Origin of the sequence: Shewanella aestuarii (assembly GCF_014647215.1) — a bacterium.
Taxonomy (GTDB): domain Bacteria; phylum Pseudomonadota; class Gammaproteobacteria; order Enterobacterales; family Shewanellaceae; genus Shewanella; species Shewanella aestuarii.
In genome coordinates, this window is sequence record NZ_BMOT01000009.1 from 1 (window position 1) to 115343 (window position 115343).

General features: G+C 42.4%; 91 protein-coding genes (1 of these 91 running past the window's edge). 61 read left to right on the top strand and 30 right to left on the bottom strand.

The window, feature by feature from the left end; translation table 11 throughout:
- Nucleotides 1–782: 782 nt before the first annotated feature.
- The 8 genes from mutT to IEY03_RS13150 all read right to left on the bottom strand — a co-directional run bounded on the left by mutT (nucleotide 783) and on the right by IEY03_RS13150 (nucleotide 7425).
- A complete protein-coding gene (gene mutT / locus IEY03_RS13115; protein ID WP_188842438.1) occupies nucleotides 783–1181 on the bottom strand; it encodes an 8-oxo-dGTP diphosphatase MutT in 399 nt (132 codons plus the stop codon).
- 29 nt (nucleotides 1182–1210) lie between these two features.
- Nucleotides 1211–1438, bottom strand: coding sequence for a DNA gyrase inhibitor YacG (gene yacG, locus IEY03_RS13120; RefSeq protein ID WP_188842440.1), 228 nt, complete (start codon nucleotides 1436–1438; stop codon nucleotides 1211–1213).
- A 49-nt stretch (nucleotides 1439–1487) separates the two neighbouring features.
- Nucleotides 1488–2222 carry a cell division protein ZapD gene (zapD, locus tag IEY03_RS13125; protein WP_188842441.1) on the bottom strand — a complete coding sequence of 245 codons (735 nt, stop codon included), beginning with the start codon at nucleotides 2220–2222 and terminating at the stop codon, nucleotides 1488–1490.
- Between the two features lies 1 nt (nucleotide 2223).
- Nucleotides 2224–2832: a dephospho-CoA kinase gene (coaE, locus tag IEY03_RS13130; protein WP_188842443.1), complete on the bottom strand. Its 609-nt coding sequence runs from the start codon at nucleotides 2830–2832 to the stop codon at nucleotides 2224–2226.
- A 12-nt stretch (nucleotides 2833–2844) separates the two neighbouring features.
- On the bottom strand, nucleotides 2845–3774 hold the full coding sequence (locus IEY03_RS13135) for a prepilin peptidase (RefSeq protein ID WP_188842445.1): 930 nt from the start codon (nucleotides 3772–3774) through the stop codon (nucleotides 2845–2847).
- Nucleotides 3775–3810: 36 nt separating this feature from the next.
- The gene (locus IEY03_RS13140; protein WP_188842447.1) at nucleotides 3811–5076 is read right to left on the bottom strand and encodes a type II secretion system F family protein; all 1266 of its coding nucleotides are present in this window, start codon (nucleotides 5074–5076) and stop codon (nucleotides 3811–3813) included.
- Nucleotides 5077–5175: 99 nt separating this feature from the next.
- Nucleotides 5176–6885 (bottom strand): type IV-A pilus assembly ATPase PilB, encoded by a 1710-nt coding sequence (gene pilB / locus IEY03_RS13145; protein ID WP_188842449.1) that lies wholly within the window; start codon nucleotides 6883–6885, stop codon nucleotides 5176–5178.
- Nucleotides 6886–6987: 102 nt separating this feature from the next.
- Nucleotides 6988–7425, bottom strand: a complete 438-nt coding sequence (locus tag IEY03_RS13150) for a pilin (protein ID WP_283103423.1) — start codon at nucleotides 7423–7425, stop codon at nucleotides 6988–6990.
- 276 nt (nucleotides 7426–7701) lie between these two features.
- Here IEY03_RS13150 and IEY03_RS13155 point away from each other — a divergent pair, with 276 nt between their 5' ends.
- On the top strand, nucleotides 7702–7851 hold the full coding sequence (locus IEY03_RS13155; RefSeq protein ID WP_188842451.1) for a hypothetical protein: 150 nt from the start codon (nucleotides 7702–7704) through the stop codon (nucleotides 7849–7851).
- Between the two features lie 287 nt (nucleotides 7852–8138).
- Here IEY03_RS13155 and nadC read toward each other — a convergent pair whose 3' ends face one another.
- Complete coding sequence (gene nadC, locus IEY03_RS13160) at nucleotides 8139–9017, bottom strand: carboxylating nicotinate-nucleotide diphosphorylase (protein ID WP_188842453.1); 879 nt, start codon at nucleotides 9015–9017, stop codon at nucleotides 8139–8141.
- Nucleotides 9018–9198: 181 nt separating this feature from the next.
- Here nadC and ampD point away from each other — a divergent pair, with 181 nt between their 5' ends.
- The 8 genes from ampD to IEY03_RS13200 all read left to right on the top strand — a co-directional run bounded on the left by ampD (nucleotide 9199) and on the right by IEY03_RS13200 (nucleotide 24938).
- Nucleotides 9199–9750, top strand: a complete 552-nt coding sequence (gene ampD, locus IEY03_RS13165) for a 1,6-anhydro-N-acetylmuramyl-L-alanine amidase AmpD (RefSeq protein ID WP_188842455.1) — start codon at nucleotides 9199–9201, stop codon at nucleotides 9748–9750.
- Nucleotides 9751–9827: 77 nt separating this feature from the next.
- The gene (gene ampE / locus IEY03_RS13170; protein ID WP_188842457.1) at nucleotides 9828–10679 is read left to right on the top strand and encodes a beta-lactamase regulator AmpE; all 852 of its coding nucleotides are present in this window, start codon (nucleotides 9828–9830) and stop codon (nucleotides 10677–10679) included.
- A 205-nt stretch (nucleotides 10680–10884) separates the two neighbouring features.
- Nucleotides 10885–11637, top strand: a complete 753-nt coding sequence (pdhR, locus tag IEY03_RS13175; RefSeq protein WP_188842459.1) for a pyruvate dehydrogenase complex transcriptional repressor PdhR — start codon at nucleotides 10885–10887, stop codon at nucleotides 11635–11637.
- Nucleotides 11638–11729: 92 nt separating this feature from the next.
- Nucleotides 11730–14396: a pyruvate dehydrogenase (acetyl-transferring), homodimeric type gene (gene aceE / locus IEY03_RS13180; RefSeq protein WP_188842461.1), complete on the top strand. Its 2667-nt coding sequence runs from the start codon at nucleotides 11730–11732 to the stop codon at nucleotides 14394–14396.
- Between the two features lie 12 nt (nucleotides 14397–14408).
- Nucleotides 14409–16373, top strand: a complete 1965-nt coding sequence (gene aceF, locus IEY03_RS13185; RefSeq protein WP_188842463.1) for a dihydrolipoyllysine-residue acetyltransferase — start codon at nucleotides 14409–14411, stop codon at nucleotides 16371–16373.
- Between the two features lie 170 nt (nucleotides 16374–16543).
- Entirely contained in the window at nucleotides 16544–17974 is a 1431-nt protein-coding gene (gene lpdA / locus IEY03_RS13190; RefSeq protein ID WP_188842465.1) for a dihydrolipoyl dehydrogenase, read from the top strand.
- Nucleotides 17975–18164: 190 nt separating this feature from the next.
- Nucleotides 18165–22616, top strand: a complete 4452-nt coding sequence (locus tag IEY03_RS13195) for an EAL domain-containing protein (RefSeq protein WP_229778331.1) — start codon at nucleotides 18165–18167, stop codon at nucleotides 22614–22616.
- 102 nt (nucleotides 22617–22718) lie between these two features.
- Complete coding sequence (locus IEY03_RS13200; protein WP_188842690.1) at nucleotides 22719–24938, top strand: patatin-like phospholipase family protein; 2220 nt, start codon at nucleotides 22719–22721, stop codon at nucleotides 24936–24938.
- Nucleotides 24939–25027: 89 nt separating this feature from the next.
- On the opposite strand, the gene hxpB is transcribed toward IEY03_RS13200, so the two are convergent.
- Nucleotides 25028–25708, bottom strand: a complete 681-nt coding sequence (hxpB, locus tag IEY03_RS13205) for a hexitol phosphatase HxpB (RefSeq protein WP_188842467.1) — start codon at nucleotides 25706–25708, stop codon at nucleotides 25028–25030.
- 401 nt (nucleotides 25709–26109) lie between these two features.
- Between hxpB and acnB the strand changes: the two genes are divergently transcribed.
- Complete coding sequence (gene acnB / locus IEY03_RS13210) at nucleotides 26110–28707, top strand: bifunctional aconitate hydratase 2/2-methylisocitrate dehydratase (RefSeq protein ID WP_188842469.1); 2598 nt, start codon at nucleotides 26110–26112, stop codon at nucleotides 28705–28707.
- A 299-nt stretch (nucleotides 28708–29006) separates the two neighbouring features.
- A complete protein-coding gene (locus IEY03_RS13215; protein WP_188842471.1) occupies nucleotides 29007–29828 on the top strand; it encodes a hypothetical protein in 822 nt (273 codons plus the stop codon).
- A gap of 63 nt (nucleotides 29829–29891) precedes the next feature.
- Here IEY03_RS13215 and IEY03_RS13220 read toward each other — a convergent pair whose 3' ends face one another.
- The 6 genes from IEY03_RS13220 to priA form a co-directional block, all read right to left on the bottom strand.
- The gene (locus IEY03_RS13220; protein ID WP_188842473.1) at nucleotides 29892–30278 is read right to left on the bottom strand and encodes a gamma-butyrobetaine hydroxylase family protein; all 387 of its coding nucleotides are present in this window, start codon (nucleotides 30276–30278) and stop codon (nucleotides 29892–29894) included.
- Between the two features lie 150 nt (nucleotides 30279–30428).
- Nucleotides 30429–31754, bottom strand: a complete 1326-nt coding sequence (gene hslU / locus IEY03_RS13225; protein ID WP_188842475.1) for an ATP-dependent protease ATPase subunit HslU — start codon at nucleotides 31752–31754, stop codon at nucleotides 30429–30431.
- A 20-nt stretch (nucleotides 31755–31774) separates the two neighbouring features.
- Entirely contained in the window at nucleotides 31775–32299 is a 525-nt protein-coding gene (gene hslV / locus IEY03_RS13230) for an ATP-dependent protease subunit HslV (protein ID WP_188842477.1), read from the bottom strand.
- A gap of 161 nt (nucleotides 32300–32460) precedes the next feature.
- A complete protein-coding gene (locus tag IEY03_RS13235; protein WP_188842479.1) occupies nucleotides 32461–33057 on the bottom strand; it encodes an SPOR domain-containing protein in 597 nt (198 codons plus the stop codon).
- A gap of 2 nt (nucleotides 33058–33059) precedes the next feature.
- Nucleotides 33060–34805, bottom strand: a complete 1746-nt coding sequence (argS, locus tag IEY03_RS13240) for an arginine--tRNA ligase (RefSeq protein WP_188842481.1) — start codon at nucleotides 34803–34805, stop codon at nucleotides 33060–33062.
- Between the two features lie 146 nt (nucleotides 34806–34951).
- Complete coding sequence (priA, locus tag IEY03_RS13245) at nucleotides 34952–37147, bottom strand: primosomal protein N' (RefSeq protein ID WP_188842483.1); 2196 nt, start codon at nucleotides 37145–37147, stop codon at nucleotides 34952–34954.
- 99 nt (nucleotides 37148–37246) lie between these two features.
- Here priA and IEY03_RS13250 point away from each other — a divergent pair, with 99 nt between their 5' ends.
- From IEY03_RS13250 to IEY03_RS13415, 34 genes are all read left to right on the top strand, one after another.
- On the top strand, nucleotides 37247–38032 hold the full coding sequence (locus tag IEY03_RS13250) for a FimV/HubP family polar landmark protein (protein ID WP_188842485.1): 786 nt from the start codon (nucleotides 37247–37249) through the stop codon (nucleotides 38030–38032).
- 178 nt (nucleotides 38033–38210) lie between these two features.
- A complete protein-coding gene (locus tag IEY03_RS13255; protein ID WP_188842487.1) occupies nucleotides 38211–39449 on the top strand; it encodes a FimV/HubP family polar landmark protein in 1239 nt (412 codons plus the stop codon).
- 148 nt (nucleotides 39450–39597) lie between these two features.
- Nucleotides 39598–39810, top strand: coding sequence for a 50S ribosomal protein L31 (gene rpmE, locus IEY03_RS13260; protein WP_188842489.1), 213 nt, complete (start codon nucleotides 39598–39600; stop codon nucleotides 39808–39810).
- Between the two features lie 395 nt (nucleotides 39811–40205).
- The gene (locus IEY03_RS13265) at nucleotides 40206–41444 is read left to right on the top strand and encodes a malic enzyme-like NAD(P)-binding protein (protein WP_188842491.1); all 1239 of its coding nucleotides are present in this window, start codon (nucleotides 40206–40208) and stop codon (nucleotides 41442–41444) included.
- Nucleotides 41445–41785: 341 nt separating this feature from the next.
- Entirely contained in the window at nucleotides 41786–43696 is a 1911-nt protein-coding gene (gene csrD, locus IEY03_RS13270; RefSeq protein WP_188842493.1) for an RNase E specificity factor CsrD, read from the top strand.
- A 339-nt stretch (nucleotides 43697–44035) separates the two neighbouring features.
- A complete protein-coding gene (locus tag IEY03_RS13275) occupies nucleotides 44036–44917 on the top strand; it encodes a biogenesis protein MshI (protein ID WP_188842495.1) in 882 nt (293 codons plus the stop codon).
- Nucleotides 44914–45519 carry a PilN domain-containing protein gene (locus IEY03_RS13280; protein WP_188842497.1) on the top strand — a complete coding sequence of 202 codons (606 nt, stop codon included), beginning with the start codon at nucleotides 44914–44916 and terminating at the stop codon, nucleotides 45517–45519. The genes IEY03_RS13275 and IEY03_RS13280 overlap by 4 nt, the downstream gene beginning before the upstream one ends.
- Nucleotides 45516–46178: an MSHA biogenesis protein MshJ gene (locus tag IEY03_RS13285; protein WP_188842499.1), complete on the top strand. Its 663-nt coding sequence runs from the start codon at nucleotides 45516–45518 to the stop codon at nucleotides 46176–46178. Before IEY03_RS13280 ends, IEY03_RS13285 begins: the two co-directional genes overlap by 4 nt.
- Nucleotides 46159–46479: an MSHA biogenesis protein MshK gene (locus IEY03_RS13290; protein ID WP_188842501.1), complete on the top strand. Its 321-nt coding sequence runs from the start codon at nucleotides 46159–46161 to the stop codon at nucleotides 46477–46479. Before IEY03_RS13285 ends, IEY03_RS13290 begins: the two co-directional genes overlap by 20 nt.
- A gap of 13 nt (nucleotides 46480–46492) precedes the next feature.
- Entirely contained in the window at nucleotides 46493–48175 is a 1683-nt protein-coding gene (gene mshL, locus IEY03_RS13295) for a pilus (MSHA type) biogenesis protein MshL (RefSeq protein WP_188842503.1), read from the top strand.
- A gap of 24 nt (nucleotides 48176–48199) precedes the next feature.
- Nucleotides 48200–49153, top strand: coding sequence for an ExeA family protein (locus IEY03_RS13300; protein ID WP_188842505.1), 954 nt, complete (start codon nucleotides 48200–48202; stop codon nucleotides 49151–49153).
- Nucleotides 49150–50424, top strand: coding sequence for a tetratricopeptide repeat protein (locus tag IEY03_RS13305; RefSeq protein ID WP_188842507.1), 1275 nt, complete (start codon nucleotides 49150–49152; stop codon nucleotides 50422–50424). The genes IEY03_RS13300 and IEY03_RS13305 overlap by 4 nt, the downstream gene beginning before the upstream one ends.
- The gene (locus IEY03_RS13310; protein WP_188842509.1) at nucleotides 50421–52181 is read left to right on the top strand and encodes a GspE/PulE family protein; all 1761 of its coding nucleotides are present in this window, start codon (nucleotides 50421–50423) and stop codon (nucleotides 52179–52181) included. Before IEY03_RS13305 ends, IEY03_RS13310 begins: the two co-directional genes overlap by 4 nt.
- A gap of 2 nt (nucleotides 52182–52183) precedes the next feature.
- Nucleotides 52184–53404 (top strand): type II secretion system F family protein, encoded by a 1221-nt coding sequence (locus IEY03_RS13315; protein WP_188842511.1) that lies wholly within the window; start codon nucleotides 52184–52186, stop codon nucleotides 53402–53404.
- A gap of 33 nt (nucleotides 53405–53437) precedes the next feature.
- The gene (locus tag IEY03_RS13320) at nucleotides 53438–54043 is read left to right on the top strand and encodes a hypothetical protein (protein ID WP_188842513.1); all 606 of its coding nucleotides are present in this window, start codon (nucleotides 53438–53440) and stop codon (nucleotides 54041–54043) included.
- Between the two features lie 109 nt (nucleotides 54044–54152).
- On the top strand, nucleotides 54153–54758 hold the full coding sequence (locus tag IEY03_RS13325) for a prepilin-type N-terminal cleavage/methylation domain-containing protein (protein ID WP_188842514.1): 606 nt from the start codon (nucleotides 54153–54155) through the stop codon (nucleotides 54756–54758).
- A gap of 93 nt (nucleotides 54759–54851) precedes the next feature.
- Nucleotides 54852–55367, top strand: a complete 516-nt coding sequence (locus IEY03_RS13330) for a prepilin-type N-terminal cleavage/methylation domain-containing protein (RefSeq protein ID WP_188842692.1) — start codon at nucleotides 54852–54854, stop codon at nucleotides 55365–55367.
- 358 nt (nucleotides 55368–55725) lie between these two features.
- Complete coding sequence (locus tag IEY03_RS13335; protein ID WP_188842516.1) at nucleotides 55726–56211, top strand: type II secretion system protein; 486 nt, start codon at nucleotides 55726–55728, stop codon at nucleotides 56209–56211.
- Nucleotides 56201–56773: a prepilin-type N-terminal cleavage/methylation domain-containing protein gene (locus IEY03_RS13340; RefSeq protein WP_188842518.1), complete on the top strand. Its 573-nt coding sequence runs from the start codon at nucleotides 56201–56203 to the stop codon at nucleotides 56771–56773. Before IEY03_RS13335 ends, IEY03_RS13340 begins: the two co-directional genes overlap by 11 nt.
- Nucleotides 56773–57612: a PilW family protein gene (locus IEY03_RS13345; protein WP_188842520.1), complete on the top strand. Its 840-nt coding sequence runs from the start codon at nucleotides 56773–56775 to the stop codon at nucleotides 57610–57612. Before IEY03_RS13340 ends, IEY03_RS13345 begins: the two co-directional genes overlap by 1 nt.
- Nucleotides 57602–58051, top strand: a complete 450-nt coding sequence (locus IEY03_RS13350) for an MSHA biogenesis protein MshP (RefSeq protein ID WP_188842522.1) — start codon at nucleotides 57602–57604, stop codon at nucleotides 58049–58051. The genes IEY03_RS13345 and IEY03_RS13350 overlap by 11 nt, the downstream gene beginning before the upstream one ends.
- Nucleotides 58052–58094: 43 nt before the next feature.
- Nucleotides 58095–62669 (top strand): DUF6701 domain-containing protein, encoded by a 4575-nt coding sequence (locus IEY03_RS13355; protein WP_188842524.1) that lies wholly within the window; start codon nucleotides 58095–58097, stop codon nucleotides 62667–62669.
- A gap of 181 nt (nucleotides 62670–62850) precedes the next feature.
- On the top strand, nucleotides 62851–63900 hold the full coding sequence (locus IEY03_RS13360; protein WP_188842525.1) for a rod shape-determining protein: 1050 nt from the start codon (nucleotides 62851–62853) through the stop codon (nucleotides 63898–63900).
- A 78-nt stretch (nucleotides 63901–63978) separates the two neighbouring features.
- Complete coding sequence (gene mreC / locus IEY03_RS13365) at nucleotides 63979–64941, top strand: rod shape-determining protein MreC (RefSeq protein WP_188842527.1); 963 nt, start codon at nucleotides 63979–63981, stop codon at nucleotides 64939–64941.
- The gene (mreD, locus tag IEY03_RS13370; protein WP_188842529.1) at nucleotides 64938–65429 is read left to right on the top strand and encodes a rod shape-determining protein MreD; all 492 of its coding nucleotides are present in this window, start codon (nucleotides 64938–64940) and stop codon (nucleotides 65427–65429) included. The genes mreC and mreD overlap by 4 nt, the downstream gene beginning before the upstream one ends.
- A gap of 92 nt (nucleotides 65430–65521) precedes the next feature.
- The gene (locus tag IEY03_RS13375; RefSeq protein ID WP_188842531.1) at nucleotides 65522–66106 is read left to right on the top strand and encodes a Maf family protein; all 585 of its coding nucleotides are present in this window, start codon (nucleotides 65522–65524) and stop codon (nucleotides 66104–66106) included.
- A gap of 86 nt (nucleotides 66107–66192) precedes the next feature.
- Nucleotides 66193–67683, top strand: coding sequence for a ribonuclease G (rng, locus tag IEY03_RS13380; RefSeq protein WP_188842533.1), 1491 nt, complete (start codon nucleotides 66193–66195; stop codon nucleotides 67681–67683).
- A complete protein-coding gene (locus IEY03_RS13385; RefSeq protein WP_188842535.1) occupies nucleotides 67683–71891 on the top strand; it encodes a YhdP family protein in 4209 nt (1402 codons plus the stop codon). The genes rng and IEY03_RS13385 overlap by 1 nt, the downstream gene beginning before the upstream one ends.
- Complete coding sequence (locus tag IEY03_RS13390) at nucleotides 71815–72648, top strand: carbon-nitrogen hydrolase family protein (RefSeq protein ID WP_188842537.1); 834 nt, start codon at nucleotides 71815–71817, stop codon at nucleotides 72646–72648. Before IEY03_RS13385 ends, IEY03_RS13390 begins: the two co-directional genes overlap by 77 nt.
- Nucleotides 72649–72686: 38 nt before the next feature.
- A complete protein-coding gene (gene tldD / locus IEY03_RS13395) occupies nucleotides 72687–74135 on the top strand; it encodes a metalloprotease TldD (RefSeq protein ID WP_188842539.1) in 1449 nt (482 codons plus the stop codon).
- Nucleotides 74136–74310: 175 nt separating this feature from the next.
- Nucleotides 74311–75807, top strand: coding sequence for a TolC family protein (locus IEY03_RS13400; protein ID WP_188842541.1), 1497 nt, complete (start codon nucleotides 74311–74313; stop codon nucleotides 75805–75807).
- A complete protein-coding gene (locus IEY03_RS13405; protein ID WP_188842543.1) occupies nucleotides 75794–76774 on the top strand; it encodes an HlyD family secretion protein in 981 nt (326 codons plus the stop codon). The genes IEY03_RS13400 and IEY03_RS13405 overlap by 14 nt, the downstream gene beginning before the upstream one ends.
- Before the next feature lie 8 nt (nucleotides 76775–76782).
- Entirely contained in the window at nucleotides 76783–77940 is a 1158-nt protein-coding gene (locus IEY03_RS13410; protein ID WP_188842545.1) for an ABC transporter permease, read from the top strand.
- Nucleotides 77940–79088 carry an ABC transporter permease gene (locus tag IEY03_RS13415; RefSeq protein WP_188842694.1) on the top strand — a complete coding sequence of 383 codons (1149 nt, stop codon included), beginning with the start codon at nucleotides 77940–77942 and terminating at the stop codon, nucleotides 79086–79088. Before IEY03_RS13410 ends, IEY03_RS13415 begins: the two co-directional genes overlap by 1 nt.
- 202 nt (nucleotides 79089–79290) lie before the next feature.
- Here IEY03_RS13415 and IEY03_RS13420 read toward each other — a convergent pair whose 3' ends face one another.
- Both IEY03_RS13420 and yjgA read right to left on the bottom strand, forming a co-directional pair.
- Nucleotides 79291–81774, bottom strand: a complete 2484-nt coding sequence (locus IEY03_RS13420; RefSeq protein WP_188842696.1) for an Ig-like domain-containing protein — start codon at nucleotides 81772–81774, stop codon at nucleotides 79291–79293.
- Nucleotides 81775–81855: 81 nt separating this feature from the next.
- Nucleotides 81856–82389, bottom strand: a complete 534-nt coding sequence (gene yjgA / locus IEY03_RS13425; RefSeq protein WP_188842547.1) for a ribosome biogenesis factor YjgA — start codon at nucleotides 82387–82389, stop codon at nucleotides 81856–81858.
- Between the two features lie 147 nt (nucleotides 82390–82536).
- On the opposite strand from yjgA, the gene pmbA reads away from it, so the two are divergent.
- Nucleotides 82537–83895 carry a metalloprotease PmbA gene (pmbA, locus tag IEY03_RS13430; RefSeq protein ID WP_229778332.1) on the top strand — a complete coding sequence of 453 codons (1359 nt, stop codon included), beginning with the start codon at nucleotides 82537–82539 and terminating at the stop codon, nucleotides 83893–83895.
- Between the two features lie 277 nt (nucleotides 83896–84172).
- On the opposite strand, the gene IEY03_RS13435 is transcribed toward pmbA, so the two are convergent.
- The 5 genes from IEY03_RS13435 to cutA form a co-directional block, all read right to left on the bottom strand.
- Nucleotides 84173–85201: an aldose epimerase family protein gene (locus IEY03_RS13435; RefSeq protein ID WP_188842549.1), complete on the bottom strand. Its 1029-nt coding sequence runs from the start codon at nucleotides 85199–85201 to the stop codon at nucleotides 84173–84175.
- A gap of 44 nt (nucleotides 85202–85245) precedes the next feature.
- Nucleotides 85246–86391, bottom strand: coding sequence for a galactokinase (gene galK, locus IEY03_RS13440; protein WP_188842551.1), 1146 nt, complete (start codon nucleotides 86389–86391; stop codon nucleotides 85246–85248).
- 199 nt (nucleotides 86392–86590) lie between these two features.
- Nucleotides 86591–88246 carry a cation:proton antiporter domain-containing protein gene (locus tag IEY03_RS13445; RefSeq protein ID WP_188842553.1) on the bottom strand — a complete coding sequence of 552 codons (1656 nt, stop codon included), beginning with the start codon at nucleotides 88244–88246 and terminating at the stop codon, nucleotides 86591–86593.
- Between the two features lie 184 nt (nucleotides 88247–88430).
- Complete coding sequence (locus tag IEY03_RS13450; RefSeq protein ID WP_188842555.1) at nucleotides 88431–90290, bottom strand: protein-disulfide reductase DsbD; 1860 nt, start codon at nucleotides 90288–90290, stop codon at nucleotides 88431–88433.
- On the bottom strand, nucleotides 90287–90610 hold the full coding sequence (gene cutA, locus IEY03_RS13455) for a divalent-cation tolerance protein CutA (RefSeq protein ID WP_188842557.1): 324 nt from the start codon (nucleotides 90608–90610) through the stop codon (nucleotides 90287–90289). Before cutA ends, IEY03_RS13450 begins: the two co-directional genes overlap by 4 nt.
- A gap of 203 nt (nucleotides 90611–90813) precedes the next feature.
- Between cutA and IEY03_RS13460 the strand changes: the two genes are divergently transcribed.
- The gene (locus tag IEY03_RS13460) at nucleotides 90814–91374 is read left to right on the top strand and encodes an FxsA family protein (RefSeq protein ID WP_188842559.1); all 561 of its coding nucleotides are present in this window, start codon (nucleotides 90814–90816) and stop codon (nucleotides 91372–91374) included.
- Nucleotides 91375–91420: 46 nt separating this feature from the next.
- Here IEY03_RS13460 and IEY03_RS13465 read toward each other — a convergent pair whose 3' ends face one another.
- Both IEY03_RS13465 and IEY03_RS13470 read right to left on the bottom strand, forming a co-directional pair.
- Complete coding sequence (locus tag IEY03_RS13465; RefSeq protein ID WP_188842561.1) at nucleotides 91421–91804, bottom strand: hypothetical protein; 384 nt, start codon at nucleotides 91802–91804, stop codon at nucleotides 91421–91423.
- Between the two features lie 30 nt (nucleotides 91805–91834).
- Nucleotides 91835–93202, bottom strand: coding sequence for an MATE family efflux transporter (locus tag IEY03_RS13470; RefSeq protein WP_188842563.1), 1368 nt, complete (start codon nucleotides 93200–93202; stop codon nucleotides 91835–91837).
- 207 nt (nucleotides 93203–93409) lie between these two features.
- Here IEY03_RS13470 and IEY03_RS13475 point away from each other — a divergent pair, with 207 nt between their 5' ends.
- The 6 genes from IEY03_RS13475 to IEY03_RS13500 all read left to right on the top strand — a co-directional run bounded on the left by IEY03_RS13475 (nucleotide 93410) and on the right by IEY03_RS13500 (nucleotide 98518).
- A complete protein-coding gene (locus IEY03_RS13475; RefSeq protein ID WP_188842565.1) occupies nucleotides 93410–93700 on the top strand; it encodes a co-chaperone GroES in 291 nt (96 codons plus the stop codon).
- 57 nt (nucleotides 93701–93757) lie between these two features.
- The gene (gene groL, locus IEY03_RS13480; protein WP_188842567.1) at nucleotides 93758–95395 is read left to right on the top strand and encodes a chaperonin GroEL; all 1638 of its coding nucleotides are present in this window, start codon (nucleotides 93758–93760) and stop codon (nucleotides 95393–95395) included.
- A 305-nt stretch (nucleotides 95396–95700) separates the two neighbouring features.
- Nucleotides 95701–95982, top strand: coding sequence for a type II toxin-antitoxin system ParD family antitoxin (locus IEY03_RS13485; protein WP_188842568.1), 282 nt, complete (start codon nucleotides 95701–95703; stop codon nucleotides 95980–95982).
- Nucleotides 95975–96265 (top strand): type II toxin-antitoxin system RelE/ParE family toxin, encoded by a 291-nt coding sequence (locus tag IEY03_RS13490; RefSeq protein ID WP_229778333.1) that lies wholly within the window; start codon nucleotides 95975–95977, stop codon nucleotides 96263–96265. The genes IEY03_RS13485 and IEY03_RS13490 overlap by 8 nt, the downstream gene beginning before the upstream one ends.
- Nucleotides 96266–96722: 457 nt before the next feature.
- Nucleotides 96723–97064, top strand: a complete 342-nt coding sequence (locus IEY03_RS13495) for a hypothetical protein (RefSeq protein ID WP_188842570.1) — start codon at nucleotides 96723–96725, stop codon at nucleotides 97062–97064.
- Between the two features lie 152 nt (nucleotides 97065–97216).
- Nucleotides 97217–98518, top strand: coding sequence for an anaerobic C4-dicarboxylate transporter (locus tag IEY03_RS13500; RefSeq protein WP_188842572.1), 1302 nt, complete (start codon nucleotides 97217–97219; stop codon nucleotides 98516–98518).
- 152 nt (nucleotides 98519–98670) lie between these two features.
- On the opposite strand, the gene IEY03_RS13505 is transcribed toward IEY03_RS13500, so the two are convergent.
- Nucleotides 98671–99162 carry a TIGR00645 family protein gene (locus IEY03_RS13505; RefSeq protein ID WP_188842574.1) on the bottom strand — a complete coding sequence of 164 codons (492 nt, stop codon included), beginning with the start codon at nucleotides 99160–99162 and terminating at the stop codon, nucleotides 98671–98673.
- Nucleotides 99163–99608: 446 nt separating this feature from the next.
- Here IEY03_RS13505 and IEY03_RS13510 point away from each other — a divergent pair, with 446 nt between their 5' ends.
- From IEY03_RS13510 to IEY03_RS13535, 6 genes are all read left to right on the top strand, one after another.
- A complete protein-coding gene (locus IEY03_RS13510; RefSeq protein ID WP_188842576.1) occupies nucleotides 99609–100238 on the top strand; it encodes a hypothetical protein in 630 nt (209 codons plus the stop codon).
- 112 nt (nucleotides 100239–100350) lie between these two features.
- Complete coding sequence (locus IEY03_RS13515) at nucleotides 100351–100755, top strand: hypothetical protein (RefSeq protein ID WP_188842578.1); 405 nt, start codon at nucleotides 100351–100353, stop codon at nucleotides 100753–100755.
- A 342-nt stretch (nucleotides 100756–101097) separates the two neighbouring features.
- Nucleotides 101098–102873, top strand: coding sequence for a sensor domain-containing diguanylate cyclase (locus IEY03_RS13520; protein ID WP_188842580.1), 1776 nt, complete (start codon nucleotides 101098–101100; stop codon nucleotides 102871–102873).
- A gap of 215 nt (nucleotides 102874–103088) precedes the next feature.
- Complete coding sequence (locus tag IEY03_RS13525; protein ID WP_188842582.1) at nucleotides 103089–103838, top strand: class I SAM-dependent DNA methyltransferase; 750 nt, start codon at nucleotides 103089–103091, stop codon at nucleotides 103836–103838.
- Between the two features lie 461 nt (nucleotides 103839–104299).
- Nucleotides 104300–105469: an MFS transporter gene (locus IEY03_RS13530; RefSeq protein ID WP_229778334.1), complete on the top strand. Its 1170-nt coding sequence runs from the start codon at nucleotides 104300–104302 to the stop codon at nucleotides 105467–105469.
- A 151-nt stretch (nucleotides 105470–105620) separates the two neighbouring features.
- The gene (locus IEY03_RS13535) at nucleotides 105621–106142 is read left to right on the top strand and encodes a DUF1993 domain-containing protein (RefSeq protein ID WP_188842584.1); all 522 of its coding nucleotides are present in this window, start codon (nucleotides 105621–105623) and stop codon (nucleotides 106140–106142) included.
- Nucleotides 106143–106234: 92 nt separating this feature from the next.
- Here the strand turns inward: IEY03_RS13535 and IEY03_RS13540 are convergent, their stop codons facing one another.
- Complete coding sequence (locus tag IEY03_RS13540) at nucleotides 106235–107521, bottom strand: acetyl-CoA hydrolase/transferase family protein (protein ID WP_188842586.1); 1287 nt, start codon at nucleotides 107519–107521, stop codon at nucleotides 106235–106237.
- Nucleotides 107522–107647: 126 nt separating this feature from the next.
- A complete protein-coding gene (locus IEY03_RS13545; RefSeq protein ID WP_188842588.1) occupies nucleotides 107648–109300 on the bottom strand; it encodes a SulP family inorganic anion transporter in 1653 nt (550 codons plus the stop codon).
- Nucleotides 109301–109611: 311 nt separating this feature from the next.
- On the opposite strand from IEY03_RS13545, the gene IEY03_RS13550 reads away from it, so the two are divergent.
- Nucleotides 109612–111144, top strand: coding sequence for an NAD(P)H-hydrate dehydratase (locus tag IEY03_RS13550; protein WP_188842590.1), 1533 nt, complete (start codon nucleotides 109612–109614; stop codon nucleotides 111142–111144).
- A 24-nt stretch (nucleotides 111145–111168) separates the two neighbouring features.
- On the opposite strand, the gene IEY03_RS13555 is transcribed toward IEY03_RS13550, so the two are convergent.
- The gene (locus IEY03_RS13555) at nucleotides 111169–111420 is read right to left on the bottom strand and encodes a DUF2999 family protein (RefSeq protein WP_188842592.1); all 252 of its coding nucleotides are present in this window, start codon (nucleotides 111418–111420) and stop codon (nucleotides 111169–111171) included.
- 347 nt (nucleotides 111421–111767) lie between these two features.
- Here IEY03_RS13555 and dgt point away from each other — a divergent pair, with 347 nt between their 5' ends.
- Nucleotides 111768–113246, top strand: a complete 1479-nt coding sequence (gene dgt / locus IEY03_RS13560) for a dGTPase (protein WP_188842594.1) — start codon at nucleotides 111768–111770, stop codon at nucleotides 113244–113246.
- Nucleotides 113247–113379: 133 nt separating this feature from the next.
- Here the strand turns inward: dgt and IEY03_RS13565 are convergent, their stop codons facing one another.
- Nucleotides 113380–115343 carry the end of an EAL domain-containing protein gene (locus IEY03_RS13565; RefSeq protein WP_229778335.1) on the bottom strand. It continues 2551 nt past the right edge of the window, so 1964 of the gene's 4515 nt are visible here — the last part of the coding sequence; its start codon lies beyond the right edge, outside the window; the stop codon is at nucleotides 113380–113382.

A 115343-nucleotide genomic window follows, 5' to 3' on the forward strand; every position in this document is an offset into this window, starting at 1 on the left:
GTTGAGCTAACTTGTACTAATGACCCGTGAGGCTTAACCATACAACCCAGATGGGTTTTACTGATACGCACTTAGTATTAGAATAAAGCGCTTAAATAGTGTTGAACTCAAAAGAAGCGACGTTTGAAAGATAACGTGCATCAGCTTTCCGAATTATTATTTAATGTCGAATGACGTTAGATAACCAAATTTGTCTGGAAACCATAGAGCTGTGGTATCATTTCCAGGCGCCTAATTTCTCGTAATGAGAGTATCAAGCCCGTTACTAACGTAACGGGCTTTTTTACATCCGAAACTTGAGCATAAAAGTCGTGTGGCCGATATGCCCACGTGAGAGTAGGTCATTTCCAGGTGCCAAATTTCTCTTAAAGAGAGTATCAAGTCCGTTACTAACGTAACGGGCTTTTTTACATCCGAAACTTGAGCATAAAAGTAGTGTGGCCGATATGCCCACGTGAGAGTAGGTCATTTTCAGGCGCCGAATTTCTCGTAAAGAGAGTATCAAGCCCATTGCTAACGTAACGGGCTTTTTTACATCTGAAATTTGAGCATAAAAGTAGTGTGGCCGATATGCCCATGTGAGAGTAGGTCATTTCCAGGGTAAATGTCTAGGCAACTACACCTAGCTTTTAAAGTTCCAAGGTAACAAGCTGTCGATATCGGTTTCTGCGTAGAAGGCTCTTCAAGAGGGTTGTTTATAGATTACTAATTATGTCCAGTCCTGAGATAAGTTGATACATTGGAGACTTATCTAAGGACTAGATAATATCTTACGCATAATTCTAGCCTAGCTCAGCTAAAATCTTATCGACAATAGGTTTATTGGCTTCAGGAAAATCAAATTCTGCTAGGTTATAAATGGGGACCCAACGTATTTGTTGATTTTCTAAGCCGAGGGCTTCATTGGAAAAATCTTTTACTAAATGAATATCTAAACGCACATGCTTATCTGGGTAGTCATGGCTAATATCCATAAATGGACTTGAAGCTGTAACATCTAAATTGACTTCTTCTTTTAGCTCTCTGATTAACGCCTCTGTCACTGTTTCATTCGCTTCCACTTTACCACCAGGAAATTCCCATTTTCCTCCTTGGTGAAGGTGTCCGTGCCTTTTAGCTAATAAAATATGCTTATCTTGATTAATGATGACACCTACGGCGACATGAACACGCTTTTGCATAATAAATTCCGAATTATCCCAGTTGAAAACTAATCTTGTTTAAAAAATGCAGATTCGTTTAATCCTAAATCGTCGTAACCTAAGTCATCATACATATCTGGGTCTAATGGCGTTTTCACTGGGATGGCATGTTTCTCATCAGCCCAATCACCTAAATCGATCAGCTTACAGCGCTCGCTACAAAATGGTTTGAATTTGGCTTCAGCAACCCAATTCACTTGAGTTTTGCAGATGGGGCAATTAACGGTAATAGGCATAAGTTTCTTCTTGCACGGTAAATAATAGCATTAACCGATCTTAAAAGGTTTAGGTGCAAGTAGCCAGAAGGAATTGAATTGTTTTGTCTGTGTGGCGTTGTTGTTCAAAATCCACAAAGTGGATGGCATATCGATTTCTATGTCCGCTGATTGTTGGATAACAACCTTGAGATGTATCAATTTTTACTCGGATTAACGATAAAGCCTGCGCACTGTCGCCCTGATAAAAACCGGCTTTTGCATCTGCAGGCGTAAAATCTGCTGTGTTGCGGATTAACTCGAGTAATAAACTGATTGGGGTAAGCAGTGGTTGATATTGGTCTATCCAACATTGTAGATCTAACTGTCTTTCTTTCCAGGGTTTACCTAGCCAAAAGTGCAGTTGCGGTAGGTCAAAGTTACAGCACGCTCCAGGCATACCGAAACGTTGGCGCAACGCTGAAATAAACTTATCTTTTTTTAGATGAATGCCAATTCTATCCGGCATTTGTAATGGCGCTTTAGCTTGAGCCAAACGATTAATAATGTCATTAATTTGCAGTTTGTCTACATGTGGTAGCTCAAGCCATTTGGATAATAGCGCTATATTTCGATCAAGGTCTTTGAGTACATCAGATCGATAATCACACCTGTCGGTTAATTCACAAAGTGAAAACAACGGGTAAAAACAACGATGCTGATGATCTTGAGTCAGATTATTTTGCAATTGCGTCGACAGGTACTCTAACCGTAAATAACTACGAATTTTTTCATTTAAGGGCTGTTCGTATATTAAGTCGGTCATGTCAGTTTGGTGTTTTCGCTAATTCCAAGTATTTATGATGTAACGAAGCCACTTTGCTTCGTAACGCATTTAATTGACCTTGATTATCGATGATATCATCAGCTTTTGATAATCGTTGATCACGTGGCATTTGGCTCAATATGATTTGTTCAACTTGAGTTGATGCCACCTTATCACGTTCACTCGTCCTTGAAATTTGCAACTTAGGATCTACGTCCACCACCAAAGTTGTATTGACTAACTTATCTAAGCCATTTTCAAATAGCAAGGGAACAACCATAATTACATAAGCTGAATCGGCCTGCTGAACTTGTTTTAGCATGGTATTGCGGATCATCGGGTGTAATAAGTTATTTAACCAATCACGTTGATGTGGCTGGTTAAAAATAATCTCACGCAATGCAATTCGATTTAGGCTACCATCGATTTGGCAAACATCCGCGCCAAAGTGTTCGATAATCCGTGTTAAGCCCTCAGAGCCTTTTGCAACCACTTCTCTTGCTACGATATCGGCATCAACTAAGGTTATGCCAAGCTCAGCAAACAAATTGGCCACTGTGGTTTTGCCGCTACCAATACCGCCAGTTAATCCAACAATGAATTTAGCCATGTCAGTAGTGCCTTATACTAAGGTGCTGAGGTACCAATTAATAATTTCTTGTCCCCATATTAATGCTATCCAGCCAGCAACCGCGATATAAGGCCCAAAAGGAATGGGTTTGCCTGCGTGAAGCTTTTTAGTGGCAATCATGGCGATACCAATAATGGCCCCTACTAAAGATGATAAAAGAATAATCATAGGTAGCATTTGCCAGCCTAACCAGGCACCAAACACCGCCATCAGTTTAAAATCACCATAGCCCATGCCTTCTTTGCCGGTAGCTAGCTTGAATAGCCAAAACACTGACCATAAACTTAAATAGCCTGCCACAGCGCCAATTAATGCATCGGTAGGGCTTGCAAACACGCCTTGGAGGTTGATGATTAAACCAAGCCATAGCAAAGGTAAAGTTAATTGATCCGGTAATAGCATTTCATCTAGGTCGATGCCGGTTAAGGCGACAAGAAAAAACGTCAGTATGGACGCGAAGATAAACTGGGTAGTAGGGCCAAAGTAAAAGGCTAATGTCGCAACCAATAATCCGGTTGTTAATTCAACAATAGGATAACGAGCAGAAATCTTGGTATGACAACTGGCGCATTGCCCTTTAAGCATTAACCAACCCAGTACAGGTAAATTGTGCCAAGGCTTAATGTCAGTTTTACATTTGGGGCAGGCAGAACCAGGGACCATTAAATTGTACTTTTCGGGAAAAGCATCAATCGGTTTAGCGAGTCTTTTTTCACCGACTTGTTTGACAATATCCGGATGATATTCATTTAAGTAATAGTTACATTCACTTTGCCACTCGCGTTTCATCATCACGGGTAAGCGGTGAATCACCACATTCAGAAAGCTGCCAATGGTAGCGGCAAAGATAAAGCTAATAGCAACAAAGAGCCAAGGGTATTGGCTCATTGTGGTAATAAAGGTAGAGATAAATTCAGACATGATTTTTCTTATTATTTTTGAAAGATAGATTTTAAATTAACCAACTACTTTACCCATTTGGAAGATAGGTAAGTACATAGCGACAATTAAGCCGCCTACAACGGTGCCGATAACGACCATCATAATCGGTTCAATTAAACTCGATAATGCATCGACGGCATCATCTACTTGCATCTCATAAATATTGGCCACTTTATTCAACATTTCGTCTAAGCCACCGGATTCTTCACCAATCATCACCATTTGAATGAGCATGTCAGGGAATAAACCCGTTGTGCGCATGGCTACGTTCATTTGCATACCAGACATCACTTCTTGACGGACTTTAATTAATGCATTGCGATACACCGCATTACCGGAAGCGCCAGCTGCGGATTCTAGACCATCAATTAACGGAACACCTGCGGCGAATGTGGTTGCTAATGTACGAGCAAAACGCGCCATAGCACCTTTATGGAGAATGTCACCAATAGCAGGAATTTTTAGAATAAGTGTATCGACTTGATCTCTAACAACTTGTGAATTGCGATGTGCTCGCACAAACAGAAATATTGCCGCAAATATCATAGCGAAAATATAATACCAGGAAGATTGTAATGCACGTGAAATACCTAATACAAATTGGGTAAAAGCGGGTAATTCGGCGCCAAAGCCATGAAATATTTCTTCAAACTGTGGGACCACAAAAAGCAATAGAAGAGTGGTAACTGCAATTGCTACAATCACAACCGCAGCAGGATAAAACATGGCTTTTTTAATTTTAGACTTTAATGCTTCGGATTTTTCACGGTAGGTTGCGATACGATCAAATACCGCATCCAATGATCCTGAATGTTCGCCAGCAGCGACTAAATCGACGTATAGGTCATCAAAATAACGTCTATGTGGCCTTAAAGCATCTGATAAAGGTATACCAGACTGCACATCTGATAAAATACTGCCTAATAGCTCTCTGACCTTTGCTTTTTCATGGCCTCTCCCCAAAAGTTCTATTGTTGTAACAAGTGGAACACCAGCGGCTAGCATTGTTGCAATTTGGCGAGTGATCATAGCAATGTCCATTGCGGTGATCTTTTTTTCGGTTTTAAATAATGGTGCGGCTTTTTTACGGACGCTTTTAGGATTAACGCCTTGGGCTTTTAAAATGCTTCTTATTTCAGCTATTGTGGCACCACGAAGCTCTCCCGCAGTTTTTTGACCATCACGGTTGAGGCCTTTCCACTCAAAATTAAATACTTTAGGCTGATGCTTTACGTCCTTGCTTTTTCTTGACGTTTTTCTTTTCACTGTCGCTGTGGCCATAAAGCGATTCCTTGAAATTATATTTATTTTTGTTGTGATTAATTGTAAACGAATTGTGAGTAAATATCTAAGTCGATATTTCCAATGTCAACGTTTTAGCTAATTGAAGCTGGTAACACGATTAACTTCAGCGATACTGGTGACGCCATGAACCACCTTTAGTAAACCTGATTGGCGTAAATCCCGCATCCCCTCTTGTTTAGCTTGCTGGGCAATTTGCAATGAATTGCCGCTTTCCATAATAGTACGGGCAATTTCATCGGTAATTTTCATCACTTCATAAATACCTACTCGTCCTTTATAGCCACCAGAGCATAAATCACAGCCGCAAGGCTTATAAACAGTGAAGCCTTCATCGATGTTTTGCTGGTTAAAGCCAAGTCGCAACAGTTCTGCAGGTGGCACATCTTCGGGTTGTTTACAGGCAGGACAAAGCCTTCTTGCTAAACGCTGGGCAATAATTAAATTGACCGAGCTGGCAATGTTATAACCGGGTACGCCCATATTAAGTAAGCGGGTTAAGGTTTCTGCGGCGGAGTTAGTGTGTAAGGTGGATAACACTAAGTGACCGGTTTGCGCCGCTTTAATGGCAATTTCGGCGGTTTCTAAATCACGTATTTCACCGACCATCACCACATCAGGGTCTTGACGTAAAAATGAGCGTAGCGCTGACGCGAAGGTTAAACCGGCTTTTAAATTAATATGAACCTGATTAACACCCTCGAGGTTAATCTCTACTGGGTCCTCGGCAGTGGAGATATTGCGCTCTTCAGTATTAAGAATATTTAAACCTGTATATAAGGATACGGTTTTCCCCGAACCTGTAGGTCCTGTTACCAAAATCATGCCTTGGGGTTTGGCGAGCATTTCCTCATATAGCTGGCGCTGATCATCTTCATAGCCGAGCTTTTCAATACCGAGTTGCGCTGAGGAAGAGTCCAAGATACGCATTACAATTTTTTCGCCCCAGATGGTGGGCAAGGTACTGACACGAAAATCAATCGATTTAGTGCGCGATAGCTTCATTTTAATGCGGCCATCTTGCGGCACACGCCGTTCAGCAATATCCAGCTTTGACATCACCTTCAAACGTGCCGATATTCTACCGCCTAGGTTTACTGGCGGCTCTGAAACTTCATGGAGAATACCATCAATACGAAAACGAATGCGATAGCGCTTTTCATAGGGTTCAAAATGCAGATCTGACGCGCCTTTACGAATGGCATCGGTAAGAATTTTATTGATGTAAATAACAATCGGTGCATCATCACTACTATCACCTGATATTTCATCTTTGCGTTCAGTGTCAGCAACCTCCATATTCGCGAGCGCATCTGAATCAACCCCTGACAGATCTAAACCGGAAATATCTTCTTCACTGAGTTTTTCTAATATTTTTTGAAGTTTATCATCTTCAACCAAAATGGCTTCAGCATGCAACCCTAAACTGAATTGAAAATCTTCTAAAGCGTTGATGTTAGTTGGATCAGAGGTGGCAATGTATAAGCGATTACCGCGTTTGAATAAAGGGAGGCAGCGGTGTTTTTCAATGAGTTTTTTATTGAGCAACTCTTCAGCAATTGATGATACATCAAATTCATTTAAATCTAGGAGGGGCGTACCATATTCTTCATAGCAAAGTTCGGCAATTTCTCTCGCAGACAGTAACTTTAATTTGATTATAGTGGTAACTAACGCATTTTTGGACTTTCTCGACTCAAGAATTGCAGATGAGGTTTGCTCTTCACTAAGTAAACTTTTGCGAAGAAAAAGAGTGGATAAACCGAGATGCAAACCATTATTAGGCATAACTTTCCTAGTGAAGGAATTAACTAGTAGTTTTTAAACACTGTAGTGAAAAACGCCAAGAATAAAGCTATATCCTTGGCGTTGTATTAAATCTTAAATATATTAGAATGTTACATTTTTACCTGCACCATCAGCACATTGTTTCGCTGTAGTTGCACCAGTAGCTGCAGCGGCATCAACTGTTGCCTTATATGAAACTATGCCTGCATTCGTTACTGTTGCAGTTATAACACATGTTTTATCTGTATAGGCTAATGTACCACCCTTCTCTTCAGCCCAACCAGCGCTAACCGTTAATTCAGCAACATTTGTACCATCGTCGGCTATAGATGCACAACCTACACCTGATTGCACACAAGCAACAGCTTTAGATGTATAAGCACTTACACCTTTCATAGCTGCGCCACCATGAGCTGCAGCAACATAGTCGCGATAAGCAGGTAAAGCCACCGCTGCCAAAATACCGATGATCGCGACTACGATCATTAATTCAATAAGGGTGAAACCCTTAGCGTTTTTAATTTGGTTAATGCTTTTCATTTTTTCTCTCCGTAAATGTGTTTGGGCCTATCCAATCCTAGGTGCTGAACTGCAGGTCGGGTCGCAAGGTCATTAAACCATCGCGCTTGTTGCAGTGTCAGTGGCATCCATCATTGCCGAAGCCTTACGAGCACATGTTAGTAACTATTATTGATCTGTTTCATTTATTGAAACGAGCCAGTTTTTTATCGTGTTATCAGTGTAGTTGAGTTATTCATATCTTGCAGGCTTTTAAGCCTTTGCCGTATTAGTGTGATTATTGGCTAACTCACTAAAGTGGCAGACATTACATTTAACCAACTTAATGACATTTCGGCTGAGTTGTATATTGCTAAAGTGGTTGATACCCAAAACACCGTTTTGCAGCACTTGAACGATAAACGTCGCGGCATCACAAAAAATGTTTTGGCGTGTTCAATTACCTAAGTAATGATACAAGTTCTGGCCGAAAGGCCATTCGCCTGTGTAAACGTTAGTATAAAGTTACTAAAAATGGAATACTTTTATCATACAAAGGTAAAATAAATGATTAAATATTCTATACTTGGCGATTTTTGTTACAAAACGCTATAACATTTTTTTGACAACTGCTTGTTGGTCAATCATTTTTTTGACACTGAGGGTGTTGAGGTCATAAATCTGGCGCGATCAGATGTGATTGAGAATGAAAACATAGAGGCTCAATCATCAGAGCCTCGACGTTAATATTGCGCTTAGGCTTTTAGTCTTAACGATAAATCGAGCGCTTTAACATGCTTGGTTAATGCACCCACTGAAATATAGTCAACACCCGTTTTCGCAAAATCGGCAAGGGTGTCTAAGGTGACGTTACCTGACACTTCCAATTTTGCTCCTTTACCTGTGGCTTTAAAGGTTTGGTTTAATGCTACTGCTTCAATCATCATGGTGATATCAAAGTTATCTAGCATTACGATGTCGCTGCCGCCCTCTAACGCTTGGGTTAATTCTGCGATGGACTCCACCTCTACCTCTACCGGTTTATCATGATGAAGTTGACGTGCAGCCTCGATGGCTTGGCTTATGCCGCCACAGGCCATGATGTGGTTTTCTTTGATTAAAAAGGCATCATATAACCCAATACGGTGGTTTTTGCCGCCACCGCAGGTTACCGCATATTTTTGCGCCGTACGTAACCCTGGGATGGTTTTACGGGTATCGAGTAAACGGGTGTGAGTGCCGGCTAACTTATTAACATACAGCTTAGTTAATGTGGCAACACCTGATAGGGTTTGAATGAAGTTCATTGCGGTGCGCTCGCCGGTGAGAATGGCGCGAGCTGGGCCTGATAGTTCACATAGCACCTGATTTGGCACCACTAAATCACCATCGTCTACGTGCCAATGCAAAGCCACTTCACCACCCAGTTGATTAAAGACTTGCTCTGCCCAGGCTTTGCCACAAAATACCCCTTCTTCACGGGTAATCAGGCTGCCCTCAACATGTTTATCGGCGGGGATCAGTTGTGCAGTAATATCAGCCTTAAGCATTTGTTCAATACTTTGGTGCTCGTTGTAGCCTAAATCTTCATTTAATGCGGTTTTCACTGCATGACGGATATCATTTTCTAACATAAGCTAAATCCTTGCGACGACAAAATTACCTGTGTGTTTTACTATCACAGGTTAAAGGTTGTGTGTATGGCGATAGGTTAGCATAACTTTGCCGCGGTTGTGAGTGTGGGCAACATGGTATTTAGGCCATTTTGCTGTTAATTTATGGCTTACATTTGATGCGTTTTAAGATCTCAACTATATGAAAACCCATACAAGTTTATCTTGCGGCTGGTTAGCAAGCGCTAGACGCTGTGTTTCACCTCATTTTAATGCTCGGCCTAATAACGAAGTGAGCTTATTGGTTATTCACAATATTAGCTTGCCTGCTGGGTGTTTTGGATTGCCGCATATTGATGCGTTATTTCAAGGCTGTTTAGATTTAGAAGCCGATGACAGCTTTAGTGAATTAAACGGGTTACAGGTTTCGGCTCATTTTTTAATCCGCCGTGATGGTGAGATTGTGCAATATGTCAGTTGTGATGATAGAGCCTGGCATGCGGGAGTATCGCAGTTTCAAGGGCGAGAAAATTGTAATGATTTTGCCATAGGAATTGAGTTAGAAGGCACTGATTTTGTGGCCTATACCGATGCACAATATCAGCAGCTGACTGAACTTACATTGGAGATTATGGCGCAATACCCTATGATTAACTCTACGCGGATTGTTGGCCATTGTGATATCGCCCCTATTAGAAAAACCGATCCGGGTGAAAGCTTTGATTGGCGACGTTATCGAGATGCGATTTGTTGAGGGTTGTTTGATCTTACACGGTTGTTTTTTGCAGCGAGTTTGCCGCACACATTTATTTTAAGGCTTAAGGATAAACCATGGCATTATTTTCATTGCTCATCGCCATTTTAGTGGAACGATTAAAGTTATTGCCAGTGAATTGGCAGTTTGACAAATTGATGATGCGTTACCATAAGCAATTTTGGGATAAAAAATCATTAACAACCGATGTGGCTATGGCGATTGCGGTGATTTTACCTTCTTTTGTTGTTTTTGGTGTGGGTCTATTAATTAGCGGATTATTATTTGATATTCCCAGTTTGTTGTTATGGGTGGTGGTGGCGTTAGTTTGCTTTAGCCATCAGGATTTACGCGATACATTTAAAAAGTATGTTCAGGCCGCTTGTCGAGGCGATGTGCAAGCTTGTTATCGTTATGCTGGCGAGCTAGATTGCGGCGAATGTATTGATGCCGTTGATGAACGTGACTTAGGCATTAAAGTTGGTCAAAGCGTGGCCTGGATAAATTACCGCTATTACGGTGCAGTGGCATTGTTTTTGGTGTGTTTTGGTCCTGTTGGTGCCGTGTTGTATTGCAGTATTCGCTTTTATTATGATTTAAACATCAAACAAAACCTCTCTTTGCCTTTAATCGATCACTTACAACGTTTGTTTGATTGGTTGCCTAGCCGAATTTTCAGTTTTGGATATGTGTTGAGTGGTCAATTTACTCAAGGGCTAAATGCGTGGCGAAAACGCGCATTTGATGCCCGTTGTAGCGCTAAAATCGTGGTAACGGAAACCGCATTAAGTGCGGAATCTTTGCCAGAAGCTGGCCCCGCGCCGGTGAGTGTGCAGCCTACACTAGCCTTATTAGCTTTGAGTAAGCGTAATTTTACCTTGTTAGTGACGTTTGTGTCGGTGCTGACGATTTTTGGGGTCGTCAGTTAGGTTGATTTTGATGTTTAACCGGTTATTGTCAAATGGTCTGACCCCATACCCGTTTTTTTCGTTTATGCTCTGTAAACTGAGCGGCGGTGTATCAGCTTAAGCGATAAGCTAGACATGATTAAGATGTTTTGCTAAAGTGCCCGCTCTCACATAAATTGGTAAGACCAATTGACAATAGGTGATTCTGGGGAGTTTAAGCATACATATGGCTTACAGTAAGATTAATCAGCCAAAAATTTCTGATGTGATCATGGAGCAACTTGAGCGCATGATCCTAGAAGGCAGTCTGCAACCTGGGCAAAAGTTACCTCCTGAGCGTGAGCTGGCTGTGCAGTTTGAAGTGTCACGCCCGTCTTTACGTGAAGCCATCCAGAAGCTTGAGGCCAAAGGCCTATTGATGCGTCGTCAAGGTGGCGGTACATACGTTAAAGAACAACTCTGGCAAAGTCTTGCCGATCCTATCGTTGAATTAATGCATAACGACTCTGAAAGCCAATACGATTTGCTTGAGTTTCGTCACGCCACTGAAGGCATGATGGCCTACTTTGCTGCGTTACGTGGCACAGATGCCGATATGCAGAATATTAAAAACAGTATTTTAGACGTTGAAAACGCCGTAAATATTGAAGCACAAGCAGATGCCATTGTACGTTTTTACCGTGCAGTGGCTGAAGCGTCACACAATGTGGCAATGCTTCACTTAGTGTTAAGTTTAACCCCTGTGCTACATAAAAATGTGGCACAAAATTTAGAGCTTCTGAGTCGTCGTGAAGAAGCCTCTACTATGGCAAATGATCACCGCCGAGATTTATTGGCTGCGATTGTTCGCCGAGACCCTGATGCGGCACGTGAAGCTTCGAACGAGCATTTAAGCTATATCGAAGAAGTCATGTTGTCAGTAAGAGAAGAAGACAGTCGGTTGCAACGTAGCTTGCGCCGTTTAAAGAGCGGCGTGTAGTTCTCGTTCACAACCAATGAGATTATACCCTTGCTGTGTCAACAAGCAGCATAAGCCGAAATATAACCCCGTATATAGAGAAGGACTGCGAGATGTCTGAAGATATGCTACTCGATTTAGACCCATCAGAAACCCAAGAATGGGTTGATGCCTTACAAGCTGTATTAGAGCAAGAAGGGCCTGAACGTGCACATTTTTTATTAGAGAAACTGATTGATAAAGCCCGTCGTAACGGTACTCATTTACCGTATGATGCGACAACCGCTTACCTTAATACCATTCCTGCAGGGCAAGAGCCTAACATGCCAGGCAACCAGGAGATGGAGCACCGTATTCGCGCCATTATCCGTTGGAATGCTTTAGCTATGGTATTACGTGGTTCTAAGAAAGACTTAGAACTAGGTGGTCATATCTCAAGTTTCGCCTCTAGTGCCACGATTTATGATGTGTGTTTTAACCACTTTTTCCGTGCGCCAAATGAAAAAGACGGTGGCGATTTAGTGTATTTCCAAGGTCATATTGCACCAGGTATTTACTCGCGTTCATTCTTAGAAGGACGTATCACTGAAGAGCAAATGAACAACTTCCGTCAAGAAGTTGATGGGAAAGGCTTATCTTCATACCCGCATCCTAAGTTAATGCCTAATTACTGGCAGTTCCCTACGGTATCTATGGGTTTAGGTCCTATTCAAGCGATTTATCAAGCACGTTACTTAAAGTACTTAACTGACCGTGGCTTGAAAGATTGTTCAGAGCAAACGGTTTACTGTTTCTTAGGTGACGGTGAATGTGATGAGCCAGAAGCATTAGGTGCGATTGGTTTAGCTGCGCGTGAAGAGTTAGACAACTTAGTATTTATCATTAACTGTAACCTACAGCGTCTTGATGGTCCTGTTCGTGGTAACGGCAAGATCATTCAAGAGCTAGAAGGCGAGTTCCGCGGCGCAGGCTGGGAAGTGGTTAAAGTGATTTGGGGTCGTTACTGGGATCCATTATTGGCTCGTGATACGAGCGGTAAATTATTACAGTTAATGGAAGAAACCGTAGACGGTGAATACCAAAACTGTAAAGCCAAAGGCGGCGCGTATACGCGTGAGCATTTCTTTGGTAAGTACCCAGAAACTGCCGCTATGGTCGCTAACATGTCTGATGATGACATTTGGCGCTTAAACCGTGGTGGTCATGATCCAGTTAAAATGTATGCTGCATTAGATCATGCACAAAAAACCAAAGGTCGCCCAACCGTTATTTTAGCTAAAACCGTTAAAGGTTATGGTTTAGGTGATGCTGGCGAAGGTAAGAACATTGCCCATAACGTGAAGAAGATGGACGCAGATGCAATCCGTTACTTCCGTGATCGTTTTAATATTCCTATCCCTGATGACAAATTAGAAGAAATTCCTTTCTATCATCCTGGCCCTGACTCAGAAGAAGTGAAGTATCTGAATGAACGTCGTGAAGCATTAAAAGGCTACTTACCACAACGTCGTGAAAAATTCACTGAAGAGCTTGAAGTACCATCATTAAAGATTTTTGATGCGGTCATTAAAGGTTCAAACGGTCGCGAAATTTCATCTACTATGTCATTTGTACGTGTACTGACTGCGCTATTGAAAGATAAGCAAATCGGTAAGCGTATTGTGCCAATTATTCCTGATGAAGCACGTACTTTTGGTATGGAAGGATTATTCCGTCAAGTGGGTATTTATGCCCATGAAGGCCAAAAATATATTCCACAAGATTCTGATCAAGTGGCGTATTACCGTGAAGATAAAACCGGTCAGGTTTTACAAGAAGGGATTAACGAATTAGGCGCTATGTCATCTTGGGTTGCTGCAGCAACCAGTTATTCAGTTAACGACATGCCAACAATTCCTTTCTACATTTACTACTCAATGTTTGGTTTCCAACGTATTGGAGACATGGCATGGGCCGCAGGTGATATGCGCGCACGTGGTTTCTTAGTGGGTGGAACATCTGGCCGTACAACATTGAACGGTGAAGGTTTACAGCATCAAGATGGCCACAGCCATATTCTTGCTAACACTATCCCTAACTGTGTGTCTTACGACCCAACTTACGGTTATGAAATTGCTGTTGTGGTGCAGGATGGTATTCGTCGTATGTACGGTGAAGATCAGGAAGATGTGTTCTACTACCTAACCACCATGAACGAAAACTATGTTCAGCCTGAAATGCCAGAAGGTGCTGAAGAAGGTATCGTTAAAGGTATCTATAAGCTTGAAACCGTTGCCGGAAGTGGTAAAGGTAAAGTACAGCTTATGGGCTGTGGCACTATTCTTGAAGAAGTACGTAAAGCGGCGCAAGCCCTTGCGAAAGACTTCGGGGTAAGTGCAGATGTATTCAGCGTAACCAGCTTTAACGAGCTAACTCGTGATGGTCAAGCGGTAGAGCGTTGGAACATGCTACACCCAACGTCTGAGCCTAAGAAAGCGTATATCAGCCAAGTGTTATCAACGGATGCTCCAGCCATTGTGGCCACTGACTATATGAAAATATACGGTGAGCAATTACGTGCTTACATTCCGACTGACTATAAAGTACTGGGTACTGATGGTTTTGGTCGTAGTGATAGCCGCGCTAACTTACGTCATCACTTTGAAGTGGATGCTAAGTTCATTGTTATTGCGGCGTTGAAATCACTTGTTGAACGCAACGAAATGCCTGTTGATGTGCTGACTAAAGCCATCAAAGACTATGGCATCGATGCTGACAAGATCAACCCACAGTTCGCGTAAGAGGAATTTGGAATGGCTGATTTAAAAGAAATTTTGGTTCCTAATATCGATACTGATGCAGTACAAGTTATTGAAATTTGTGCGGCAGTGGGTGATTTTCTTGAAAAAGAAGCATCGATTATTACGGTTGAAAGCGATAAAGCGACCATGGATATTCCAGCACCTTTTGCTGGCACCTTAGCAGAATTGAAAATTGCTGTGGGTGATACCGTATCAGAAGGGACATTAATTGCCTTAATGTCTGCAGCTGGCGAAGCCGCTGCCCCTTCAGCTGAGCCTGCAAAAGCACCTGCGCCAGTGGCACAGGCGGCTGCACCGGCTCCAGTCGCCCCTGTAGCGGTTGCGGCTAATACTGGCGGCGCTGCACAAGTGATTGAAGTGAAAGTACCTGATATCGGTGGGGATACTGATGTATCTATCATCGAGGTACTTGTTGCGGTAGGCGATACCATTGACGTTGATACTGGCTTAATTACGCTAGAAACCGATAAAGCCACCATGGATGTGCCATCTCCGAAAGCGGGTGTGGTAAAAGAAGTGAAAGTTGCTTTAGGCGATAAAGTATCTGAAGGCTCGTTAGTTATCCTGTTAGAAGTAGCAGGTTCAGCTCCAGCTGCCTCAGCACCACAGGCGGCAGCGCCTGTTGCCCAAGCCGCTCCGGTTGCGCAGGCCACAAGCCAGGTACAAGAGATTCATGTGCCTGATATTGGCGATGCAAGTGATGTTGATATCATTGAAGTGCTTGTTGTTGTTGGCGACGAAGTGACTAAAGACCAAGGTTTAATCACTTTAGAAACAGATAAAGCGACTATGGAAGTACCGGCTCCTTTTGCTGGTAAGCTAGTCTCTTTAACGATTAAAGTGGGCGATAAAGTGTCTCAAGGTAGCTTAATTGCTACGATTGAAACTACTTCGTCAGCACCTGTTGCTGCCGCGCCAGTTGCTGAGCCAGCAAGTGTTTCAGCGCCTGTTGCGCCGATGCCAGCTAGTCGTCCTTCTACACCACCAGTACCGCATCATCCAAGTGCTGCGGTTACCGCATCAGGTGGGGTAGTACATGCGTCACCAGCAGTGCGTCGTTTAGCGCGTGAGTTTGGTGCCGATTTAACCTTGGTTAAAGGTAGCGGCCGTAAAGGACGTATTCTAAAAGAAGACGTACAAGCCTTTATTAAGTATGAGCTTTCTCGTCCTAAAGCGACGGCAGCTACTGCGGTAGCGGGTGGCGCAGGTGGCTTGAACGTAATTGCGGCACCAAAAGTCGACTTCAGTAAGTTTGGTGAAGTGGAAGAAGTGCCATTAAGCCGTATTCAGAAAATATCGGGTCCAAATTTACATCGCAACTGGGTTACTATCCCACACGTGACGCAATTTGACGAAGCTGATATCACTGAGTTAGAAGCCTTCCGTAAGCAACAAAATGATGTTGCAGCGAAGAAAAAAGCGGATTACAAAATTACTCCTTTAGTCTTCATGATGAAAGCGGTAGCAAAAACATTGGCAGAGTTTCCAGTGTTTAACTCAAGTTTAAGTGCTGATGGTGAATCATTGATTCAGAAGAAGTACTTCCATATTGGTGTGGCAGTTGATACCCCAAATGGCTTGATGGTACCGGTTGTACGTGATGTAGATAAAAAAGGCATTGTAGAATTATCGCGCGAGCTAACTGATATTTCTATCCGTGCACGTGACGGCAAGCTAAAAGCTGCTGACATGCAAGGCAGTTGTTTTACCATTTCAAGTTTGGGCGGTATTGGCGGTACAGCGTTTACTCCAATCGTAAATTACCCAGATGTGGCCATTTTAGGTGTATCAAAATCTGAAATTAAACCTAAGTGGAATGGTAAAGAGTTTGAGCCTAAGTTAATGTTGCCATTATCATTATCATATGATCACCGTGTAATTGACGGTGCAATGGCAGCCCGCTTTAGCGTAACCTTGTCAGGTATTTTATCTGACATCCGTACCATGATTCTGTAAACAAATTTGGCCGCTCTAATTGAGTGGCCTTTTTTATGTCGGTCTTTATCACTAATGTTTGATTGTGATCAACATCAAACAAAGGGTAAAATGCGGCCAGCTAACATGATCTGGCCACATTGATTGTTGAGACGGATTTGCCGCCAACACGGAAAAGAATAGAGGAAAAGATGAGTAACGAAATCAAAACTCAGGTAGTTGTATTAGGAGCAGGCCCAGCAGGTTATTCAGCAGCATTCCGTGCAGCTGATTTAGGCTTGGACACCATCATCGTTGAACGTTTTAGCACCCTGGGTGGTGTTTGTTTGAACGTAGGTTGTATTCCTTCAAAAGCATTATTACACGTAGCAAAAGTGATTGAAGAAGCCAAAATGGTTGAAGATCATGGTGTTTCTTTTGGCGAGCCAAAAATCGACTTAGACAAATTACGTGGCTTTAAAGAGAAAGTGATTGGTCAGTTAACTGGCGGATTAGGCGGAATGTCTAAAATGCGTAAAGTTGATGTGGTTAATGGCTTTGGTACTTTTACAGGTCCAAACACGCTAGAAGTTAAAGCGGAAGACGGTAGTGTTAAAGTCGTTCAATTTGAACACGCTATTATTGCTGCGGGTTCGCGTCCAATTAAACTGCCTTTCATTCCTCATGAAGATCCACGTATTTGGGATTCGACTGACGCATTAGAATTAAAAGAAGTGCCAGGCAAGCTTTTAGTGATGGGCGGTGGCATCATCGGACTAGAAATGGGTACGGTTTACTCATCTCTAGGTAGCGAAATTGACGTAGTAGAAATGTTCGACCAGGTCATTCCTGCTGCCGATAAAGACGTTGTTCGTGTATTCACTAAACAAATCAAGAAGAAGTTTAACCTGATCCTTGAAACTAAAGTGACAGCCGTTGAAGCTAAAGATGATGGCATTTATGTCACCATGGAAGGCAAGAAAGCGCCAACAGAACCTGTTCGTTATGACGCTGTATTGGTTGCAATTGGTCGCTCACCAAATGGTAAGTCACTTGCTGCTGAAAAAGCAGGCGTAAACGTTGATGAGCGTGGCTTTATCAATGTCGACAAGCAAATGCGTACTAACGTACCGCACATTTTTGCTATCGGTGATATCGTTGGTCAACCAATGTTGGCTCACAAAGGTGTGCATGAAGGCCATGTTGCTGCTGAAGTTATCTCTGGTCTTAAGCATTTCTTCGATCCAAAAGTTATCCCTTCAATTGCCTACACAGCACCTGAAGTCGCTTGGGTTGGTTTAACTGAGAAAGAAGCTAAAGAGCAAGGTATTGCATACGAAACAGCAACTTTCCCATGGGCTGCAAGTGGCCGTGCAATCGCATCTGATTGTAGCGAAGGTATGACCAAGTTAATTTTCGACAAAGAAACTCACCGCGTGATCGGTGGTGCTATTGTTGGTGTTAACGGTGGTGAATTATTAGGTGAAATTGGCCTAGCAATTGAAATGGGTTGTGATGCGGAAGATTTAGCATTAACGATTCATGCTCACCCAACTTTACATGAATCAGTAGGCTTAGCCGCTGAAATTTATGAAGGTTCAATTACTGATTTACCTAACCCTAAAGCGGTTAAGAAGAAGTAATTAACACTTGTAACACTTTGCAAGGAAGCGCCCTAATGGGCGCTTTTTTTTGGTCTACACTTAGCAGGTGATGCTATATTGGCATTAAGCTTAAAGGTATGTTGTTGATGTTGAATAATCCTTAAACTCAGATAACTTAACGATTAAATCCCTAATAATAAAAGCGACTGATAGGAGTTACAGTAATCGAATGTCAAGATTTTTAGCGCTTATCATCATGCAAATAACTTTGCTTATGCTATCAATGCCGGTAGCGGGGGAAGACTTTGTTCAGCGTGTATTTAACGCCAAAGATGGTTTAGCCAACAGTACAATTCATGATATTAGTTTTGACAGTTATGGCTTTGCTTGGCTGGCTACAGAGCAAGGGCTTTATCGAGTCAGTAACAGTTCAATTCGACGAATTGATAACGCTGATAGCAGTTCGGTGTTAGAAGATGAAATGCTGTATTCAGTGGTCCCCGTTGCCGATGAATATTTGCTGATTAAGTCTCGGGTCGCATTATATTTATACAGTTTACGGGAGCATCAATTTACAGAGCTATTTCATCCAGAAACTCAAAATAGCCTCAAAGTCGCGACCATAATTGCGAATGAGCAATCCCAATTTGAAATCCTGACCACCAATGGCCAAAGGTACCAGTTTGATATTGCCTCTATGCTGTTGTCTGTTCATCCCTCTGGAGACTTAGCTTCAGATTTGATTTGGACGGGGCAACTGATTCTGCAAAATCAGGATAGAATTTATACCTCGACTCATAAAGCGGAATTGCATTTAGCCAATAATGATGTGGTCGACTTAGGGTGGCATAGATCTCGAGGAACCATCATAGGGTTAATACAAGATTCTAAGCAGCGCGTATGGTTATTTACCTCGAAAGGTTTATTTAACGTAGATTTACAGCTGCGAGAAATCACCTCGGTTACAGGTAAGTCGTACTTTATCGAAAAAGTCGTTGAGGATAACCATGGTGTGTTGTGGTTAGGAACTCGCTCAGGACTATTATCTTGGAACGTAGAAACTAACCAAACGATCAGTTATCGAGAATCGTTGAAATCGGCAGCTAATATTAATTATATTCATGCGTTGGCAATTGATACTAATGGTTTGATTTGGGTTGGTGGTTCAGGTTATGGCTTAGCGCTAGGTGCAACATCGCCAGAATTTTTATTGGATACTTTCACACAATCATCCGCTTACCAATTAAGTCATCAAATGGTGTGGTCGATTTACGAACAAGACAATAAGGTTTGGTTAGGCACCGAAGGCGGGCTTGAAATTGTCGATATGCTCTCAAAACAATCTGAGTTAATTTTACTCGAGGGTTTTGATTTAAATGACAGCGTTTATCAAATTAGTGAATTAGACAATCACCACTTAGTGCTCTCAACTACCATGGGCTTGTTTGTCATCAATAAACTGACCAATGTGGTGACTGATTTTCATGTTTGGAGTGGTGGAACGACCTCTTTGCGTGATGCCGTTATTATGTTCAATTACCTCGATCCCGTTATCCTCGGCAGAATTTGGTTTTTAACCAATAAAGGCCTTTATTATTGGCAAAAGGGCGCGGTAGATATTCAACGGTTTGAAATGGGTTTTAATCATCCACCTTTTAATGCGATAACACGAGATGGCCAACAACGTTTATGGTTAGGCGGTAAAAAAGAGCTCGGTTATTTGAATGCTGCCAATCAATTTATTTCAATTAAAGACAAAGCCATTTATCAAGGTAAGCCACTTGATGTGGCACATATAATAGAAGTTAGTCCTAATGTGTTTTGGATCGGCACACATCAGCAGGGGCTACTAGAGCTCAATACGATTACCGCAGAGGTAACTAATCTAAATGAGCGCTGGAATATTGAATGTGGGGTGGTACTTTTTCTTAAAAATACGCCCGATGATTTCCTCGTAGGATGTTACCGATCAATTATCAAATTCAATAAACGTAGTCAAAGTCCATCATCATATACCCACTATGATGGTTTTATTTCTAATGAATTTAATGAGTCTGCGGTTTTTGTCCAACCAGAAAAAGGCCTGTTTTTAGGTACTCCCAATGGTGCAATGTTAATCGAACCTCGATTATTAACCAACCGAATTGCAAATAATGAGGCTTTTCTTGAATCGGTTTCAATTTATTACAGTGATCGCACCGATTTATTTTTAGTGCCTGCACAGCTTAAAACGGTAAAACCTGAAGCCAGTTTAATTAGTTTTCAAATATCTAATTTAGACTACCTAGATGAAAGCCCGATGAGTTTGAAATATCGATTGTTAAAACAAGGTGCTCCACCCTCTGGATTTGTATTGTTAGAGGGCAAATCACAAATCAATATATCGGGTATCACGGGGGGGGATTACACCTTAGAATTACATTATAAAAGTCAAAATCTATGGTCAAAATATCCCTTTAGTTTCTCTTTCAAAGTAGAGGAATATTGGTGGCAGTCTCAATATTTTAAAGGTGCGCTGATCTTCAGTGTGTTATTTTTTGCTTTTTTCTTATCTTTATATCGTCAGCGACAAGTGATGCGTTTCAAAAAGTTGAATCAGGACTTAATTGAAAGTGATGATCGCCTGTCGCAAGCATTAAGGGGCAGTGATTCTGATTTATGGGAATGGCGTGACGACTCTAAAATGTTGATGCTAGATAACCGTGGCGGCTTGCTGGGTGGAAAAACAAGAATTATTTCAACGTTAGATAAAGTCCCTATACACCCAGATGACCTTGAAAGGGTGACTCAAGTTTGGGTGCGTTTTTTAAAATCTCATTCAGACATGATTGATGTGGAATATCGCTATTTGCATGAATCAGGAAAATGGCGCTGGTTAAGGGTAAAAGGGCGGGCGATATATTTGCATCCTACCACTGGAAGGTTGATTCGTGCCGCTGGAATTTACTCTGATGTTACCGTGCAGAGAGAACTTGAAAGTGAAATCAATTTATTAGCAGAAGCGTTTGAAAATACTTCAGAAGGCATGCTGATATTAGATGCCGACAAGCGGATTATAATTAGTAACCTTGCCGCAAGACGTATTCTGGCAACCGATAAGGAGGCACTATCAAATCAGTTATTTTCTAATATTGTGGTCTCTAGCCAAGTGCCATTAAATATCGATAAATTATTCTCCAAAGCGACTTTTTGGAGTGGAGAGCGAGAGCTGCTCTGCCAAAGTCATCAAGCCTGTCCTGTATGGCTAAATATTTCAAAAATGTTAGGTTCAGAAAGCGCTGCATTGCATTATGTGGTGGTGTTTTCGGATATGACCGAGCGAAAATTGAATGAACTAAAATTGCAACGTTTAGCCAATAATGATCCGCTGACGGGGCTGGCCAATCGCGCTCAGTTTGTCGCTAACTTAAAGCATGTGATTGAAGATGCCTGCCGCAATGATGAAAAATTAGCACTATTATTTTTAGACTTAGACCGTTTTAAATCGGTAAACGATTCCTACGGGCACAGCATGGGAGATGCATTACTGATTGAAGCGGCGAACCGCTTACAATCCAGTTTAAGCCCAGAACACGTGTTGTGCCGTTTTGGCGGTGATGAATTTGTTATTTTATTGCGTAATGTTAACGACAGTAACTGTATTAATCACATTGCCGAAAAATTGTTAAAGCAAATTGAAATGCCATTTAAGTTATATGGCCGAGAGTTTTTTATCTCTACCAGTATTGGAATTAGCTGTTGGCCAGAAGACTGCCAAGACCCTGAGTTACTGATTAAAAATGCCGATCTTGCGATGTATCATGCTAAAGAGGAAGGCAAGGGGAATTTTCAATATTACTCAGAAGAACGTAATGCCGAGGCCTTATATCACTTGCGGCTTGAAGCGGATTTACGTAAAGCCATTGAGCGTAATGAGTTCGAGCTTCATTACCAGCCTCAAATTGACATTCTGCATAATGATCGCTTTATTGGTATGGAGGCATTGCTACGCTGGAAGCATCCTACTGAAGGCTATGTGCGGCCTGATATTTTTATTAAAGTTGCCGAGTCTTGTGGTTTGATTATTGATATTGATTGCTGGGTGCTTAAGCAAGCATGCCTAGATGGTGCCAGATGGAATCAACATTATCAGCAAGAATTTACCTTGTCAGTTAATGTTTCGGCTGTCCATTTTAGGCAAAGTAGCTTTATTGAATCGGTGAAATCTACTCTTGCTGAAACAGGTTTTCCAGCATCCAGATTATGCCTTGAGATTACCGAAGGCGTATTAATGAAAGAGTTGCATGTTGCCACTCAACATTTAACTCAACTGAAATTGTTGGGGATCCAAGTCGCAATAGATGATTTTGGTACAGGTTATTCATCGTTAGCTTATCTGCGTACTTTTGAGGTCAACACATTAAAAATTGATAGGTCGTTTTTAATTTATATTGCTGATAATCAAGCTGATCAAGCCATTGTATCGAGCATTATTGAGTTAGCGCGTAATCTGAAATTAAAAGTCGTCGCTGAAGGCATTGAAACACACGAGCAGTTGGAACAAGTTTTCAGTCGTGGATGTTACATTGTGCAAGGCTATTATTTTGCGAAACCTATGCCAAAGCATGAACTGGACATTTTTATGGGCATCGATACAAAAAGTCGGACTATTTCATTTGATAATTACATTAGCGATTGTTAGTCGTAGTTTGCTAGAATATGAGCGTTTTTAATTATATCTGGAACAGCCATGTCGGTGATTTATCGTTTATTTTTAGGGCGTATTTACATTAGCATTACGCTAATGGCTACATTTGTGAGTATTTCAGCTACTGCAGCCGATGAAAAAACAACTGTTTTAAAAGAGCGTCCTACAATTGGCCTAGTACTGAGTGGTGGCGGAGCAAAAGGCGCGGCTCACATTGGCGTATTGCAGGTGCTTGAAGCGAATAATATCCCTGTCGATTATATTGCAGGTACCAGCATAGGTGCTTACGTGGCTGGTATGTATGCGTTAGGTTTTAGCGCCGACGAAATTGAAACCATTATGTTAAAGGGAGAGTGGGATAAGGGGTATTCTGATACGATCCCGCGTGAAAACCTTTCATTTCGTGATAAACAGTTGCGCGACAAATACAATATTCCTGTGCATGTTGGCTACAAGGAGGGTTCAATTACCTCTCCTAGCGGTTTGCTGCAAGGGCAAACTATGTCTTATCTATTACGCCATTCAACAGACTTAGTGGAGCAGTTCGGTGATTTTGATGATCTGGCCATTCCTTATCGTGCGGTGGCGACCAATTTAGCCACAAGTGAAGCGGTTGTGTTGTCAAAAGGCAGTATTGTTCAATCTATGCAAGCCTCTGCTTCAGTGCCGGGGGCTCTTCAGCCTGCATCGATTGACGGGATGTTACTGGTTGATGGCGGTATTGCTAACAATATGCCGATTGATGTTGTTAAGGCCATGGGTGCCGATATCATTATTGCTGTGGACATAGGTTCGCCCTTGGCGAGTCAAACCCAGCTTAATTCTACCATTGCGGTATTGGAACAGCTTTCAACGATTCTTACGCAGGCCAGTACCGAAAAACAAAAAAAATTATTAACCGAACAGGATATTTTAATCCGTCCATGGATTGATAATTTAAGCACAACTGATTTCAGTATTATGCCGCAAGCATTGGTGATAGGTGAACAAGCCGCGCAGCTGAAATATGAACAGCTGGCTAAATTATCCATTTCTGATGAAGCGTATCAGGATTATTTGCGCAATAAAAAACAGAAACGTACCGCATGGGTTGATCCGATAAAACAGCCAGTCTATAGAGTTGTATTAGATAACCAATCTTCAATTAATGACAAGTTAATCCATGATCGCCTCGGCATTAGCGAAGGTCAAGTCGTCAGTAAAGATGAGCTGGAAGCTGCATTGCAACGGGTTTATGCATTAAATCAATTTGAAAGAGTGGATGCAGAGTTTACCGACTCGGAAGATGGCCGAATTTTAACGGTGACTTCAAAGGCAAAAGGCTGGGGCCCGAATTACTTTAATGCAGGTTTTAACTGGGAAGATGATTTTAGTTTAGATTCATCCGTTTCGTTAAACCTGGCCTACACCTTGACGAATATAACCGACAATGGTGGGGAGTGGCGCAATGAAGTTGAGCTAGGTTTGAATAAACGCTTCTCGACCGAATTTTACCAACCCTTGGATCGTGACCAAGACTTTTATGCTCTGACACGTTTTGAATATGAGCTGAAAAATTGGGATATTTACGAAAAAAACGAACGTATTCTTGAGTTAGAAAATGAAGATGTGAGTTTAATTGGAGGGCTTGGGGCTAATTTATCATCTTATGGTATTGTGGAATTAGGTTTTATCACCGAACGAGGCACCATCTCAAACAGCGTCGCGCTCAATGGCAATTTTGATTATAGCACCTATGGTGCTTACTTTAAGGTGGCTTATGATACCTTAAACAGCATCAGCTTCCCCACCGAAGGTAATCGATTAACGTTGACGGTGCATTTTCGAAATGAAGACTATGACAGTAATGATTTAGTTACCTTAGGCAGCCTTAGCGATGAAACCTTGCAAATTGAAGCAGATTGGAAAGGTGCATTACGATTAGGCAACCATGCTGTTGTGGGTAAAATGGCGTTAGCGACGGTTGAAAGTGATGACAAGTTTACCGCGCATTTCAGTAGCCTAGGTGGGTTCTTGAATTTATCGGGCTTTCACAAAAATGCCTTAGCTGGCCCACATAAAGTCTTTGGCGCGGCTATTTATCAATATGATTTAGGCAGAGATGTATTGGTTACTGATTTGCCCTTGTATTTAGGTGTGAGTGCCGAGGCGGGTAATGTGTGGTATACCCGCGATGTCGTAGATTTAGACGACTTAATTTATTCAGGTAGTTTATATTTAGGTACCGATACCTCTTGGGGCCCTGCAGCGCTAGGCTTTGGATTTACAGATACAGGGGATAAATCAATTTACTTGTTTGTTGGTAAAAACTTCTAACATCTTCAGTGGCTCCAAAAATGGCATCGTAAAACGATGCCATTTTTGATTGCGTTAACCCGATAATGTTAACAAGCTAGAATCAAGAGTTATAGAGTATGCTCTTGTAGGTAGGCTGATAATATGGGGGCAACCGCAGATAACTGGCTGATTTGATGGTGGCCAATAATCCATTTTGTTTGGTGTGCCACTTGGGGTGCCGGTATGGCGATGGTTTGCATATTGGCAGCTCTCGCGGCAATCAAGCCATTAAACGAGTCTTCAATAGCCAAACAATTCACTGCATCAACCGCTAATTTTTTAGCGCAATTTAAGTACACTTCAGGGTGAGGTTTACCCAATGCTAAATGCTCAGCAGAACAAATAGCATCGAAATGTTCACTAATACCGAGTCGTGTTAATACCGCATCAATAATGAGTGAGGGAGATGAAGTTGCTAAACCAATTTTAAGTCCTTTTTGACGGCAATTTTTTAAGGCGTCAATTACCCCTTCCATCGGCTCGCCATTGAGTCTTATTTGCTCCGCCACCGCTTCAACAATTTTGGTCGCGGTTTCGGCGTTGTTATAGTTAGCCCAAGGGAAGCGTTGATACCAGTAATCAACAACCTGATCAATACGATAGCCTGTTGTACTTTCTACATCTTCGCATGTGAGTTTGAGCCCAAGACGATTCAATACCGCAATTTCGGCTTTTTGCCATGCGGGTTCAGAATCAATTAATACCCCATCCATATCAAAAATCACGGCCTTAATATTGATATTTGCCATTGTTAACCTTATTCAGTGACTCACTTTGAAGTGTAGATTATCGTCATCTACAAGATTATTCAGTAAAAATACAAATATTTGAAATTATTTTTAGCCAATGTTGTAGAGTTTGTTGGGTTTATTTAAATTGAAAGGTTTAATTTAAGCTTATGAAACAATATGGTTTTTTTACTGTTTCAAACTATTGTCTAATTTTCTTTGTTTTAATATCACTTTACATTGCAAGTTGGACAAAAAAATCCAGTAGATTTCATCTGCGTAATAGTGTGAGCTGATTCATACTTTTTTAAAGCTGTAGTATACTGGGGGTCGGATTTCAAGCCCGAACCTGTGGAATTTCAGCGTGACTAAAACTGACGTTGAGTTTTGCCGTAAGGCGTCAAACAAAGAGGAATGTTGCCGTGCTAGAAGCATATCGTAAACACGTCGCAGAGCGTGCTGCAGAGGGTGTTGTCCCTAAGCCATTAGATGCACAACAAGTGGCTGAGTTAGTGAAGTTAGTTGAGACTCCACCTGCTGGTGAAGAGGCCGTGATCCTCGACTTATTAGAAAACCGTATTCCACCGGGTGTGGATGAAGCAGCCTATGTTAAAGCGGCTTTTTTAGATGCAGTAGCTAAAGGCACTGTTAAGTCGCCAATTCTATCTGCAGAGCGCGCTACCGAATTACTAGGTACTATGCAAGGCGGATACAACATTGAGCCATTAATTGCTCAATTAGATAATCCAGCATTAGCTCCTATCGCCGTTACCGCATTATCAAACACCTTATTAATGTTTGACTCTTACCATGACGTGGTTGAGAAAATGCAAGCTGGTAACGCTTTTGCTAAACAAGTGGTTGAATCATGGGCTAATGCAGATTGGTTCTTAAATCGTCCAAAGTTAGCTGACAAAGTCACATTAACAGTATTCAAAGTGGCCGGTGAAACCAATACTGATGACTTATCTCCTGCACCAGACGCATGGTCACGTCCTGATATCCCACTTCACGCGCTAGCTATGCTGAAAAACGCCCGTGACGGTATCGTACCTGATCAACCAGGCGTAGTCGGTCCAATTAAAGAAATCGAAGCCCTTAAAGGCAAGGGTCACCCACTGGTTTATGTTGGTGATGTAGTGGGTACGGGTTCTTCACGTAAATCAGCCACTAACTCAGTACTATGGTTCATGGGCGATGATATCCCTTATGTACCAAACAAACGTGCTGGTGGTTTCTGTTTAGGTAACAAAATTGCACCAATCTTCTTCAACACTATGGAAGATGCTGGCGCATTACCCATCGAACTTAACGTAGATAAGATGGAAACTGGCGATGTTATCGACATTTATCCATACGAAGGCGTTGTTAAACGTGCTGGCTCTGATGAAGTCATCTCTACGTTTGAATTAAAAACGGAAGTGTTATTAGACGAAGTTCGCGCTGGTGGCCGTATTCCATTAATCATTGGCCGTGGCTTAACTGACCGTGCACGTGAAACGCTAGGCTTAGATGTATCTAAAGTCTTTGTACGTTCACAAGATGTTGCAGACACTGGCAAAGGTTACACTTTAGTACAGAAGATGGTGGGTAAAGCATGTGGTGTTGCCGGTGTTCGCCCTGGCCAATACTGTGAGCCTAAAATGACCTCAGTGGGTTCGCAAGATACCACAGGCCCAATGACCCGTGATGAGCTAAAAGATTTAGCGTGTTTAGGTTTTAGTGCTGATTTAACCATGCAATCTTTCTGTCACACAGCGGCTTATCCAAAGCCAGTTGACGTTGATACTCACCATACATTACCTGATTTCATCATGAACCGTGGCGGTGTATCACTTCGTCCAGGCGATGGTGTTATTCACTCATGGCTAAACCGTATGTTACTTCCAGATACCGTAGGTACTGGTGGTGACTCACATACGCGTTTCCCAATTGGTGTTTCTTTCCCAGCAGGTTCTGGCTTAGTGGCATTTGCTGCAGCAACTGGCGTTATGCCACTTGATATGCCTGAATCAGTCTTAGTGCGCTTTAAAGGTGAAATGCAACCAGGTATCACTTTACGTGACCTAGTACATGCCATTCCACTTAAAGCGATTGAAATGGGTCTGCTTACGGTTGAGAAAAAAGGCAAAATCAATGCTTTCTCTGGCCGTGTATTAGAAATCGAAGGTCTTGAAAAACTTAAAGTTGAACAAGCATTCGAATTATCTGACGCATCAGCAGAACGAAGTGCAGCAGGCTGTACCATTAAGCTAGATAAAGAGCCAATCATTGAATATCTAAACTCTAACATCGTCATGTTAAAGTGGATGATCAGCGAAGGTTACGGCGATCGTCGTACCATTGAACGTCGTATCACAGCAATGCAAGATTGGTTAGCTAACCCAGTATTAATGGAAGCTGATAAAGATGCAGAATACGCTGAAATTATTGAAATCGACCTAAACGAAATTAAAGAGCCAATTCTTTGTGCACCAAACGATCCTGATGACGCAGTACTGTTATCAAGCGTTGCACAAACTAAGATTGACGAAGTGTTCGTGGGTTCTTGTATGACAAACATCGGTCACTTCCGTGCGACCGGTAAGATGTTAGACAAGTTTGCTAAAACACTACCAACACGTTTATGGATTGCACCACCAACTAAGATGGACAAAGATCAGTTAACTGAAGAAGGTTACTACTCAATCTTTGGCCGCGTTGGTGCACGCATTGAGATCCCAGGTTGTTCATTATGTATGGGTAACCAAGCGCGTGTTGCTGAAGGCGCAACCGTTGTTTCAACTTCAACTCGTAACTTCCCTAACCGTTTAGGTACTGGCGCAAACGTATACTTAGCTTCAGCTGAGTTAGCGGCAGTAGCAGCGTTATTAGGTCGTTTACCTTCAGTTGAAGAGTATCAAGAATACGCGAAGGAATTAGATGCAACAGCAGCTGATACTTACCGTTACTTGAACTTCGACCAAATCGACTCTTACACTAAGAAAGCGGGAAGCGTGATTATTCAATCAGCGGTTTAAGCTTGAAGTAGTTAATTGTGGAACTAAAATGCCAGCAGAAATGCTGGCATTTTTGTTGGCGGAAAAACTCAATTTTATTTATTTTTAATTGACTTTATTTTTAGATGTAATGTAATATTTTTATAAATATGATTTAAAATCATTGAGTTACTCGTTACTCGTTACTCGTTACTCGTTACTCGTTACTCGTTACTCGTTACTCGTTACTCGTTACTCGTTACCCGTTACCCGTTACCCGTTACCCGCTATCCGTTATCTGTTATCATTTTGTTTTTAATTTAAAAGGATTTTTGTCATTCATGAAGGCCATATATTTACTATTACTCTTGCCAATACTCGCTACAGCAAACAACTTACCCAGTTTTTTGTCCGTCGATACAGATAAAGAATACATTGCAACCATTGATACCTTACGTAGCTTATTACCTAAAAATGGTGACCCAGAAATCTTAATGGGTTTGGCCTCACCCTATAGTTTGTTAGATATCCAGCCGACAAAATTTACGTCACTAATTGATAAAAACCAGTTCACTAATTTTAATTTAGGGGTAATGGGTCAGGCGATATTTAAAGCTAGAGAGCAGTTTGTTGTCGGCTTACCTAACAGGGTATTGTGTCAAAATTCGACCTGCAGAAAAATGAGAATGACAGTGATTAATCAATTCATGAAGGAACAAGCTAAAGTAGGTGAGTTTTTCAATCAGAATGAAGATATTCTCATTGTACAAAGAACAACCGATGATGTTTATCGAATTAATAATGATTTTTATACCCCGTCGGGCATTATTCAATATCAGCCTTCTGCAGTAGCAGGTTTTGTGCCTTCAGCCAATTGGTCAGAATATAAAAGCACTGAAGAATTAACAAGTTGCAATACATGTTCAGATCGGTCAATTGCAGTGAGAAATATTATGGCTCAATATAATGTTGCTGCTATTGTTCGTGAGACTAATATCGGGGTGAACGTTATTTTTGGCGGCATAAGTAATAACCATTGGGGGGTAATGGTCATTGAACAATCTGCCGATAAACCAAAAGTTGGACAACGAAATACGTTAGGTTTTGAGTATGAAGATGTGATCGAGCTAACGCCCAAAGCTTATTATTATCAAACCAATTAACTTGCTATAATGAGTTGCTCTTTGCTAGAAGCAAGAACACAATATTCTGCTTCTAGCTTGTCATTACGAATATTTTATATTCATCGAAATCAATGCTTCGCGAGATCCTTTCTCTGCTCGAAGACGTGCTAAATATCGTTCCCAAATTTCCACTTGATGACTACCTAATTCATAAAGAATTTTCCATGAAAACAGCCCAGTATCATGGCCATCGTCAAACACAATTTTTACTGCATAATTGCCAACAGCTTCAATTGCGTTGATGTTAACTTCTTTTTTGTGGGTCACTAAAATCGGGTTACCATGTTGCTGAACCTCAGCAGATGGTGAGTGCACCCGGAGCATTTCACAGCTGATGTTAAACATTTCGCCGTTGTCAAAGCTCACTTCTAACAACTTAGACTTACGCTTTAGTTTAATGCCAATCACGTTTGGCGTAGCTTCTGACATGTTATTACCTATAAAAAGTGGTTACCATAAAAAAGGATTAACGATAAATCGAGGATTTTAATCATACTCGATTTTGGCGTTAATCCCATTTTTATCATGCCTAAACGTGACATGTTAAGACATCATTTAAGCTTGATAGTGATCCAGTGACTAAAGAATAAAGCGGCTTAGATCTTCATCTTGTACAAAGGTATCTAAGTGCTTATTAACATATTCTGCATCAATCACAAAAGTTGAACCGGATTTTTCAGAGGCATCATAGGATATCTCTTCCATCAGCTTTTCCATTACCGTATGCAGTCTACGCGCGCCGATATTTTCAGTGCGCTCGTTCACTTGCCAGGCGGCTTCTGCTATACGCTCAATCCCTGATTCAACAAACTCAACTGTTACACCTTCAGTGCCCATTAAGGCCACGTATTGTTCGGTCAGTGAAGCATGTGGTTCAGTTAAAATACGTTTGAAATCGTTAGCAGATAACGCATCTAACTCAACGCGAATAGGTAGACGACCTTGTAATTCAGGGATCAAATCAGATGGTTTTGACATCTGGAATGCACCTGAGGCGATAAACAAAATATGGTCTGTTTTTACCATACCGTGCTTGGTGGTTACCGTACAACCTTCGACTAAAGGTAGAAGGTCGCGTTGCACACCTTCACGCGATACATCAGGACCAGAGGTTTCACCACGTTTACAAATTTTGTCAATTTCATCTAAAAACACGATGCCATGCTGTTCGACTAACTCGATGGCTTGTTCTTTTAAATCTTCCTGATTAACTAACTTTGCTGCTTCATCTTCAATTAACTGTTTATAAGCGTCTTTGATTTTCATCTTCTTACGCTTAGATGTGTTCTGACCTAAATTTTGGAATAAGCCTTGAAGCTGATTAGTCATTTCCTCCATGCCTGGAGGTGACATGATTTCAACCCCAATTTGCGGCGCTGTAACATCAATTTCAATTTCTTTATCGTCTAACTGGCCTTCACGCAGCTTTTTACGGAAGATTTGACGCGTATTTGAATCGTCTTTTTTCTCGGTTTCCCAATCTTCTTTAGCCTTAGGCAGTAGCGCATCTAAAATACGTTCTTCTGCCAGTTCTTCGGCACGAAAACGGCATTTTTTCATTTGCTGTTCGCGAGTCATTTTCACCGCTGAGTCTGTTAAATCACGAATGATTTGCTCAACTTCCTTGCCGACATAACCCACTTCGGTAAATTTAGTGGCTTCTACCTTAATGAAAGGGGCATTAGCCAATTTAGCTAAACGGCGAGCGATTTCAGTTTTACCGACACCCGTTGGGCCGATCATTAGAATATTTTTTGGGGTGACTTCTTGGCGCAATGAAGCTTCAAGCTGCATACGGCGCCAGCGATTACGAAGGGCTACCGCAACCGAGCGTTTGGCATTTTTTTGGCCAATAATGTGCGAATCGAGTTCATGGACAATTTCGCGAGGGGTCATTTCAGACATAATTTTTCCTTTCGCTCGAATTAATAATTCAGCTCTTCAACGGTTTTGAATTGATTGGTGAATACACAAATGTCGCCAGCGATAGTCAGTGATTTTTCAGCAATGTCACGGGCGCTTAATTCGGTATTTTGCAATAACGCAAGGGCAGAGGCGTGGGCGTAATTACCACCAGAACCAATGGCAATTAAATCGTGTTCAGGTTGAACAACATCACCGTTCCCCGTAATAATTAATGACTCTTTGGTATCTGCAACCACTAACATGGCCTCTAGCTTACGCAGCATTTTGTCGGTGCGCCAATCTTTAGCCAGTTCAACGGCAGACTTAAGTAAGTGGCCTTGATGCATTTCAAGTTTAGTTTCGAAACGTTCAAACAAAGTAAATGCATCAGCTGTACCGCCAGCAAAACCTGCTAATACTTGGTTGTTATAAAGACGGCGTACTTTACGTGCGTTGCCTTTCATTACAGTGTTGCCCAAAGACACTTGGCCATCACCTGCGATGACAACTTGGTTATTACGGCGTACAGATACGATTGTAGTCACAGTAAATCCTCTTCACTAAATTTAGCAAGGATAAAAAGCCTTCTGCTAATTGATATAAAGGATATGGGGGAGTGGTTGCTGGTTTTCAAGTTAGAAAGGTTAACATTCGTTTATGAAAAAGCCCGATGTCTCGGGCTTTTATTTTGAGGTGTTATATTACTTTATTGCCATAGCCAAATTTGGCAGGTGTTGATGCCTGCTTTTTGCATTTTATGACGGCCACGCTCACCATCGCGTTTGCTTTCGAATGGCCCTAAAACGACTCGATACCATATGCCGTTGGCGCCTTCAGAGCGTTTGACTTGTGCTTCCATTCCCATGAACGCTATGCGTGCTTTCATTTCATTTGCCTGGCTTTCTTGGCGGAAAGAGCCACATTGCATTTGATATAAACCGCTAGAAACTACCCCTGAATTAGGGACATCAACGTCGACACTTTTATTTTCTAACTCTTCAAGATAAGTCCATTCTTCTTGAGGTTTTGGCGGTAACGCGTTGGGATCTTTTTTGGCCACGACAGGCTTAGTTTGCTTGTCGGTGGATGTCGACTTTGCCGCAGCGTTCACTGCGGGGGCTGCGTCCTCTGAGCTGCCTTTAATGGTCCACAAAAAGTATCCAAACCCAGACACTAATACTATGGCAAGTAACCAAGGTATCAAGGGCATGTTGCTTGACGATCCTTTACGTTTTGACGAACGCGCCCCTTTACTGGCTTTTGCGGCCGATTTAGGTTTGCGATTGGCATAATCTCGGCTCATATTTACATGCGCTCTAAGGTTTCAATGCCTAATAACGATAAGCCAGTTTTTAAGGTGTTAGCTGTTAATTGGGCTAATAACAGACGACTTTGTTTTTGCGCGTCGGTGTCGGCCGCCAGAACGGGGCAAGCTTCGTAGAAGCTTGAGAACTCGCTGGCCAGCTCATAGAGGTAGGCACATAAAACATGTGGCTGACCTTTATCTGTCATGCGAATAAGAACTTCATTAAACTGAGCCAGTTTAGTGCCTAAATCTTTTTCTTTTTCATGCTCAAGAACAATTTTAGCCTGACTTAAGTCGATGTCTTCAGCGCGCTTGAAAATGCCTGCTACACGAGTGTAGGCATAAAGAAGATAAGGCGCAGTGTTGCCTTCAAAACTGAGCATCTGTTCAAAACTGAAAATGTAATCGCTGGTGCGGTTTTTGGATAAGTCAGCATATTTAACCGCGCTGATCCCCACTACCCGTGCAATTTCAGTTAAGGTTTGCTCATCCATATCAGGGTTTTTACTGCGGACTAATTCCAGCGCGCGCACATTGGCTTCATCGAGTAAATCAACTAGCTTAACGACGCCGCCGCTACGGGTTTTGAATGGGCGGCCGTCTTCGCCGTTCATGGTGCCAAAACCTGTGTGCTCTAATGTCATCTCTGGACGAACAAATTTAGCTAGGCGTGCAAGGTTAAATACCTGTTGGAAGTGCAGCGCTTGACGTAAATCAACAAAGTACAATGCACGATCCGCTTTGAGTACATTTGAACGATAACGCATTGCGGCTAAGTCTGTCGTCGCATACAAATAACCACCATCGGCTTTTTGAATGATAACTGGAAGAGGTTCACCCTCTTTGGTTTTAAATTCATTTTGAAATACGACTTTGGCGCCGTTACTTTCGGTCAATAAACCTTGGGCATCTAAGTCAGCAACAACTTGATCTAAATCGGCATTGTAGGCACTTTCGCCATGGACATCTTCGCGGGTTAAGCTAACGCCTAAACGCTGGTATACGTCCAAACAATGGCTAAGTGAGATATCATTAAACTCACGCCATAATTTATTGCAGTAAGTATCACCCGATTGTAGCTTTACCACTAACTGGCGTGCACGAGTTGCGAACTCGGTTGATTCATCAAAGCGAACTTTGGCAGCACGGTAAAAGTTTTCTAAATCAGATAGTTCTAGGGTGGCTTGCTCGCCTTGAGCCGCTCGTAATTCTTCCATATAGGCGAGCAACATGCCGAACTGGGTGCCCCAGTCGCCAACGTGATTTTGACGAATAACGTTATGTCCTAAAAATTCCAATGCGCGTACGACGCTGTCACCAATAATGGTTGAGCGCAAATGACCAACGTGCATTTCTTTAGCGAGGTTAGGAGAAGAGTAGTCAACGACGATATTTTGCTTGGCGGGTAATGGTACACCTAAATGGTCATCATTAAGTGCCTGTTGTAATTGGTTGGCTAGCGCATTGTCATCAATGAAAAAGTTAATAAAACCTGGGCCGGCAATATCCACTTTCGCCACATGCGAAGACTTTGGTAGCGTGTCGATAATAAGCTGGGCGACTTCGCGTGGCGGTTTACCGACAACTTTAGTCAGCATCATTGCAAGGTTGGTGGCTAGGTCACCATGGCTTTTATCTTTAGTGCGGTCCACTTGAATACGCGCTTGAAAATCAGCTGGCACAATACCTTGTTGTTGGAACGAGGCGATGGTTTGTTGTAGTAAAGATTCAATATGTGATTTCATGGGCCTTTGCTTGCACTAAATTCGTTAATGAATGACACGACAGAACCGCATATTTTAGCCGCTTCTGGGGGTAAATTGCTATGTACTTGACGGAATTTTTTACGATTCATCATTCTTAGCCCGTTAACTGGCCTAATTCCGCTGAATTACATTAAATCCTGTGGGTCGCGATCGATACTCCAACGACATTTCTTGGTTTCAGGTAGTTGCTCGATTAAGTTGATGATTTTTTCAAACTCGACCTGAAGCCTGTGACGTGTTTTCGCTTGAAACATCAACTGGCGACGATATTTACCCGCTTTACGATCTAATGGCGCGGGAATAGGGCCAATGATTTCAAATGCTTTGTCTTGGGGTAAAAGCTGACTGACTTTAGTTAGAAACTCATCCGCGTCGGCAGCTGAATGAGCTTCAGCGCGAATAAGTACCATGTGCCAAGCGGGAGGAAGTTGCGCCAACTGCCTTTCTTTTAGCTGTTCGCGGGCGAAATCGCCATAACCCTGACGTAATAAACTGCGCAACAAGACATTGTCGCTCTGGTGGGTTTGTAAAAGCACTTTGCCGGGCTTGTCTGCTCGACCGGCCCGCCCTGACACTTGGGTGTATAGCTGGCCAAAGCGTTCTGGGGCACGAAAGTCTGCGCTGAATAATGCCCCATCTACATCTAATAAACCCACTAAGGTGACGTCCGGGAAATGATGCCCCTTAGCCAGCATTTGGGTGCCGACAAGTATTTTGTATTCGCCTTTATGAATGCCATGCAGTTGTTTTTCGAGTGAACCTTTGCGTCTGGTGGTATCGCGATCGATACGCACCACTGGGTAATTTGGAAATAAGGCAGTAAGTGCTTGCTCTAGCTGTTCTGTGCCCAAACCATGCCCCATCAACATGGTGCTACCGCATTGGTGGCATTGCTTAGGGATCGCATATTGATTTCCACAATGATGACAGCAAATTTCATTTAAGCCTTGGTGCACGGTAAAAAAAGCGTCGCAGCGATCACATTCATGCAAGTGACCACATTCATGGCATAACAGGGCTGGTGCAAAGCCGCGGCGGTTTAAAAATAATAGCACCTGATTACCCGCATCCAGATGCATGCGCATTTCATTAATTAGGGATGGTGACATGCCATTTTTAAGTGGTTGGTTGGTGATATCAATAATCCCTTGTTTTACCTTTTGCGCCGCTCCGGCTCGCTCAGCTAATATTAAGTGGTGGTAACGTCCTGATATGGCATTTTGTAATGATTCTAATGAAGGGGTGGCTGTCCCTAATATGACCGGAATATCTTCGTAATGGCCACGCATAACGGCTAGATCACGTGCATGGTAGCGCACGCCTTCTTGCTGCTTGAAACTGGCATCATGCTCTTCATCTAAAATAATAATTCCGGGAAATAACATGGGCGTAAACAGAGCCGAACGGGTGCCAATAATAATGGCGGCTTGCCCGCTTCTTGCTTGACGCCAAGCGTCGAGGCGTTGATTGTCTGTTAAACCTGAGTGGATCACCGCAATGTTGACAGCAAAGCGCCGTTTAAATCGGTTGATGGTTTGAGGTGTTAAGCCTATTTCAGGCACCAAAATAAGCGCTTGCTTGCCTTGTTTTAAAATTGCTTCAAGCACTGATAAATAAACTTCCGTTTTACCAGACCCGGTTACGCCTTCAAGCAGACTGCAATTAAAACCCTGTTGTTGATTGAGTATCGATACTGCAACCGCCTGTTGTTTGTTCAGTTTATGGGGTGTTTCAGTGATGTCGAGTTGCCGACGCCAGCTTAAATCAATTGCGATTGTTTGTGCTTTACGCTCAACCCAGCCTTTATCCTCTAATGCTTTTAAGGCCGCTTTACTGTATTCAAGGCTGATAAATTCGTCATGGGTTATGGGGTGTTTTTTAAGGGCGTCGAATAATTTTTTTTGTGCAGGTGCTCGGTTTAGTAGGCTAGTTTGTGCAGCTAGGCCTTGGTGACTTAAAGTATATTGAGTTATTTCTTGTGGGGCGGTATCGGCACCTTTTCGTAATGCAACCGGTAACGCCTGGCTGAGCATTTGCCCTTGGCTGGTAAAGTAATAACGGGCTGCCCATAGCGTTAATTTATATAACGCATCTGGCAATATAGCTTGGGTATCGAGAACCTGAGTGATGTTTTTGATTTGATTTTCGGCTAAGTTGCACTCATCTTTGATCGCAGTGATTAAGCCAATCAGTTGCTGGCGCCCGAAAGGCACTTTAACCCGTAAACCAACGGCAATAGCAGATAGGTGTTTTTCAGCAACACCATAACTGAAGTTTGTTCGCAGTGGGACGGGTAAGGCAACTTCAACATACACAGGCATAGATTTCCAAAAGGCAATGTAGGATGTTCATTCTAAGAGGTAATTAGTGTAACGTTATCAGATAAATATAATAATCCGAATTTAAAACAGGGTGAAAAAATGAATAAACTTAGGTTAATTATTAAAAGCCTAATGTTAATAATGACTTTATATTGCAGTATGTTATCTGCTGAAGTCTCACATGTCAGTATTAATAGCCGTCAGTTTGATATAAACCAAGTTCCCTCTTTAAAAGTGAATTTTATTTCAAAACACAAAGATTTAAATCAGTTTTATTTCATTATTAAGCAAGGAAGTGGTCAATACGCTGTCGAGCAAACACTTGTGGCTAACAGAATTAACCCCTATTTAATCCATTTACATGGGAACACTAATATAACCGACAGCCATGCTACACTAAGTGTGTCGATATTTCGAAATGCAGATTGGGTTCAAATAGCGGCTTTACCAATATTTGATGCACCTAAATCGAATAATGCGGCGGCCTTAACGCCCAGTTTGCAGCCCCACCAGCCACAATTAACGCCCCAAAAGGCTGTTGTAACAAATAGCGCTAAGCATCAATTAGTCAAAGAGACGAGCCCCCTTGCAGATATCATGCAATTACCCGCGATGGTCCAAAATTGCAATGTGGATAGATCTGACTCTGAAACCTTATGGAAAATTGCCAACAGGTATAAAGCACAATGGAACACCAATGTTTATGGGGCAATGCTCGCCCTATATGAAGCGAATCAACACGCGTTCTCTAAACAACGTATCCACTTGTTACGTAAAGATGTGTCATTAAATTGTCCAGCAGCACATATTTTGGCGCAATATCATGATGTGTCAGTTGACCGACGCACTTTTGAAGCGTTGCAGGCCAAGCATGCTGGTTTTTAAAGATTAGATTTTGAATTAATCAGTATTTTGTTGCGGCTACAGAGATAAATTCTATATAGTTGTGCTGCGTTACATAATGCGTGATATCTATCTTTGATAGCAATCAATAGACAGTTCAGCATCGATAATAAAATGAAAAAAATCGTATGCCAAGATAAAAACGTTAAAGGATTAATACATGAAAATCTCTCAGATATGTTTCGCGTTAGCGGGGTTAGCAATTGGCTCATTAAGCCAATCTGTTATTGCTGATGTGAGCCATATTGGTATTGAAGCAATGGGGTTTGAGGCTGGTGAATTACCGAAACTGAACGTCAATGTCGTCAGTGATCATAATGATGCTTCCCTGTTAACTTTTTATATTCGTCAAAAATATAAAAATACAGTAGTGCTAGAAAAACTGCTTGTGGATGATCACAAGGAAAATACCTTTATATTGCATGGCGAAGAAAAAATTATCGATCCAAACTCATCACTGATTGTTTCTGAGTATCGAGATGGCAAGTGGCAGCAATACTCGCCTGTCAGCTTGTTTGATGGCGACGTGAATAAGGTCTCGGCAAATTTACAAGATAATCAGCCAGTGGCGATCAAGACCATGAAATCGTCTGATACTTACAAGCAAAATTACCAAGCGGTTGCCAAAGAAAACCAAGCAAAGCCCGAATACGATTACCAACCGTCCACTTCTGCAGCGTCTAACGAATTATCAAGCCCAGCTGTTCAAGTGCAGATCCCATTGGACTGTATGATCAATAAAACCTCAACAGATACTCTGTGGACCTTGGCTTCTAATAATGCCAAAGCATGGGGGACAAATGTATTTGGGGCAATGGTGGCAATTTATCAAACTAATCCAAGCGCATTTATAAATCAAAACATTAAAAAGTTGAAAGCAGACAGCCAGCTTGCTTGCCCTTCAGCTGAAACGTTGGCGCAATTTACTAGTCCAAATCAAGATAAAAAAACCTTTGATGCACTGGTTATAAATAGCTTGCCACAATCTAATAGTGCTCAAGAAAATTCAGTGGATATTGCGCTCAAAGAAGATGAGCCACAGAGCGCGAAAAATGAGTTAGTCGAAGCATCGAATGAAGAGCTTACAAGCCCAGAAGAGGTTGAGACCGTCATTGAGGAGCAACTAACTTCTACTGAGTGCTCGATAGACAAGCAACCAGATGACAGTTTGTGGAGTGTTGCCGCAACTTATCATAAATCCTGGAATACCAATATCTTTGGAGCTATGTTGGCAATTTATGATGCTAATCCAAATGCCTTTGCTCAGCAGAAAATTAATTTCCTCAGGGCCGATGCCAAATTAAGTTGTCCATCAAAAGATATACTCGAACAATATCATGACGCTCAAGCTGATAAGGTTAAGTTTGATGATTTAGTTGCTGCGCATACTACAAGCTGAATACGTGGCGAAAGTGGTGAAAATAACCGCTTGTGAAAGCCTTAAAGACACTGTATTATCTCGCGCCTAAACATATTCTTATTAACTGCATGTGGTGTCCAACTTCGGGTTGTGATAGCGACATGGCCTTCAATTTGAGGTAGCCCCAATGAAATCAGGTATTCACCCAGAGTACGCAGAAATCACCGCAACTTGTACTTGTGGTAACGTAATCAAAGTTAATTCAACTGCAAAGAAAGATTTGCACTTGGACGTATGTGGTGCATGTCACCCATTCTACACAGGTACTCAGAAGATCGTTGATACCGGTGGTCGTATCGACAAGTTCAACAAGCGTTTTGGTATGCTTGGTAAAAAGTAATTGCTTGTGCAATTATTTTAAAGGCGCCTTAGGCGCCTTTTTTGTTTTCTGCAGAGATGAAAACTGACTTTTTAGTTATAAATAATAGTCTAGTGTACTAAAGTTAGATTGTTGTTATTTTTACTAACATTTAAGCCGTAAAACTCGGTTAATTGCACTAAATTACAAAAATATTTGTTATTTTACTACATTTTTAACTTGTTGATTTTAAATAACTCATAAATGATAAGTTACTATTACGTTGCTTATGCCTTTCAATGGTCGGATAGGTGGGTAAAGTTTGAGTTTTTGATTTATATCCTGTTATTTTTAGCGTATTGTTAACATTTTCCACTGCTGGATAATTCAGCAGTTATTAGATTATGTCACTATATAGCGCACTCAGGATTGATAAAATGTCAGATTTTCGCCAACAAGCTCTCGACTATCATGAATTTCCCGTACCAGGTAAAACTGCCGTCTGTTTAACTAAACCCGCTCAATCTAGCCATGATTTAGCTTTAGCATATAGCCCTGGCGTTGCTGAGCCTGTGCGTGAGATCGCTGCCGACCCTGAAACGGCTTATCGCTATACCAATAAAGGCAATACCGTTGCTGTAATCTCTAATGGCACCGCTATTCTAGGACTAGGCAATTTAGGTCCTTTGGCATCAAAACCTGTGATGGAAGGCAAGTCATTACTGTTTAAGCGTTTCGCGAACATTGACTCTATTGATATCGAAGTAAAGCACCGCACATCAGAAGAGTTTATTAATACAGTAGAAGCGATAGCGGATACATTTGGTGGTATTAATCTTGAAGATATTAAAGCGCCAGAATGCTTTCAAATTGAAAAAGAACTGATCGCACGTTGCAATATTCCAGTGTTTCATGACGATCAACATGGTACCGCGATTGTTACTGCTGCGGGCATGTTAAATGCGCTTGAGATTCAAGGTAAAGATATCAAAGAGGCTGTATTTGTTTGTTTAGGCGCAGGTGCTGCGGCAATTGCCTGTATGACGATGATCGTTAAATGCGGAGCTTTGCGTGAAAATATCTACATGCTTGACCGTCAGGGGGTAATTCATACCCGTCGTGATGATTTGAACGAATATAAAGCCTTATTTGCAAATAATACAGATAAGCGCACCCTTCAGGATGTGATTGATGGTGCGGATGCCTTTTTAGGTTTGTCGGGAGCTAATTTGTTGACGGAAGAGGACATCAAGTTGATGGCGCCTAATCCGGTTATTTTTGCATGCTCAAATCCAGACCCTGAAATTAAACCTGAGCTAGCCCATAGCATCCGTAAGGATCTCATTATGGGCACAGGACGCAGTGATTATCCTAATCAGGTCAATAATGTGCTTTGTTTTCCGTTTATTTTCCGTGGGGCCCTAGATGTAAGGGCATCAGTGATAAACGATGAAATGAAATTAGCGGCTGTATATGCGATTGCTGATTTAGCTAAAGAGCCTGTACCCGAAGATGTGTTAGCGGCTTACCCGAATGTTAGCGCGTTAAATTTTGGTGCTGAATATGTGTTGCCTAAACCAATGGACCCAAGATTATTAGTCAATGTAGCACGCGCTGTGGCGCAAGCTGCAATTGATTCAGGTGTTGCAAAGAACACCACATTGCCAGTTTATTAATTACGCAATTACAAATTTTAGCGTATTTAAATATCAACGTATTGAAGGGGCTTCGGCCCCTTTTTAATTTTTATTAACAATGCCATAGTGTTTACAGAACAATAACCACATAGTTAGGTATACTGAACCTCAACAATAGCAAACCTCAATTGTAGATGGGCAATGGCTATCAAAGCACCAGGGTTATGCCCAAATATGCGACAAACCTACTTCGAGAAAAAATACGTGGTCGTGGTTCGTAATGCTAAGGGGTAACGTCAACTTTGATAACAAATGCGTCGCCTCGAGCCACCTGTATCACTTGAGTTGTCATTAATAACGTCCAGCAGGAAAGCGGATAGATGAAGCTGACTAAAATTCTCACAAAAAAGTTAACCAGCTTCTGGTTAGTTTCTCTGGCTGCTGTCGCCTTTGTTTTTTTATTATGTGCACTCATGAGCTTTGTGCAACTCACTTATCGCTTCCAACAAAATAAAGTGGCTGAACTTGAATCTATGATAGTGACCCACTATCAACAGCATGGTACGGAGCAATTAGATACTTGGTTACCTGCGGTATTAAAGGCTTATCATGTAGAAAAATTTCAATTGTTATTAGACCAACAAGTTTTGTACTCCCATGATGTCGATATACTGAGTCGCGCCACAGGATTAACCTTTTATCATCATGTGATTGACCCCCAAACCTCTTTGACTGTGACATTTGAATTGCCATCGCCATTAAATAGTTATCAATTCAGTGGCTATGAATTGTTTATTTTACTCATAGGGTTGGGTGCGATTGTGGGTTTTGTCCGATATGGATTGCGATGGTTCACCCAGGAATTAGATGGCGTTGAGCTGTTAGCCATCCGCAGTAAATTGATTTTAGATGGCGATATTCAAGGCGCAAAAGTAACGGCAGTGAAAGGACGGCCTAGGTTAATTAATCGAGCAATTTCAAAACTAATCAATGATCTGGAAGATGCTCAACAAGAACGTGGTCGCTTAGATCAGTTTATTCGTGCCAATACCTTTCTTGATCCAGTGACAGAAATCGGTAATCGACTTTATTTTGAGAATAGAATAGCCGCATTAAGTAATGACAACAAAATGGTGGCTTATGGCGTGGTTTTTTTGCTTGAGTTTGATGATGATGCATTAATGAATGTGCAAGCAGACATCGAAGAAAACAGAGCATTTATTACTCAAATTGTTGCGATTATTCCTCCGTTAGTGAGCGATTATACGGATGTGATTTTTGCAAGACGTAGTGGGTTACAACTCGCGGTGGTCGTTCCACAACTATCACTTGCCGAAGCCGATCTATTGGCGGACAGGTTACTTCGTCGCTGTCTTCTGGTTAAACATCATCAAATTGCAAATCATGATAATTACTTACATATCGGTGCTGCATTTTATAAAGCAGGTGATCAACCCTCACAAACTATTGAAGAAGCCGAAATGGCCTTACGTGCGGCTCAATTGCAACGACTCAATAACTGGTTTATGTACGATAAAGGTGCAGTTGATAAAGAAATCGCCAAAGGCTCTGTTAGATGGCGTAGTTTTTTAGAATATGCGCTAGTGAACAAGCGATTTTTTTTGTTACATCAGCCTGTACTGGAAAGTGACAATAGCTTGTTGCATTATGAGATTTTTAGTCGGGTTAGAGACAATCAAAACAATGAAATTCGTGCGACGCTGTTTATTCCTATGGCCAATAAATGCGGCTTAATGCCACAAGTCGAGAGGATGATCGTCGAGCAAGTTTTATTTCATGTTATGCCGCAAAATAATGCCATTTACTGCATAAATTTAAGCATGGATACTTTGACCAGTCGCGCATTTATCCGTTGGATACAATCGACATTGCTTGAGCATCGACCTTTAGCAACAAGACTGATTTTTGAAGTGTCTGAGGATGTGTTTATTAAACATCAACAGCATCCCCAGTTGGCCAAATCCTTAACCATGTTATCTAAGATGGGGGCAAGGTTGAGTGTCGATCATGTTGGTAAGCAAGTCGTAGGAACTCAATATATTCAAACCTATGACTTTGATTTTGTGAAATTAGACCGTTCGATTATTCGCCAGGTGCATGAACGACCAGAAAATCAGTTATATATTCGTAGTCTTATTGGTGGGCTTTTACGTTCCAAAGCGCAGGTTATGGCTGAAGGTGTTGAAATATTAGAAGAATGGCAAACATTGAAAATATTGGGCGTCAGTGCTGCACAAGGTCCATTTCTCGGCGAGATAACCCTTGTGTAAATTGAGTTAAACGCAAGGCTTTGTTGGCATCAAATTATGTTTAAACTTGTTTATCTGAGATGAGCCATCTATCTTATTTAAATAGCTCATTTTTAGTATTTTTCTATAAAATTAAAATATTAGCGGTTAAACTGGGAAATGTGTTGATGACATATCAATGACATTTTTCGATAATGGGTATGAGAGATTACAAACTTGATCTGAAATGGCTATTTAAAAGTGTGTCAGCGCTTTATCGTGTATGTAAAGATGACTATTTGATTCATCCACACTAATGTATTTTCCGCAGTATCAGTATGTTTAACATCGGCACCATTTTAGTTCGTAAAAGGCTTGCAAATGAATAGTGGTTTTTTGAATAAATTAGTTTTTTGGCGTACTTCAACTCACTCTGGGGAACTTGGGGTATATGTTGGCGCGAACTCTGTGTGGGTGTATCAAGCCGAGAAAAAAGCACAATCAGAGTCATTTACTGAATTCGATTTAATCAACCATGATTTTCAAACCACTTTTAATGCCATAAAACATCAGTTTGGTGCCGCGCATCTGCAAATTGTTCTTTCAAGTGCATATTACGAATTATTGCAAGCCGATAAACCCAATGTTGACCCCGCTGAAATATGCCAAGCACTGCTCTGGTCCATTAAGGATATGGTGGCGCAACCCGTTGCGAATATTCACCTCGATTATTTTGAGTCAACGGTAGCGACTAATTCAAAAGTTAACGTAGTGGTTACTGCACGAGATAAGTTGGTAGCGCTAGCAACTGCCTGTGATGAACTTGGCTTTACTATTGCCGGAATTAATATTGAAGAGTTGGCGTTAACGCCATTATTTGATGAAGATAAAATGGCGCACATGCTGGTGACTCACTTACCAGATGAAGAGCTATTATTTACTGTGATAAAGGCGGGTGAGCTGCTCATGCAAAGGCGTGTACGTGGTTTTAATCAGTTGCATAAAGCTAAAGATGAAGAGTTAAGCTATGGATTAGCGGACAACCTGAGTTTAGAGATCCAACGCTCAATGGATTATTTTGAAAGTCAGTTACGTCAAGCCCCGGTATCTACTATTAATTTATTAACAGAAGGTCAGCAACAAACCTTAGTGAAGCTAGTTGCAGCTAACTTTAATCAACAAGTAAAAGCTATTGTGCATCAGGGTGTTTCAGCTTATCTAGCCAGATTAGCTTTTAATGAGCTTTCAAGAGGTGAGGCGTGATTAAAACTAAGGTTAATCTCTACAGCGCCACATTATTACCGCCAAAGCAGCGAGTAAATTTTCTGTCGCTCTGTATATCTGTGGCGGTCTTATTAAGCTTAACGGTAGTTTTATACCTTGTGGGCAGTTATCAGCTTTATAACATTCAAAATAATGTCACCCAAGCGGAACAAAAAAATAACCGTTTAGTGAAACAGAAAGACGATTTAGAAGTCCAAATTTCACAACGGGTTCCAGACCAAAATCTAGTCGCTAGAGTCGAGTTAGAGGAACAGAGATTAACCCTAAAACGTTTACTGAAATCTGAACTGGAAAACCGTACCGCATTGATCAGTCAGGGCTATTCGCCAATGTTGACCGATTTGGCCACCGTAGCCGATGCAACGGTTTGGTTAAGCCGCATTCATTTTAATGAACAACAAATTGAATTTGAAGGCTTTGGCCAACAACCCTCCAGCATTCCACGATGGATTGAACGCTTAAAAACAGCGGATACTCTAAAAGGGTTTGCCTTTGCGGCAATGACAATGGATAGAGGCGAAGATAAACCATTAGCCTTTAAATTAACCAGTATCCAGGCAAACAAGGAGGCTGCTAAATGAAGCAACAATGGCAGCAACTTGAGCAAAAATTTAATGGCTTAAGTCAGCGTGAACGTTTATTGATTGCTGTTGCCACTATTGTGGTTATCGGTATGCTAGCTTTAATGCCACTTGAAGCTAAATGGCTCGAAAACAGTAAGGCTCAGAAACGCTTACAAGCTATCCAACAACAAAGTAGCATCACTGAGCAACAAATCGCCTTATATCAACAACGCCTCACGTTAGACCCCAACGCTGATTACCAACAAAGGTTGACATTGATTAATGCGCAAATGAGTGAGGTTGATGCCGAACTTAACGCTCAGATGGTCGATATGGTGCCAGCAGATTATATGCCAACCGTATTGGCTAATCTGTTGTCTAATGACAAAGGAATTAAGCTGCTTTCATTTAATTCAATTGCGCCAGTGGCGTTATTGCAAGTTGGCGATGGTGAACAACAAAAAATGAATCTATATAGTCATGGCATAAAGTTGGCTATTGAAGGTGATTATTTTGCGGTGTTAGATTTCATTAAAGCCATTGAATCTATGCCAGATAAACTGTATTGGAAGCGATTAGATTATCAAGTAGAAAAGCATCCAACAGCCAAAGTTGAATTAGAATTATACACATTAAGCATTAATAGGGACTTTATCAGTGTTGCTAAACAAGATTAATCCTTACCTCTCATTAGGCTTTCTTTCCCTGTCGCTGACTTTTGCCGCACAAGGACAGACGCTTCGAGATCCAACATTGCCGAGCCAAACTTACCAAAGTGAGGCAGTAGCAAATACTCAACAAAGTTTGGTACTCAATAGCGTCATTAATGGCGCGTCATCCTATGCAGTAATCAATAACAAAATTATGAAAGTGGGTGATAGCGTGCAAGGTGTGCGCATTGTATCGATTGGTAAAAGCCACGTGAGCTTGTCTGATGGCCGTAAACTCCAATTATTCCAGTCGGTAACACAGAGATAGGACATTAACGATAATGAAAACGACAAACTATATTACCCCTCTGTTGATGTTGAGTTTGATGGCATGTCAAACGACTAATCGACCTGATCCGAGTGATTCAAAAAATGCCATTAACGAATCTCTCGTCCAAGCACAAATTCCAAAAACGGTGGCTCCACCGCCAGCTGTCATGCCTTCAGATGTGCAACGTGAATTAACTGGCCAATATACAATGGGAGCATCAGCAGCTTCTTTGCCGGCAGAACGTCGTTTTGATGTGTCTGCTCATAATGTAGAGGCGCGAGTGTTTTTCCCTTCATTGGTTGAAGGAACGCCATTAAGTGTCGCGGTTCATCCAGAAGTTCAGGGGACTATCTCATTGTCCTTAAAAAGTGTCACTATGGCAGAAGCGATTCAGGTAGTAGAAGATATTTATGGCTATGAGGTGAGTCGAGAAGGGCGTGTATTACGGATATTTCCTGCCGGAATGCGCACCGAAACATTCTCATTGAATTATTTGTATATGGAACGTGAGGGACTCTCGTTAACATCCGTTAGCTCGGGACGTATTTCTGATAACAATAGTAATTCCAATTCCAATTCCAATTCGAATAGTAATTCTAATAACAATAATTCAAGTAACAGTAGCAACAACAGCAATTCTAATAGTAACAATAGCAGTGATAATACTAATGGCACTTTCATTCGCTCTAAAACCAAAACGGATTTTTGGGGCGAGTTAAAAGAAACCTTAACCGCAATTATCGGTGAAACGGGTGGCGGGCGTCAGGTGGTGGTGACTCCGCAAGCCGGATTAGTCACCATTCGAGCTTTCCCGAATGAATTACGCCAGGTTCGCTACTTTATTGAAAAAGCGGAATCACATCTGCATCGCCAAGTTATTTTGGAAGCAAAAATTATTGAAGTCACCCTATCAGATGCCTATCAACAAGGTATTCAATGGGACAGCGTTGTTGGTCATATAGGCAGTACCAATATTGATTTTGGTACAGGTGCGGGACAAGGGCTTAGTAATCCAATTACCAGTGTTATAGGGGGTGTTACCTCCATTAATGTTAAGGGGACAGATTTTACTACCATGATCAGTTTGCTAGATACACAAGGCGATGTCGATGTGCTTTCAAGCCCAAGGGTGACAGCTTCCAATAATCAAAAAGCGGTAATTAAAGTCGGTAATGATGAATATTTTGTGACTGATGTTTCATCAACCACAGTCGCGGGAACAACTCCGGTTACTACACCACAAGTTGAGCTAACCCCATTTTTCTCCGGTATTGCCTTGGATGTGACCCCGCAAATAGATGAGTCTGGTAATGTTTTATTGCATGTACATCCCTCAGTTATTGACGTTAAAGAGCAAACTAAAGCCATTAAAGTCAGCGATTCAACATTAGAGTTGCCATTAGCGCAAAGTGAAATTCGTGAGTCTGATACGGTTATTAAAGCAGCATCAGGTGATGTGGTGGTGATCGGTGGATTGATGAAGAGCGACAACATTGAAATCGTTTCAAAAGTGCCACTGCTTGGCGACATTCCGTTTATTGGTGAAGCGTTTACTAATCGCAGTCGTGCTAATAGAAAAACTGAGTTAATTATCATGTTAAAACCGACAGTGGTGGGTGAAGATACCTGGAAGAATGAGCTTAAGCGCTCACAAGACTTGATTGAGCGTTGGTATCCTACCCAGCAACAGTAATACTGCGGAAGGAACTGAGTAGTTATGTATTTGCAACACTTTGGTTTACGGCAGTTGCCTTTTACATTGACGCCTAATACGGGTTTTTTCTTCGGATTAGCGCCACATGTAGAAGCGCTGCAAGTGTTGCAAATGGCACTTGAGACGGGCGAAGGTTTTATTAAAGTCACCGGTGAGGTGGGCACAGGTAAAACCTTAGTCTGTCGTAAACTGCTCAATGAAATACCGTCACATTACCACTGTGCTTATATTCCAAATCCTTATTTATCCCCAGCAGAATTGCGTTGGGCTGTTGCCGCTGATTTGGGCATTGATATTGAAGAAAGACTCGACCAACAGCAATTAACCCGTTTGCTACATGAGCGATTATTGACGTTGAATGAACAGGGTTTTCAAGTGGTGCTGGTGATTGATGAAGCGCAAGCACTGCCCGATGACAGTCTTGAAGCATTACGTTTATTTACCAACCTCGAAACCGAAAGCCGTAAACTATTGCAGGTTGTGCTGTTTGGGCAACCAGAATTAGATGCAAGATTACAGCAAGCTAAGCTGCGCCAACTCAGGCAACGTATTACCTTTAGTTATCATCTCAGGCCCTTGAATTGGGATGAAGTTCAAGCTTATATGAATCACAGGCTAAACATTGCGGGTTTTCAAGGCAAAGCGATTTTCAATGTTAAAGAGTCTAAATTGATTGCAGATGCAGCACGTGGAATTCCTCGTTTAGTTAATATTTTAGCCCACAAATCATTATTGCTGGCCTTTGGTGAAGGAGCCAAAAATGTTTCATTAGTGCATTGTCGTACCGCTATCAAAGACACAGATGATGTGAGTGAGCATATCAAAAAGCCAACATTCTCATCATTGCAGTGGTTGCTTGTGGGTATTGGTTTTACATTAAGTATTCTTGCCGTAATTCAATTAAGTTCGGCAACATGTTGCAGCCATTGGTTTGCTCAATTAGGTGACTGGTTATGAGCGTTATAAATAAAATGCTGCAAGATTTAGAGCAACGCCAGCAAAATGAAGATGGTAATTTGAAAGAGGAAGCGCACCAGTTTATCCGTCCTAAACTTGAATTTAGCAGCAAAGTCGATGCGCCTAAAAAATCACGTTTGTCATGGTTAGTCGTCTTGATATTGCTACCAATAATATGGATTGGTTTTAGCTTATTAAATCAAGCTGATCAGGTCGTGTATGTTGCAACAATTGACCCATTATCTGATGCAGGATCAGCAGATAGTGGCCCTGTTGTTAACAATACGCTTATTTCACCCTCACAAAACACTGTATTAGCGGAACAAAATAGTCATAATCCCGATACGAATAATGAAGTAATACAACAGGTTGAAGAGCCAAATTTAAAGCAACTTAACTTGAGTGAAAACGTAGAAATAGTCGCTGTTAATGAGCCTAACCACCACGAAATTAGCGAAACTATGGTGAATCACCCCAGTGCTGTTAGCGCTAAGATAGACCAAGTTAGTGTTTTGCCTTCATCAAACATGGCCGATCAATCCGATACGCAAGGGGAAGACTACCTCGTTAAAGCAATTCCAACTCATCCTGTGAGCAACGATATTGAAAAAAACAGTCGACCTAATGTCGATTCAGGCGTGCGGGATAATAAAAACCATGGCCGGATGGAAGTCACTGAAGTGAAGCTTTCGAAAACTCAACTTGCGCTGGTGCAATTTAAAAAAGCGCAAACGGCAGAAAATGACAAACGTCTTGATGAGGCTACAGGCTTATATTTAGAGGCGATTATTTTAGACCCTAGCTTACACACAGCGCGTAAACAATTGGTGAAAATTTATTATAGTCAAAATAAGATCAATGCCGCATTGTTGCAACTTGAGAGTGGTATAAGTATTTTTCCAACTCATTGGGAGTTTTATTTAATGCAGGCCAATATTGAGAATGCGCTGCAAGAATATCACTCGGCATTAGTTTCATTAAGTTATATTGATGATAACAGTGAGTTTGCTAAAGAAAAATGGGTGTTTCAAGGCGACATTGCACAAAAGACAGCCCAATACCGCCTGTCTGAAACCGCTTATCGTGCATTATTGACAATCGAATCGACCCAAGCAAGGTGGTGGATGGGATTAGCTTATGCGCTAGACTCTCAACAGGAATATGTTAAAGCCGCCGCAGCTTATCGTTCGGCATTAAATTACCCAGGCTTATCGAATATCGCGATTGAGTTTGTAAAGCAGCGTTTAGTACAACTAGGAGAAAACCAATGAAGCCCAAGTTAAAGATGCGTTTAGGTGATCTTTTAGTGCAAGAGCAGATTATTTCAGAAGTGCAATTGCAGCAGGCACTATCTGAACAACGTAATACGGGTAAAAAACTTGGGCGTACGTTAATTGATTTAAATAGTATCAGTGAAAACCAATTACTGAAGTTTTTATCACAACAGCTAAATTTGCCATTTCTGGATATTAGCCGTCGGCCGATCGCGCCAGAAGTCGTCAATTTATTACCCGAAGTACAAGCACGCAGACATAGAGCTTTAGTGGTTGAAAGTGACAAAGATAGCGTGCTGGTGGCCATGAGTGATCCCGCCGACCTTCAGGCCATTGATAACTTAGAAGTACTAGTAGCGCCCAAACAGTTAAAAATTGCAGTGGCCCCAGAACAGCAATTGTTAGACGCTTTTGATAATTTATATCGTCGCACCGATCAAATTGCTCAAATTGCTGGAAAACTAGAAGAAGAATACGCCGCAGACGACATGTTTGATTTGGCAAATTTAACCCAAGGTGACAGCGATAACGAAACAACCGTGGTTAAGTTACTGCAATCAATATTTGAAGATGCAGTGCAAATGCGCGCATCGGATATTCACATTGAACCCGGTGAAAAAGTGTTGCGGATCAGGCAGCGTGTTGACGGCCAATTGCATGAAAATACCTTAAATGAAGTGAATATTGCTTCCGCATTAGTATTGCGCTTAAAGCTAATGGCCGGTTTAGATATTTCAGAAAAACGCTTACCCCAAGATGGCCGTTTTCATATTGAAGTCAAAGGTCATAAAGTCGATGTGCGTATGTCTACTATGCCTATTTACCATGGTGAGTCAGTGGTAATGCGTTTATTAGACCAGACTGCCGGTTTACGTACTTTAGATGAAACAGGTATGCCGCCTCATATCGTCGCCCGAATTCGTAAACAAATTAAACGCCCCCACGGTATGTTGCTCGTTACCGGGCCCACAGGTAGCGGTAAAACCACCACCTTGTATGGTATTTTAAGCGAGCTAAATACCGCTGACCGTAAAATTATTACGGTAGAAGACCCGGTGGAGTATCAATTACCCCGTATAAACCAAGTGCAAGTAAACCATAAAATTGGCTTAAACTTTTCCAACGTTTTACGTACCACCTTACGCCAAGACCCCGATATTATTATGGTCGGGGAAATGCGCGACCAAGAAACGGTAGAAATTGGTTTGCGAGGCGCATTAACCGGTCACTTTGTATTATCGACTTTGCATACTAATGATGCGGTCACCAGTGCCCTGCGTTTACTTGATATGGGCGCTGCCAGTTATTTGGTAGCCAGTGCTTTGCGGGTGATTATCGCCCAGCGTTTGGTGCGCCGCGTGTGCCATAATTGCAGCGTAGATTATCAATTGACGGCGGCAGAAACCGGTTGGTTAAAAAGCGTATCAAAAGAAGATTTTTCCCAAGCCACCTTTAAAATCGGTACAGGTTGCCAAAGTTGTAATGGTTCTGGCTATCGTGGTCGTATCGGCATTTTTGAAATATTAGAGCTGGATGAAAGCATGATTGATGCTATGCGAACCGGTAATCCGCAAGACTTTGCCCGAGCGGCGTTAAAAAGTCCAAATTTTGTGCCATTAGCCAAATCGGCGATGGAGTATTTGTTCCAGGGCACAACCACTATTGAAGAAGTTTCTAGGCTTGTCGAAGATGTGACAGAGTCTTCGATACCGTTATCACAAGATGTGATAAACCAACAAACGATTGAGGCGTAACTATGCCGATTTATTATTATCGAGGTCGAAATGCGCAAGGTCAGGCTGTGACCGCGCAACTAGAATCAGTGGATGAGAATTCCGCTGCTGATGCCTTGATGAGCCGTGGCATTATTCCGCTTGAATTAAGAGAAGTTAAACCAACAAAAACTTTTTCAGTGGCCAGTTTGTTAGGCAGTAAAGTCTCGTTGGAAGAGTTGCAGATATTTAGTCGGCAAATGTATTCATTAACGCGATCTGGCATTCCAATCCTTCGTGCTATAGCGGGCTTATCTGAAACCACCCATTCAGTGAGAATGAAACAAGCGCTTGATGATATATCAACCCAATTAACAGCGGGTAGACCGCTGTCATCAGCCATGAACCAACATCCAGATGTATTTGATTCGTTGTTTATTTCTATGGTTCATGTGGGTGAAAATACCGGTAAATTAGAAGATGCGTTTATCCAGTTGTCTGGCTATATCGAACGAGAGCAGGAAACCCGTCGTCGGATTAAGTCGGCTATGCGTTATCCGATATTTGTGTTGATAGCCATCGCTATTGCCATGGTAATTTTAAATATTATGGTGATCCCTAAGTTTGCCGCGATGTTTTCCCGTTTTGGAGCAGATCTTCCCTGGGCGACTAAAATCTTGATAGCCACCTCAGATCTTTTTGTCAATTTTTGGCCGCACATGTTAGTTGGGCTGATTGGGATTATTGTGGGGATTCGTTACTGGCTGCATAGTGAAAAAGGTGAAAAAACTTGGGATCGCTGGAAATTACACATTCCCGCTGTCGGCTCGATCATTGAGCGTTCAACCTTGTCACGTTATTGTCGCAGTTTTTCTATGATGTTAAGTGCAGGCGTGCCAATGACACAAGCATTAAGCTTAGTGGCAGATGCTGTCGACAATGCTTATATGCATGACAAAATAGTTGGCATGCGTCGCGGTATAGAATCTGGCGAGTCAATGTTAAGGGTATCGAATCAAAGTAAATTGTTTACACCCTTGGTATTACAAATGGTGGCAGTAGGTGAAGAAACTGGACAAATTGATCAACTCCTTACCGACGCGGCAGATTTTTACGAGGGTGAAGTTGATTACGATTTAAAAAATCTTACCGCAAAACTGGAACCGATTTTGATTGGCTTTGTTGCTTGCATTGTGCTGATTTTGGCCTTAGGTATTTATCTGCCAATGTGGGATATGTTAAACGTGGTTAAGGGACAGGGGTAGCGAGTTGAACTCCTTTTGCTTTAAGGGCCTGAGATGTTAAAGCAACAACAGGCTGAGGGCGATCTCATAAAGGCCTACGGACGGATCATTGCTATTGGTGTGCTGTTGTTAATACTGGCGGTGTTGGGAATGCGGCATTTTAATTCAATACCTAACATCACCAGTAAAAGCTTAGAGCTTGAGCATAATCGGCTTCTCAATATTAATGCCATGATAAAAAGTCGATGGTTGTCTACAGGCAGGCCAAAGCAGTTATTACTGAATTGGCCAAGCATGGCGCCCGAAATACAGCTAAAAACGCAAATAGCACCAAAGAGTGAAGCTAACCCGTTGGCAACGTCAATGACTGCACAGCCAATTTTATCATCATCGGATGAATTAGATGTCCAGCTAGTGGCAACGGAAAACTGGATTCGCCTATCAAATCAAGGCTGGCCGGTGATTAATAGCTTAGATATTAAAGGTTGTGAACGTTTATGGTATCAATTATTAGCCACACAGCTTAATAACATTGAGGTTAGTTACCATGACGATACCCGTGTTTGCCGATATTTGGCAGAAGACTCCACCAGTCTCAGTTACCAATTCTCAACAGGCAGGATACTTTTTTTTCAAGGTGATGAAACAAATACCAAATAAATTTTAGCAAATATCAATAAGCTGCTAATATTAGTAGATATATGCGAAATATAGTGTGATGCTATGTTTCAAGTGAAATATATGGAACAATTGAAAGAGTGCATAACTTATGAAGTTGAATCAAAAAGGCTTTTCATTAATCGAACTAGTGATTGTTATTGTGATCCTCGGTTTGCTTGCCGCGACTGCCATTCCACGTTTTTTAAACGTGACTGACGATGCTGAAAATGCCAGTGTAGATGGCGTTTCTGGTGGTTTGGCAACAGCAGTAGGCTTTGTAAGAGCACAATGGGAAGTTGATGGGCGTCGCAATACCTCGGTGATATTAGATGGCACCAGTGTATCGCTAGATACTCGTTTTGGTTTTCCAACAGGTGTGAGCAATACTGATGTGACCTCTATGACAGACCTTACATGTCAGGAAGTATTTAACAGTGTATTGCAAAGTGCGCCCCGTAACGTACTTTACACTCAAGATGCACGCAACCAACGTTATACTGTCAGAGTATTAGATAATGTTGGCGGTTCAGCGATAAGTATCAACGGCACAAATGTGACTGGTATAGACCTATGTGTGTATCATCAAATCGCATCGCTAACCGTTGATCAATCTACAGGAATTGCCACACCTGCCCCTGATTTAACCACAATTGGTGCTAAAGGTGTGACCTATAACCCAGGTACTGGCCAAGTGCTGTCTTTCACTAACAACTAATTCATTTTATTGTTGTGTTATTGAATATAATCAAATATAACAATAGTTAAGCGGTTCTAGATTTACTTTTAAGAGGTTTATATGCAAAAAGTTATGCAAAAACAACAAGGTTTTACCCTAATTGAATTAGTGGTTGTGATCATTATTCTGGGTATTTTAGCAGTAACGGCTGCGCCTAAGTTTATTAATTTACAAGGCGATGCGCGTGCTTCTGCGTTAGCGGGTATGAAAGCGGCTATTCAAGGCGGTAATACTTTAGTTTATTCAAAAGCGGCTTTAGCTGGTAAAGAAAAAGCAGCAAGCCAAACTGTTACTATCGGTGGTACAACTGCTGCACCAGTAACGATAACAACTCAGTACGGTTATACTAATGCACTTCAGGTTGATTTACAGAAAGCATTAGACGTTGTGTTTGACGCGGGTGCCGATGGCGCACCAACGGCGACAACTGGAACAGCTGAATGGATTATTAAAGCGAACGCTGGTACGCCTAAAACCGTTGAAATTTGGCAGAAAGGTGCTCCAGCTGCATGTAAGCTTACTTATACAGAAGCGACAGCTACTGCATTGCCTATTTATGTTGCTGAAACTGATGCATCTAAGTGCTAAATAAGTAGTTTGAGTCTGTAATGAAAGCCTGCATTTTTGCAGGCTTTTTTATACCTGCGATTCAGTTCGTAAGCAGGGAGGGCTTGCTGCTTTTGGGCAAGATTATAGAAAAACCTACAAATCATCATTCTGACGACTTACTATTAAGCTTTGCTAAACAGCAATAAAATCATTCTTACTCATGTAAGCATTAAATCGAAATAAGCTACCTACTGGACTAGATTGCTTTTTGGAGTAGGTTTGTTGTCAACATAGATTTGTGCTTTCAATAATAAAATAGGCAGACAAATACTTAAAGATTTTGCCATACTATCAAGTGCTAATTGCTATTTTTTGCGGAATTTATCGAAAGGGTAATATGGATTTTAATCGCTCAATATCAAGGCTAAAAGGCTTTACGTTAGTCGAGCTTGTGACTACGATAATACTGATAGGTATTGTTTCGGTTGTGGTGTTGCCGCGTTTTTTTTCCAGTTCGAGCTTTAGTGCATACACGTTGCGCAATGAATTCATTTCAGAACTCCGCCAAGCTCAATTAAGAGCACTTAATAATACCGACCGATGCTATGAGGTTAATGTGACTGCAACCGGTTATCAGTTACGCCATTATAGTGCTCGCGTAGGTAATAGCTGCGCCACCCTTGTTCGCACTGAGGCAGTACAAAACTATAGTGGCGGGGCTTCCATCAGTTTAATAGCATCGGCTAGCCAGTCATTTAACATCACTTTTGACAGCTTAGGTCGAATGCTGTCACCCAGTTGTACTGGTGCGTGTTTCAATATTAATGCGGATGACATTTTAAAAGTGGCTGTCGAGTCTGAGGGTTATATTTATGCTTTATAACTCGAGTCGTTTAAGTCAGCCGTTGCAGTGTTTAGTGCGCTCGCACTCAAAGTCGCTTAATCGGCGTCATACAGGCTTTTCACTGATTGAATTAGTCGTGGGGATGTTAGTGATCAGCATCGCTATTGTGATGATGACATCGATGTTTTTTCCGCAGGCCGACAGATCCGTTGAGTCTCTGCACCGGATGCGTTCTGCTGAATTAGCCCATTCTGTGATGAATGAGATTTGGGGTAAACGCTATGATCAACAAACCAATCCTAATGGTGGAGTACCAGCGTGTAATACTGGCACTCCATTAGTACCATGTTCATCAACCTTAGGACCTGATGGTGAAGGACGTGACAATTATAATGATGTAGATGATTATAATGGATTGAATATCAATTCATTGATGTTCAACTCAAGCCAAACTTACGCTGCGATTTATATTAATTTTGGTCTGAGTGTTGAAGTGAAGTATGTCAACGCTACCACTCAGGCAGCTAAGCTGATTTCGGTCAATGTCACTACGCCTAGTGGTGAAGTGATTAAGTACCAAGCCGTAAGGAGTAATTATTAATGCGAATGATTACTCAATCTAAAGGGGCAAAGCTAGGCGGTTTTACGTTAGTAGAAATGGTGACGGTTATTCTTATTTTAGGGATAATTGTGGTCGGCGTTAGCAGTTTTGTGATTTTTGGCACGCGTATTTTTGTTGAATCCAGTGCGGTCGATCAAGTGTTAAGTCAAAGCCGCTTTGGGGTTGAGCGCATGACAAGAGACATCCGCAGCGCTTTACCTAATTCAGCAAGGTTAATAACGGCTAGTGATGGCAGTTATCAATGTATTGAGTTTGTACCTATCGCAGCAAGTACCTCGTATGTGAGCGCGCCAATAGCACCAGCTGCCGCAGGTAATACAGTTAGTGCCATAGCAACCAATCAAACCATTGTAGCCGGACAATGGGCGATGATTTACCCGTTAACGGCAACTGAGATTTATAATCCAACAGGCAGTATCGCTAAACGTTTTTTGATTGCAAACGTTACCACAATCGGTAACCAAGTGGATCTAACTTTAGCAGCCTCAGTGCGTTTTACTGAAGACTCACCTCTAAAACGGCTATTTTTAGTTGCTGAGCCCATCAGCTATTGCGTTGAAAAACAAACCAATGGCACTTCAGACTTAACTCGCTATGCAAACTATGGTTATCGTGCTGATCAGCCCACGCCATCTATAATGGCTAATGGGGTCATAATGGCGCAAAACATTATTAACAACTTGCTTGTTGAACCGGCAATAGTGTTAACGCCTTCAAGTTTAATAACAAATGCGATAGTGCATGTTGAACCTCGTTTTAGTGTGAATGGCGAATCATTTAAGTATCAACATCAGGTGCAGGTGATCAATGTTCCTTAAATCATCGATGAAAAGTTCACAAAACGGAAGCGCACTGGTGATTGGTATCTTTGTGCTGATTGTGATGTTTATGCTGGCTGGTAGTTTGATCCGCATTGTTGCTGATGGCGATGAAGCTATTTCAATGGAAGTGTGGGGCGCAAGAGCGTTAAATAGTGCCAATAGTGGTGCAGATGCGGCCTTGGCTCAGTTGTTTCCGTTAAATGGTGGCGCAGCGACGTGCGCCAATGTTAACCCCATATGGACACCTCCTTTAAATGAAGTGGGGTTTCATGGCTGTCGTGTCAATATTACCTGCAGCAGTGCAACGGTTAGCACGCTAACTCAGTATCGAATAAACAGTAAAGCGGTTTGTGAAACTGGAGGCTGTGGTAGCGATAGCACTAGCAACTGTTTGAGGGTACAAAGGCAAGTTGAGGTAGAAGCCCGTGGAAATTAAGGGATGTTATAGCGTTATTATTCGTTCATTCATCGTGTGTACAATGATGATGAATCATGCTTTGGCTTTTGATGTTATTGATGAGTCTTTAATTTGGCCTAAAGTGGCTCAGGGTCATCATCAAGACAATAATAATAGCTGCCATCAAATTGCTTCTCCTCAGCTTGCTTTGCAGGGCGGAGCACGCATAAATGGCACATTAGGAGAAGCTCTCGCGTATTGTTCAAACAATGCCGGCTCAGGATTGCCAAACAATAGTTGCGACACCGCCTTGGGTGGAAACCGTGCGTGTACTGTTACCGGCGCAGATAAGCGAGGGCTAAAATTAGTTGGGAATAATGCTTTCCGAGCTAGCAGTGGCGTAGGAGGCGGGGTTGGTTCATGTAGCGCGAATCAAAATATTGTTTTGGGGGATACAGGCCAAAATCAATTCAGTAATATTTCACTTTATTCTGCCTGTACGCTAACTATGTCTGCTTCGCAGCAGGAATACCGTTTTCAGCGTATTGAAGTTGGCGGCGGGGCAAAGTTAGTCTTTCCTGCGGGTGATTACTGGATTAATTCGCTGACGTTAAATCAAAATTCAGAAATTGTGTTGCAAGGTAATGCTCGTATTTTTTTGGGCACCTACACACAGTTAAATGGCGGTAAAATTAATGCGTCTTACTCCAATGCATTACAACTGATTGCTTATAATAATTTAAATTTAACCTCAGGCGCTATTATTGGTGCTCGAGTATATAGTGATGAAACCTTAACTATAGATAATAACTCAGTTATTAACGGGCGGGTGAGTTCCAGATATTTAGCAATTAATTCTAACGGTCAAATCAATGATTCAGTTGTCACCGCACCCTTTCATATCCAATATGGTAAAGCGACTACCGCAAGTGTGACATTTACCTCGGCTTTTCCTAATGGTGTAAAACCATTGGTGTTTTTGATGCCAACGGTTTCGCAAACTAACAGCAATAATGATGGCCCAGCTTCAGTGTTTTTGACTAGTGCTAACGATCAGGGCTTTACCTGGACTCAACAAGAACCGGCAGATAGTAGCAATCGATATACCCCGTCTATTAATATGCCTGAAATTCATTGGATTGCGGTGACTCCCGGAACCCATGATTTATCTAATGGCAGCAAATTAATCGCGGGTTCAGTTAATTATAATCAGGCCTTATTCGGATCAAATTCACCCTACACCCAAGTAACCTTACCTGCTAGTCAAGATGTGTTATTGAATCAACTGCAAACTCGCAATAATAATTGCTGGTTTACCAGTACCTCGCAATTTACCTCAACAGGTATAGAGTTGGCGTTAGATACTTCTGAGGTCAGAAGTAATAATAACCAATGTCAGCCAGGCAATTTAAATAATACCCAAATACAAAATGAGACGATAGGTTACTTATCCGTGGCATCGGGGAGTGGTGCTATGGTGTTAGGTGGTGAGAATACCAATTATCATTTTGGTCAAACTCAGACGTTTAATGCAGGTGGAGTAAGAGATCTTAATTATCAGTGTGGTTACACAACACCTTTAATCGGATTCACTGTTCCCCCGGTATTAGTCGCTGGTAAGAATAGCCGTAATGGTGGCGATGGTGGGTGGCTACGGCGTTGTCAGTTAACCAATAGTTTGGTCAGTATGGTCGTGGACGAAGATACGTATCGTGACTCTGACCGTGGTCATATTTGGGAAAATTATAGCTTTGTTGCTATTGAGCGACTAACTAAAATTAAACAATGTTTTACTGATGATTTCCAACGTACCGATATTGGTAATGATTGGGTGGTATCAAACAGTGGCGGTGGTTTTACCCCTTCAATAGTGAACAATCGCCTACGGGTTACAGAAGCTCGTGGTAATCAAGCGACGTCATCCACCTACCAACGTTTATTTCCTGCAGCAAACAATTTAGTTGAAATTGAGTTTGATCACTATGCTTATGGCGGCAGTGGTGCCGATGGTATCGCATTTGTGCTTTCTGATGCAGCCGTTACCCCACAGGCCGGTGCTTACGGTGGCCCTTTGGGCTATGGTGCGCGATCGAATGTGAATGGTTTTGCTGGTGGTTGGTTAGGGTTTGGTATTGACGAATACGGTAACTTCTCTACAGAGGGCGGACCGGGAGGTCCTGGTAGAAGGCGTCAGTCGGTTGCGGTTCGAGGCTCTGGAGAAGGCACTGAAGGTTACCCATATTTGCGAGGTTCTTGTAATAATGGCACCACAAATACAGGCGGCAATTGCCTTAACCCATTAGTGGATAATAATAATGTCACTCCGGCACATCGTTATCGGATAACAGTTGATTCAAAAGTTGTCGGTCAGTCTATTGTTAAAGTTGAACGTAATACTGGCTCGGGTTTTGTTGAAATCATTCCTGCTTTTAATGCCGCGGCTATTAGCACTCAAGCGGCCATTCCTGCTGATTTTTTATTGTCATTAACCGGCTCAACTGGTGGTGCGACTAACAACCATGAAATAGACAACGTCGAAATTTGTGCGCTGGATTCAAGGCCGATTGGGGTGGTGATTGATCATTTTGAATTTACCCACAGTGGCAGCGGGTTAACCTGTGGCCCTGAAACATTAACCCTTAAAGCTTGTGCCAATGCCGATTGTAGTCAAACGGTACCAGATTTTGTTACCGCCACGCTAAGCCCTGCAACGGTCACAGGCGGAGGAGGCTGGGTTGGTGGTAATGTTGTCAGTTTTAGTGGCGGCGCTACTACACTGCAATTGAATCGCAATACTGTAGGCACAGTGGTGGTTGATGTAACTGGCTCAACACCTGGTGCTAAACCTTTCAGTCAGACCTTATGCCGTATTGCTGGAAGTGCTGCATCTGCTGCTAATTGCACGCTAACCTTTGCTGATAGTGGTTTTATTTTTGATGTGCCCGATAAGTTAGCCAACAAACCTGCGCCAGATATAGTGGTTAGTGCGGTTAAAAAGAGTGATATTACCAAGCAATGTATTCCAAGTTTTGCCAATGTGTCTAAAAATGTCGCTTTTTGGAGCACTTATACCAGTCCCTCAGTACCCATTAATGGCCAAAATGTGTCAGTAAATGGTACCAGTGTGGGTAAAACAAGCGCGACTGCAACCAATATAGCACTAGCTTTTGATGCTTTAGGTCAGGCGAAAATTGCGGTGAATTATCCGGACGCTGGCCAGCTTCAACTCGATGCGAGATATACAGGCACAGGCACAGAGCAAGGCTTAACCATGTTAGGTAATGATCCCTTTGTGAGTTTTCCGGTAGGTTTATGTGTTACCCCGCAAGATGCTGGCGCTCAATGTGTGGCAGGCAACAGCAGTTGTAGTGTGTATAAAAAAGCCGGAGAGTCTTTTAACTTACTCATTCAGGGTAAAGCTTGGAACTCTGATGCTGATTTAGCCCCAGTTACTCCTGATGGTTTGAAAGGTCGGTATTGCAATAATATCAACCTCAACACGCCTAATTATGTTCACAACAGCATAGCTCTTGGTAGTAATGTAGAGGCTCCATCTACTATCTCTGGTGGGGTGCAAGGTACTGTATCCAATATCAGTTATAACCATGTGGCACAGACAACCAATACCAATACGGTTTCGCAATCAATCAGCGAGGTTGGGGTATTTACCTTTAGCGCCAAAGCGCTTTCAAGTTATTTAGGCTCAAGTTTTTATAATATACCTTTAGCACGATCAGTTAATATTGGCCGTTTTGTACCAGACAGATTTGTCATCAGTGGTGTGAGTGTTTTACCTGCCTGTGGCGTGTTCAGTTACATGGACCAAGCGTTTCCTATGGCAATGAACATCAGCGCTTTTAATACCTTTAACAGTGTTACTCAAAATTATCGGAATAGCTTTGCCAAAGCTACGGCGCAGTTAGTGGGTGAAAATAGTAATAATGGTACTGAATTGTCAAATCGTCTCAGTAGCTTACCTGTTAATGCGGCGTCATGGGTAGCGGGTGTGGCAACGGTTGATGCCAGTTATCGCGCTAAATTTACCAGAAGTATTGCCCCGAATGTTGATGGACCTTTTAGTGCATTAGATATCGGCGTGAAGGTGTTCGATAATGATACCAACATTGCGTTTGTTGCCGATCCAGACATGCGCGCCGACACCACAGGTAATTGTACTGCGCCAACCAATACCTGTGATGCCAAGCGGATCTCAACTCAAGATCTGCGCCATGGTCGTATGCTAATGGACAATACCTATGGGCCTGAAAATGAAATATTGCGCATGCCAACCTATGCACAATATTGGGATGGTAGTCAGTGGCTGTTAAATACAAATGATAGTTGTAGCATTATCAATGGCAGTTTGACGGGCACCGAAATCTATACACCGGCGAAAGTCACTGGTGAAATTGTGACTCGTACAGGTAATAGTTCGACAGTATTGGCCGGAAAGACATTATTGCTTTGGCAAAATACTGGAACTAAGCAGTATCGTGGCCAAGTTAACGCGCCTTTAGCTGTTGATAGTTGGCTGCAGTGGTATTGGAACTATGATACCAGCACGCCCAATTTACTGGTTAACCCTCAAGCAAGCGCATTTTTTGGTCGATATCGTGGCCACGATCGGATTATTTATTGGCAAGAGGTGCGTAATTAAGCAGATATTTTTCTGATTAAAGTTTTTCCTACGGACGATTTCGGGGTTTTAAGCGCTGTTTTAAAAAAAATATAGCCAGATTAGCAATTGTTAACCCTCCCGGTCTTGTAGATTGCGGGTGTGATTGATAAAGTTAGCTGATTTTTCTTTCTTCTGACTTCACAGAATACAGGCCTGATACATGTTCAAAAAGCTGCGCGGCATTTTTTCTAACGACCTATCGATCGATTTAGGTACGGCAAACACTCTTATTTATGTTCGCGATGAAGGTATCGTGCTAAACGAACCCTCTGTAGTTGCTATTCGTGGTGAACGAAATGGTAACGGCCCAAAATCAGTGGCCGCAGTGGGTACAGAAGCTAAGCAAATGCTTGGTAGAACACCGGGTAATATTCAAGCCATCCGTCCAATGAAAGACGGTGTTATTGCCGATTTTTATGTCACCGAGAAAATGTTACAGCACTTTATTAAGCAAGTGCATAACAATAGTTTTTTCCGTCCAAGTCCTCGGGTATTAGTATGTGTTCCCGTTGGTGCTACGCAAGTTGAACGTCGTGCGATCCGTGAATCGGCAATGGGCGCTGGCGCTCGTGAGGTCTATTTAATTGAAGAGCCAATGGCGGCAGCAATTGGTGCAGGCTTACCTGTATCAGAAGCCACCGGTTCTATGGTTGTTGATATCGGTGGCGGTACTACCGAAGTGGCTATCATTTCATTAAATGGCGTGGTTTATTCATCATCTGTGCGTATCGGTGGTGACAAGTTTGATGATGCCATTATCAACTATGTCCGTCGTAATTACGGTTCACTGATTGGTGAAGCTACCGCAGAGCGCATTAAGCATTCAATTGGTACCGCATATCCTGGTGATGAAGTGCTAGAGATTGAAGTGCGTGGCCGTAATTTAGCTGAAGGTGTGCCAAGAAGTTTCACCCTAAACAGCAATGAAATTTTAGAAGCGCTGCAAGAGCCATTATCAGGTATTGTCAGTGCGGTTATGGTGGCTTTAGAGCAGTCTCCACCTGAATTAGCGTCAGATATCTCTGAACGCGGCATGGTATTAACCGGTGGCGGTGCATTACTGCGTGATCTAGACCGTTTATTAATGCAAGAAACCGGTATTCCGGTCATGGTTGCTGATGACCCATTAACCTGTGTTGCGCGTGGTGGTGGTAAAGCATTAGAAATGATCGATATGCATGGCGGTGATTTGTTCTCTGAGGAGAACTAATCAACCCATTAGGCGGTGGTGTTTGTTAGCGCGTAGCCATTGGTAAGTACGACTATCAAGCACACCGCGTAATTTTATATGAAACCAATTTTTGTACGTGGTATTTCACATCAATTTCGCTTAACACTGGCAATTATATTGTCGGTGGTATTGTTTGTCTCTAACGATCGCCTTGAGCCTGTTCGCCAATCCCTGTCTTCCTTATTAAGTCCATTACAATATTTGGCTAATGTTCCAGGATTCATGCTTGACTGGACAGCAGAAGCCTTTGCAACTCGAAACATGCTAGCGGCACAGAATAAAATATTGATAGATCAGCAGCTATTGATGTCTGAGCGCTTACAACGATTTGAACATCTGCGACAGGAAAATGAGAGACTCAGAACATTGCTTGGTTCTCCTGTTCACATGGATTCTCGTAAAGTGGTTGCCGAAGTGATGGAAGTGGCAAGTGATCCTTTTCGTCAATTAGTGGTGCTTAATCAGGGTGAACGCACAGGGGTTTATGTCGGTCAGCCTGTGGTGGATGCGAAAGGCGTAGTGGGGCAAGTGGTTGACGTTAGTGAGTTAACTAGCCGTGTATTACTTGTGTCAGATACTACCCACGGAATACCTGTACGTATCACGCGCAATGATGTCAGAGCCATAGCTAACGGCACGGGTGAGATTGATGAAATTGAGCTACGTCATGTAGCCAAAAGCACAGACATTATTGCCGGAGATTTATTAGTCACATCTGGTTTGGGAGATCGTTTCCCAGAGGGGTATCCCGTCGCTCGTGTGATGTCAGTTTCTCGTGATGATGGCCAAAGTTATGCGGTGATCAATGCGCAGCCTCTGGCGGCATTAGACCGTATTCGTTATGTGTTACTTATCTGGCCCGATGACGTAGATAACAACCCTATTATTCCAATCGTGCCGGGTGCTGACGCTAATCTGCCATTAGAAAACACCACCTCGCCAGCAGAAACATCAACAATTGATGCGCCTGTGAATGCCTCTAACGCTGAAAATTCATTACCCCAAGAGGTGAGTCAATGAGTGCTCACATAGCTAATGGCCGTTTTGTTGTGTGGCTCACGTTATTCATCGGCATGATGTTTCAAATTATGCCTCTACCGCATATCGTTGCGGCATGGCGACCTGATTGGTTGCTAATGGTGATGATTTATTGGGCCGTCGCGTTGCCGCATAGGTACAGTATTCTTACCGCTTGGGTGCTGGGTGTTATGCTCGATGTGCTCTTAGGCGCCACATTAGGGGTAAGAGGGCTCGCGTTTGCGTTAACCATTTACATAGTGGTGCTGCATTTTCAGCGGATCCGTAACTTCCCTCGCTGGCAGCAAACCATTTTAGTCTCGGTATTTGTGTGCATTTATCATTTGGTGATTTATTGGACTGAGTTTGCCATTGTTGGCGGTACTCCTTTTAATACCGATATGTTTTTACCGGCATTCTCAAGCATCATCATTTGGTGGTGGATATTTTGGTTTTTACGTAATATTCGCCGTCGTTATAAAGTACGTTAATACAAAAATACAAAAATACAAAAATACAAAAATACAATTTAGATTGAAATGTCTAACAAATTCAGAGTTTTGTTAAAGAGAGTACAATTTAAATGACTTGGGTTTTAGCTTCAACTTCTCCACGACGTAAACAGCTTTTTGACCAGGCTGGATTTTCAATTGCCCACTTTTCCTTTGAGCAAGTCTCCCCCGACATTGATGAAACCCCTTTTGAAAATGAACCCGCCGCGGATTACGTAGTGCGTCTTGCCTTAGAGAAAGCTCAAGCTGGCCTGGCGTTAGCAACATCATTTCCCCAAGCTAAAGTCTTAGGCTCTGATACCTCAGTGGTGTTAAAGGGTAAAATTTTAGGCAAACCACAAGATGCTGCCGATGCGAAACAGATTTTACAGCAGCTTTCAGGGCAGACTCATCAAGTGATGACTGGGGTGGCGGTGACAGATGGAACACACTCTTTTACTCGATTATGTGTTACCGATGTCAGTTTCTGTCAGATTAGTGACGCTGAAATTGACGCCTATATTGCAACGCAAGAGCCGATGGATAAAGCCGGAGCTTACGGTATTCAGGCCTTAGGAGGCTGCTTTGTCGAGTCGATTAATGGTAGTTATTCAGCGGTCGTTGGCTTGCCGTTAGTCGAAACAAGACAGTTAATGCAATTGATGGCTAACACGTAAAAACGAATTAATTATTTTAAATTTTCATAGCTCTCTTTATTAATATGTTGAATTGAGAGTCTATGTGACCTGAATACTGGTGGCTTATGAATATCAAAGCACAGCGTAAAAAAGGCTCGGAATTACTGATCAATGTTACCCCTACAGAAGCCCGTGTTGCCTTAGTAGAACATGGCGTTTTACAAGAAGTGCATATTGAGCGTCGCATGAAACGCGGCTTAGTAGGCAATATCTATAAAGGTAAAATCAGTCGGGTTTTACCGGGGATGCAGGCCGCTTTTGTTGATATTGGTTTAGATAAGGCGGCTTTTTTACATGCTTCAGATATTGTGCCGCACACTGAATGTGTTGCCGATGTTGAAAAAGGTAACTTCGTTGTACGTGATATTGCAGAACTTGTTCGTCAAGGCCAGGATATCATGGTGCAGGTCGTTAAAGATCCGCTGGGCACTAAAGGGGCTAGATTAACCACAGATATCACCCTGCCATCGCGTTATTTAGTCTTTATGCCAGGTTCAAGCCATGTAGGCGTATCACAACGGATTGAATTAGAAGAAGAACGCGCACGGCTGAAAAAAATCACCCTGCCTTATGTGGATGAAGATGGCGGCTTTATCATTCGTACCGCTGCTGAAAACGTCGGTGAAGACGAATTAGCTCAAGATGCCGCATTTTTACGCCGAGTATGGGCGAAAGTCAGCGAGCGCCGTAAGCGCAAAGGTGCATGTTTACTTTATCAAGACCTAGCCTTACCTGTGCGAATTATTCGTGATTTTGTTGGTACGGAACTCGATCATATTCAAGTCGATTCACGCCGCACTTTTGCCGAATTACAACAGTTTGCGCAAGAGTTTATGCCTGAGATTGCGGATAAAATTGAGCACTATGGCGGCCCGGCACCTATTTTCGAGCTTTACGATGTTGAGAATGAAATTCAACGGGCTCTTGGGCGTAAAGTTGAATTAAAATCAGGTGGCTACCTGATCATAGATCAAACCGAAGCCATGACTACGGTAGATATCAATACTGGCGCGTTTGTTGGTCATCGTAATCTTGAAGAAACGATTTTCAACACTAACCTTGAAGCCACTCAAGCCATAGCAAGGCAGCTGAGATTACGTAATCTGGGCGGTATTATTATTATCGACTTTATTGATATGCTTGAAAGCGATCATAAAGCGCGTGTGCTGGAAAGTCTCAATGCCGCATTAGCGTTAGACAGGGTTAAAACCAGTGTCAGCGGTTTCTCTGGGCTTGGTTTGGTTGAAATGACCCGAAAACGCACCCGTGAAAGTCTTGAGCATGTTGTCTGTGGTGAATGTCCTGCCTGTTTAGGTACGGGTTCAATGAAGACCATTGAAACTGTGTCCTATGAGATTTTCCGCGAGATCATTCGTTTAAACCGTGCCTACAAAGCCGATGAGTTTTTGTTATATTGCTCACCGGCGGTATACATGAGTTTAAGTGGCGATGAAAGTCACTTACTTGCAGAACTCGAAGTGTACATTGGTAAGCGGATTCGATTACAAAACGAAACCATGTATGCACAAAACAAATATGATGTGGTGATGATGTAGTGTCCTTAAAGCACTTGACGGACATGGGGCGTATCTTGTTACAAGCACTTGCAATTTTGTTGGTGCTTTTTGCGCTTGGTGTCAGTTTAATTAGGGGATTATTGCCTAAAGTGCCAGAGGTGCGGCACGAAATATTAACTTATGTTGAAAGCCGTTATGGGGTGTCGTTAGAAATAGGAGAGATATCCGCTAAGTGGCAAGCCTATGGTCCCTCATTAACGATTAAAAATTTGATTTTACCGCCCCAAACAAACCTACCGGTCACCTTAATTAGCCAGCAGGTGCATATCAAGCTCGATTTCTGGGAGTCATTGTTAACCTTATCGCCGCAAATCGAAACCGTCAGTTTTGATAAAGTGCATCTAGCGATTAATTTAGATCAATTACCCAATAACAGCACTGCCGAACAGGTGGTTGAAGCAACGATTGTCGATAGCAATTTCACCCCAGTGACGAAAAATAGTCTTGACTGGCTATACGCCTTACTCTTAGAGCAGCTTGAGCATTTTTCTATCCATGATGTTTCAATTCAGTTGTTCAGTTCGCAACATGACTTTGATCCTATCTATTTAGATAATTTTGTTTGGCTGAATCGAGAGGGTAAACATCAGGGCCAAGGTTCTGTGTTTATCGACCAAAAAGCGTCAGCGAAAGAGTCCTTATCGTTACAGATAGCGTTGACAGGTAATGGTTATCAAGCGGACAGCATCAGTGGTGATATTTATGTTGTTGCGGATGATTTGGATTTAGGTGAATGGGCCTCTAGACGCAAAAATCCACTGATTAACCAAGAAAAAATCACCTTTGAAGGTGTGGTGAATTTAGAAGCTTGGTTGAAGTTTGAAAACAGAAGTATTCAAGATGGCTTACTTAAATTTACCCCAAGTTGGTTGCAATGGCGTGATACTGCCGCTGCGACCAATACAGGGGTGAGGGCATCAACTGAGGTGTCTAATCCGTCTAAAGCTGAAACATTAACTATGTCTTTAGCCCCTATGTCGGACATGCAACGCTTTAATATTCAATCGGGTCTATTGACCTGGCAAACTAGCCCAGCAGGTTGGCATATTCAAAGCCATGACTTAGTCATCGAATCTAATCAGCAAACATGGCCGGAAATGACATTCTCATTAGCCTATCAAAATGAGCAATTTTTTGGTCTGCTAAATCAAATTAATGTGCAAATGCTAGCACCATTATTACCGCTTATACCCAATCTTGGGCGTGAACAAGTGGCCTGGTGGCGCGATGTTGATTTACAAGGTGAAATTGGCCCGGTTAAAGTTTACAAAGCACAGAATCAGCCTTGGATTACAACCGCTAAATTGAATAAACTTCAATGGCAACCGATTGCGCAGGTACCGGGATTAAGCCCTATCGATATTGAGTTGTCTTGGGTGGATAACATCTTGCAGGTTGCGTTACCTGAGCAGCAATACCAAATTGACTTTGCGGGCGGATTTAATCAGCCATTAGCCCTTACAGGTAAAGCTCTATCAGCCTATTTTGACTTTAATGATATGCGGCTTTTAGCCCCCAACATTCATTTTTTCAATGAAGACATTAACTTGCAAGCCGCCTTAAATATGCACTTTTTAGAGCAAGCCGCTATGGCGCTTGCTGCGAATATGGATATCTATGATGTGGCTAAAGCCAGCAATTACTTTCCACTAATGGCTATGTCTCCAGGCTTAGTTGATTATTTAACCTCAGGTTTAAAGGCGGGCAGCATTCATCAGGCTAATGTACTTTGGCGGGGGGAATTTAATCGTTATCCCTACACTGACTTTGATGGCGTATTTCAGGCAGAATTTACCATTGCAGATGGGCAGTTTAAGTTTCAACCTGATTGGCCTGCGGTAAAACAACTGGACTTATACGCCCTGTTTGAAAATAAATTAATGGATCTCACCATCAACAGCGGCACTTTAGATCGAGTAAAAGTGGATGGTGCAAAGGTTTGGATCCCAGAGTTGGGCGAAAAATCTCTATTAAGGGTGACAGCCGATTTGAACACAGATGCTAAGGCTGCGGCACAAGTGATTAACGCTTCGCCATTGCGCCAAAGTGTGGGGGACACTCTAGCAGTCGTACAAGTCAGTAAAGCCATTAACACTCAGCTAGATTTAGCCATTCCACTTTATGAAGGCGAACCGGCAGTGATTAAAGGGAAGGTGCAATTTGATGATAATCCTGTTTATATTGATAAGCCTGGTATCCAACTCAGTCGCGTAAATGGAGAAATTAGTTTTACTAATCATCTTGTTTCAGGACAAAATTTGCATGCCAAATTATTTGACCAAGATTTAACATTTAGCTTTGCGACCAAAGAGCGCCGCAAACAGTTGGTATTAGAGGTGGATTTTGCTGGTCACTTTTATCTTGGCCAGTTACCGCCATCATTCACCACACCTTTGAGTGACTATTACCAGGGTAACTTTGACTGGAATGGCCATTTAATGATGATGTTCGGTGAACAAGGTTATAGTTTTCGCGCCCAAGCGGAGAGTGATTTGCGGGGCGTCAGTTTTTCTCTTCCTGTGCCATACACTAAATCAGTGGATGAAATTAAACCGCTTTCAGTCGAGGTGATGGGTGATAATAAGCAAGCTTCATTGAGCGTAAAGCTTGCAGAACAGGCCGAATTTTGGGGTGGCTTTGGCAATAATGACGCAAATCACCTGCAGTTTTATGAGTTAATGCTAGGGCGTAAGTTTAAGTTAGGCGATAGTTTAGTTAAGCAAGATGGTCGTATCACTATCGATATGAATCAAGCCATGTTTGCTGAGTGGCTGCCTATTATTACCCGTTTTACAGAAACCAAAGCAGATATTCCTATTGCGGAGGCAAATCAGCCTGTATCAGCACTCCCTCCGCTGGTTAAGATAAAAGCCAACATCAGTCAATTTAATGTATTGGCTCAAAACTTGACTCAATTTAAGCTTGATGCAGCGCCCATAAACGATATTTGGCGCTTTGATGTTAATGCCGATCAATTTGTCGGAAGAGTCGACTTCTATAAAAGCTGGCGTGAACAGGGGCTAAAAATTGTGGCAGATAAACTGCACTTATCTCCTCAAATAAACTCGTATTCTAATGACGATTTTAGTCCTGACTCCCTGATAGATAGCATGCCGCCTTTAGCGATAGATGTGGATGATTTTAAAGTATATGACATGCAGTTTGGTCATCTAGAAATGCAAGCAACGCCTTATGCTGAAGGATATCGTTTCCAAACAATCTCTTTATCACATCCTTCGTCAAATGTTACGGCACAAGCGAAAGGCGTATGGCGCAAGACTGACGATAACACCCTGACTCAGTTTGATGTCAGTTTAAAAGCGGATAAATTCGATGAGTTAGCTACGATGCTGGGGATTAATCCTGGATTAAAAGATGCTCCGCTTACGTTGGATGGGGATATATCATGGCAAGGCGCGCCTTATAGTTTTTCGCTTAAAACCCTTGATGGCAAGATAAAATTTGATTTTGGTAAAGGGCATTTATCTGAAATTAGCGATAAAGGTGCGCGAATCTTTTCTTTATTCAGCTTAGATTCTATTTTACGAAAATTGTCCTTTGATTTTTCAGATGTATTTGGTTCAGGTTTATACTTTGACAGTTTTCAAGGTAATTTAGAGATAACAAACGGTGTGGTCAAAACTACCGACACAGAAATAGATACCGTAGCAGGCGATATGAAAGTGCGAGGTTACACCGACTTAACCACCCAAAGTTTGAATTATGATGTGCGTTTTCTACCGCAACTTGCTTCGAGTGTACCTACTGTGGTGTTTTTAAGTACCAGCGCGTGGACCTTAGGGATTGGAGCGTTTGCGCTGACAAAAGTATTAGAGCCAGTGATCGAAGTTATCTCTGAAATTCGTTTTAGAATTACGGGCACCATGGATAACCCTGAAATTCAAGAATTGGAGCGTAAAAGTAAAGAGATCGAAATCCCTGAATCAATTCTTCGCGAAAAAGGGATTTTACCCGCAACAGATGGTCAAGATAGTAAGTCAAATGAAGCGCAGCCATCGACCAACGTAGAGCCTCAAAAGTCATCAGCCACCCCGCAGGAAACTGACAATATCAAGGTAAGTTACCTGCGACATGTGAAAAAGGACAGTCATGCAAATCAGTTTGTTACAGTGTCAAAGCAGTCGCGACGTTCAGGCGAATTTAGCCTATATCGACACGCAGCTTAAACAATTACCCAGACAAATTAATCAGGCGCAACTGGTGGTGTTACCCGAATGCTGTTTGCTGTTCGGTGGCCATGAATCACAACAGTTGCAATACGCGGGCACAGAGGATGACGGTGAGCTGAAACAAGCTCTAGCTACCTTAGCACAACGTTATCAAGTGTATATGGTGGCAGGCACTATCCCAATGCGCGCAGATGATCATCGCGTGTATAGCCGCAGTTACTTATTCAGCGATAATGGTGAAACACTCGGCTCTTACGATAAGTTACACTTATTTGATGTCGATGTTGCTGATGGCACTAAAACCTATCGAGAAAGTGATACTTTCCATCCGGGGTCACGCATTACGGTGGTGGATACACCGTTTGGTAAAGTGGGTTTGGCCATTTGTTATGATATTCGTTTTCCAGATTTGTTTCGCGCAATGCGTCTTGCAGGGGCGGAGATCATTGCCTTACCATCAGCCTTTACCAAAGTGACAGGCGAAGCGCACTGGCAGGTGTTATTACAGGCCAGAGCGATTGAAACTCAATGTTATGTTTTAGGCGCTGGCCAGTGGGGACAACATAATCAAGGCAGCCGTGAAACTTGGGGTCATAGTATGATTATTGACCCATGGGGCAAGGTGATTGCTGAACTTCCAGAAGGATTAGGTTGGGTTCAAGCTGAAATAGATTTACAACAAATGACAAAAATACGCCAACAAATGCCTGTGTTAGGGCATAATCGTTTTATTGAACCCATGCTTGCAAAATAGCAAGTGGGGGCTGATTAGATTGAATAAAGAGAATATTAATGCCTTTTTTATCGCAAGTTGAGCAAAGCTTATTTCAAGGTGGATTGACAATAGATGGCCTGCAAGATTATTTAGCCATCATTCACCAACATCAAATTGACTTCTCTGATCTGTATTTTCAAGGCAGTCGCCATGAGTCTTGGGTGCTAGAAGACGGCATTATCAAAGAAGGCAGCTTCCACATTGAACGCGGTGTGGGCGTACGTGCGATTACCGGTGAAAAAACTGGCTTTGCCTACGCAGACGAAATCACCCCGGCGGCGTTAGATGCTGCAGCTAGGGCGGCCAGAGGTATTGCGTTAGCGGGTGAACAGCATAAAGTGAAAGCGTTTAGTCGTACGCAAAGCATTGCTTTATATGACAGTGCAGATCCTATAGCGGCGATGGATGAAGTAAAAAAAATTGACCTATTGAAACATGCTGATGCTTATATTCGCAGCTTAGATAGCCGAGTCATTCAGGTCGTCGTTAGCTTATCTGGCGTGCATGAAGAAATTCTTGTCGCTGCTAGCGATGGAACATTAGCCGCAGATGTTCGTCCTTTAGTGCGTTTCAATTGCAGCGTCATTTTAGAAGAAAATGGCAAACGCGAACGGGGCAGTGCCGGTGGCGGTGGACGTCATGACTATAGCGTGTTTTTAACCACAGATGACGCTGGCTTACCGCACAGCTTTGAATTTGCGCGCGAAGCGGTTCGCCAAGCACAAGTGAATATTCACGCGGTGGATGCTCCAGCGGGTGAAATGACCGTGGTATTAGGCAGCGGCTGGCCTGGCGTCTTGTTACATGAAGCTGTCGGACACGGCTTAGAAGGTGACTTTAATCGTAAAGGCAGCAGTGCATTTAGCGGAAAAGTCGGTCAGTCGGTTGCATCAAGTCTGGTGACGGTTGTTGACGATGGCACCATGCAAAATCGTCGTGGTTCACTCAGCATTGATGATGAAGGCGTGCCAACCCAAAAGACCACTTTAATTGAAAAGGGTATTTTGAAAGGCTATATGCAAGACAAACTCAATGCGCGTTTAATGGGGCAAGCATCTACTGGTAATGGTCGCCGTGAATCCTACGCCCATTTGCCTATGCCGCGGATGACAAATACCTACATGGAAGCCGGTGATTCAAATCCTGCAGAAATCATCAAGTCAGTGAAAAAAGGCATTTATGCGCCTAACTTTGGTGGCGGGCAAGTGGATATCACCTCTGGAAAATTTGTTTTCTCAGCATCGGAAGCGTATTTAATTGAAAACGGTGAAGTCACTCAAGCAATTAAAGGGGCGACATTGATTGGTAATGGCCCAGAAGCAATGAGCCAAATATCAATGGTCGGTAATGATCTGGCTTTAGATAAAGGCGTGGGTGTTTGCGGTAAAGATGGCCAAAGCGTCCCAGTGGGTGTTGGCCAGCCAACATTGAAAATTGATAAACTCACCGTGGGCGGCACGGCATAAGTGATCGACATTCAGCTTAGGCCAATAGAGCCTAAGCTGAAAAAATTTTGTGATAAAAGAACCCCTTGTTCAAGGCTAATATTGATTTGAGTTTGATATATTGTCTGGGTAATTAAACGTAAGTCATTTATACTTCAGACAGCATTAGAGTTAAAACTCTATTTACGGTGGTGACATGGAAATATCGTTTAATCGACAAGGTTTAAATCTAACGTTACAGCAAACCAAACAGGCATTGATACGCTGTTTAATTGCGCCAATATCCCTGTGTTGTGTGTTTATTGCGCCTACTGTGTATGCTGACACGCAAACTGCACAATATAGCCAATCTGCTTCGTCGTTGACCTTTGCTCAAGCTTGGCAACAGTTACAACAGGTTAGTGATAAATTCAAAGCGGAAACTCAGCAAGTTAATCGTGCTCAAGCAGAGCAAGAGGCCAGTCATTCGCTACGCTACCCTGCGCTTGATATTGCAGGCAGTTATACGCACCTTGAAAAGCCCATTGAACTTGATTTACGCGATTTAAACCCATTAGCTGCGATAGATCCTAGCGCCTTACCGCCTCAATTAGGTCAAGCGCTTGCAGCAATTCCAGGATCAATGTTTGTGACGCCTTTTACGGAACAAGATGTTTTTCGCGCGAGTTTACAAGCCATGTGGCCTATTTACACTGGCGGCAGAATATCGGCAGCTCAAGGGATAAAAGCCGCGCAAGTGGCTGAAAAACAGCAAGAGCTTGCTTTAGTACAACGAGATTTATTCACCTTATTAGTCGATAGATACTATGCGGTAACCGTTACACGAGTGTTAACCGAGACTCAGCAGCAACTGGTTGATTCATTGACCGTTCATGCCAGTCATGCCGAAAAACTAGAACGTGAAGGCCAAATCGCAACCGTAGAGCGTTTAAATGCACAAGTAGCATTAGAAAATGCCAAGGTTTCACAACGCAGTGCCAGCCGCCAATTTGAAATGGCATCCCTTGCGTTAAGCCGCATGTTACAAGCAAGTCATGTAGAGCCCTTATCTCCGTTATTCATGTTAGAACACCAGCCAGCATTAGGGCCATTAAGCCAGTTGACTATGACACAACATCCCGCCTTAAAACTGTTGGAAGCAAAAGAGTTACAAGCTAAAGGACTGGTTGATTTAGAACAGGGTGGGCATTACCCAACCGTGTTTTTATACGGTAATTACACCTTATATGAAGATGACAGTTTGTTCTCTCAAATTGAGCCAAATTGGATGGTGGGTGTTGGGGTAAAAGTGCCTTTACTCAGTCGAGATGGTCATAGTGGTAAAGTCAAAGCGGCCAAAAGTGCCTTACTTCAGGCGCGCCATACTAAGGCGCAAACCCAGCAAGATTTAGGCTTGTTAGTTGAGCAAAGTTATCGACAACTTTTACAAGCCCATGAAGAAGTAGCAGCATTGAATACTTCATTAGCGTTAGCAACTGAGAATTTACGCTTGCGTGAATTAGCTTTTAACCAAGGCTTATCTACTTCAGTTGATCGCGTGGATGCCGAGTTAAAGCTAAACGCCGTTAAAACACAGCAATTGGGTGCTAAGTACCGTTATTTACAAGCCTATGCCAAGTTAATGGCAATCAGTGGTCAGTTAGATGAGTTTATTGGACGAACACAGCAGGAGAATTTACATGCAAGCGAATAAAATCTTAGCCGTGTTGGCGGTAATTATTTTGGCTATGGTTTTAGCTTACGGTGTTAATTTAGCGTTTACACCTAAACCGTTATTTTTACAGGGACAGATTGAAGCCCGTGAATACAATATTTCATCTAAAGTACCTGGTCGCATTGAGCAGGTGATGGTGCGTAAAGGCGATAAAGTGGCCGTTGATGACATTTTATTTGTAATAAATAGCCCTGAGCTAGACGCCAAACTGATGCAAGCAGAGGGCGGCCGTGATGCAGCGAAAGCGTTGCAGCAGGAAGCTGATAATGGCGCCAGACAACAGCAAATAACCGCCTCCAAAGAACAATGGTTAAAAGCGAAAGCCGCTACCGATTTAATGCAAAAAACCTATCAACGTATTGAAAATTTGTTTAATGAAGGTGTGGTGCCGCGCCAAAAGCGTGATGAGGTTTACACCCAATGGCAAGCGGCAAAATATACTGATCAAGCTGCTTTTGCCATGTACCAAATGGCACAAGAAGGCGCCCGAGTTGAAACCAAAGCTGCAGCCGAAGGCAATGCCAGAATGGCAGAAGGTGCAGTAAAAGAGGTCAGTGCGATTTTAGCTGACAGCCAAATGCGCTCACCTAAAAATGCGGAAGTCAGTGAAGTGCTATTGCAAGCAGGTGAGCTGGCGCCAAGTGGTTTTCCTGTGGTTAGCCTGATTGATATGTCAGATGCTTGGGCGGTGATGCAAGTGCGTGAAGATCAATTAGCGCAGTTTAAACAAGGTACTGTGGTAACGTTACGCTTACCTGCATTAGATCAAACCGCAGAGTTTACCGTGGAGCACGTTAGTGTGATGGGAAACTTTGCCACTTGGCGCTCAACCGAAAGTGGTCATGATTTTGATATGCGCACCTTTGAGGTGTTATTGCATCCTAATCAACCCATTGCCGATTTGCGTGTTGGTATGTCGGTATTGTATCTTCCAGATGCAGCATAAGTGCAACGATGACTGTCAAACAGCGCTGTCTCTCTGAGCTAACTCAACTTTGGCGTTCGCCATGGCAACTTGCTATGGTGAGCTATATTCCTTTGATAAGTATGCTGTGTTTGTGGTGGTTGTTCAGTGCAGGTTTACCAAGACAGCTTCCAGTTGCCGTGGTCGATCAGGACAACAGCCAGGTGTCGCGTATGTTGACGCGAAACTTACAAGCAAACTCGGTGATTTCGCCGCAATCTTACGCCAATTTGGCCACAGCTGAAGCCGATATGCGTCAGGCAAAGGTGTACGCCTTAGTGGTGTTTCCTGTTGGCATGAATAAAAACTTAATTACCGCCAATAAACCTTTGATAGATATCCGTTATAACAGTCAGTTTTTATTAGTGGGTAAGCTGTTATCTAGTCAAATCCAGCTGAGTTTAGGCAATGGTTTAGTCACACTCGGTGCTAAAAAGCTCTTGCTTAGCGGCACCCATAGCGAAAGTCTTGCTGCCAGTTTATCCCCAGTCACCAGTCAAACCACTGCGCTGTTCAATCGCAACAACAACTACGTAGGATTTTTAGTCCCACCAGTATTGATAGCCTTATGGCAAATACTCTCGGCATTTGTGTTTATGAACTCACTGAATGCCGAGTTAAAGCCCGCTGAGGGTAAGCCCAAGTTAGCCGCTGATTTTTGGCAATCAGTAATAGCAAAAGTACTCTTACTCACCCCAATAATGTTAGTGCATGGCAGCTTTATTTTGGTGTGGTTATATCTTTATTTAGCTTTACCAATAGCAGGCTCGATAGGCTTATTGATGATTGCTCAGTTAGCGATGTTGATAATACTGTGGGCCATTGCCTGTTTTATTTTTTTGATAATAAGAGAAAAAGCCAGTTGTATTAGTATTTGTACGGCCTTGTTTGCCCCTGCATTTGCCTTTATGGGGATCACCTTTCCGGTCAATGACATGCCATTATTAGCCCAGTGGTGGCGCTTAATTATGCCATCTAGCCATTACATCGACTCCCATGTGGGTATTGTCAGTTATGGCGAGGCCTTACCACAACTGTTGACTCAGCTGGGATCGTATTGGATTTTTTTACCACTGATCCCACTTATTTTTATACTCAGCCGTTTTGCTGTTGAGCGTTCTTCCATTGAACCTGAGGGAGGTCAATGATGACGTTATGGCAACTAATGTGGCGTGATTTAAAATCGATACTGTCTGACAAAGACTTGGTACTGACGATTTTTGGTGCGGTATTATTTTATTCAGTGTTATATCCACTGCCATACCTACATCAGGTGCCGACCGAACAGAACATAGTGGTTGTTGATCATGACCATTCATCATTAAGTCGGCGGGTGATCCGCCATGCAGATGCCAGTGCGAAAATCAGGGTGCAGGCGGTACTGCCCAGTGTAGATGAAGCGAAACTATGGATCACCTCAGGTGAAGCTCACGGTTTACTGGTTATTCCTGAAGGGTTTCGACGCAACTTGCTATTAGGTAAAGGGGCTACATTAAGTTACGGTGGTGATGCCAGTTATTTTTTAATTTATTCTGCTGTCGTTGAAGGCTTAGTTAGCGCGGGTATGGACGCCAGTAAACAAATTCAAATGGTAGGGCTGTTAGCGCGCGGTCAAACGGCTGCACAAGTTGAAAAGTCTTTAGATTCAATCACCATCAACTCAGTACCTGCATTTAATCCCAGTTTAGGTTACACGCCATATGTGGTACCAGGGTTATTCCTATTGATATTACATCAAACTATGCTGATAGGTATTTGCATATTGGGTGCCAGTCAGTGGCGAAGTGCGGGTTATTGGCAGTCAGTGTCACCGCTTTTATTGGTGTCAGCGCGAGTGCTGACCTTTAGTAGTATTTATGCGGTTTTAGCGGCATTTTACCTAGGGTACTGTTTTTATTTTTATGATGTCAGCGTGTTAGCGACAATCTCTGAAGTCAGTGTATTTATGCTGCCCTTTATTCTCGCAACCGCCGCATTAGGCACGGCCGTCAGCAGCCTGTTTGTGCGTCGAGACTTGCCCACGCAGTTCTTTTTATTGATTTCTATGCCAATATTGTTTGTGGCAGGGTTTGTATGGCCGTTGGCATTAATTCCTGAGCCATTGGTGCTGTTATCACAAATCATTCCGGCTGTGCCGGCGATTAGTGGCATGTTAAATCTAAATCAAATGGGCAGTGGTTGGTTAGCTGTTTTGCCACAATGGCTCCAGCTTTGGGTGATGTTTGTGGTGTTTAGCGGCTTGTCTTTAGTCGGGATTAAATACCGTCAACAGCAATCATTAGCCAATCGCCATTAATCGTAACAAACAATCTACCTAACCGCTAAGTACCAAACCAAAATACTGAATCAAAGTAATGCTTGCCCGCAAAAGATATTTCCATTCCTTTTAATGAGTGAATTAGCTCTGATAACACGTCCCTTGGCAGCTTTGTATCAATAGCAAAAAGCCCACCAAAGTGGGCTTTAAAAATAAAATTGCACTATCTAAGTTAGCTCAGTTATAGCAGTACCACATTAAAGCTGGTTTCAGTTTTTACACCGCTTGGCGTCGTCACTGTTACCGTCACGGTACTTATACCTGCAGTGCCAGTATTTTCTAACGTGAACGAAGTGCTAGTGCCACCGGAGAGAGTGCGATTTGGTACTGTGTAATTATTAAATAACAAGCTGCCCTCGGTGGCGGTTACCGTTACCGTGCTATTAGCGGGTAATATTTGGTTTGCCTCATCGGTTAAGCGCACAACGAATTTTGAGCGAACATTGGTGGCAATCGGGGTAATGTTACTAAAGTCGGCGCTTAAATCAGTACCGTCCTGGTTAAATTGCATCACTGCCGTAGAGCCTGACATAGTGAGCACAAATGCTTTACGGATATAGGTTTTATTGGCTTGACCCGTGCCGCAACTTCCATCTGTACGTAAACATTGCGGGCCATTAAATTGAGTGTCTGGGCCGCTGTAACTAGTGCCACCCGTCGCGCTAAAAAACTTTTCGCCAGCGCTATGCATGCCTGTTTCATCATCATCTCTATAAGCATCGCCTAAATCGATAAACCCTTTAGGGTGGTAGGTATCGATATCCATACCGTTGCCGCTACAGGTAACAGCGATATTGTTACTGTCTAAACAGGCTAAGGCGATAGCATTACCGTCAGCATCACCAAATATATTATCGCCATCGGTATCAAAGAATGTTTCGTGGCCTAAGGCGTAAGCTAAAATGGTCACCCGGTTGTCTGATACGCGGGGGTTGGCCGATGTCCAGTTGACATTGCAGGTGCCGTTTTGCGTTGTACATGAAGGTTGTATTTGGCCACCTTCAGCGGTGAAGTTAATTACAGTGTCATCTGGTGCGGGGTTACCAAAGCTGTCTGAAGCATAAATTGAAATCGTGACCGTTTCGCCATTTTTGTTACCTGCTTCAGGATTGAAGGTCGAAGGTGAAATACTAAAACCTAATTGTTGCGGTAAACCTGTGTTGACCGTCAGTTGCTCCGACTGACTGGTAATGATATCAGCCGTATCTTTGTCGGTAGCGCTTGCAACAACCCTTACCGGTGTCGGTACAGTGCCTGATAACACTCGCACACTCACTAACCCCTGTGCATTGGTGATGCTGCTGTCAGTTGGGTTACCGTTTGCAAATGATAAGCCACCAATAATCGTGTCCAGCGTGAAGTTAACGGTTTGCTGTGCAGTAGGCTGGCCGTTGGCACTGGTTACCATAAAAGTTACTAGTGAGGATTCACTTGAGCCGGTTCCGCCAGCGCCCTTAATCCGAATTTGATTTGGCTCGGCTGAGATAAAGCTTAGGCTTGCTAGGGTTTGACGGCTTAAGGTGAACGCTAAATTAGCCGTTAATGCAGTGGTACCCACCGTTGCCGTGGCAATAATTTGATCGCTACGCTCACTGTTGCCACTACAACTTGTATCTGAGAATGTCGCCCCTGCTGCGCCAGACAATGTTGTTACTGGCGAGTCTAAACTGGCTTGGTTGTTCGCGGAGCAATCTGAACTGAAAGTCACACTGGTGGGTGTTTGTAAGCGGGTATAAGTGCCATCATTGTTATCTGTCACTATCGTTGCTGTAACGCCAAATGTTCCGCCTGCACTGAGTTTGTAGTCACCATTATCCATTGGCAGGGTGGTGGCTAACTCGTTCTCATAAAATTCTGTTTCAGAAACCCAACGTCCCATCTTAAATAAACCAACAGGGGCGATGTCGTCGGCTGATAAGACTTCGTAAAAACTAGACTGAGTGATTTCTTTACCCTGATAATTTGCGCTAACCACTAAGGTACTGGCACCTAATTCGCTTAAGGCTGGGGTATAGGGAACACTGGCTTTGCCATCACTATTGGTGAGTGCCGTTGCTGGAAATAAACTGGCGCTGCCAGCAGAAAAGCTCACTAATTGGTTGGCAATACCTTGATTGCTACTATCCAATAAAGTGGCTTGAAGTTGTACTGCTTCATCTACTTTAAATCGGGTTACCGTACCTGTGGCATTATGAATGCTTGCACTAATGGTTACCGACTCAATCGGGGTGATAGAGTCAAGTGCCAGAAACTCAAAGTTACGGCTGGCACTGACAGTATCACTGCTGACAGGATTATATTGAACGCTTAGCTCTCCTGCATTTGCTACGGTGGAGCTAATAACAGCAGTGGCTAGGCCGTTGCTGTCGGTTAACTTTGAAGCGGGAGTCGCATCGCCAAAGGGCAATACAAAGTCCACCACTTGCCCTGTCACTAAGGTGTTACCATTCTTTAATGTGGCCACTGCGCAAAACTGTTCATTTAAATAAAATGATTGCTGGCTAGTGGCTTGGGTACATTGTCCGTCTACTATCGCTTGAAAACTTAAGCTAATAGTGTAATTGGCATCAGGTGTTTCTGTTTCAGTACCATCAGCGGCGCCATTGCAACCGCTGACCAGTATCGCTGAAGCAAACACTAATGAAATACTACGATTCAACGTCATTATTTGCATGGGTAACATCCTAGTTTTTATTGCTATTCAATCGTAAGGCTTATTGTCTGCTTACGTGTCAGTTTGAGTGTTTTACCCAGTGATCTCGCTGCGTAAATATTTGAATAACTCTTTGGCCGATTTTGACTCAGGGCTTTTGGTCAGTTCTTTGTTTGCCTGACGAATTAATTGACGTAATTTTTGGCGATCTAGCTGTGGATTATCATCCAGTAACGCTTGGATCTCTGTGTCACCATTAGCTAATAAACGCTCACGCATTTTTTCAAACTTTTGCAGTTGAGCCGCTTCATTATTATTTTTATTCAGTACTTTATCTAGTGCAGCTTCTATCGGTTCGTGATCAAAACCACGCATTAGTTTACCGATATATTGCAAATGTCGGCGATAAGCTTCTGTTTTTTGCTTAATCAGTTTGCTTTTTAAAATCGCGTCGTACAAAAACTCGTCAAGTTCCATTTTGTCGAGTTGGCTTTTACTTAGTGCCACTAAACGCATGCCTAAAGCCTGCGCTTCTTCGCTTTCTTTTTTAAATCCAGTACGGCTGACGTATTCGTCATCGTTGTCGTAGGGTTGCTGAAAGTGCTCAGAATCACCAACAATTTTCATAATGTTAAACCTCAAATAAATATCTGCTAATGATAGCATTTATTTTGCTGATGTATCTGGTAAAAAAGATACTGAAAACGTGTTGTTATCAATCGGGAAATGAATTTGCTATGCTAATGCTAATTTAGGCCATTTAAGAGATTATTTGTGACTTCTCATCAAGCACCTTCAGCCACTATCGACAGTGAATTACCGGCATTAAAAAACGCGGTTAGCGTTGCACTTGAATATGCAAAGCAGCTTGGTTCTAGCGCCGCCGAAGTAGCAATCAGTAAGCAGCAGGGACTTTCGGTTTCTACGCGAAATAAAGAAGTGGAAACGGTTGAGTTTAATAAAGATGGCGCATTGGGGATTACGGTTTACCGTGATGGTCGTAAAGGCAACTCATCGACATCTGATCTCAGTCCAGAAGCCATCCGCCAAGCGGTGAAAGCCGCTGATGATATAGCTAAATATACATCTGAAGACCCTTTCAGTGGACTTGCCGATAAAGCGTTGATGGCACAAGATATTCGTGATTTACAGCTGTATCACCCGCAAATATTAACTGCCGAAGAATTAGCTGAAATTGCGATTCGTTCAGAAGATGCGTGCTTACAAAGTGATAGCCGTATTAAAAGCTCCGATGGTGCAACGGCAAATGCCCACACCAGCGCAAAAGTGTATGGGAACAGTCATGGTTTTTTAAATGGTTATTGTAGCTCGCGTTACAGTTTAAGCTGCGTAGCAATCGGTGAAGAGTCTGATGGTAATATGCAACGTGATTATGATTATACCGTTGCCCGTAAATACCAAGATTTATTAAGCCCTGAAGCGGTTGGAAAACAGGCTGCGAACAAAACCTTAAGCCGCTTAGATGCGCGTAAAATTGCTACCGCCAAAATGCCGGTATTATTTGCGCCTGAAATTGCCACTGGGTTAATGGGTCACTTAATTGGCGCTATTAGCGGTAGCAGCTTATATCGTAAATCGAGTTTTTTACTGGATTCGATTAACACCCAGATTTTTCCTGAATGGTTCAGTATTGAAGAGCAACCTCATCTCTTAGGGGCGTTAGCTTCAGCAAATTATGACGGTGAGGGTGTGGCTACGCAAAGCCGTAAAATTATTGATAATGGTTCATTAGCCACTTACTTACTCACCAGTTATTCGGCGCGTAAATTAGGTTTAACCAATACTGGTCACGCTGGTGGGGTTTATAACTGGACACTTAGCCATAGCAACCAAACCTTTGATGAATTAATTAAAGCAATGGGCACAGGTTTGATTGTCACTGAAGTGATGGGCCAAGGTGTTAACGGGGTGACAGGTGATTACTCACGTGGTGCTGCGGGTTTCTATGTTGAAAATGGTCAAGTGCTATACCCAGTAGAAGAAATTACTATCGCGGGTAACCTAAAAGATATGTTTATGGGCATTCAAGGGGTTGGTAAAGACCGTGATTTACGCTCATCTATTCGTACCGGCGGCATTTTACTGAGTGAAATGAAAATAGCTGGTAATTAACCGCAGCTTAACTGACGGCTTCGACCGTTAGCAAACTGATGTAAATTAAACAGGGGGTAAGTAATCACTTATCCCCTGTTTGTTTTATAGATGTCCTGAAGTCGGGTTAAACAATATTTCTTAAGCGATTATTCAAGTGCTAACTGCGTTTGATTTACTGGCAATATGCCTGCAAACTCACCTAGTTATTAGTCTCATTTAAAGTGTCAGTGTTGAATTTTAAGCTTTTATATCGCTTATTCACGTTAATCCGAGTTTTGGTTAGATAGCTCAATGCTTATTCTACAGAAAACTCATAACGTGAAATATGATGGTATATCGCATTTGGAGTTAACCAAGCATTACCCGGTAAATCAGGTTGATTGGGTGAGTCTGGTAGCATTTGTGGCTCGATGCATACAGCTTGGTGGTTAGTGAATACTTGCTGTTTTTTACCGACCACACCCTCTAAAAAGTTAGCGCCGTATAACTGCACCCCTGGCTGGTTGGTATAAACCGTCATCTTGACACCATTTTTAGTGCTTGATACGGCACCAAAACGTTGTAATTCACCGGCTTGATTATTCATAACAAAGCAATGATCAAAGCCATTGGTTGCAGCTAAAGCAGGTCGCTGTGTTTGCTCTGCCATAGGGGTGATCGAAGCTAAATCTAAATCAGTGCCTGCGGTTGCGACCATGGCGGTAGGAACACCGACATCGTTCATGGTCAGATACTGTTTGGCATCGACTTGAACTTGGTGCGTGGTGTTGCTGTGCCCCCCATCTAAATTGAAGTAACTGTGCTGAGTTAAGCTAACTGGGCAGGCTTTATCTGTGGTTGCTAATATTTCAACATACAGGTTATTGCCCACTAAGCGATAATCTAGCTGCACTTTACAATTGCCAGGAAATCCCATGTCGCCATCAGGACTGAGTAGGGTTAAGCGCACACCATCGCTGGTGGTGCCTAATTGCCAGAGCTTGCGATTAAAGCCCTCTTCACCGCCGTGTAAGCAATTAGTGGCCTGATTAATACTCAATTGGTAATCAACGCCGTCATAAGACAGTTTACCGTTTGCAATACGATTGGCATAACGCCCCGCGATAGCGCCAAGGTGAGCTGACTGGGCTAAATAGTCGGCGATATTGTCACAGCCCAACACCACATTTTGACGTTCGCCATTTTTGGTTGGCACCCACAATGACCGGATTATGCCGCCTAAACTCAAGACTTCCATTGCGATAGTGCCATTGTCTAAACGTATGCGTTCGACTTCTTCACCACGGGGATCTTGCCAAGATTCAAGCACACTAAAACGTACCATTGAGGCCTCTCTGGTTTGTATTTAAGGTTCGGGTTATTGAGCTTTTATTTACTTATTCTGCCTGCGCCAGCACTGGCTGAACACAGTAAAATACGAGGTTCTAGCCCCGTTTTCTGGGTGTATTCTTGTTCAACTAAATTAATCACGTCATCGGTAAGTTCATGCTCGATCAGCGCAAGTACACAACCGTCACTCATGCGCACACCACCCCGTTCGCCAATATGTTGAGAAATCATCGATACGAGAATGTCGACTTCGGGGGCGATAACTTCAAAATCATCCCGTAACGACACATGTGATTGGGTCATTAATTGGCTAAAACGCGCAATATCATTTTGTTGAAGCGCTCTGGCAGCATTACTTGTGCGGGTGTTTTCGGTGATCACATGGCGAGCTCGTCTAAACTGTTCAGAAGATAAGGTGTCTCTTTGCTGTTCTAGATAGCTTAATGATAAATCCCGCAAAGAATCTAACCCAAGTAACTGAGTGATGATCGCACAGTCTTTTTTACGTTCTTCAAACTGCATCATAAAGGCTTTGCGGTTGATATTAGGGTCAATCACTACCATGCTGAGGTTTTCAGGGAGCAAAATCGCTTCGCTTTCTAACTCTAAGCAATCAATTAATAGTGCATGATCTTCTTCCGCTAAGGCGCTAATCATTTGATCCATAATGCCGCAATCAAGGCACATATATTGGCTTTCGCCGCGTTGGGCCAATAATGCAATTGCCGAAGGGGATAAATGCAATTGGCTGGCATAGCTGATCGCAGTACCAAAGGCGATTTCTAATGCGGCAGATGAAGATAACCCTGCGCCAAGTGGCACGTTACCTACAATAGCTAAGTCGAGTCCTTTGGCTTGTAACCCCGACATATGCATTGCCGCGGTTACGCCTTTTAAATAGTTTGCCCAATCATCATTAGAAGAGACAGAGCCTTCCTCACCGAATGTCCACTGCTTAATTTGCCCAGGAAAGGCATCCGTTACCGCGCGAAATAAATTGTCCTCACGATGCTTAACCGCAATCACAGTATGAAAGTTAATGGCTGCAGGCAGGACTAATCCTTCATTGTAATCGGTATGTTCACCAATAATATTTACCCGGCCAGGAGCCTGGTATAAATCATCCGCTTTTGTGCCAAAAGTTTGCACAAATAATTTAGTTGCCCGTTGCGCTGGGTTAGACATACTTCGAAAATTTCCAACAGAAAGTGATCACGTGATTACCTTGATTTATATCACGACTCAGTAGTAACTGTAACTGAGATTTTTTTAACTAAGTGCAAATTGAAAATACGCTGACAGAAACAAAAAACGCTTCGATATTTTCGAAGCGTTTTTAATTAACAATCACTTAGTACTATTAGGCGTGATGTTGGGATTAAACCTATGATGTCGATGCAGAGGCACTGGCTGCTTTAGTCTCGCTAGCCACTTTATCGGCACGATTAACTTGCTCTTGGTTTTCGTCTAACAGTTCATAAATAACATGGTCAACAAAACCGGCACCCGCTGCTTCATAAAGGTTGTAAGCGGTATCAACCCCCGCAGCCTTTAACGCATCGGCATCTTCAGTGTATTGCACAATAGCACTGATTTTGCCCTCGTAATTCAGCTTCTTAAGTTGTTCTACGGCAAATAAGTTACCCACATGATGCGGAATCGCCAACAGTACTAATTCAAGATTGGGCGCACGTTCTAATTTTTCCCAAAAGTCGGTATCGCCAGCATCGCCTTGCACCACATTACGGCCTTGAGTACGATGAAAATCAACTAACTCTTGTTTATGCTCAATCCCTAAAATTTCGCCATCAAAACGCAAACGAAGCTCGTCATACGCACCACTACCAATTCGCCCCATACCGAATATCAAAAAGCGAGGATTACCAATTTTAATTTGGCGGTCTTCAGGGTGCAGTGGATGTTTTTCCATTTTGACTAAATGGCGTTGAAAGCGCTGGTAGATCTTATTCACACTGGTATTAAGTGGCGCTGCAAATAAAAAGCTAATGCTTAATGCCACAGCAATAATAATTAACCATGATGCTGGCAACCAACCTTTGTGGGCTGCAACGGCGGCAACAATCAAACCAAACTCACTGTAGTTACCTAAGTTGAACGAGGCTAGCAATGAGGTACGTGAACGTAACTTAAAGCGTGTCAGCAAGTAGATGAACATGACAATTTTTACGGGTACTAATAAGACTAAAATAGCGGCTAAACCTATGTCAGACCAAGTCGGTAAACCGTTAAGGCCAATGGTGAGGAAGAAGGCGACCAGGAAGAGTTCTTTAAAGTAGTACATCGACTTGGCTAACTCAGACGACTTAGCGTGTCCGGCAAGTAAAATACCAATAATCAACGCACCTAAATCAGGTTTTAGTCCTACCGCTTCAAATAACCAAGCGCCAACCACTAATGCCATTACAAGGCCAAATAACACCAGCATTTCGCTGTGACCCACGCGGTCAAATACCTTGTAAATAAGTGGTCGAGTAAACGGCAGTAATAATAACCCCAGCGCCCAAATGGATGGGATATCACCTTTAGAGATAGTTAAAAACACCACGGCAAAGATATCTTGCATAATCAAGATACCAATAGCGACGCGGCCGTATAGCGACTTCATGTCACCATTATCTTCAATCACTTTTACCGCAAATACGGTACTCGAAAAACTTAAGGCAAAAGAAATCAGCAATAACTGATTCAGGCTATAACCTTCCAGTTGCTCTAGTCCCGCCATGCCCAATAGCTTTAAAACGGGGATAAAAAAGAGGATAGAACCCACTAAGTGGATACTTGATGTGGCCAACACCTCGGCTTTAAATAAACTTTTTAAATCCAGTTTTAATCCAATTGAAAACAATAGAAGGGTGACGCCTAAATCAGCAAGTTGCTTTAATAAAGGTAGGCTTGAGTCTTGAATGCCAAATGTGAATAAAACGAATCCTGCGCCTAAGTAGCCAATAAGTGGCGGTAACCCGACTTTACTCACAAGCAGGCCGCAAAGTAAGGTGATAATTAAGATTGCCGGTTCCATAGCACTCCATATTTAGCGATAAATGAAAGATAGCTAACATTGTATAAGAAAAATTGCCGAAGGGGGATTTTTCGTCACAATATAAAATAAGCACTTGGATGAAAATAGGTGCCTTTAAATACAAAACAAGCGCCTTTGTAGAAAAAGGCGCTTGTTTTCATCAAGTAAAGTATTTGCTAAATCACTATTTCAAGAGCAAGTCTAAGTGATTCGCGAAGTCTTTAGGTCCCATAAAGCCAGTTACACGTAAATCATCGCGTATAGCACCATTTTTATCGAACATTAATAATGTTGGTAAGCCCAATACTCCGTAGTGCTCAAGCAACTCGATATCAACTGCATCACTTTTAGTGACATCGGCTTGCAGTATTACCATCTGATCCATGCGCTCAAGTACTGCGCCATCAGCAAACGTAATCGCTTCAAACTCTTTACAGGCCACGCACCAGTCAGCATAAAGATCTAACATGACAGTTTTGCCACTGATGCTGGCTTTATCCAGCTCAGTTTCTAAATCTGCTAATGATTTAATCCTGATAAAGTGATGGGCTTCAGCTTTTGCTATGCCATTTGTTGCCGATTGGCTTATTCCCGGGGTTTGGAAGCCAAAGTGGCTCATTACCGCTTGAAAACCGTAAGAGAAACTCGCCAGTAAGGCCAGTAACAGCAAGACACTGCGCACAGTTTGTTTCCAGTTAAATTGAGTGAGTTTGTTTTGGTGCATTAAGTAACCCACCAAGCTCACACCCCAAATAGCCCAAAGCACATCAGACACTAACCCAACCCAAATACGGCCAATCATCATGATAGAAACAGAGATTAGCAAGAAGCCGAAGATGGTTTTAATAATATCCATCCACGCCCCCGCACGAGGCAGAATTTTACCGCCAGAGGTCCCTAATACTAATAGCGGCACGCCCATACCCATACTTAATACGTACAATGCTAAGAAGCCTTGTAACAGGTCGCCACTTTGCGCCACATAAATGAGTGCGCCAGATAGTGGTGCCGTTGTGCAAGGTGATGCCACTAATCCTGAAATAACTCCCATTAAAAACACGCCAATTAAATTGCCGCCTTTTTGGTTGTTAGAGAGCGAGTTCATTTTTTCTTGCCATTTTGATGGCAATTTTAAATCGTACATGCCAAACATCGACAAGCTTAATAGCACGAACATTACCGCGAGGAAAATCAAAATAGCTGGGTGTTGTAACGCCGCTTGAAATTTCATGCCCGCACTGGCAACCACAAGGCCAAGTAACGAGTAGGTAATTGCCATACCTTGCACATAAGCCATCGATAGCGTGAAAGCTTTTGTCGTTGATAGTTTTTGCCCTTGGCCGACAATGATCCCCGATAAAATGGGATACATAGGGAACACACAAGGGGTTAATGCCAAACCAATACCTAATCCAAAAAATATAGCCAAAGTCCATAATAGACTGTCGTTTTGTAGCATTTGGCTTAAGGTATCTTGTTGGGTGATGGGTGCTGTTGAGGGGGCGGTATCGTCAGAATCGGTTGCTTGTGGTGCGCCGATAACTTTTTTAGCCTGGGCTACTTTGCCATCATTGGCGGCGACTTGCGATAAAATGACATCGCGAGTTGTAGGCGGATAACACAGTGTGCCTTCAGCACAGCCCATAAAGGTCACTTTAAAGGTGGCTTCGTTGCTGGCTTCTTTAATGCCAACGGGGATCTCTACAAATGAGTAAAAGACTTCCTGTTCACCAAAATATTCATCGTTATGGGATTTACCACGGGGCAGATTGATATCACCAATCACCGCGCCGTCAGCGGCAAAGGTCAATTTATCGCGGTACATATAGTAACCGTCGGCAATCACCCAGCTGATTTTTAATTGATTGCCTTGCTGTTTAAAATCGAATGAGAAAGCCTCATTAACAGGCAAAAGTTCAGGTTCACTGCTTAAAAAACTGAATTTACTCTTGCTAAATACCCCTTCACTTTGCGCCAAAGGCGCAATAACAATAGAGGACACTAGCAGTAAAGATGTTAAAACAAAGGCGAATATTTTTTTCATAATGTAGTGGTTTCTTTTATCCATGTTAAATAAGGCGCAAGCCCATTAATAATAGGTGTTGCGATTAACTCTGGTACTTCATACGGATGTAATTGGATCACCATTTGTTCAATTGCTGAGTAATGTAAGCTACGGCATTTTATTTGCAATTGAACTTCTTGCGACTGACATACTTGGTTATCCCAATAATAAACCGACTCAACTATTGGGCTAATTTGCACACAAGCAACCAGTTTGGCCTCCACTAATGCACGCGCAATTTTGTCAGCTGTAGTTTTATCAGGACAGGTTGAAAAAATCAGTAAAAAGTCTGCAGTCATTGTATATCTTCTAAACTTAACGTTAGCTTAAGCTAAAATGGGCAGTATTGGGTTACTTTACGGTTTTTAGATGCAGATTTCACTGTTATGTTTAAGAACCGTGAAGTCTCTTGAAAATAGACCGTATAATCCCCATATAGTTTTCATCAACATTCGATTATTTTTAATTTAATGCCGAGAGTTACTGTTTAACCGAGGTTTACATGTTTTTGATTTTATTGTTAGTGTTCATTATTGTACCCGCGCTGGAACTGTCAGTATTGATTCAAGTGGGTGATGCCTTGGGTGTGTGGCCTACCATTGGCCTAGTCTTTTTTACTGCAATCGTTGGGGTGTCATTGGTAAGAAGCCAAGGGTTAAATACCCTGATGACAGTGCAGCAAAAGTTGGCTCGTGGTGAAGCGCCAGGACAAGAAATTGTTGAAGGTATGATGCTAGCCGCCGCAGGTGTGTTGTTGTTAATTCCGGGATTTGTGACTGATGCAATAGGTTTATTGTTATTAACCCCTTTCACCCGCGCCCCAATAGCCGCCTTTATGTATAAACGTATGCAGTTACGGGTTGTTGCTAATGGCGGTTTTAAGCCTGGATTCGGACCACAAGGGCCGTTTAATCAAGGGCCATTTGGACAAAATCCGTTTGACCCGACTCGTGATCAAGATCGCAATACTTTTGAGGGTGATTTTGAGCATAAAGACGACCCAAGCCAAAAACGACCAGAAAGCCATCAAATCGATCATCAACACAATGATGAGCGCAAATAATGGAACAAAGCCAGCTAATTGCTGGCTTTGTTTTTTAGCGGGCGATTTATGCCGAAACCTTTGCTCCCACAAGATAAGCCGTAATAACACTGGTCAGCCAATTGGCGACAAACAGCCAGGTTATCCAAGTGCTTATTTGCGCCATATCACCATCAGGCACCTGAGTAATTTGCGCGTAAATCGCACTGTACTCTAAAGCCACTTCACCGGCTAAAATTTTATCGGCAATCACCTGTGCCCGTTCAATGGCGAAGTTCATCATTACCGCCAAACACACAAAAGACAACGTCATAAACCCAATACCTTGCCATTTTTTACCTAGCCAGATTTGGCCACTACCAGGGCAAATAAGGGCTGACATCAGTGCCGCTTTTAAAGGCCGTTTGATGGCTGGAGCTTGATTTGATTTTGAAGTGTTTTGGATAGCCATAATATGCCTATTCATTGATGGTGCTGATGATTACTCGACAATAACGGCTGTCGTGTGATGGTGTTTAACGGGCTCAGTTATCTTAGTGGCTAAAATATAGCAGGCTAAGCCCATAATGGTATTGGTAATGGGTAGTGCCAGCATCAAGCCTTTTACGCCACCAATGTACGAGCCTAATGCAGCCAAGGGAAGCATTAACAGCATTAAGCGACACAAATTAATGACTAATGAACTCATAGGGCGGTGATATGCATTTAAGCTGGTGGCAAAAATAATCACAATACCTAAAGGGCCATAGGCGGCAGGTAAGGCTATAATATAAAATGTCAGCCAATCAATCACTAGCGGATCATTTGAAAATTGCTCGGCAATTGGGTGGGCAAAAAAGTACATCGGAATATAAAGTAGGGTTTGAAACACCAACACAAATTTCAGTGATGTTAATAATGCATCCTTGGCTCGCACATGCTGACCCGCACCTAAATTTTGTGCAATAAACGGCATTAAGCTAGACGATAACGCCATGACGACCAATAACAATACCGACTCTAAACGCATGCCCGCACCAAAAGCGGCAACTCCAGCGTGGTCGATTCTGGCGAGCATGGCCATTAAAATGCCGTTGGCGATTGGGTTTATCACATTCATTAATGCGGCAGGTCTGGCAATGTGGGCTAAGGCGCGCCAATGGGCTACCATACGATCTTTTACCAAACTGGCACTGTGCAGCAGTTTGCGTTTAACAATCAGTAATCGTCCCGCTAATGCCAAGGCGATTATCCAAGACAGCATAGTGGCAATGGCTGCGCCTTGTACTTCTAACCGTGGAAATGGGCCCAAACCAAAAATCAGTAAAGGGTCTAAAACCAAATTAACAATCGCGGCAAGCATCATAATTTTAGCCGGAGAGCGGGTATCGCCCGTGGCCCGTAATGCTTGATTACCTACCATCAACAGTACCAGCGCAGGTGCGCCGCAATACCACCACATCATATAGTCATAAATGTAAGGCATGCTGTGTTGATTCGCCCCTAAAAGACTAAATAATGGCTCAATCAACACGCCACCTAACACACACAACACAGTAATAATGACAAATGTCAGCACTAAGGTATCAAATAAAAACAGCTTGGCCTGCTCTGCATTACCAGAGCCTATTAATCGGCCTAAGTTAGTGGATACGCCCGCACCAATACCAATACCTATACTGGTAATGACTAAGGTAACAGGAAACGTAAAGCTTACCGCCGCCAAGGCTTCTGTGCCTAACTGACTGATAAAATAGATATCCACTAAGCTGCCGCCCAGAATGGTGAGAATACCAATCAGGTTAGGGAGGGTCATGTTAAACAGCACACGACCTATTGGCGCGGTAAGCAACCCGTGTTTATCTTTCATGGAAGCGTCGATTTGCATTATTCAGGAGGCGAATTCTATCAGGCTTTAGGTCGGTTTAATAAAATAGACATAAAAATTCTGTAGTTTTTTATCATTTGCCCTTGGAAGTGTGATGTGTCACCCCCATATAACTTCCATCAAAGGTAAAAGCCTTTTCCATAAAACCGCCTCGATTTTTGGGCATCAAATCATTAGGAGAGTTCATAGATGAATATTCGTCCATTACATGACCGAGTTATTGTTAAGCGTTTAGAAGTTGAATCTACTTCAGCGGGTGGCATCGTACTTACAGGCAGTGCAGCTGAAAAATCAACTCGTGGCGAAATTCTTGCAGTAGGCAACGGTCGCATTTTAGAAAATGGCACAGTTAAACCACTTGACGTAAAAGTGGGTGATGTTGTGATCTTCAACGAAGGTTATGGCGTTAAAAAAGAGAAAATTGACGGTGAAGAAGTATTAATCCTGTCAGAAGCTGACCTGATGGCTGTTGTAGGCTAAGCCTCCGGTATCATTAGACTGTCCACTTAAACTATTAATTTAAAGGAACATCAAGACATGGCAGCAAAAGAAGTATTATTTGGTAATGACGCACGTGTAAAAATGCTTGCGGGCGTTAACATTCTAGCCAATGCAGTTAAAGTTACTTTAGGCCCTAAAGGTCGTAACGTGGTTTTAGATAAAAGCTTTGGCGCACCACTAATCACTAAAGATGGTGTATCAGTAGCCAAAGAAATCGAACTGACAGACAAGTTTGAAAACATGGGCGCACAAATGGTTAAAGAAGTTGCTTCTAAAGCCAATGATGCCGCAGGTGACGGTACCACTACCGCAACAGTATTAGCTCAATCTATTGTTGTTGAAGGCCTAAAAGCAGTGGCTGCGGGTATGAACCCAATGGATCTTAAGCGCGGTATCGACAAAGCGGTTATCGCAGCCGTTGCTGAACTTAAGTTACTTTCTCAAGAATGTGCCGACACTAAAGCGATTGCACAAGTAGGTACAATTTCTGCTAACTCTGATGAGTCAATCGGCGACATCATTGCTACAGCAATGGACAAAGTGGGTAAAGAAGGCGTTATTACCGTTGAAGAAGGCCAAGCGCTAGAAAACGAATTAGACGTTGTTGAAGGTATGCAGTTTGACCGTGGTTATTTATCACCTTACTTCATCAACAAGCCAGAAACTGGCAGCGTTGAATTAGACAGCCCATTCGTATTATTAGTAGACAAAAAAGTTTCTAACATCCGCGAATTACTGCCAATCCTTGAAGGTTTAGCAAAAACAGGTAAGCCATTACTTATCGTTGCAGAAGACGTTGAAGGCGAAGCATTAGCGACGTTAGTGGTTAACAATATGCGCGGCATCGTTAAAGTCGCTGCGGTTAAAGCCCCTGGATTTGGCGACCGTCGTAAAGCAATGTTACAAGACGTTGCCATCTTAACTGGCGGTACAGTAATCGCTGAAGAAATCGGCCTAGAGCTTGAAAAAGCGACCCTAGAAGATTTAGGTACAGCTAAGCGCGTTATCATCACTAAAGATAACACTACCATTATTGATGGTAACGGTGACCAAACACAAATCTCTGGTCGTGTTAGCCAAATCAAACAGCAAATTGAAGAATCAACTTCAGACTACGACAAAGAAAAACTTCAAGAGCGTATGGCTAAACTTGCTGGCGGTGTTGCCGTTATCAAAGTTGGCGCAGCCACTGAAGTTGAAATGAAAGAGAAAAAAGCCCGCGTAGAAGATGCATTACACGCCACTCGCGCAGCCGTTGAAGAAGGTGTTGTTGCCGGCGGTGGTGTTGCACTTGTTCGCGTAGCAAGCAAAATCAAAGATGTTGAAGTATTGAACGAAGACCAAAAACACGGTGTGGTAATCGCATTACGTGCTATGGAAGCGCCATTACGTCAAATCGCGACTAACGCTGGTCAAGAAGCATCAGTGGTTGCAAACACAGTGAAAAACGGTACTGGTAACTACGGTTACAATGCGGGTAACGACACCTACGGTGACATGTTAGAAATGGGTATCCTAGACCCAACTAAAGTGACCCGTAGTGCATTACAGTTTGCCGCATCAATTGCAGGCTTGATGATTACAACAGAAGCTATGATTGGTGAAGTACCACAAGAGTCTGCGCCAGATATGGGCGGCATGGGTGGTATGGGCGGAATGGGTGGCATGATGTAATCTAACTGGTCTAAATCGGTGATAACTGCGTTGCTTCACCACTCGTTTATGAAAAGCTAAACGTCGTGGTAAAGCGCCTTGTTCTAACCCGATTTATCCTGCGTTAGATACTTATGTTGGTCTCTAGCCTAAAAGCTTAGAACCGAACTTCTTGTAAAAGAAATTGAAAGCCCCGATACCTAACGGTATCGGGGCTTTCTGTTGGATGGCTTTTGTATTAGTTTACTCTGATCATTTACCTCCGCACTTGAATCATGCGTATATTATGCACATAATATACTCATTAAATGATTGGAGTCTTAATAATGAATATTACATTAGGTAAAGAGTTCGAAAGAAGGATCACAGAGAAAGTATCTGAAGGCTTATATACCTCCGCTAGTGAAGTGATACGCGATGGTCTGAGACTGCTATTTGAGAAAGACCTTGCTAAAAATCAACAGCTTGAAGTGTTACGTGAAGAGGTCGCTAAAGGCTTCGAACAGCTAGCCGCTGGTGAGCTGTCAAAGCATAGTGTTATGGATATTTTTGAACAAGCTTCACACTCTGTTGAGAGAAAATCTATTGGTAAGGCTGACAATGCCTAGCTATAGGTTATCCCCTTTAGCCGAAGAAGACTTATTCAAAATCATTTCATCCACAATTGAATCTTGGGGAAATGCGCAGGCAAAGATCTATGCTCAAAGCATAGATGCCGCCTTATTAAAACTAGCTCAATATCCTGATTTTGGTAGAGAAAGAAGTGATGTTTATGATGGTGCTAAAAGCTTTCCTGTTGAGAAGCACATTGTCTTTTATCAAATCAGTGATAACGGTATTCATGTCGCTCGTATTTTGCATCAACGCATGGATCCCTCAAAACATTTTTAATGATATTTGAGTAAGGTTAATTACTCAAAATGAAACCAGTTAACAGGTTAAAAGCTTAGAGCTGAATATTGGCAGCACCAATAGTTAATGGCATGTGAGCTTTTTTGTTGAAGGGCTTATAGTAAGTTTACTCTGACCCTGAGGGATCAAATATTGAGTGATGCCACTTCAACCATATGATTGTCATCAAATGTAATGGTTTTGAACTATCGATAAAAAAGTTAACTTCCAGCGTACTCTATAGCTCACTTGTTTGAGTTATTGAAGTGTGAAAGCTAAATGTCGTGGTAAAGCGCTGTTGAACGGAGATGATTTGACTTCCTTAATGGAATTCCCAAAATAAACTCTGAAATAATCAATGCATATAAGATTGATGCAGAGCAGTAGGAAAGTAGTTCAAGCGTTAAAGTGTGTGGGCATTTTTTGTTTTATTGTGAGCTTTTTTCCACTGATGTGTGTGAGTATTTTTTCTTTTGAGCAAGACATTATTTTATTGATGGTCGCTGTGCTGCTTTTTATGATTGCCGTTGGCTTATTCATTATTTTGCCAGTGTCAGCAAAATATGATGCCTATAGCAATGTCTTAAAAGAAGCCGTTAAAGAGACAGAAACAAGCAGGCGTGCTAAACGCGCCGAGAAGTTGGCTGAATTTTATTGGCCCTTGTTAACCGCTATCTATCTTGGTTGGAGCTTTTGGACAATGGCTTGGGGTACCACTTGGATTGTTTGGCCTGTTGGGGCTGTGCTGTTTGGCGCATTAGTGGGGTTGATGGAATTACTTCATAAAGACACCCCCTAATGTGAGGTATGTGAAATCAGTAACCAATGTTACCTGCTCAAGTTAACAATTACGGTTTTTTGTACTGTTAATTGATATTTTATTGATTTAATCATCCATTATTTATCCAGGCTTTGCAGTAAAGTGCGCCGCAATGAAGGCTTGGAGGATTTATGGTAACAATTGAGTTAGTGGTGGTGTTGGCAGCCATTTTTATCGGCGCACGAATTGGCGGCATTGGGATTGGCTTTGCGGGCGGCTGTGGTGTGTTGGTGTTAACACTTGGCTTAGGGATGAAACCAGGCACCATTCCTATTGATGTGATTCTGATCATCATGTCTGTTATCGCGGCAATTGCGGCCATGCAAGTGGCTGGTGGCTTGCAGTTTTTGGTCAATATCGCAGAGCGTGTTTTGCGTAAAAACCCAAAGCAGGTGACTTTTTTAGCCCCCATTGTCACTTATACCATGACGCTATTTGCGGGTACGGGCCACACTGCGTTTTCTACCTTACCTGTGATTGCTGAGGTAGCCAAAGAGCAGGGTATTCGTCCCTCACGCCCATTAAGTATTGCGGTTGTTGCCTCACAAATTGCGATTACGGCGTCACCTATTTCAGCTGCCGTGGTGCTGATGAGCGGTATGCTTGAAAGCAAAGGCGTGGGCTATATTAGTTTATTGATGATCTGTATCCCCTCCACTTTTCTGGCTTGTATGATTGGTGCTTTTGTTGCCCAATTTATGGGCAAAGAGTTGCAAGATGACCCTATTTATCAAGACCGTTTAGCGCACGGGTTAGTGAGTAAGCGCGATAGCACTAACATTGAGTTACCCGCTGGAGCCAAGCGCTCGGTGATGGTGTTTTTGGTGGCTATCGTGGCGGTGGTGTTTTATGCAACCGCGATTAGTGATGCTGTCGGCCTGATTGATAATCCAACATTGCCACGTAATGAAGCCATTATGGTGTTTATGCTAACCGCAGCCACGGCGATAACCTTGTTTTGCAAAGTCGATTCAGCCGAGGTACTTAATGCGGCCACGTTTAAGTCGGGCATGAGTGCCTGTATTTGTGTCTTGGGCGTAGCCTGGCTAGGCGACACTTTTGTTGCAGGGCATATAGACGAAATTAAAGCGTTATCGGGTGGTTTGTTAGAAGAGCACTCGTGGATGTTGGCGATTATTTTGTTTTTAGCGAGCATGTTGCTGTATTCACAAGCCGCAACCACTGCGGCGCTAATGCCATCGGCCTTTATGCTTGGGGTAAGCCCTGAGGCGGCTATTGCATCTTTTGCTGCGGTCAGTGCCTTATTTGTATTGCCCACTTACCCCACCTTGCTTGCGGCAGTTGAAATGGATGACACAGGATCAACCCGTATTGGCCAGTGGGTATTTAATCATCCTTTTGTGGTGCCTGGTGTGGTGTCTATTGTGAGTTCGGTGATTATTGGATTTGTGTTCGCTGAGATTATTTTGTAGGTATTCAATTTTAGCTGCGACGTTTTTATGTCACCACAATGCTGAATGCTATGCAGCTTAGAGGGTATTAGCTTATAAATGACTAAAGCCCCGATACTTAATGGGTATCGGGGCTTTTAGTTTTTTGAGTCTTTTAAAGGTTTATAGCACTGTTACTTTGTACGGCTAATTTTATCTAAATAGCCCATAGCGAATGCAGATAACACAAAGGTGATATGAATAAGTAGATACCACATGATTTTATCATTATCGATATTTTCGGCATTCATAAACACTTTAAGTAAGTGAATAGACGATATGGCGACAATAGATGCAGCCACTTTGTTTTTCAGTGAGCCAGAATCCATTTTGCCAAGCCAGCCGAGTTTTTCACTGTCTTCACCTACATCAAGCTGTGAGACGAAGTTTTCGTAACCTGAAAACATCACCATAACCAGTAAACCACCGACCAAAGTGATATCGATCAGTGAGAGTGTAATGAGGATTAAGTCGACTTCTTTTATCTCGAAAATAATCGGTAGGATATGAAAAATTTCTTGAAAAAACTTTATGCCTAAGGCGAATAAAACCAGACTTAAGCCTAAATAAATAGGTGCCATGATCCAGCGTGATGCATACATCAACTTCTCAAACATTTTTTCCATAAAAAACTGACCCTTTAAATAAAATTCACTAGAAATCATCTAAGCTACTTATGATAAAGCCATAAGCGGATGAACTTTAACTGTGCTAAGGCGCAGTAGCAAGCTTGAAGGCATTTCTTTGGTGTGTTTTGTGTCAGTGAAAGCAATTTATTCAACATAGGCTTGTTATGAGTAATAAAAAGTCATAACATGATAATAGAATTGTGCGCAATTTAATTGCTATCTATTTAATTGCATGTTGTTTAATTATTGTCATTACCTATCGCTACACTGCCGTATATGTCTGTTGATGAGTTTTATTCGCAATATGTTGCCAAAGGTGACTGAGTTGAGCCATGGATACAAAATGGCAGTGCCACTGAAAACGTTAGCCCATAACTGCAGTCACCTGCAGTGAGTTAGGGCTAGAATGAGTTTGAACGAATAACCGTTCATAAAGGAATAATATGAAAACCGTATTAGTCGTTGTGCAAAGTGCACTGATGATATGTATGACTTTGATTAGCTGTGTAACTTATGCAGCTTCTTCTAAATCAGAAGTCGTTGTTAAGGTTGATGAAACCAGTTTTAGCTGTATCCGCCAAATGACACCAGTGCGCCATTTTTATGTTGATAATGTGCTGGGCAATATTGATGCGACGTTGGCTGCAGCCAATGCCCCCGATGGCGCGATTTATCCAACAGGTTCAGTGGTGCAGTTGGTACCGACTGAAGTGATGGTTAAGCGTGAACCTGGCACTTCTCCTGTTACTGGCGACTGGGAGTTTTTTGAATTAGAAGTTGATGAGGCAGGGACGAAAATTGCTAAACGTGGATTTATAGATGTGAATAATCGCTTTGGTGGTAATTGTTTTGCTTGCCATTTACCTGCGAAAGAAAAGTGGGACTTTATTTGCGAGTCGGGGCATGGCTGTGAACCTATTCCTATTGATCACAAAATGACTGGTGCGTTGCAGCGTTCAGATCCTCGTTGTGGTGAGACCGCTTTAGAATCGGGTGACACTATGGCACTTTTCAAGCTGAAAATGATGGTTAGCTTAGGTGCCACCAAAAAATGGTTTGAAGATTTGTTTTGATAAACTAGGGTCTTTAGTGGCGAGCTTGATAATCTTTTAATCTTTGTCTCAGGTTAGTTTATTACACTGTATTGATGAGGATAAATTTTAAGCGTAACAGAGAGCTCAAATAATGGATGAACATCAAACAAACAACACCGCTAAAAAACCGTTAATGGTACTCGGTGTCATTGCCGCGATACTGGCTTTATTGGCGATTCTGATGACGGTGATGCCAAAAGGGTTTAAAACTACCCATGAAGAAATCGGCATGGGTAAGCCTACAGTGGTGTTTGTGTATGATCCCAACCTGACAGTAAGTAATAGCCAAACTGAGCAGATGAATGAAGCCCGTGCGCATCTTGGCGATAATGTTGTGTTTTTACTTGCAAGAGTGGGCGATCCTAATGGTGAGAAGCTGATTGCTAAGTATCGCGCTAATTCAACCGAGTTGTTACTTTTTGATCCTGCAGGTAATCTGGCTAAGAGACAATATGGCGTGATTAATGCTAATGAGCTGATGCTTTGGGTACGTTAATCAGCCAATAAATAGCAATGAACACCTAACTAATTTAGTTGAGTAAAAAGCGGCATTAGCTAGACCTTCATGACTTAATGATTTCACCATCAGACCCTGCTCCCAATAGGAACAGGGTTTTTTATTTTGTCTGATCCGATTGAATACTATCGCCTGAAATAAAGTATTTAGGGTGTTTTTGTGTAAGCGTCAATATGGGCAGAGCCTTGCTGTAGCCGTATAAACAGTAAACATGGTTAGTTATCGAGAATTAAATTGTACTCATTTTCACATATTTCGAGGAGGACGTATTTAAGTGCTATTATCAATTGTATAACAATTCATTTTCTTAAATTACTGCTTATGAATGGTATTTCGAATAACAATAAAAATGGCTTTACCATTGAGAAATATTTAGCCCCGTTATTGCTAGTGTTTAGCACTCTTTTGGGCGTGTTTTTTAGTAGTGACAGCAGCGCTGAAACTATCGCTATTCCGCAATTCACCCAAGGTCATTTAGGTAAATATACTGAGTATTTCAGAGAATCAGATCGCGAAATTACCTTAACCGAAGCACGTGAGCACTTTAATACAGTCCCTTTGTCAAAGGGGTCGAGTCATTCTATTTCTCTGGGGATTGATGTTGCTCCTGTGTGGATGACATTTACGGTTGATAACACTACGGATATGACTGAGTTTTATCGTTTGTCTTTAGAAACACCATGGATTGATTACATTGACACTTGGTTGATTAAAGATGGCGAGGTGATTAACCATTTTGCTGGAGGTGATGCTTATGCGTTTGAAAAGCGTCCGATGCAATATCGTTTTTATGCATTTGAACATGAATATCCCCCGGGGCAGACTCAAGTTATTATCCGGGTCGAAACGAAGGGGCCCATGGCGTTACCTGTTTACTTTAGCTCGGTTAAGGCAGCAATAAGCCGTGATATTTCTAGTGGTTATCAGTTCGGTGCTCTCTATGGCATTATGATTGCTCTGGCACTGTATAATTTAGTGTTATTTGTATTTATTCGCCAAGCTGAATATGGCTTGTATTGTCTTTATCTTCTCGGTTTTGTCTTAAATAGCCTGTCGTATACTGGCCAACTTCATACCATCATTACCGCGGATTATGGTGTCTATTTTCAAGATTGGTTAGATATTTTTTTAATGATTACCTACAGCGTAACAGGGCTTCTGTTTGCTCGTACTTTGCTAAAAACAAAAGAGTATGCGCCAAAGTTAGATCGATTAGTATTACGGATAGCACTGTATATACCGCTTGGAATGCTGACCGGATTTGTGTTTGATCAGTTGATATTTTCGGCGATATTGTCGTTCTTGCTCAATTCCAGTTTTGTGTTTTTGTTTATTATTTTGGGTATCAAAGCGTTACAGGCTAAAAAGCCATTTGCGGTGCTTTTTATTTTATCGTCTGTCACCGCGGCATTATGTATTGCGATATCAACGCTAGCAGTAGCAGGCTTTCTTGTACCTTATAATGATTATACTTTTAAGGCTATTGAGTTTGGTATGGCATTTGAAGCTATCTTGCTTGCTTCCATTTTGGCCAGACAATTTAGGGTTGCACAGATAGATAAGCGGATTGCTGAAAAATACGCTCGAACAGATCCTTTAACTGAATTAAACAATCGTCGAGGTTTTAAAGAGCTTACCCAGCCCATTTTCGAGCATATCGTTGCCAACCAAAGAGAGGTCACTATTGTTATCATTGATATCGACAACTTTAAAAATGTGAATGATATTTATGGCCATAGCATGGGAGATATAGTGTTAAAAAGTGTCGCAGATGCGATAACCGATAGCTGTCGTCAAGGTGATATTTCGGCTCGTTGGGGAGGCGAAGAGTTTATTGTCTTTTTAGCGGAAACCTCTGAAGCACAAGGTTTGATGCAAGCTGAAAAGATCAGACGAAAAATTGAAGCGATCAAGATTGATGATATCCATACTCAATTGTCTCTTACCGCCAGTTTCGGCATATCTGGTACTGTAAATGGATGCTTTAATCAAGCCACCTTAGATGCTCAGTCAATGGATAACATGCTAAGAAATGCCGATAAGGCACTTTACATTGCTAAACAAAATGGCAAAAACCAAGTTAAAATTTTTTGTTAAAGTAAACCGCTAAGATACCCGCCCTTAGAGGATGTTGAATAGCCAAGCTATGAATCCCTGAGGTGTTTTACGTGTGCTGACCCTTGCTTTAAATTGTGGCTTGTTCCGCCTTGCTAGCACTCTTTGTTAATCACTTAATATTACTCGTTTCTCAATTGGGTAAATTGATATATGATGCGCGCCCTTAAATATGCCTGTGTGGTTGACTCGAGTTTATGTCTGTTAATGCGCTTTATACTGATTTGTCTGGTTATTACGATTTAATGTGTTGTGATATTAACTATCAACAACAAAGTCATAGTATTGCGCGTTTGCATCAGTTTTTAGGTAATAGCGGCAAACACCATTTAGATTTAGCCTGTGGCACGGGGCCACATATCAGGCATTTTATTGATTTCGGCTTTCAAAGTAGTGGGCTCGATATTAATCAACCTATGCTAGATATTGCGATGCAACGTTGCCCAGAAGCGCAATTTAGTTTGCAAAATATGACTGACTTTCATGTTGACTCATCTCTGGATTTAATCACCTGTTTTTTGTATTCGATTCACTATTCTCCCGGCATTAAAGCGTTAAAAGCGTGTATTGCTAGCGTACATAGAGCCTTAAATGCAGGCGGGCTGTTTTGTTTTAATTCGGTTGATCGACATAAAATTGATAACAATGCACGAGTTAGGCATAGCGCAGAATTTGACGGCAGCGAATTTGTATTTGAGTCAGCTTGGTATTATCAAGGCGAGGGTGACATGCAGGCTTTAAATTTACGCATTTCCAAAACCCAGGATGATATTACCCAGCAATGGCAAGATGCCCATGCGATGGTTGCAACCAGTTTTGCTGATATGACAGCATTATTAAGCCCGTATTTCGACGTACAAATATTTGAGCACGATTATAATAGGATTGTTCCTTGGGATGGAGCTTCGGGTAATGCGCTATTTGTTTGCGTAAAACGTGACAATTAAATAACCCCTATTCAATATCTTCATATCGTGAATAAGGTCGGGGTCCGATATTGACCTTAGTGTCACTATGACAAACCCGCTAGTAAGTCCGTTTAACATTCATTTTTAGGCTTTTTGTCACCTCTGCTTATTTGTGGTGTTATTGCTTTATAAAAGTAACTTATTGGTGTTATTTTTTGATTTTTTCTAAACATTAATTGCAATTCTTTTGCCAGTTGACTTATCTATTTGTTATTGTTTTAGCTACTTTTTAGTGACAATTGCTAAGCTGAATAAATAACAATCATTGGTTTTGATAACATATTACCTCTAAATGCCCATTAATATGCTTTTATAACAGTTTTTAGCTTTACTTGTTTCCTCTTGAACATTACATTGCCGCCGATAATTTGCGGGCAAGTTTCCCCTTACTAAACCCATTGTCTTAAACACGCTTCAATTTCACTTTAAGTAGTTATAAATTGTCCAACATTACCCATAAAAATGCTGACACTAGCATTGCCTTGCCTGTGATTGGCCTGACTTTTTTTGCCATTGCATCTGGCTTCTTAATGAGCCTTATTCCGTTGTCACTATCCTACTTTGGCATAAGTTCATCACTCACGCCTTGGCTGGCGAGTGTGTTTTATTTTGGTTTGTTATTAGGCGCAACATGTATACAAAAAGTCATTAAATACTTTGGTCATAGACGCGCATTTATTTTGTTCTTAAGTGTGGTTGCGATAACCGTCGTGGTTATGTTGCTGCTGCCCAATCCCATTATATGGTTAACTGCAAGATTTGTTGCTGGTATGGCCATAGCAGGGGTATTTGTGGTGGTCGAGTCTTGGTTGTTAATGGCGGATTGTCCTAAAAAGCGCGTTAAGCGACTTGGGTTATATATGGTTGCGCTTTATGGTGGCAGTGCGGCGGGGCAATTGGCTATTTCAGTATTTGGCACCCAAGGGATTCAACCCTATTTAGTGGTTTTAGGGTTATTGTTTTTAGCGACATTGGCACCCTTAGTTTTGCGTTCTGGTCAGCCAGTTAGTGAGACATTACAACGTATTAACCGCAAAGAAATGCGTTATATTAATCGCCCCGCCATTATTGGGTGCATAGTGTCGGGGTTATTATTGGGGCCAATTTACGGGCTAATGCCATTGTATTTATCCCAGTCTACTGCTTTTTCCGGACATACTGGCTTATTAATGGCGAGCGTCATTCTAGGTGGAATGGCAGTACAACCCCTTGCTAGTGCGCTTTCAACCCGCATGAGTAAAAGTTTATTGATGGCGATATTTTGCTTATTAGGCTGTATCGCGGTAATGGGCATACTCGAATCCTCAAGTTTGTTAATGATGGCAAGCAGTTTATTGTTATTAGGGGCTAGCAGTTTTGCCTTGTACCCCATCGCCATTACCTTGGCATCAGATACCTTACCGATTGAAAAAATGGTTGCCGTGACCGAATTAATGCTGCTGTGTTACAGCGTGGGTTCAGTACTTGGGCCATTAATGGCGACAGTATTTACAGCTGCCGATGACGGATTAGTGGTCTATTTAGGTGTATGTTTATTGGCGACATGCATTTACATGTTAATCAAGAGTATGGCGGCGATTTCATCAGGGCAAAAACCTATCGTCGGTTAACTCGTTTGGGTCGAAATGCGGCGTTGAAGAGTGCAATCGTATGATTGGCTAAGGTTATCGACCTCAAGAGTGTTAATTGGCTTGCTATCTTAGTCGTTATCACTAACTATCTAAGCGCTGTAGATTTGCAGCTCTCAATGAGGACTCTGTCATGCTTTACGATCTGACTGTCGTACAATTTAGCAAAATGTTGAATAATTTAAATCATATTCTTGATAAGGCTGAAGCCTTCGCAGCCCTTAAAAGAGTAGATATGTCGGTTTTATTGAATGCGCGCTTAGCGCCCGATCAATTTAATCTTATTCGTCAGGTACAGATAGCCTGCGATACCGCTAAAATTGGTGTGGCGAGATTAACCGGCAACATGGATACCGTGCCTAAGCATGATGATAGTGAAACGACACTTGAAGAGCTTCGCGCACGTATCGCATCAGTGCTTGAATACTTGGCAAGTTTTAATAAGGCGGATTTTGCCGCTGCGGCGAATGTGCATGTTTCACAACCGCGTTGGGAAGGTAAGTACCTTACAGGTTATGAATTTGCCATTGAACATGCCATACCAAACCTTTATTTTCACGTCACCACTGCTTATGCCATATTGCGTCACAATGGAGTTGAAGTGGGTAAAAAAGATTATTTAGGGGCGATGCCTTATAAGGCCCCGATACTCTAGCGTGACTGGATTTAACTTGGATAAACTAAGTGGTTTTGCCACTTAGTTTGATACCAGTTCACGCCCAAATATACATTGACTATGTTATTGGGCTAAACCCTGAGTTGCCACATTTCAAACGTTTCTCGACAAAGCTGCTCCCTAAATTTAGGGTGGGCGATGTCAATAAGGGCTCGAGCCCGTTCCCGTAGTGATTTGCCGCGTAAGTTTGCCACACCATATTCAGTGGCTATGTAGTGCACATGGGCACGCGTTGTCACGACACCTGCGCCTGGTGATAATACTGTCGCTATGCGAGACACTGTGCCATTTGCCGCAGTGCTGGGCAGGGCAATAACAGAGCGCCCACCTTCGGATAACCCGGCACCACGAATAAAATCCATCTGACCACCGACACCTGAGTAAATTCGCGTACCTAACGAATCAGCACAAATTTGCCCTGAGATATCGACTTGTAAGGCTGAGTTGATGGCCATTACATTGGGATTTTTACGGATAATAGAGGTGTCATTGACTTGTTCAATATCCATAAATATCACCGAGGGATTATCATCGACAAAATCATAAAGTCGTTGGCTTCCCAAGGCAAATCCTGTGACAAGCTTGCCAGGGTGCACTTTTTTGCGACTGTTATTGATCACGCCGAGTTCAACCAGATTGAGTACCCCGTCAGAAAAAAGCTCTGTGTGCACACCAAGATCTTTGTGCTCGGTTAAACAAGCCAAAACCGCATCTGGAATAGCGCCAATGCCCATTTGTAGACAGTCACCATCTTGGACTAATTTTGCGACATGCTGACCAATCGCCATACTCGTAGCATCGCTTGCCGCCAGAGGATGTTGAGGTAACGGCACACTTTGTTCATACACGGCTGCCAGTTTATGATAATGAATAAATCCATCGCCATGGGTGCGCGGCATCATAGGGTTAATATGGGCAATAATTTTTCGAGCCATTTGGCAGGCGGCTAATGTTGCCTCAACAGAAATCCCTAAAGAGCAAATGCCGTGTTTGTCGGGTGGCGAAACTTGAATGATAGCGGTATCGATAGGCTGCTCACCAGAGCGAAATAACTTAGGTACTTCAGATAAAAAAATTGGCACATAGTCGGCCTCACCACGCTGTAAAAGCGCACGTGTCGGCACGCCGCCAAAGAAGCATCGATGGCGAAGATGGCCGTGTAATCGTGGATCACTGAGTGATTCGGCATTTTCGGTATGCAGCTGTAATAACGTGAGATTTTTTCGAGTCAGTGCATGTGCGGCTAAAGCATCGAGCAATACTTTCGGCGTGGCGCCCATTGAATGAGTCCATAGGGTCTCATTGTCTTCAATTAACGCCACGGCTTGCAAAGCACTGCTACAAATAATTGGGGGCATCTCAATCACTCAGGTTATTTATTCTGTTGGTAGTGTAAGGCGATACGGCATGCTTTGATAGCATTTACAGGCATATCTTTGATTGAAAACAAACAGATAAATAATGCTATCGTTCTGGCCGATTGATTAGTCTTTAGCTTGTACGTGTTTCAATGCTGCTTGTAATGCTTCATAGCGAAATCGGAATGCATTTTCATCAGGTAAGGAGTCTATTACATGGAACTTACGCAGTTGTTCCTGAGTTTGTTGATTGGGGCAAAGTAAAAATACTTCACAATTCGCATCCTGTGCATCTTTTATCGCGTTTTCAAGTGCTAAACCTACAGTGACATCTATCATGGGGACATCAGTTAAATCGAGGATCATCGCTTCATATTCTGCAATGCTGGCATGTTGTCTGGATATAGCTTTAGACACGCTGAAAATCATTGGCCCAGATAAGTAGAAAAACAGCACCTTGCCATTGGCTTGATCAAGCAAGCCGCGCTCACTTTGGGTGAGGGGGACAACGTTTTGATCAGCATCGCTGATGGCCTTGACTTGCCTTGCTTGCTCGCGGCTTAAGCGTTCGATAATCAAGATATTAGAAATAAAGACCCCAAGCCCTACCGCGACAATTAGGTCAACAAATACTGTCAGTAGCATAACACCGTACATAATTGCCATGCCTTGAACACTGACCTTATGCGCGCGTTGGATAAAACTCCAATCCAAAATATTAAAACCAACGTAAACCGCAATGCCTGCTAATACTGCCATAGGGATGGGTTCGGTTAGGCCGCCAGCAACTAATACCACCAAGGCTAGCACCGCAGCACGAGTAATACCGGATAAAGGTGAGCGAGCCCCAACCTGAATGTTGGTCACTGTGCCCATGGTTGCGCCTGCGCCAGGAAGTGCGCCAAATAATCCTGAAATCATATTGGCTAAACCTTGCCCGCGTAATTCTTTGTCTGAGTCGTGTTCTTTACGGGTGAGTGAATCACCAATCACAGCAGTCAGTAAAGTATCAATACAGCCTAAAGTGCCTAACACTAGGGCATCAATGACCATAGTCATGAAAATATCCGCATTGATGTGCGGAATAACTAAAGAGGGTAATCCTGCTGGAATTTCTCCGATGCGGCGAATACTGTCGGTATCGAAGAAGATGATAGACAATAATGTGACGCCGACTAAAGCGACTAATTGTGCCGGAACGTATTTACGCAGGTGTTTAGGGAACAAAAATAAGGTGGCTAAAGTGAGTAAACCTAACAATAACTCGCTGAATTTTATGTTGGCTAAGATATCTGGTAATGAAGATAAAGTGCCTATGACACCGCCTGCTGGTGCGGCGTGTCCTAGCAGAGGTGATAACTGCAAGATAATTAAAATGACACCAATGCCTGACATGAAACCTGAAATCACGCTATAGGGCATTAAGGTGACGTATTTACCCAGTTTTAACGTGCCGATTAAAAATTGAAATCCACCGGCCATCATCACTACCGTGAAGGAGATTGCCATTCCTGACTCAGGATATTTGGCCACCATAGAGGTTAAAATAGCGGTCATGATCACCGTCATTGGGCCGGTCGGTTCAGAGATTAACGTCGATGAGCCGCCAAAAAGTGAGGCAAAAAAACCAACAAGAATAGCGCCCCATAAACCCGCTTCGGCACCTGCGCCAGATGCCACACCAAAGGCAAGCGCTAAGGGTAAGGAAATGATTGCTGTGGTAACACCACCAAACAAATCACCTTTGATATTGATATCTTTAAAGCGTTCTCTCAACACAATTGCAATCTCTTAACCAAAAGTTCGCGAGACTTTAGCAAAAAACTGACCAATTTGTATAGCTCAGATAGCTTGGCTGGGCATTGGATAGACCAGTAAAATTAAGGTTGCTGCAGGTGAACTGAAGTTTACCTGCGTGGGTTAACGAGTTTCTAGGACGTTAATGGACTATTGTTAGCGACTTAAAGCGCCACCAGATAGACATTATCTGAGGTTGGAATTAACTGTGGATATTTGATCGTTTTTGAGGTTTATGTTGAATTTTGCGATATGCTAATAACACCACCTTTATCAAATAATTGTTGCAGAATATGATGTTACCTAATGAATTCTATACCGCTAAACAGGTAAAAGAGGGTGAAATCCTGGCGGCAGGGCAAGCGGGCATAAGCTTGTACCACTTGATGCAGCGAGCTGGAACAGCGGTTTTTGAAATCCTTAGGCAATATTATCCAGTGCCCAAGCATGTATTAGTCTGTTGTGGTGGCGGTAATAATGGTGGTGATGGCTACGTGTTAGCGACGCTATTACTGCAAGCTGGCATTAAGCTGACAGTATGGTCAACCCATCAGCCGAATCAGCTGGTGGGTGATGCATACCAAGCCTACCTTGATTATGTCTCAGCGGGGGGAACCATACAAGCCGCGCAAGATACAATTGAAGCAGATGTTGATGTGATCATTGATGCGCTTCTTGGTACAGGTCTTAAGGGCGCGGTTAAGCAGGCAACTGCGGCTTTGATTAGTCTGATTAATTTACATGATGCACAAGTGATTGCCGTCGATACTCCCTCAGGTTTGTGTGCTGATACCGGAGCGGTATTGGGCGTTTGTGTGGCGGCAAACCATACCGTGAGTTTTATCGGTATCAAGCAAGGGTTAGTTACTGCTAGCGCTAGAGATTACATAGGTAAGTTACATTTTCATGGTTTGGGGGTAGAGGCAGAGTTTAAGCACCTGCAGCAGGCAAAAGTGTTTTCGATAAGCGAGTCAATATTAACCCGCGCAGTCATTGCACGTAAACATACGGCCAATAAAGGTCACCATGGTAAGGCGTTGTTAGTGGGTGGTGATATGGGAATGGGCGGTGCCATTATCCTCAGTTCAATGGCATGTGCTCGCAGCGGTGCGGGATTAACAGCAGTATTAACTCATCAAGCAAACTATGCTGCGCTGTTATCGCATTGTGCTGAAGTGATGTGTAAGGATTGGATCGGCAGTGAAGATGTTGAGTCACGAATTACTTGGGCGAGCGCGATTGCATTAGGCCCAGGTCTAGGTGTTAATACACCAGCTAAATCGCTGTTTGAGGCAATTTGCGCTAGTAATAAGCCCAAAGTATTTGATGCCGATGGGCTAAATCTGTTGGCAAAAGTCCCAAACTATGACACCAATCGCATTATTACTCCTCATCCCGGCGAGGCGGCGCGACTATTACAATGTTCAGTGACAGAAATTGAGCGTGACCGTTTTGCTGCTGTGCGAGAATTGCAGCAGCGATTTGGCGGCGTAACGATTTTGAAAGGTGCTGGCACACTAGTGTGTGATGGTAAGCAAGTGTATGTTTGTTTAGCGGGTAACTCAGGAATGGCATCCGGAGGCATGGGAGATGTGTTAATTGGTGTGATTGTCAGTTTGCTTGCTCAAGGATACGCGCTTTTAGATGCGGCGGTTATAGGAGTGCAACTGCATAGTCAAGCTGCTGATGAGGCGGTAAAGGTATCGGGAAAAGTCGGTTTGCTTGCCAGTGATTTAATGCCATTTATTCGCCAAGAAATCAATAGGCTTAGTGACAAGAAACAGCTTAATAAGTCGATTTATACTAAAGAGCAAAGCCTTTGTTGACGTTGCTCTTTTTGTTAGCCAGCGTTACTGTTGTAATTGTGCTTTGGCGGCTTCAACTTTAGAAAAATCTAAGCCTAATTCAACGACGGCTTCTTTAATCAGTGCAGGATTTTGCATCACTAAAGCCATTAATTGTTGTAATTTTTCAGCTGGGATGCCCAATTGTCCCACAATGCTCATAGCCATTAATGGGTTTTGAGTTAACGCTTGAAATAGCTCATTAATTTTTGCATCGTTGACATCGTGCTCTTTTAAGATGGCAATAATTGGATTCATTGCATGACCCTATGTTAATGGTTGAGGTAAAGTGGGTGTTGATTCTATCACAATTCATGCAGCAGAATAGTGCATGAAGCTTGAGATAAATTATCCATCATTTAAGTTAATTGAAGCCTTGCAGGAGAGCGGGGCGGCCGTTGTTATTGTTAATCGATGTTAGACTCCTGCTACTTTGTTTTTATTGCTCAATTCCCCCACATTCTTCTCAGCTTTTACCTAGGGGCTGTTTATCTGATAAGCTCAACAATCCCATAGCAAGTTGTAATATTTAATACATTGATATTAAAAGAGTACTACTGTATTTTTGAAACAATAATTTACCCAGTTATACCTAGGTTCTTGATATGCACTTTAAGACAAAAATTAAAGCCGAAAGACCTTTTCAGTACAAACCCTCCACAGGACCTATTTTAAGGCAGTTTGAAAGTGATCGCGGCCGTATTATTAATTCTGCTGCCATTAGACGATTACAACAAAAAACTCAGGTATTTCCTCTTGAGCGCAATGCTGCGGTTCGCAGTCGTTTAACCCATTCTATGGAAGTGCAGCAAGTTGGCCGCTATATCAGTCAGCTTATTTGCGATGGCCTGTTGCGCTTTGATTCTGAAGATCAGCACTATGGTTTAAAAACCTTAGCGCGTGAGTTAGAAACGATTGTTGAAATGTCATGTTTAATGCACGATGTCGGCAATCCGCCATTTGGACATTTTGGTGAAGCGGCAATGATCGACTGGTTGCAACAACATATCGCCGCCATTTACACACAAGTGTATGCCAAAACACTTCCACAAGAGATTGCCAGAGATTTAATTCATTTTGAAGGTAATGCACAGGGCATTCGATTAATTCATACCTTATTAAAGCTTAATCTGACCTATTCACAAGCATCAGGGATTATGAAATATACTCGCTGCGGCACTGAACCTAAACCCAATAAAGCTGATAATGATCCCCACAGTTATTTAAAGAAAAAAGTCGGTTATTACCTCAGTGAAACGGCATTCATTGCCGAGTTACAAAAGACACTTGAAATAGCGCCCCATTGTCGCTCTCCATTCTCGTACATTATGGAAGCCGCCGATGATATCTCCTACGGTATTGCTGATTTAGAAGATGCGGTTGAAAAAGGCGTATTAACGGTCTCGCAGATGAAACAAGCCTTGGTAACAAAATTCAGCGATCTGACGACCCACTTAAGCGATGAAGAACGTGAAGTCATGGGATTAATGCTAGATAAAGCCAGCAAAAGCGCCAAAGGCAGTGACAGCATGTTTTTTGTGTTTTTACGCGTAGGGGTGAATAGCCGTTTACCTCAACACGCTCAAAAACGCTTTCTGGACAATATTGAGGCCGTCTTCAATGGCAGCTTTAATCATGCTTTGATTGAAGACGACAGTGTTAATCATATGATTGTTGAAACGTTTAAGCGGGTTGCGCTAGAGCAAGCGTTTTGTCATCCAGAGGTGGAAGCGCGTGAACTACAAGGTTACAGGGTGATCAGTGGTTTACTTGATTGCTATAAGCCCTTGCTTGCTCTCACTCGTAGTCAATTTAATGTATTGGTATATGGTGAACAAACTGACTCAGATAAACAGATTGCTATTCCTATTTACCCTAAGCGCTTATTTAAAAAGCTCTCATCCAAGCATATCGCGGCCTATCAATCAGCGATGACTGACAGTGTTGTGCCTACACAACTTGCCGATGAAGACTGCCGAGAGTTTTATTATCGTACTCGTCTTATCATTGATTACATCAGTGGCATGACTGATCAGTTTGCTTATGATGAGTATCGCGCATTTCATGTAATAGATGAGTTTTGATATGTGCTGAAAAGACAAAAAGGCCTAATGATTTAGGCCTTTTTGTTAGGTGTTCAGCTTGCTAAATAAAATCGCATCACAAGGTTTCTGTTTGCATTCATGGATTAGCTGCCGCAACAAATAATCCACTAAATCAACTGACTCTGGTTTCTTGGCGCAGGCGCGCAAGACAATCATCTACCTTTAATGGCTTACTGAGCAAGAAGCCTTGCACTTGGTCGCAGCCACCATTTCTTAAGAATTGCAATTGCTCATGGGTTTCAACACCCTCAGCGACCACATTTAACTCTAGGCTGTGGGCTAGGGTAATAATGGCACTGGTAATTGCAGCATCATCGGGATCTTCAGTGATATCTCGAACGAATTCACGGTCGATTTTTAAGGTGTCAATCGGGAAACGTTTTAGATAACTTAAGCTTGAATAGCCAGTCCCAAAGTCATCAATTGAAATCGTTAAACCAATGGCTTTAAGCTGAGTTAAAATGTCTACTGAATCTTCAGGATTTCCCATGATCATTGATTCAGTTAATTCAAGCTCTAATGCATTTGCTGGTAAGCCAGAGACAGCCAATGCAACTTCAATAGTGGAAATAATGTTTGCAGTCAATTGTCTCGCTGACAAGTTCACGGCAACTGAAATATGGTTAAACCCTTCTTGGTGCCAAATAGCCAGTTGTCCACAAGCCTGATTAATTGCCCAATGACCTATCTCATTGATCATGCCAGTTTCTTCCGCTAGTGGTATAAATTCAGCGGGTGAAATAAAGCCTAGCTCTTTACTGTGCCAACGTAATAGGGCTTCTAGGCCGATAATTTTTTCTGTTTTAACATCAAACTTCGGTTGATAAACTAATGATAATTCCTTCAATTCTATAGCTTGTTTTAAACCTGCCTCTAACAGTACATGGCGAGTAGCATATTGGTTTAGTTCAGCGGTATAAAATTGGAAATTGTTTCGACCTAATGCTTTGGCATGATACATGGCAGTATCAGCATATTTAATTAAAGACGTCGCATCTACAGCATCATTTGGGTAAAGACTGATACCAATGGAAGGCGAAATGGTTAAAGTTTTATCATCCAGTAAGAAAGGGGTTTCAAATGCTTGCAGCACTTTATCCGCAATAATCGTGGCAGACTCTGACTTTTTAACCCCTTCTAATATCAAGGTGAATTCATCGCCGCCCAATCTAGCCACAGTGTCACCCTCACGAACGGCATTAAGTAAGCGACTAGAGACGGCTTTAAGTAAAAGATCACCAATATGATGACCCATAGAATCATTAATATGTTTAAAGCGGTCAAGATCGAGGAACAACAGCGCCACAATATGCTGGGCTCTGTGCGCTTTGGTAATCGCATGATTGAGCCTGTCTTGGAACAAGGTTCGATTCGGTAGGCCAGTTAACGGGTCAAAATTAGCAAGTACTCGTAAATCTTCCTCGGCTTTTTTACGGGCGGTGATATCGGTAAATACCGCGACAAAGTGGCTTGTTTCACCTTTATTATCAATAACCTGATTGATTTCAAGCCAAGCTAGAATGCCTCGACGATCGCGAGTTCGTATTTGAGTTTCACCAGACCAATGTTTATGACGTAATAATTGTGCTTCAATCTCTAAGTAAAACTCTCTGGATTGTTTACCCATAGTTAAAAATAAGAAATGTTTTCCTGCTACATCGCGGGGTTTAAAACCGGTTATACGGCTAAAGGCAGGGTTAACTGAACGAACGCTGTAATCCAACTCACCTACCACAACAGCTTCGTTCATACTGAACAACACCTGTGACGAGAGTTTTAATTCGTTTTCTGTTTCTTTTCGGCTGGTAATATCTTTATGGGTACCTGCCATACGTATAGGATTGTTTTTGGTATCGCGCTCTACCACTTGTCCACGGTCTAACAGCCAAGTGGATTTACCGTTATCCATTTCTACTCGATATTCGGCTTCAAAAAATTCGCTATGGCCATCAAGATGTTCTTTTAATAGTCTAGAGACCCTGTCACGGTCTTCGATATGAATGTTATCAATTAATAGCTTATCGGATTTACCAAAGCTCATCTGCGGCACCATATTGGTACGGTAGACCTTGTTTT

What these genes read in the sequence shown, in the direction of transcription:
- IEY03_RS13140 (WP_188842447.1), bottom strand. Translation starts at nt 5,076, where the DNA reads ATGGCCACAGCGACAGTGAAAAGAAAAACGTCAAGAAAAAGCAAGGAC.
- aceF (WP_188842463.1), top strand. Translation starts at nt 14,409, where the DNA reads ATGGCTGATTTAAAAGAAATTTTGGTTCCTAATATCGATACTGATGCA.
- IEY03_RS13485 (WP_188842568.1), top strand. Translation starts at nt 95,701, where the DNA reads ATGAATATTACATTAGGTAAAGAGTTCGAAAGAAGGATCACAGAGAAA.
- yacG (WP_188842440.1), bottom strand. Translation starts at nt 1,438, where the DNA reads ATGCCTATTACCGTTAATTGCCCCATCTGCAAAACTCAAGTGAATTGG.
- IEY03_RS13500 (WP_188842572.1), top strand. Translation starts at nt 97,217, where the DNA reads ATGGTAACAATTGAGTTAGTGGTGGTGTTGGCAGCCATTTTTATCGGC.
- IEY03_RS13150 (WP_283103423.1), bottom strand. Translation starts at nt 7,425, where the DNA reads ATGAAAAGCATTAACCAAATTAAAAACGCTAAGGGTTTCACCCTTATT.
- IEY03_RS13525 (WP_188842582.1), top strand. Translation starts at nt 103,089, where the DNA reads ATGTCTGTTAATGCGCTTTATACTGATTTGTCTGGTTATTACGATTTA.
- hxpB (WP_188842467.1), bottom strand. Translation starts at nt 25,708, where the DNA reads ATGGCAAATATCAATATTAAGGCCGTGATTTTTGATATGGATGGGGTA.
- IEY03_RS13555 (WP_188842592.1), bottom strand. Translation starts at nt 111,420, where the DNA reads ATGAATCCAATTATTGCCATCTTAAAAGAGCACGATGTCAACGATGCA.
- rng (WP_188842533.1), top strand. Translation starts at nt 66,193, where the DNA reads ATGAATATCAAAGCACAGCGTAAAAAAGGCTCGGAATTACTGATCAAT.
- IEY03_RS13300 (WP_188842505.1), top strand. Translation starts at nt 48,200, where the DNA reads ATGTATTTGCAACACTTTGGTTTACGGCAGTTGCCTTTTACATTGACG.
- priA (WP_188842483.1), bottom strand. Translation starts at nt 37,147, where the DNA reads ATGCCTGTGTATGTTGAAGTTGCCTTACCCGTCCCACTGCGAACAAAC.
- mutT (WP_188842438.1), bottom strand. Translation starts at nt 1,181, where the DNA reads ATGCAAAAGCGTGTTCATGTCGCCGTAGGTGTCATCATTAATCAAGAT.
- IEY03_RS13410 (WP_188842545.1), top strand. Translation starts at nt 76,783, where the DNA reads ATGACTGTCAAACAGCGCTGTCTCTCTGAGCTAACTCAACTTTGGCGT.
- IEY03_RS13250 (WP_188842485.1), top strand. Translation starts at nt 37,247, where the DNA reads ATGAATAAACTTAGGTTAATTATTAAAAGCCTAATGTTAATAATGACT.
- IEY03_RS13285 (WP_188842499.1), top strand. Translation starts at nt 45,516, where the DNA reads ATGAAGCAACAATGGCAGCAACTTGAGCAAAAATTTAATGGCTTAAGT.
- IEY03_RS13390 (WP_188842537.1), top strand. Translation starts at nt 71,815, where the DNA reads ATGCAAATCAGTTTGTTACAGTGTCAAAGCAGTCGCGACGTTCAGGCG.
- csrD (WP_188842493.1), top strand. Translation starts at nt 41,786, where the DNA reads ATGAAGCTGACTAAAATTCTCACAAAAAAGTTAACCAGCTTCTGGTTA.
- IEY03_RS13355 (WP_188842524.1), top strand. Translation starts at nt 58,095, where the DNA reads ATGATGATGAATCATGCTTTGGCTTTTGATGTTATTGATGAGTCTTTA.
- galK (WP_188842551.1), bottom strand. Translation starts at nt 86,391, where the DNA reads ATGTCTAACCCAGCGCAACGGGCAACTAAATTATTTGTGCAAACTTTT.
- IEY03_RS13470 (WP_188842563.1), bottom strand. Translation starts at nt 93,202, where the DNA reads ATGAAAGATAAACACGGGTTGCTTACCGCGCCAATAGGTCGTGTGCTG.
- nadC (WP_188842453.1), bottom strand. Translation starts at nt 9,017, where the DNA reads ATGTTAGAAAATGATATCCGTCATGCAGTGAAAACCGCATTAAATGAA.
- IEY03_RS13255 (WP_188842487.1), top strand. Translation starts at nt 38,211, where the DNA reads ATGAAAATCTCTCAGATATGTTTCGCGTTAGCGGGGTTAGCAATTGGC.
- IEY03_RS13465 (WP_188842561.1), bottom strand. Translation starts at nt 91,804, where the DNA reads ATGGCTATCCAAAACACTTCAAAATCAAATCAAGCTCCAGCCATCAAA.
- tldD (WP_188842539.1), top strand. Translation starts at nt 72,687, where the DNA reads ATGCCTTTTTTATCGCAAGTTGAGCAAAGCTTATTTCAAGGTGGATTG.
- groL (WP_188842567.1), top strand. Translation starts at nt 93,758, where the DNA reads ATGGCAGCAAAAGAAGTATTATTTGGTAATGACGCACGTGTAAAAATG.
- IEY03_RS13450 (WP_188842555.1), bottom strand. Translation starts at nt 90,290, where the DNA reads ATGAAAAAAATATTCGCCTTTGTTTTAACATCTTTACTGCTAGTGTCC.
- IEY03_RS13405 (WP_188842543.1), top strand. Translation starts at nt 75,794, where the DNA reads ATGCAAGCGAATAAAATCTTAGCCGTGTTGGCGGTAATTATTTTGGCT.
- pilB (WP_188842449.1), bottom strand. Translation starts at nt 6,885, where the DNA reads ATGCCTAATAATGGTTTGCATCTCGGTTTATCCACTCTTTTTCTTCGC.
- IEY03_RS13435 (WP_188842549.1), bottom strand. Translation starts at nt 85,201, where the DNA reads ATGGTACGTTTTAGTGTGCTTGAATCTTGGCAAGATCCCCGTGGTGAA.
- IEY03_RS13520 (WP_188842580.1), top strand. Translation starts at nt 101,098, where the DNA reads ATGAATGGTATTTCGAATAACAATAAAAATGGCTTTACCATTGAGAAA.
- lpdA (WP_188842465.1), top strand. Translation starts at nt 16,544, where the DNA reads ATGAGTAACGAAATCAAAACTCAGGTAGTTGTATTAGGAGCAGGCCCA.
- hslU (WP_188842475.1), bottom strand. Translation starts at nt 31,754, where the DNA reads ATGTCTGAAATGACCCCTCGCGAAATTGTCCATGAACTCGATTCGCAC.
- IEY03_RS13200 (WP_188842690.1), top strand. Translation starts at nt 22,719, where the DNA reads ATGGCTACATTTGTGAGTATTTCAGCTACTGCAGCCGATGAAAAAACA.
- IEY03_RS13460 (WP_188842559.1), top strand. Translation starts at nt 90,814, where the DNA reads ATGTTTTTGATTTTATTGTTAGTGTTCATTATTGTACCCGCGCTGGAA.
- zapD (WP_188842441.1), bottom strand. Translation starts at nt 2,222, where the DNA reads ATGACCGACTTAATATACGAACAGCCCTTAAATGAAAAAATTCGTAGT.
- argS (WP_188842481.1), bottom strand. Translation starts at nt 34,805, where the DNA reads ATGAAATCACATATTGAATCTTTACTACAACAAACCATCGCCTCGTTC.
- IEY03_RS13415 (WP_188842694.1), top strand. Translation starts at nt 77,940, where the DNA reads ATGACGTTATGGCAACTAATGTGGCGTGATTTAAAATCGATACTGTCT.
- IEY03_RS13335 (WP_188842516.1), top strand. Translation starts at nt 55,726, where the DNA reads ATGGATTTTAATCGCTCAATATCAAGGCTAAAAGGCTTTACGTTAGTC.
- pdhR (WP_188842459.1), top strand. Translation starts at nt 10,885, where the DNA reads ATGGCTTACAGTAAGATTAATCAGCCAAAAATTTCTGATGTGATCATG.
- IEY03_RS13510 (WP_188842576.1), top strand. Translation starts at nt 99,609, where the DNA reads ATGAAAACCGTATTAGTCGTTGTGCAAAGTGCACTGATGATATGTATG.
- IEY03_RS13505 (WP_188842574.1), bottom strand. Translation starts at nt 99,162, where the DNA reads ATGGAAAAAATGTTTGAGAAGTTGATGTATGCATCACGCTGGATCATG.
- IEY03_RS13220 (WP_188842473.1), bottom strand. Translation starts at nt 30,278, where the DNA reads ATGTCAGAAGCTACGCCAAACGTGATTGGCATTAAACTAAAGCGTAAG.
- IEY03_RS13515 (WP_188842578.1), top strand. Translation starts at nt 100,351, where the DNA reads ATGGATGAACATCAAACAAACAACACCGCTAAAAAACCGTTAATGGTA.
- IEY03_RS13535 (WP_188842584.1), top strand. Translation starts at nt 105,621, where the DNA reads ATGCTTTACGATCTGACTGTCGTACAATTTAGCAAAATGTTGAATAAT.
- IEY03_RS13375 (WP_188842531.1), top strand. Translation starts at nt 65,522, where the DNA reads ATGACTTGGGTTTTAGCTTCAACTTCTCCACGACGTAAACAGCTTTTT.
- IEY03_RS13445 (WP_188842553.1), bottom strand. Translation starts at nt 88,246, where the DNA reads ATGGAACCGGCAATCTTAATTATCACCTTACTTTGCGGCCTGCTTGTG.
- IEY03_RS13235 (WP_188842479.1), bottom strand. Translation starts at nt 33,057, where the DNA reads ATGAGCCGAGATTATGCCAATCGCAAACCTAAATCGGCCGCAAAAGCC.
- IEY03_RS13540 (WP_188842586.1), bottom strand. Translation starts at nt 107,521, where the DNA reads ATGCCCCCAATTATTTGTAGCAGTGCTTTGCAAGCCGTGGCGTTAATT.
- yjgA (WP_188842547.1), bottom strand. Translation starts at nt 82,389, where the DNA reads ATGAAAATTGTTGGTGATTCTGAGCACTTTCAGCAACCCTACGACAAC.
- IEY03_RS13275 (WP_188842495.1), top strand. Translation starts at nt 44,036, where the DNA reads ATGAATAGTGGTTTTTTGAATAAATTAGTTTTTTGGCGTACTTCAACT.
- IEY03_RS13135 (WP_188842445.1), bottom strand. Translation starts at nt 3,774, where the DNA reads ATGTCTGAATTTATCTCTACCTTTATTACCACAATGAGCCAATACCCT.
- coaE (WP_188842443.1), bottom strand. Translation starts at nt 2,832, where the DNA reads ATGGCTAAATTCATTGTTGGATTAACTGGCGGTATTGGTAGCGGCAAA.
- IEY03_RS13310 (WP_188842509.1), top strand. Translation starts at nt 50,421, where the DNA reads ATGAAGCCCAAGTTAAAGATGCGTTTAGGTGATCTTTTAGTGCAAGAG.
- IEY03_RS13550 (WP_188842590.1), top strand. Translation starts at nt 109,612, where the DNA reads ATGATGTTACCTAATGAATTCTATACCGCTAAACAGGTAAAAGAGGGT.
- ampE (WP_188842457.1), top strand. Translation starts at nt 9,828, where the DNA reads ATGGCATTATTTTCATTGCTCATCGCCATTTTAGTGGAACGATTAAAG.
- IEY03_RS13490 (WP_229778333.1), top strand. Translation starts at nt 95,975, where the DNA reads ATGCCTAGCTATAGGTTATCCCCTTTAGCCGAAGAAGACTTATTCAAA.
- ampD (WP_188842455.1), top strand. Translation starts at nt 9,199, where the DNA reads ATGAAAACCCATACAAGTTTATCTTGCGGCTGGTTAGCAAGCGCTAGA.
- IEY03_RS13350 (WP_188842522.1), top strand. Translation starts at nt 57,602, where the DNA reads ATGTTCCTTAAATCATCGATGAAAAGTTCACAAAACGGAAGCGCACTG.
- IEY03_RS13215 (WP_188842471.1), top strand. Translation starts at nt 29,007, where the DNA reads ATGAAGGCCATATATTTACTATTACTCTTGCCAATACTCGCTACAGCA.
- IEY03_RS13360 (WP_188842525.1), top strand. Translation starts at nt 62,851, where the DNA reads ATGTTCAAAAAGCTGCGCGGCATTTTTTCTAACGACCTATCGATCGAT.
- mreC (WP_188842527.1), top strand. Translation starts at nt 63,979, where the DNA reads ATGAAACCAATTTTTGTACGTGGTATTTCACATCAATTTCGCTTAACA.
- IEY03_RS13475 (WP_188842565.1), top strand. Translation starts at nt 93,410, where the DNA reads ATGAATATTCGTCCATTACATGACCGAGTTATTGTTAAGCGTTTAGAA.
- IEY03_RS13325 (WP_188842514.1), top strand. Translation starts at nt 54,153, where the DNA reads ATGAAGTTGAATCAAAAAGGCTTTTCATTAATCGAACTAGTGATTGTT.
- IEY03_RS13345 (WP_188842520.1), top strand. Translation starts at nt 56,773, where the DNA reads ATGCGAATGATTACTCAATCTAAAGGGGCAAAGCTAGGCGGTTTTACG.
- IEY03_RS13400 (WP_188842541.1), top strand. Translation starts at nt 74,311, where the DNA reads ATGGAAATATCGTTTAATCGACAAGGTTTAAATCTAACGTTACAGCAA.
- IEY03_RS13330 (WP_188842692.1), top strand. Translation starts at nt 54,852, where the DNA reads ATGCAAAAACAACAAGGTTTTACCCTAATTGAATTAGTGGTTGTGATC.
- mreD (WP_188842529.1), top strand. Translation starts at nt 64,938, where the DNA reads ATGAGTGCTCACATAGCTAATGGCCGTTTTGTTGTGTGGCTCACGTTA.
- cutA (WP_188842557.1), bottom strand. Translation starts at nt 90,610, where the DNA reads ATGACTGCAGACTTTTTACTGATTTTTTCAACCTGTCCTGATAAAACT.
- IEY03_RS13420 (WP_188842696.1), bottom strand. Translation starts at nt 81,774, where the DNA reads ATGACGTTGAATCGTAGTATTTCATTAGTGTTTGCTTCAGCGATACTG.
- mshL (WP_188842503.1), top strand. Translation starts at nt 46,493, where the DNA reads ATGAAAACGACAAACTATATTACCCCTCTGTTGATGTTGAGTTTGATG.
- IEY03_RS13315 (WP_188842511.1), top strand. Translation starts at nt 52,184, where the DNA reads ATGCCGATTTATTATTATCGAGGTCGAAATGCGCAAGGTCAGGCTGTG.
- IEY03_RS13195 (WP_229778331.1), top strand. Translation starts at nt 18,165, where the DNA reads ATGTCAAGATTTTTAGCGCTTATCATCATGCAAATAACTTTGCTTATG.
- IEY03_RS13265 (WP_188842491.1), top strand. Translation starts at nt 40,206, where the DNA reads ATGTCAGATTTTCGCCAACAAGCTCTCGACTATCATGAATTTCCCGTA.
- rpmE (WP_188842489.1), top strand. Translation starts at nt 39,598, where the DNA reads ATGAAATCAGGTATTCACCCAGAGTACGCAGAAATCACCGCAACTTGT.
- IEY03_RS13340 (WP_188842518.1), top strand. Translation starts at nt 56,201, where the DNA reads ATGCTTTATAACTCGAGTCGTTTAAGTCAGCCGTTGCAGTGTTTAGTG.
- IEY03_RS13320 (WP_188842513.1), top strand. Translation starts at nt 53,438, where the DNA reads ATGTTAAAGCAACAACAGGCTGAGGGCGATCTCATAAAGGCCTACGGA.
- dgt (WP_188842594.1), top strand. Translation starts at nt 111,768, where the DNA reads ATGCACTTTAAGACAAAAATTAAAGCCGAAAGACCTTTTCAGTACAAA.
- IEY03_RS13305 (WP_188842507.1), top strand. Translation starts at nt 49,150, where the DNA reads ATGAGCGTTATAAATAAAATGCTGCAAGATTTAGAGCAACGCCAGCAA.
- aceE (WP_188842461.1), top strand. Translation starts at nt 11,730, where the DNA reads ATGTCTGAAGATATGCTACTCGATTTAGACCCATCAGAAACCCAAGAA.